The organism is Flavobacterium seoulense (genome assembly GCF_000695795.1).
Taxonomy (GTDB): Bacteria; Bacteroidota; Bacteroidia; order Flavobacteriales; family Flavobacteriaceae; genus Flavobacterium; species Flavobacterium seoulense.
Genome location: NZ_JNCA01000009.1, coordinates 115,343 through 202,490, shown reverse-complemented (window position 1 = coordinate 202,490; position 87,148 = coordinate 115,343). Strand labels below are relative to the sequence as shown.

The 87,148-nt window shown below is 33.9% G+C and carries 63 protein-coding genes and 2 tRNA genes (1 of these 65 only partly in view); 19 read left to right on the top strand and 46 right to left on the bottom strand.

Annotated elements, in window-relative coordinates:
* Nucleotides 1-23: 23 nt before the first annotated feature.
* On the bottom strand, nucleotides 24-2,039 hold the full coding sequence (locus FEM21_RS05485) for a family 2A encapsulin nanocompartment cargo protein cysteine desulfurase (protein ID WP_035658713.1): 2,016 nt from the start codon (nucleotides 2,037-2,039) through the stop codon (nucleotides 24-26).
* Nucleotides 2,023-2,940 (bottom strand): family 2A encapsulin nanocompartment shell protein, encoded by a 918-nt coding sequence (locus FEM21_RS05480; RefSeq protein WP_035658712.1) that lies wholly within the window; start codon nucleotides 2,938-2,940, stop codon nucleotides 2,023-2,025. The genes FEM21_RS05485 and FEM21_RS05480 overlap by 17 nt, the downstream gene beginning before the upstream one ends.
* A gap of 449 nt (nucleotides 2,941-3,389) precedes the next feature.
* Here FEM21_RS05480 and FEM21_RS16540 point away from each other — a divergent pair, with 449 nt between their 5' ends.
* The 3 genes from FEM21_RS16540 (at nucleotide 3,390) to FEM21_RS05470 (ending at nucleotide 5,100) form a co-directional block, all read left to right on the top strand.
* The gene (locus tag FEM21_RS16540) at nucleotides 3,390-3,554 is read left to right on the top strand and encodes a hypothetical protein (protein ID WP_160171306.1); all 165 of its coding nucleotides are present in this window, start codon (nucleotides 3,390-3,392) and stop codon (nucleotides 3,552-3,554) included.
* 95 nt (nucleotides 3,555-3,649) lie between these two features.
* Nucleotides 3,650-4,378 (top strand): DNA-formamidopyrimidine glycosylase family protein, encoded by a 729-nt coding sequence (locus FEM21_RS05475; protein ID WP_035658711.1) that lies wholly within the window; start codon nucleotides 3,650-3,652, stop codon nucleotides 4,376-4,378.
* Complete coding sequence (locus FEM21_RS05470; protein WP_035658710.1) at nucleotides 4,378-5,100, top strand: DUF72 domain-containing protein; 723 nt, start codon at nucleotides 4,378-4,380, stop codon at nucleotides 5,098-5,100. The genes FEM21_RS05475 and FEM21_RS05470 overlap by 1 nt, the downstream gene beginning before the upstream one ends.
* Here FEM21_RS05470 and FEM21_RS05465 read toward each other — a convergent pair whose 3' ends face one another.
* The 23 genes from FEM21_RS05465 to era all read right to left on the bottom strand — a co-directional run bounded on the left by FEM21_RS05465 (nucleotide 5,101) and on the right by era (nucleotide 41,243).
* Nucleotides 5,101-5,955: an SDR family oxidoreductase gene (locus FEM21_RS05465; protein WP_035658708.1), complete on the bottom strand. Its 855-nt coding sequence runs from the start codon at nucleotides 5,953-5,955 to the stop codon at nucleotides 5,101-5,103. It abuts the gene before it with no gap.
* A gap of 256 nt (nucleotides 5,956-6,211) precedes the next feature.
* Nucleotides 6,212-7,129 carry a cysteine synthase A gene (cysK, locus tag FEM21_RS05460; protein WP_035658706.1) on the bottom strand — a complete coding sequence of 306 codons (918 nt, stop codon included), beginning with the start codon at nucleotides 7,127-7,129 and terminating at the stop codon, nucleotides 6,212-6,214.
* 122 nt (nucleotides 7,130-7,251) lie between these two features.
* A complete protein-coding gene (locus FEM21_RS05455; RefSeq protein ID WP_035658704.1) occupies nucleotides 7,252-8,076 on the bottom strand; it encodes a serine O-acetyltransferase in 825 nt (274 codons plus the stop codon).
* 62 nt (nucleotides 8,077-8,138) lie between these two features.
* Nucleotides 8,139-8,999 (bottom strand): sulfite exporter TauE/SafE family protein, encoded by an 861-nt coding sequence (locus FEM21_RS05450; RefSeq protein WP_035658703.1) that lies wholly within the window; start codon nucleotides 8,997-8,999, stop codon nucleotides 8,139-8,141.
* A gap of 230 nt (nucleotides 9,000-9,229) precedes the next feature.
* On the bottom strand, nucleotides 9,230-10,306 hold the full coding sequence (locus FEM21_RS05445) for a formylglycine-generating enzyme family protein (RefSeq protein ID WP_201448272.1): 1,077 nt from the start codon (nucleotides 10,304-10,306) through the stop codon (nucleotides 9,230-9,232).
* 166 nt (nucleotides 10,307-10,472) lie between these two features.
* Nucleotides 10,473-12,113, bottom strand: a complete 1,641-nt coding sequence (locus FEM21_RS05440) for an arylsulfatase (protein ID WP_035658702.1) — start codon at nucleotides 12,111-12,113, stop codon at nucleotides 10,473-10,475.
* A 25-nt stretch (nucleotides 12,114-12,138) separates the two neighbouring features.
* Entirely contained in the window at nucleotides 12,139-13,593 is a 1,455-nt protein-coding gene (locus FEM21_RS05435; protein ID WP_035658700.1) for a RagB/SusD family nutrient uptake outer membrane protein, read from the bottom strand.
* 10 nt (nucleotides 13,594-13,603) lie between these two features.
* Entirely contained in the window at nucleotides 13,604-16,651 is a 3,048-nt protein-coding gene (locus FEM21_RS05430; RefSeq protein ID WP_035658698.1) for a SusC/RagA family TonB-linked outer membrane protein, read from the bottom strand.
* A gap of 543 nt (nucleotides 16,652-17,194) precedes the next feature.
* Nucleotides 17,195-17,908 carry a thioredoxin domain-containing protein gene (locus FEM21_RS05425; protein WP_035658697.1) on the bottom strand — a complete coding sequence of 238 codons (714 nt, stop codon included), beginning with the start codon at nucleotides 17,906-17,908 and terminating at the stop codon, nucleotides 17,195-17,197.
* Nucleotides 17,909-17,914: 6 nt separating this feature from the next.
* Entirely contained in the window at nucleotides 17,915-18,979 is a 1,065-nt protein-coding gene (locus FEM21_RS05420) for a sterol desaturase family protein (RefSeq protein WP_035658695.1), read from the bottom strand.
* Between the two features lie 137 nt (nucleotides 18,980-19,116).
* Nucleotides 19,117-21,024 (bottom strand): arylsulfatase, encoded by a 1,908-nt coding sequence (locus FEM21_RS05415; protein ID WP_035658694.1) that lies wholly within the window; start codon nucleotides 21,022-21,024, stop codon nucleotides 19,117-19,119.
* 325 nt (nucleotides 21,025-21,349) lie between these two features.
* A complete protein-coding gene (locus FEM21_RS05410; protein ID WP_035658692.1) occupies nucleotides 21,350-22,822 on the bottom strand; it encodes a RagB/SusD family nutrient uptake outer membrane protein in 1,473 nt (490 codons plus the stop codon).
* A 19-nt stretch (nucleotides 22,823-22,841) separates the two neighbouring features.
* The gene (locus FEM21_RS05405) at nucleotides 22,842-25,967 is read right to left on the bottom strand and encodes a SusC/RagA family TonB-linked outer membrane protein (protein ID WP_035658690.1); all 3,126 of its coding nucleotides are present in this window, start codon (nucleotides 25,965-25,967) and stop codon (nucleotides 22,842-22,844) included.
* A 789-nt stretch (nucleotides 25,968-26,756) separates the two neighbouring features.
* Nucleotides 26,757-28,190: a phytoene desaturase family protein gene (locus FEM21_RS05400; protein ID WP_035658688.1), complete on the bottom strand. Its 1,434-nt coding sequence runs from the start codon at nucleotides 28,188-28,190 to the stop codon at nucleotides 26,757-26,759.
* A 26-nt stretch (nucleotides 28,191-28,216) separates the two neighbouring features.
* Complete coding sequence (locus tag FEM21_RS05395) at nucleotides 28,217-28,996, bottom strand: hypothetical protein (protein ID WP_035658685.1); 780 nt, start codon at nucleotides 28,994-28,996, stop codon at nucleotides 28,217-28,219.
* Between the two features lie 18 nt (nucleotides 28,997-29,014).
* A complete protein-coding gene (locus FEM21_RS05390; RefSeq protein WP_081824644.1) occupies nucleotides 29,015-30,448 on the bottom strand; it encodes an MBL fold metallo-hydrolase in 1,434 nt (477 codons plus the stop codon).
* Between the two features lie 36 nt (nucleotides 30,449-30,484).
* Complete coding sequence (locus tag FEM21_RS05385) at nucleotides 30,485-31,954, bottom strand: hypothetical protein (RefSeq protein WP_152547370.1); 1,470 nt, start codon at nucleotides 31,952-31,954, stop codon at nucleotides 30,485-30,487.
* Between the two features lie 11 nt (nucleotides 31,955-31,965).
* Nucleotides 31,966-33,312, bottom strand: coding sequence for a hypothetical protein (locus FEM21_RS05380; RefSeq protein WP_035658683.1), 1,347 nt, complete (start codon nucleotides 33,310-33,312; stop codon nucleotides 31,966-31,968).
* Nucleotides 33,313-33,325: 13 nt separating this feature from the next.
* A complete protein-coding gene (locus tag FEM21_RS05375; protein WP_035658680.1) occupies nucleotides 33,326-34,684 on the bottom strand; it encodes a RagB/SusD family nutrient uptake outer membrane protein in 1,359 nt (452 codons plus the stop codon).
* Between the two features lie 20 nt (nucleotides 34,685-34,704).
* Nucleotides 34,705-37,755, bottom strand: coding sequence for a SusC/RagA family TonB-linked outer membrane protein (locus FEM21_RS05370; protein WP_081824643.1), 3,051 nt, complete (start codon nucleotides 37,753-37,755; stop codon nucleotides 34,705-34,707).
* Nucleotides 37,756-38,216: 461 nt separating this feature from the next.
* A complete protein-coding gene (locus FEM21_RS05365; protein ID WP_035658679.1) occupies nucleotides 38,217-38,693 on the bottom strand; it encodes a hypothetical protein in 477 nt (158 codons plus the stop codon).
* Nucleotides 38,694-38,807: 114 nt separating this feature from the next.
* On the bottom strand, nucleotides 38,808-40,118 hold the full coding sequence (gene der, locus FEM21_RS05360) for a ribosome biogenesis GTPase Der (protein WP_035658676.1): 1,311 nt from the start codon (nucleotides 40,116-40,118) through the stop codon (nucleotides 38,808-38,810).
* Nucleotides 40,119-40,361: 243 nt separating this feature from the next.
* Entirely contained in the window at nucleotides 40,362-41,243 is an 882-nt protein-coding gene (gene era / locus FEM21_RS05355; RefSeq protein ID WP_035658674.1) for a GTPase Era, read from the bottom strand.
* A gap of 202 nt (nucleotides 41,244-41,445) precedes the next feature.
* Between era and FEM21_RS05350 the strand changes: the two genes are divergently transcribed.
* The 5 genes from FEM21_RS05350 to FEM21_RS05330 all read left to right on the top strand — a co-directional run bounded on the left by FEM21_RS05350 (nucleotide 41,446) and on the right by FEM21_RS05330 (nucleotide 42,754).
* Nucleotides 41,446-41,518 (top strand) — tRNA-Met (locus tag FEM21_RS05350).
* Between the two features lie 114 nt (nucleotides 41,519-41,632).
* A tRNA-Met gene (locus FEM21_RS05345) sits at nucleotides 41,633-41,705 on the top strand.
* A 57-nt stretch (nucleotides 41,706-41,762) separates the two neighbouring features.
* Complete coding sequence (locus FEM21_RS05340; protein ID WP_035658671.1) at nucleotides 41,763-42,017, top strand: GIY-YIG nuclease family protein; 255 nt, start codon at nucleotides 41,763-41,765, stop codon at nucleotides 42,015-42,017.
* Between the two features lie 115 nt (nucleotides 42,018-42,132).
* On the top strand, nucleotides 42,133-42,387 hold the full coding sequence (locus FEM21_RS05335) for a GIY-YIG nuclease family protein (protein ID WP_035658668.1): 255 nt from the start codon (nucleotides 42,133-42,135) through the stop codon (nucleotides 42,385-42,387).
* Between the two features lie 112 nt (nucleotides 42,388-42,499).
* Entirely contained in the window at nucleotides 42,500-42,754 is a 255-nt protein-coding gene (locus FEM21_RS05330; protein WP_035658666.1) for a GIY-YIG nuclease family protein, read from the top strand.
* Nucleotides 42,755-42,855: 101 nt separating this feature from the next.
* Here the strand turns inward: FEM21_RS05330 and FEM21_RS05325 are convergent, their stop codons facing one another.
* The 4 genes from FEM21_RS05325 to FEM21_RS05315 form a co-directional block, all read right to left on the bottom strand.
* Nucleotides 42,856-43,365, bottom strand: a complete 510-nt coding sequence (locus tag FEM21_RS05325) for a PRC-barrel domain-containing protein (protein WP_035658664.1) — start codon at nucleotides 43,363-43,365, stop codon at nucleotides 42,856-42,858.
* 35 nt (nucleotides 43,366-43,400) lie between these two features.
* Entirely contained in the window at nucleotides 43,401-43,568 is a 168-nt protein-coding gene (locus FEM21_RS16595; RefSeq protein WP_201448271.1) for a hypothetical protein, read from the bottom strand.
* A 253-nt stretch (nucleotides 43,569-43,821) separates the two neighbouring features.
* The gene (locus tag FEM21_RS05320; RefSeq protein ID WP_035658662.1) at nucleotides 43,822-44,853 is read right to left on the bottom strand and encodes a methionine synthase; all 1,032 of its coding nucleotides are present in this window, start codon (nucleotides 44,851-44,853) and stop codon (nucleotides 43,822-43,824) included.
* A gap of 27 nt (nucleotides 44,854-44,880) precedes the next feature.
* On the bottom strand, nucleotides 44,881-45,927 hold the full coding sequence (locus FEM21_RS05315) for a DUF1852 domain-containing protein (protein WP_081824642.1): 1,047 nt from the start codon (nucleotides 45,925-45,927) through the stop codon (nucleotides 44,881-44,883).
* A gap of 360 nt (nucleotides 45,928-46,287) precedes the next feature.
* On the opposite strand from FEM21_RS05315, the gene FEM21_RS05310 reads away from it, so the two are divergent.
* The 3 genes from FEM21_RS05310 to FEM21_RS05300 all read left to right on the top strand — a co-directional run bounded on the left by FEM21_RS05310 (nucleotide 46,288) and on the right by FEM21_RS05300 (nucleotide 47,677).
* The gene (locus tag FEM21_RS05310; RefSeq protein WP_035658659.1) at nucleotides 46,288-46,614 is read left to right on the top strand and encodes an ArsR/SmtB family transcription factor; all 327 of its coding nucleotides are present in this window, start codon (nucleotides 46,288-46,290) and stop codon (nucleotides 46,612-46,614) included.
* 58 nt (nucleotides 46,615-46,672) lie between these two features.
* Nucleotides 46,673-47,122, top strand: a complete 450-nt coding sequence (locus tag FEM21_RS05305) for a DUF6428 family protein (protein ID WP_035658656.1) — start codon at nucleotides 46,673-46,675, stop codon at nucleotides 47,120-47,122.
* A 132-nt stretch (nucleotides 47,123-47,254) separates the two neighbouring features.
* On the top strand, nucleotides 47,255-47,677 hold the full coding sequence (locus FEM21_RS05300) for an arsenate reductase ArsC (protein ID WP_035658654.1): 423 nt from the start codon (nucleotides 47,255-47,257) through the stop codon (nucleotides 47,675-47,677).
* On the opposite strand, the gene FEM21_RS05295 is transcribed toward FEM21_RS05300, so the two are convergent.
* From FEM21_RS05295 to FEM21_RS05215, 17 genes are all read right to left on the bottom strand, one after another.
* Nucleotides 47,678-48,694, bottom strand: coding sequence for a cytochrome-c peroxidase (locus FEM21_RS05295; RefSeq protein ID WP_035658652.1), 1,017 nt, complete (start codon nucleotides 48,692-48,694; stop codon nucleotides 47,678-47,680).
* 64 nt (nucleotides 48,695-48,758) lie between these two features.
* The gene (locus tag FEM21_RS05290; protein ID WP_035658649.1) at nucleotides 48,759-49,607 is read right to left on the bottom strand and encodes an MbnP family protein; all 849 of its coding nucleotides are present in this window, start codon (nucleotides 49,605-49,607) and stop codon (nucleotides 48,759-48,761) included.
* Nucleotides 49,608-49,631: 24 nt separating this feature from the next.
* Nucleotides 49,632-50,030, bottom strand: coding sequence for a hypothetical protein (locus tag FEM21_RS05285; protein WP_051627491.1), 399 nt, complete (start codon nucleotides 50,028-50,030; stop codon nucleotides 49,632-49,634).
* A 3-nt stretch (nucleotides 50,031-50,033) separates the two neighbouring features.
* The gene (locus FEM21_RS05280; RefSeq protein WP_035658646.1) at nucleotides 50,034-52,013 is read right to left on the bottom strand and encodes a TonB-dependent receptor plug domain-containing protein; all 1,980 of its coding nucleotides are present in this window, start codon (nucleotides 52,011-52,013) and stop codon (nucleotides 50,034-50,036) included.
* Nucleotides 52,014-52,017: 4 nt separating this feature from the next.
* Complete coding sequence (locus FEM21_RS05275) at nucleotides 52,018-52,941, bottom strand: hypothetical protein (protein ID WP_035658643.1); 924 nt, start codon at nucleotides 52,939-52,941, stop codon at nucleotides 52,018-52,020.
* 252 nt (nucleotides 52,942-53,193) lie between these two features.
* Entirely contained in the window at nucleotides 53,194-53,565 is a 372-nt protein-coding gene (locus FEM21_RS05270) for a hypothetical protein (RefSeq protein WP_236353528.1), read from the bottom strand.
* Between the two features lie 237 nt (nucleotides 53,566-53,802).
* Nucleotides 53,803-55,806: a RagB/SusD family nutrient uptake outer membrane protein gene (locus FEM21_RS05265; protein ID WP_035658638.1), complete on the bottom strand. Its 2,004-nt coding sequence runs from the start codon at nucleotides 55,804-55,806 to the stop codon at nucleotides 53,803-53,805.
* Nucleotides 55,807-55,831: 25 nt separating this feature from the next.
* The gene (locus tag FEM21_RS05260) at nucleotides 55,832-59,062 is read right to left on the bottom strand and encodes a SusC/RagA family TonB-linked outer membrane protein (protein WP_035658635.1); all 3,231 of its coding nucleotides are present in this window, start codon (nucleotides 59,060-59,062) and stop codon (nucleotides 55,832-55,834) included.
* An 811-nt stretch (nucleotides 59,063-59,873) separates the two neighbouring features.
* Nucleotides 59,874-64,211 carry a hybrid sensor histidine kinase/response regulator transcription factor gene (locus FEM21_RS05255; protein ID WP_035658633.1) on the bottom strand — a complete coding sequence of 1,446 codons (4,338 nt, stop codon included), beginning with the start codon at nucleotides 64,209-64,211 and terminating at the stop codon, nucleotides 59,874-59,876.
* A gap of 232 nt (nucleotides 64,212-64,443) precedes the next feature.
* Nucleotides 64,444-65,430 carry a pectinesterase family protein gene (locus FEM21_RS05250; protein WP_035658630.1) on the bottom strand — a complete coding sequence of 329 codons (987 nt, stop codon included), beginning with the start codon at nucleotides 65,428-65,430 and terminating at the stop codon, nucleotides 64,444-64,446.
* 10 nt (nucleotides 65,431-65,440) lie between these two features.
* Nucleotides 65,441-66,685 carry a glycoside hydrolase family 88/105 protein gene (locus FEM21_RS05245; protein WP_035658627.1) on the bottom strand — a complete coding sequence of 415 codons (1,245 nt, stop codon included), beginning with the start codon at nucleotides 66,683-66,685 and terminating at the stop codon, nucleotides 65,441-65,443.
* Nucleotides 66,686-66,709: 24 nt separating this feature from the next.
* The gene (locus FEM21_RS05240) at nucleotides 66,710-67,714 is read right to left on the bottom strand and encodes an alpha/beta hydrolase (RefSeq protein ID WP_035658624.1); all 1,005 of its coding nucleotides are present in this window, start codon (nucleotides 67,712-67,714) and stop codon (nucleotides 66,710-66,712) included.
* 12 nt (nucleotides 67,715-67,726) lie between these two features.
* Nucleotides 67,727-68,731 (bottom strand): alpha/beta hydrolase, encoded by a 1,005-nt coding sequence (locus FEM21_RS05235; protein ID WP_051627490.1) that lies wholly within the window; start codon nucleotides 68,729-68,731, stop codon nucleotides 67,727-67,729.
* Between the two features lie 109 nt (nucleotides 68,732-68,840).
* Nucleotides 68,841-70,379: a RagB/SusD family nutrient uptake outer membrane protein gene (locus tag FEM21_RS05230; protein WP_035658622.1), complete on the bottom strand. Its 1,539-nt coding sequence runs from the start codon at nucleotides 70,377-70,379 to the stop codon at nucleotides 68,841-68,843.
* Nucleotides 70,380-70,408: 29 nt separating this feature from the next.
* Nucleotides 70,409-73,672 carry a SusC/RagA family TonB-linked outer membrane protein gene (locus FEM21_RS05225; RefSeq protein ID WP_201448270.1) on the bottom strand — a complete coding sequence of 1,088 codons (3,264 nt, stop codon included), beginning with the start codon at nucleotides 73,670-73,672 and terminating at the stop codon, nucleotides 70,409-70,411.
* Between the two features lie 155 nt (nucleotides 73,673-73,827).
* Nucleotides 73,828-74,979, bottom strand: coding sequence for a FecR family protein (locus tag FEM21_RS05220; protein ID WP_051627488.1), 1,152 nt, complete (start codon nucleotides 74,977-74,979; stop codon nucleotides 73,828-73,830).
* 102 nt (nucleotides 74,980-75,081) lie between these two features.
* The gene (locus tag FEM21_RS05215; RefSeq protein ID WP_051627487.1) at nucleotides 75,082-75,666 is read right to left on the bottom strand and encodes an RNA polymerase sigma factor; all 585 of its coding nucleotides are present in this window, start codon (nucleotides 75,664-75,666) and stop codon (nucleotides 75,082-75,084) included.
* Nucleotides 75,667-75,896: 230 nt separating this feature from the next.
* On the opposite strand from FEM21_RS05215, the gene FEM21_RS05210 reads away from it, so the two are divergent.
* The 8 genes from FEM21_RS05210 to FEM21_RS05175 form a co-directional block, all read left to right on the top strand.
* A complete protein-coding gene (locus tag FEM21_RS05210) occupies nucleotides 75,897-76,916 on the top strand; it encodes a LacI family DNA-binding transcriptional regulator (protein ID WP_035658621.1) in 1,020 nt (339 codons plus the stop codon).
* 46 nt (nucleotides 76,917-76,962) lie between these two features.
* Nucleotides 76,963-77,952: an L-glyceraldehyde 3-phosphate reductase gene (gene mgrA / locus FEM21_RS05205; protein ID WP_035658618.1), complete on the top strand. Its 990-nt coding sequence runs from the start codon at nucleotides 76,963-76,965 to the stop codon at nucleotides 77,950-77,952.
* 21 nt (nucleotides 77,953-77,973) lie between these two features.
* Nucleotides 77,974-80,307: a glycoside hydrolase family 2 TIM barrel-domain containing protein gene (locus FEM21_RS05200; protein ID WP_152547369.1), complete on the top strand. Its 2,334-nt coding sequence runs from the start codon at nucleotides 77,974-77,976 to the stop codon at nucleotides 80,305-80,307.
* 264 nt (nucleotides 80,308-80,571) lie between these two features.
* Entirely contained in the window at nucleotides 80,572-81,609 is a 1,038-nt protein-coding gene (gene xerA, locus FEM21_RS05195; protein WP_035658616.1) for a site-specific tyrosine recombinase/integron integrase, read from the top strand.
* A gap of 502 nt (nucleotides 81,610-82,111) precedes the next feature.
* Nucleotides 82,112-82,615 (top strand): hypothetical protein, encoded by a 504-nt coding sequence (locus tag FEM21_RS05190; RefSeq protein ID WP_035658614.1) that lies wholly within the window; start codon nucleotides 82,112-82,114, stop codon nucleotides 82,613-82,615.
* A gap of 199 nt (nucleotides 82,616-82,814) precedes the next feature.
* On the top strand, nucleotides 82,815-85,022 hold the full coding sequence (locus FEM21_RS05185) for an argonaute/piwi family protein (RefSeq protein WP_035658611.1): 2,208 nt from the start codon (nucleotides 82,815-82,817) through the stop codon (nucleotides 85,020-85,022).
* Between the two features lie 180 nt (nucleotides 85,023-85,202).
* Entirely contained in the window at nucleotides 85,203-86,627 is a 1,425-nt protein-coding gene (locus FEM21_RS05180; protein WP_035658610.1) for a HEPN domain-containing protein, read from the top strand.
* A 170-nt stretch (nucleotides 86,628-86,797) separates the two neighbouring features.
* On the top strand, nucleotides 86,798-87,148 hold the 5' portion of the coding sequence (locus tag FEM21_RS05175) for a DUF4304 domain-containing protein (RefSeq protein WP_035658608.1). 264 nt of this gene lie beyond the right edge of the window; only the first 351 of its 615 coding nucleotides appear in the window; it begins with the start codon at nucleotides 86,798-86,800; its stop codon lies beyond the right edge, outside the window.

The following is an 87,148-nucleotide window of genomic DNA, read 5'->3' as shown; positions in this document are numbered from 1 at the left end:
TCTAAATGAAATATATAACGGTATTATTTCTTTCCGGATTTTAATTTCCAGAGAGTTTCTATAAAAACATCCACATCCTGGGTGGTGTTGTAAAAGGCCAAAGACGGCCTCACACAGGTTTCTACGCCCATGCGTCGCAAAATAGGCTGAGCGCAATGATGTCCGGTTCTCACGGCAACACCTTCTTTATTCAATGCCTGTCCTACTTCGTCATTCGTAAAACCCTGCAGGTTAAAAGAAAGTACACTCGCCTTATGAGCAGCCGTTCCTATCAATCGAACACCCGGAATTTGTTTCAGCAAATTAGTCGCATATTCTAATAAATAATGCTCGTATTGGCCAATAACTTCTATTCCTATTTTCGAAACATAATCAATCGCAGCTCCTAAACCAATAGCATCAGCAATATTTCCTGTTCCTGCTTCAAAACGATTCGGTGCTTTGTGGTATTTGATTTCCTCAAAAGTCACATCCTGAATCATATTTCCACCAGATTGATACGGCTGGGTTTCGTTCAGCAAATCTTCCTTGCCATACAAAGCGCCAATTCCCGTTGGTCCAAATAACTTATGACCTGAGAAAACCAACCAATCAGCATTCAGATACTGCACATCTACTTTCATGTGTGAAACAGATTGCGCACCATCCAACAAGACTTTGGCTCCCACAGCATGCGCCATTTCGACCATTTGCTTGGCTGGAGTTACCGTTCCTAAGGCATTCGAAACTTGTGTAAAAGCAACCAATTTTGTTTTCGAATTCAGGAGTTTTGCATATTCGTCTAACAAAATTTGTCCGCTATCGTCCACAGGAATGACTCTTAATTTCAGGCCTTTTTTATCAGCCAGACGTTTCCAGGGCACAATATTAGCGTGGTGTTCTAAATTACTCACCACAATCTCATCGCCGGCAACCAAATTCTGATCGCCCCAGCTTTGAGCCACTAAATTGATTCCTTCGGTCGCACCACGAACAAAAACAATTTCGTTTACTGATTTGGCATTCAGGAATACTTTCACTTTCTCACGAGCGGCTTCATAAGCATCCGAAGCTCTGGCTGCCAGTTCGTGTGCGGCACGGTGAATATTCGAGTTTTCGTGCTCATAAAAATAAGCAATACGATCAATTACCGATTGTGGTTTTTGAGTCGTCGCCGCATTGTCAAACCAGATTAAAGGCTTTCCATTTACGGTTTCTCTCAAAATAGGAAAATCTTTCTTTACCACATGTGCATTGAAATTAATTCCGCCAAAACCCTGAAATTCATGATGATTTACCGGAGCAACATTGGCTTTTTTAGAATCGAAACCAAAAGGATTTTCATTTAGAAAATAATACGAATTGGGCGTGTCAATAATGTTTGGAGTCGTTACCAAAGATGGAATTCCAAAACTCGTATTCAATGCTTCTAAAGCGTTTTTTAATTCGGCTTCAAAAGAAGTGTGTTCGAATTCGAATGGCAAATAATTCTGATTCAGCTGTATTGGCTGATGACTGCTGCTGTTATTCAGATTCACATCGTTAAAACCCGTTTGCGGACTTTCGATATTCACGTTGTTTCCATTTTGAATTCCTGATGGCGAAGCACCGTTTCCTGCAACTGGAGCCGAAGCAAATCCCTTATTTACATTAAAATCCAAATCGTTCAATTGTGAAATATTTTCGATAGCAGGATCAGAAAAAGCATTCGAATAACCTCCAAAAGCTGGCGATTTTCCGTACTGTTTCACCGATGGCGATGCACCAAAACCACCCAATGCAGGCGGTGTTTGTACTGAACTTACCGATGGAGCAAAACCAGCTTTTACCGGCAAAGTATCGTGATTATTGACAGGCAACACAGCATTGACTCCGCCTAAATTAGCTGCTCCCAGTAGGGTTTCAGCAATTTTGGTAGCGCGTGGGTGTTCACTTGCGTTAGGACTCAGTGAAATTTCTTTTGGAAACTCATTGGGCAACGCACTGAACAGCTCATTGGCTAACTTTTCTAAGTCGGCAATATTGGGTAATCCCGTAGGGGTATTAATATTTGTACTCATGGTAATTTCCTATTTCAACATCTTCTAATACAGCAATCGCATCATCAACAGTTACTGCTAATGAGCAATATAGCGATACCAAATAGGAAGCAATTGCTTTTTCATTTATTCCCATAAAACGAACAGATAGTCCCGGAGATTGTTCTCCTTGTAATCCCGGCTGAATCAACCCAATTACACCCTGACGGCTTTCCCCTGTACGCAATAAAATGATTTTAGATTTTCCGTCTTTAATTGGCAATTTATCAGATGGAATAAGCGGAATGCCTCTCCAAGTTAAAAATTGAGAACCAAATAAAGAAGTGGTTGGAGGCGGCACACCACGACGGGTACACTCACGTCCAAACGCTGCAATGGCTAATGGGTGCAACAAGAAAAATCCAGGTTCTTTCCAAACTTTAGTTAATAATTCGTCTAAATCATCCGGAGTTGGAGATCCTGTTCTTGTTTTTATAATTTGCGAAGGCGCTACACTGTTCAACAATCCGTATTCTTTGTTGTTGATTAATTCGCTTTCCTGACGCTCTTTGATCGTTTCGATTGCTAAACGTAATTGTTCTGAAATTTGGTTATACGGTTTGCTGTATAAATCAGAAACACGGGTATGTACATCAACAATGGTTTGAACCGCTGCCAGATTGTACTCTCTTGGATTATCAATGTAATCCACAAAAGTATTAGGCAAAGTACGCTCGTCACGTGCCGAACAATCTACCTCAATATGAGTTGCGTCTTTCACTTTATTTAAACGATACACTCCTGATTCTACCGGAACCCAGTGTAAAAGATGCGTAAGCCATCTTGGTGAAGTTGCCATTGTAGGCACTGAACGGGTTGCAATTGCTAACTGTCTTGCTGCTACGTCGCCTAATGCGGTTTGTTGTTTTTGTAATTCTGCCATCTTTAATTTTTTAAATTTTAAATTAATTTGTGTAAAAAACTTATTTGGTATTGTCTATTTTTAAACCCTACTAAATCTATAGACAAATGTATGTTAAAAATTATAAACACAAGCAAAATCGGTACATTTTTATTTTAAAAAAAGAGTTGAAAAGTTAAAATCTGTGCCCTTTCCAGTCTCAAAAAGAGAGTTTCCATCTTTAAAAAAATGTTTATAACCGACAACAAGATACGTAAACCATTAACTACAAATTGTTAAATTTTAAATTCATTTATCGTATGCCATTCATTATTCAATAATTGAAAATAAATTCATGGTTTATAATTATTTACATCAAAAATCAGGAGGTAAAACATGGGAATTATATAACATTATTAAAAAATTATACAACTTTTGAATAAGTGCCAATTCTAGTTTTACGCAAATTGAACCAAATAAATACAATCACCATGAAATCATTCTCTTTTAGAATAGTAACATTAGTAATTATTGGCACGCTTTTTTTAATAAGCTGTGAGCATTTATGTGCCGATGACGACGAAAATAATGCAGCTCTTATTCAAACTCCGGTTGCCCATCATTTTCCTGATTCACTTTCGATAAAAAATGATTAATTAACTCATTGTTAGCTCTATATTTCAAGTAGAAAAAATATAAAAAACAGTATTGGATTAGGTTTACTTGTAGTTGAAATTCAAAAAAATAATCCATGCCAGAAGGTCCTTCAATAGTGATTTTAAAAGAAACCGTACAGCAATTCACCGGACAAAAAGTGATTGCTGTATCCGGCAATAGTCCCATAGATATTAATCGTTTACAGAATCAAAAGGTAATTGCTTTTAAAAGTTGGGGAAAAAATTTTTTAATTTGTTTCGAAAATTTTACAATCAGAATTCATCTTTTATTATTTGGCAGTTATCTCATTAATGAAACAAAAGAAACCAGCCCGAGATTAAGCCTCAGTTTTACTAATGGCGAATTAAACTTCTATGGCTGTTCGATTAAATTTTTAGAAGGTAATGTAAATCAACATTATGACTGGAGTGCCGATGTGATGAATGACAGCTGGGATCCGAAACTGGCTAAGAAAAAGCTCAAAGCAATTCCTCAACAAATGATCTGTGATGCATTATTGGATCAGGATATTTTTTCGGGTGTTGGCAATATCATCAAAAACGAAGTACTCTATAAAATACAAGTCCATCCGGAATCCAGGACCGGAAAAATTCCTTCGGCTGTACTGAATAAAATAATCAACGAATGCTCCCGATACAGTTTTGATTTTTTAGAATGGAAAAAAAATAACGAATTAAAAAAGCACTGGCTGGCACATACTAAAAAAATCTGCTTAAGATGTAATTTGCCTTTAACTAAAAAACATACCGGAATTAAAAAGCGCCGAAGTTTCTTTTGTACCAATTGCCAAAAATTATATTGATGAAAACAAACTTATATATTGGCTGTTCCAGTTTTTACAATTCGTACTGGAAAAAAATATTTTATCCTGAAAATATTCCATCGGCTAAGTGGTTTGAATATTATTGCACTCATTTTAACACCTATGAAATGAATGGCACTTTCTATAAATTTCCCACACTGAAAGTAATGGAAAACTGGTATCAAAAAACACCTGATGATTTTTTACTTTCGGTTAAAGCGCCAAAAGAAATCACCCATCAAAGAAAATTTATTGATTGTGAAAATTTGCTAAAGGATTTCTACCATGTTTGTGATAATGGCCTGAAGGAAAAATTAGGAGCTATTTTGTTCCAGTTTCCGCCCAGTTACCATTACAGTAAAGAAAAACTGCTTTTTATCATTAATCAGCTAAATCCGGAATATGAAAATGTATTGGAATTTCGTCATGAAAGCTGGTGGATTCCTGAAGTATGGAACGAATTAGCTAAAAATAATATCAGTTTTTGCAGTGTGAGTCATCCGCAATTACCCGAGACTATTTTTACCAATTTTCCTGTTACTTATATCCGCTTTCACGGGCGTAATAAAATGTTTTATTCTAATTATTCTACAGCCGAATTGATGGAAGTATATACCATCATAGCCGAAAATAAAAAGAAAAAAACATTTATTTACTTTAATAATACCGCCAGTACGGCCGGTATTCTGAATGCTTTGGAAATGAAAAAATTGGCAGAATAACTAACCTCCCACCATTTCGCCACCATTTACATGAATAAATTGTCCGGTCACATAACTACTGTCTTCAGAAGCCAGATAAACATAAGCCGGAGCTACCTCTGATGGCTGTCCTGCTCTGCCCATAGGTGTATCCTGACCAAATTCGGCAACATGATCTTTATCGAAACTGGCAGGAATTAATGGTGTCCAGATAGGTCCGGGAGCAACCCCATTTACCCTAATTTTTCTGGCTGCCAATGTAACTGCAAGCGATCGGGTATAACTTACAATTGCACCTTTTGTACTGGCGTAATCTATTAAATGTTCACTGCCGCGATAAGCAGTTACTGAACTCGTATTAATAATCGAATCACCTTCTTTTAAGTGAGGCAAAGCAAATTTGGTTATATAGAAATAGGGATAAATGTTGGTCTCGAAAGTAGTGTGTAATTGCTTGACCGGAATTTCTTCCAATGTTTCAGCCGAAAATTGTACGGCAGCATTATTGACAATAATATTCAAACCATTAAATGCTTTGATAGTTTCCTTAATTACATTTTGACAAAATTTGACATCTTTAAGATCACCGCTAATAATGATGCACTCTTTCCCTTCGGCTTCTACGAGTTCCTTAGTTTTCTTGGCATCTTTATTTTCCTTTAAATAAACAATAACCACATTAGCTCCTTCACGGGCAAAATGCACCGCTACACTTCGGCCAATACCGCTGTCTCCACCGGTAATTAATGCTACTTTACCTTCGAGTTTTCCGCTTCCTTTATAATTGTCCCTGATAATTTCGGGCTCAGGATTCATCTTATATTCATGTCCGGGCAGGGTTTGTTCCTGCTTTGGAAATTTAGCTGTACTTTTCATGACTTCTATTTTAATGATTAAAAAATGATTTTCCTAAAAACAAAAAAACAGCTTAAAAAAGCTGTTTTCTTAATATATACGTGCTGTTACAGCTAACTCGATTTTGATATTTAGTAAGGAGATTATAAAACCGTTTTACTTTTCCTTTATTATTATATTTCAAATTTCGCAATCTTATCTCTGACTGAGTTATAGAATTTCCAACGAAAGTTTCATAATTTTTAGGTTTACATTTTTTAACATTTAAATGCTTCAATTACACAGCATCATATAAATCTTCGACCGATAAATAACGCTCTCCCGTATCGTAATTAAAGGTAAGAATGACTGCATTTTCAGGAATTTCGTTTATCTTTTTTGCAATACCCGAAAGAGCTGCTCCTGTAGAAATACCTGAAAAAATTCCTTCTTCACGGGTTAGTCTTTTCGAAAAAGCATAAGCATCTTCTTTCTCGACTGTAATTACTTCATCAATATAATCGCGATTAAAAACTTCAGGAACAAATCCCGCACCTATGCCCTGCAATGGATGTGGACCCGGTGCTCCTCCACTTAAAACAGGAGACAAAGCCGGTTCAACCGCATAGGTTTTTAAATTAGGAAAATGCTCTTTCAAAATTCTGGAAACTCCTGTAATATGTCCGCCAGTGCCAACACCAGTTATCAAATAATCAATTCCTTGCGGAAAATCACGAATAATTTCCTGAGCCGTGGTTCTTTCGTGAATTGTTACATTGGCAGGATTATTAAACTGAAAAGGTAAAAAAGAATTAGGCGTAGCTGCAGCCAATTCTTTTGCTTTTTCAACTGCACCCGAAGTTCCTTTTTCCCTTGGTGTCAAAACAAATTCGGCACCATAAGCGTTCATGATTTTCCTTCTTTCGACACTCATCGATTCGGGCATTACCAAAATAACTTTATACCCTTTTACAGCAGCAACCAATGAAAGCCCTATTCCGGTATTTCCTGAAGTAGGTTCAATAATCACCGAATCAGGATTTAAAAGTCCTTTATCCTCAGCGTCTTCAATCATTGCCAACGCAATCCTATCCTTGATACTTGCACCGGGATTAGCTCTTTCCAGTTTTATCCAAACCTGATGTTTTGGAAAAATGCTGTTTAATTTTATATGAGGCGTATTGCCTATGGTTTCTAAAATAGTATTGTATTTCATTTTTTTGTCCTTAGTTTTTAGTCCTTAGTGCTTAGTCGATGGTGTTTAATTCTTAATACTAAGTCATTATCTTTATTTCTTAGATTTTAGCTAAGGACTAGGCACTAAGGACTAAAATTTGATTATATCGAATAAAAAATAGGTTCCGGAAACGGATTGTTGTCCTTGACCCTGATTTCGTTTTTATGATAAACCACCGAATTTGAAGCGATTGAATGCGTAAGCCAGACACTTCCTCCAATAATAGAATCTCGTCCCACAATGGTATGCCCTCCCAGAATAGTACTGTTCGAATAAATAATTACATTGTCTTCAATTGTAGGATGTCTTTTTACGAAAGCTTCTTCTTTTTTCACACTCAAAGCTCCCAGAGTTACACCCTGATAAATTTGAACATTATTACCAATTACGACTGTTTCGCCTATTACAATTCCGGTACCGTGATCAATAGCAAAATCATTTCCTATTTGGGCGCCGGGATGAATTTCGATACTGGTTTTGATATGTGCGTATTCAGAGATTGTTCTTGCCAGTAATTTTAAATCCTGTTGCCAAATTTGGTGCGAAAACCGATAAACAGCAATGGCGAAAAATCCGGGATAAGTGTATAAAACTTCTTCCAGAGATTTTGCTGCCGGATCTTTTGCAAAAATGGTTTCGGCATCATTGAGGGCTTTTCGATACAAATTAGGTAAGGCTTCAAAAAACGTTTTCGTCTGTTGCGAGCGGTTTTCATTATGTAATGTAAAATCGATTACGAGCTCATCGAATTGTTTTTCTAATTCTTCAAATTTATTTTGAATGGTTAGCAAATCGCCATTGGATTTTGACGTATTGGAAAACAAAACCGCAAATAATTCATCAATAAAAAGATGGATTACTTTTTTTTTAGGCAAAATCATTAAGTTTTGATGCTGTTTAGCTATATCCTGATAAAAAGTATTCATATTAAAATTTTTAAATTACAAATAGTCTCATTTTCCAAATGATAAAAAGCGAATAAGGGTTTCTAAAAAATGATTTTTGAAAGTGTAAAAAGAGAAGTCAAAATAATTAACACTCCAACGGTTATCATCATCGTTTTGACAGGTAATCTCTTTGCGATATATGCTCCAAAAGGAGCTGCCAATGTACCTCCAAGTATCAGTCCTAAAATAATTTGCCAACTTTGAATACCTGTGAAGTAAATAAGAATACCTGCACTGAAATAGGTAATAAAAAATTCTGCTGTATTTACAGTACCTATCACTGTACTTGGCGTATGCCCTTCTTTTATTAAATTAGAAGTGACAATAGGTCCCCAGCCTCCACCTCCAACTGCATCCAAAAATCCTCCAAAAAGAGCATAAATAGGAGCTTTTTTTAAATTAGATTCTTTAAGAGTTTTTTTCTTAAAAGCTTTAGCAATAATAATTGCTCCCAAAACAATTAAATAGAGACTAACAAAAGGTTTTATGAAGTCTCCGTCAATAACAGAACCTAATAAATAAGCCCCAACAGAAGCACTTAACACCCCAGGAACTATTAATTTTAAAAATAATGCTTTGCTAAAATTACCAAACTTAATATGAGAAAGCCCAGACACACCTGTTGTAAAAACTTCAGCTGTATGTACTGCTGCAGAAGCTAATCTTGGAGAAAGCCCAAACCCCAGTAAAACAGAATTTGAAGTCACTCCATAAGCCATTCCTAAAGCGCCATCAACAATTTGTGCCAAAAACCCCGCTAATAAGAACCAAAAAAAAGTACTGTTGAATGTTAGATCTTCTACCGAAGCTTCAGGTAAATACTTTATTAGTACTACTGCTATTAACAACAATTTTAATGCTACAATTACAATTGAAATATGCCTTAATTTAATTTTGTCCATCTTTACTCTTTTTCTTTTTTTGTTTTTAATAATTTGATTTTCAACCTACATCAATTAGACCATTCTAATTTCACAATCAATTGGTTTAATTTTTCGATGCAAAACTACAAATTTACTTCTTAAACCCTATATAATTAGTAGTATTTATTTTTATAAGAATAACAAAACGCTAATAAATTAAAAAGACCAAGAATTTAATCCTGGTCTTTTAGAAGTTATTTCTAATAAAATTAATCTGCATCCTTAACACAACGAAATCCTAAATGACTACAGGCACTGGTAGTTTCTCCTTTACCCCGGCTTCCTGCAACATAGCGAATACAATATTCATCACTGCAAAGATAAGAACCGCCTCTTTGAACATGCTTTTCAACTCCCGGTTCTTCGGGATCATAACTTTCTAAAGGTCCTTTTGGATTATCAGCAACACTATTTTTATAATAATCATTTCGGTATAAATCACTACACCATTCCCATACATTTCCTTCCAGGTCATAAATTCCATAAGGATTTTTTGGAAATGATTTTACTGGAGCAGCTCCTGCAAAACCATCTTCGGCTGTGTTATTGTTTGGAAAAGATCCCTGAAAAATATTAGCTACCCATTTTCCATTGGGTTTTAATTCTGTTCCCCAATAATATTTAGTATGCTCTCTGCCTGCACGAGCTGCAAACTCCCACTCGGCTTCTGTTGGAAGTCGCTTTCCGGCCCATTCTGCATAAGCCCGAGCATCCAGATAACTAATTTGCACTACAGGATTATTTTCTAAGCCTACAATACTACTTTCAGGTCCGGAAGGATGCCTCCAGTCTGCACCCGGTACATATTTCCACCATTGCTGAATGTCTCCTAACTCAACTTTTTCTGTTGGTGGAGAAAACACTGCAGAACCCGGTACTAAGTTTTCAACGGGAACACCTGGATAATCCTTTGGATCTAATGGCCTTTCGGCGATAGTAACATAATTGGTCGCTTTTACAAAAGCTTCAAATTGCGCATTGGTAACTTCATGTTCATCAATCCAATATCCTTTTACACTCACTTTATGAACAGGCTGTGCATCAGGATAATCAGTAGTTCCCATATTAAATTCACCTCCGGCAACCCAAACCATTCCATTAGTTGACGCTGTTATTTTTTCGGTATTTTTATTAGCAACAGATTGTAACAACAAAGCTTTCTTTGAAGTATTTGCTTTACACATTGCTTCACAAGTAGGTGTCATCGCTACAGCTTTATTTTCCTGAGCAAATGTTGGATACAATCCACTAAAAATAACTCCAATTATTAAACTATACATTTTCATACTAATCTATTTTTTGCTGTACGCTTAACGAACAAAACTAATCTCTAAAATATTCAACACCACAAAAATAAAGTAAAAGGGACAACAAAAGCAGCCCCTTTTACTAATTAACACAAACTAACCAAAACCAACTCTTCATCTCAGTTTAATTTACTGAGTCATATTTTTATTTTTTTGCAGCTGCACCTGGGATTAATTCGTTTCCTGGTCTAATTTTGCTATACTCTACAACACCTGTTTTATTGGCCCAATCAAAATATTTAGCCGCAAGATTATTCACTACTGCTGCATTTTGCTGTGCTACATTATTTGTTTCTCCTCTGTCTGATTCTAAATCGTACAATTCCCATTGGTAGGACGGATAGATCGAAACCAACTTCCATTTCCCTTCTCTAACAGCTCTGTTTCCTGCTCTTTCCCAGAATATTGGAGCACCACGATTCACTTCAGAAGCACCGTCGAATAAGACTGGTAATAAACTTTTTCCTGGTAATGGATTTGATGTTACTCCATTTAATTCTTTTGGATATTGAATTCCTGCCAATTCGTAAAAAGTAGGAGCTAAATCAATAAGATGTCCCGTTCCTTTATCAATTCTACCTGCTTTAATCTTAGACGGATACCAGGCAATAAATGGAGAACTAAAACCACCTTCGTGCATGTTGTTTTTATAATCCTGTAATGGCGTATTCGACAAATAGGCCCAGTTTTGTTCCTGATAATCGAATGAACCTGAAGTTCCAATTGGTCCATCATTCTTAACCAAACCTCTTCTTAAAGGGTTGTAAGTATTAAAACCGCCTTGAGCTCCATTATCAGAAATGAAAACAATCAGGGTATTTTTATCTTTTTTCAAAGCTTTCAGTTTATCTAAAACTTTCCCAACGTTTTGATCCATGTTGTCTACCATGGCTGCGTAAACTTCCATTTTAGCTTTCCAGAATTGCTTTTCGTCATAAGTTAATTTATTCCAATCCGGAACTTCAGGATCTCTTGGAGCAATGGTTTGGTTTGGTAATATAATACCGTTTTCTTTTAATTTTTGAATTCGTTTCTCTCTTAAAACATCCCAGCCTTCGTCAAACTTCCCTCTGTATTTAGCAATATCAACTGGTTTTGCCTGTAACGGCCAGTGAGGCGCTGTAAAAGCTAAGTATAAAAAGAAAGGTTTGTTTTCTTTGTTTTGTTCGTCCAAGAACTGAACTGCATTGTTACCAATTTCATCTGTAAAATAATACGAATCTGCTTTTGGGTGTAACTCTTCGTTATTACGGATTAAAGCTACCGGATAAGGAGATTTACCAAAAGGCAGTCCATCTGTATTAAAATAATTGGCAGCTCCTTTTAAGATTCCGTAAAACTTATCGAATCCTCTCTGATTAGGCCATTGTGATTTATCCTCAGAACCCACATGCCATTTTCCAGACAACAAAGTACTATATCCTCCTGAACGAAATACTTCTCCTAAAGTTAAAGACTCTTTGTTCAAATAACCCTGATAAGCCGGTAATCCCAAATTGACATCAAAATAACCCACTCCTGCTTTATGCTGGTATTGCCCTGTTAGCAAAGAAGCTCTGGTAGGTGCACAAATAGAATTGTTGTAAAATTCACGTAAACGCGTTCCTTCTTTTGCTAATCGATCCAGATTAGGTGTTTTTATCTCTGAACCATAATTTCCTAAATCAGAATATCCCATATCGTCCACCATGATTAAGATAACGTTTGGCTTTGAAGTCGTGGTTTGCGCCTGTGTAAACAAACCAAATACCAATAACAGATTTAGGGTAATAAATGTTTTTTTCATTGTATTTAAATTTTAAATAGTTGTTTTATTGTAATTTCCAGGCTGGAACCTGATCCAAATTCGGGTTTAAATCCAATTCTCTTTGCGGAATTGGGAAATGAACATGTTTAGGCTGTGCATTTGTTTTTCCGGCAGCTTTTAATCTGGCTACAAAATAATCCGGACCTCTTCGAGCCAGATCAAACCAGCGTTGGTATTCGTAAACCAATTCTTTTCTTCTTTCGTTAAAAACAATTTCTCTAAAATCGTCTTTGCTTAATGCTGGAGAAATATTTGAAAGTAACGGAATGTGGGCTCTTTTTCTCACGCGATCAATCGCTTCATAAGCTAATGCTGATGGTCCGTTTTGATATTCATTGGCTGCTTCGGCATAGATTAACAATACTTCTGCAAATCGAATAATCGGTGTGTTTTTTGAAGATTGTCCCGGCGAAGCTGGTGTAGCCAAATCAAAATATTTATAAAAATGTGGAATTGTAGTATATGTTTTTCCATCCGTTGGACTAACATATTTAATTCCAAAAGTGACATATTTACGCGCATCATCTTCTGCAAAAGATTCAAAAAGTCCGCCTGCTGTATGCAAAGCATCCGCCTGATCTCCAGCAATTCCTGGAACTGTGTTAGGTGCTGAAGTTGAGGCTAACATATTTCCATTCCAGTTAGATAGTCCTTTAAACTGGGCTGAGTAAATATGTTCCTTACCATTTTTAGTAGCTACATTAAATACATCTTCAAAATTTTCAAATAAGTCGTAAACCTTACTATCAATAACTTCCTTACTTTTTTCAGCTGCCAGTTGCCATTTCTTTTGGGTCAAATACACTTTCGACAAAATACTTTTGGCCGAACCAGATGTTGGTCTTCCATTAATTTGTTGCTTTACAGGTAATGCTTCGGCATCTAATAAGTCTTTTTCAATTTGAGCATACACTTCGGCTTCAGGCGTATTAGAAACATTCAAAGCTTCGGCAGTTAAAGTTGTTGTTTCGTGTAACACTAACGGCACATCTCCAAACCATCTCACAATATTGAAATACAAAACCGCTCTTAAAAACTTGGCTTCGCTCACCAAATCTTTATCTTTTTGCGAACTTAAAGCTGGATTATTCGAAATATTATCAATCGCAACATTGGCTCTGTTGATTCCATCATAACTTTGACGCCATAATTCTAACATACGGTCATTTGAAGCATCATGTGTTAAATTAGACAAAGCTCTAACATGTGCATTTCGGGCACGTGGTCCTGCTTCATAATCATCGGTAGCCATTTCTGTCGAAATCTGTATCAAACGATTGTACAAAGTATGCGTTCCGCTGTTCATGGCGTTATGAATAGCAATTACAGCTGCCTCAGCGTCTTCTGTCGTTTTATAAAAATTGTTTGCTGCGATAAATGCTTTTGGATCTTCGTCCAAAGAATTACAAGCACTGATTGTAAAAAGAATCAGTAAACTTAATATGCTTATTTTTTTCATGATGTTTCTTTTAGAATGTTACACTTAAACCAGCTGAAATACTTTTAGCTGTTGGATAAATTCCTGTATCAGTTCCCGGAGAAATAGAACTTCCATTAGTTACTTCGGGATCAAATCCGCTGTAGTTAGTCAATGTGATGAGGTTCTCTCCTACCAATCTTAATTTTACCGAAGTCAATTTGAATTTCTCGATTAGTGTTTTAGGCACATTATAACTTAATGTGATGTTTTTGAATCGAACAAATGAACCATCTTCTACAAATCGGTTAGAAAATACCGGCGCCGGATCTAATTTAGCACGGGGTGTTGTTGTACTAGGATTTGCTGGTGTCCAGGCATCTAAAGCTGATGTTGAAGCATTTTGCTGTCCGTTGAACAATTCTAAAGCCTGTGAGTTTCCATTTAAAATGTCATTTCCAACTGATCCTTGCACAATAACTGCTAATTCAAAATTTCTAAAATTGAAATTATTTGAGAATCCAAATGTAAAATCAGGTTGTGCATTACCAATAGTGGTTCTGTCGGCAGCAGTTGTAAACGCACCGTCACCATTGATATCCTTATACAAACGATCACCCGCTTTTGGCGTTGCATTTCCTGTGAAAGCACCTTTAGTAGCAATATCTGCTGTTTGTAAAATACCGTCAGTCACTGCTCCATAGAACGAACCTAACGGATCTCCTACTTTCAAAATATAGTTTCCAAAAGTGTAAAACTCTGCATCGCTTCCTAAAGCCAGTACTTTATTTTTATTGAAGGCAATATTAAAATTAGAAGTCCAGGCAAAATCTCCGTTGCTTAAAGACGTATTAATTCCTAACTCAATTCCCTGATTTTGTACTGATCCAAAGTTTTGTAAAGAAGAAGTAAATCCGCTGGTGTATGGAATTTGAACATCTAACAATAAATTCTTAGTCGTTTTGCGATACGCATCCAGCGTAAGAAACACTTTATTATTAAAAATTCCTAGATCGATTCCTGCATCAAACTGATTGGTCAATTCCCATCCTAAATCGTCATTTGCAATACGTGTTGGAGTAAATCCTGTGTAAATTTGGTCTCCAAAAAGATATTTCACACTACTTAGTGTAGATAACGATTGGTATTCTCCAATTTCCTGATTTCCAGTCGATCCGTAACTTGTTCTCAATTTAAAACTATTGATTACATTAGACAACGGACTAAAAAAGTTTTCTCTGTCAATTTGCCAGGCCGCTGCTACTGATGGGAAATAACCCCATTTATTATTTTTCCCAAATCGGGAAGAACCATCGGCTCTAATACTTGCTGTCAAATAATATTTGGAATCATAATTATAATTCACACGGGACAAATAAGAATTTAAAGCCCATTTACTTTCTCCTGAAGTAGGAATTAATGCTAAGTTTCCGCTTTGCAAACTATTGTCAGATGTAATATCATTCACAAATTGTTGCGATCCTGTGGTAACAAAATCTCTGGTCGAACTTTGTTGTGTATATCCTGCTAAAACATTTAAACTATGTACATCATTAAAAACTTTAGTGTAGGTCAACGTATTCTCGTTCAGCCAGGTTTTGTTGTTACTGTTTCCTATTTTTGCTTCACCATTAGTAATCAAACCTTCGTAAATTGTAGAAGGAATATAGGTTGTTTCTTTGTTCGCAATCAAATCAGCTCCAAAAGAAACTTTTAAAACTAAGTTTTCCAATAAATCATATTCGCCAAAAACAGTTCCCAGAGTTCTTGTATTTATCGCTCTGTTTTTACGTTCGTTTAAAGTAGCAATTGGGTTAGAAAATATATTTTCGAAAGGATTTCTCAATGTATAACTTCCATCTGCTTCATAAATAGTAGCTGTAGGCGGCATGCTTAATAAAGCCGTTACTAATCCTGATGGCGCTACTTTTGATTTAGTTTCGGCTATCGAAAGGTTTACACCAAATCTTGATTTATCACTTAATTTTGAATCTAAATTAATTCGGCCACTCAAGCGTTCGAAACCTGTATTTTTTATAATTCCTTCCTGATTGAAATAGTTACCGGAAATAGCATATTTAGTTTGATTATTTCCTCCTGTAATACTCAATTGATGGTTTTGCGTTTGTGCAGTTCTAAATGCTTCATCCTGCCAGTCAACTCCTTTTCCTAATTGAGCAATTTGTGCTTCAGATAAATATTGATTCGGACCTAATGACGGATTGGTATCAAACAAAGCCGCATTTCTAAGTCTTGAAAAACCAGCAGCATCTAAAACGGATACTTTTTTACGAACTTCCTGTTGACCAATTGAATAATCGTAATTCACAGCCATGATATTCGATTTTCCTTTTTTAGTAGTCACAATTACTACTCCGTTTGCTCCTCTGGAACCATAAATAGCAGTTGAAGAAGCATCTTTTAAAACGGTAATCGACTCAATATCGGCAGGATTGATTGATGATAGCGGATTAGTTGCACTTCCGCTTAAAACTCCCGATGTAACATCCGAATTATAAATTGGAAAACCGTCAATAACATAAAGTGGCTCGTTTCCTCCTTGTATCGAACTTCCTCCACGAACTCTAATACTTAATCCTGAACCAGGCTGACCTGAAGTCTGTGTGACATTCACCCCGGCAACTGAACCCTGAAGTGCGCTCTCTAAACTACGCTGAGTAGATCGTAATGCTTGTTTAGAAACTGTTTCGGCTGCTCCTGTGTAATCTTTTTTAGAAGTGGTTCCGTAACCAATAACCACTACTTCATTCAATTCCTTTACATCTTCTTTTAATGTAATTTGTATGAACTTATCGTTAACAATTTGTTCTTTGTTAACATAACCTATAGAAGTGACAACTAATATATAAGGATATTTTTGTCCGGTTTGAAAACTAAATTTTCCGTCTAAATCAGTAATAACACTATGGGTGATTCCTTTAATTTGAACGTTAACCCCGGGAATAGGTTGTTTTGTAATTTCATCTATAACTACACCGTCTAGTGTAGAATTAATCATAGGTTTAGTACTTTGTGCATTAATTCCTAGCGAAATAAGAAAAATACTTAACCATAAAAGTATATTTAATTTTTTTTTCATTACTTTGTTGCAGTTTAAATAATTTAAGGATTGTGAAGGCTGAGTAATCAACTTTCATTTTCCTTTGAGATGAACAATTCTTTTTTAAGCCTGCCATTTCTGTTGCCGCAGAAATGGCTTTTTTTATTTACAACACATTCGTTTTTTCATTTTGTTTTTTATTATTACTATTTCGTTTTGTATATCTAAATCAATTTGATTGTTTTTCCTACCTCAACTGCTTTTTAAGTCTTTATTATTTTGAACGTTATTTCTATTTCTTAAAAACCTACTAATTCTACCAATTTGGTAGGACAAAAGTAATTTAAAATTGTAAATTACCAAACCCCAGTTTCTTTTTTTTAGAAACAAAATCAAAACATCCAAACAAAAAAAATTTAAAAACCATAGAAATCAACAACTTAAAACCTAATTATTCTTTTGAAATATTAGAATATTTTATTAAAAAAGAATAAAAATCGTAACATAAAAAAAGGGATTTCGTATTGATTAATACGAAATCCCTTAAGGATAAAATCTAATTCGCGATAAGATTCTACATTATTATTTTTGTGCTAAAGCCAAATCGACATCTTTTTTTAAGTCATTTAAACCTTCTTTTTTGAATACTATTTTACCATTTTGATAAAGGATTAAAGTGGGAAAAACATGTATCGATTTTAAATCGGCGATCACTTGCGGGTTTTCTTCCAGATCAATTTCTACAATTTTTAAATTGCTTCCATGCTCTGTTCTTATAGTTTCTAAAATTGGTTTTACTTTTTTACAAGCACCACAATATTTAGAGCCAATATCTACTAAAACCGCATCGTTATCAGCAATCACTTTTTTATATTCTTCTAATGTCAATTTACTTTTCGAATTTACATAAAATGGCTTTCCGCTTCCTATCCAGTTTGCAATTCCGCCTTGTAAACTATAAGCTTCTTTAAAACCTTTTTTCAATAAATCATTGGCTAACCAAACACTTCTTCCTGCTCCTATCGAATAGATAAAAACCGGTTTTGATTTGTCTAAAGCTGCAATACGCTGAGCATAATCTTTGGATTCCAAATTAAAATTGACTGCTCCATTGATATGATTCAAAGCAAATTCTTCGGGACCACGGGCATCAATTATTTGCGGTTGTTTTTCGTTTTGAATTTTAGAATAAAAAACGTCTAATGAAACGGTATTTGAACTTTTATCCTGAGCAAAACCAATAATTGAAAAAAGTACAATTATTGCAATTTGGATATTCTCTATTATTTTTTTCATATTCTTTTAAGATTGAGCTGGTTCATAAATATTTGTATTGACCGGAATTGGAGCTACTTCTTTTTTCTCCGAAATTGGTTTGGCAAGAACGCCGTCGGCTAGTGGACTTCCTTCAATTTTAGATTTGAATATTGGCCAAAGAAACTGTGCATACCATTCTTCACTTTTGTATGATTTGGTTCCGTAGGATGTTGGAAATTTACGAGTGATTAAAGCGGTTCCAAAAAACACATCCCACAGGAAAAACATATTTCCAAAATTACCTTTAAAGTGACCTACACCATCGCCACTTGTATCAGCATGATGTGCATGATGCGTAGCCGGAGTAGAAATTACACGCTCTAAAACCCAGGCAACAGGATGTAATACTTTGTATTTGTAAAATGGTTTATCCCAGGCAATGCTCGAATGCGCTCCTAAAACAATGAAACTTTTAATAACCAAAACAAATAAAGCCGGAAGTCCTAATCCTAAATAAGTCAAGGTAGCAGTCAAATAAATTTGAGAAAACAAAATCGTATAAATAAAATTTTGTCTTGAAGCCATTGCCATTCCCATATAAGGAGCAGAATGATGTGTTCTATGAAAACGCCATAAAAAAGGTACCTGATGATGCAAACGATGGTACCAATATTGGGTTAAATCATCAGCAATTGCTATCAGGAAAAAGCCTCCCCAGAATGGAACCCATGAAAATGTATTGGCCAAATTAGGAATTAAATAAGGTAAAGCTGTTAAACTAAAAAAAGCAATTACTGGCGGTAAAATTAATTTTGGAGCCAGAAAACAAATAATATCTACTTTGCGTTCGCGTCCTGTCCATTGTTCATCATACAAACCCGCTGTGAATTCGGCAATTCCTAAAATAATCGTTAGTGCAATAAAGCCCCAGCTTCTGAGATTTGCAAATACAGGTTGTACAAATTCTAAAAATGGTGGAAGTGTAAGATGCGATTCACTAACAATACCATTATTTAGTTTAAAATAAAGGTAAATTGCCACTACCGGCAAACTGTAAATTAAAAGGCTAATACCTAAGTCTCGGGTTAATTTTGCTTTATCTAATGCCATGATTTCTTAGTTTAAAAAGTGATTGATTAATGTTAAACCTCCAGCCAAAATGACTAATGGTACTAAAAACACGATTATCCCTACGATAATCTTTTTTCCTATTGTTTGATAATCTATTAGTTTCATATTACTTGTTTTTATTTATTGGCTTTATATAACAGTTCGGTTGCTGATTTTCCTTGAGTTTCCTGGGTTTGATGTATTTTTCTTTGATAAACATCTGACCAGTCAATTAATGGATACAGGTTATTCTTTGTAGCCTGTTCATCAAATAGTTTTTTAAGCTCGGCTAACTTTTCCGGATATTTCTTAGCCAAATCTTTTCTTTCATTGAAATCTTCGTTGATATTGTACAATTCCCAAACATCTTTATCAAAATCAGCATTTAGAAGATTTGCTTTTGTTTTGTCATTCAATGCTTCTTTGGCTTCAATTGAATTAGGATGATGTGCCGCTGCTGCTTTCCATCCATCTTTATAAATTGCTCTGGCTCCAAAAATGTAATAGTGCTGTACTTTGTGCAATGAAGCCACTTTTGCATCATTCAATGAATTGTAAAATGATGATCCCTGAATGGTATCTTGTTTAATTTCTCTAATCGCTTCTGGTGCTTTAACTCCTAAAATGTCTAAGGTTGTTGGCAAAATATCAATTACGTGGCTGTACTGATTTCTAATTCCGCCTTTTTCTTTAATTCCTTTTGGATAATGAACAATTAATGGATTGTGCGTTCCGCCTTCAGTATTGGCATCCTGCTTCCAGGATTTAAACGGTGTATTTGTCGCCTGTGCCCAGCCTAATGGATAATTCACATAAGTTTCCGGTTTACCAATTTCGTTAATTTGCTTTAAATTTCTTTGGAAAACCTGTTCGTCAGTTTCCCCGGCAACATAAGTTTGTCTGGTAATTGTTCCTTCTAATGTTCCTTCTTTACTCGCTCCATTATCACCTATTAAAACAAAAACTAAAGTATTATCTAGTTGATTTGTCTCTTTTAAATGATTGACTAATCTTCCTATTTCATAATCCGTATAAGTTAAATATCCGGCATAGACTTCCATGAATTTGGCATATACTTTCTTTTGGTCCGGAGTTAGTTTTTTCCAGTCGGCAATAAGCGAATTACGTTCCGGCAAAGCGGCATTAGCAGGAACAACTCCTAACTTCTTTTGGTTAGCCAATGTTTTTTCGCGGTAAGCGTCCCAACCATCATCAAATTTTCCTTTGTAAGCATCGCTCCATTTTGCCTCAACCTGATGTGGTGCATGCACTGCTGCAGGAGAATAATACAGGAAGAATGGTTTTCCCGGAGCTGCTTTTTGTTGTTTTTGAAGATAACTAATAGCTTTATCTGTAATTTGTTCACTAAGATGTCTTCCATCAGGAGTCACATGAACCTGATCTTCTACTAAATCCGGTTTGTACTGATCAGTTGCCGAACCTAAGAATCCAAAGAAATGATCAAATCCTTTTCCTGTAGGCCATCGGTCAAAAGGACCTGCATCGGTAGCATCTTCATCGGGAGTTACCCCATATTTACCTACAGCAAAAGTATTATAACCTTTGTCACGTAAAATTTCGGCAATAGTTCCATTTTTTGAAGGTATTCTTCCATCCCAGCCCGGAAATCCTGCTGACATGATAGTATGCGAAAATCCTCCAACATGCACTTTATGCGAATTACTTCCTGTTAACAAAGCGGCACGTGTTGGCGCACAAATGGCTGTGGTGTGAAAATTAGTATATCGCAATCCGTTATTAGCTAAACTTTCTAAAACAGGTGTTTGTATTAATCCTCCAAAAGCACTCGAAGCTCCGTAGCCCACATCGTCCAGAATAATCCAAACCACGTTAGGGGCTCCAGCAGGAGCTTTTACCGGCTCAGGCCAATATTCTTTAGATCCGGCTAATGTTTTACCTATTACGCCTTTGAAATTAGCATCGGCTTTATTTTGGGCTAAACCCAATTGAGCTACAAGTAAAGCAGTAATCAAAAAACCTTTTTGCGGACTTTTTACAATACTATTGTATTTAACTTTTTTCATTATTATCACTTTAAATTAATATATTATTCTATATAAATAGTATAATTTTAAAATATACTCGATTAATCGATTCGACTAAAAAACTAGGTCTTTAGTTATTTTGTTTTCTTTGACTTTTTAAAATGCTTTTTAAAAAACTGAATGATAGAAAAAATGCCCATTAAAATAGACAAGGGTACTAAATAAATAACTGCCAATGCTAATTTCATTTCTTTCTGTGATTTAGTTTTTGATTTTCCTAAAAACAATCGTTTCAACTTTTTACTTTAAAAGCTTCCATTGACAGTCTTTTCAAATCTCATTCAATGGAAGCTGTGATCTTTCATTAATAACCATCATTTTGAGGCAACCCAATTGGGTCAATATTGCGTTCACTTTGAGGAATTGGAAACAAATTATTACGCTCTGAAACGGAATTTTTAGCTGTTACTTTTTTCACTTCAGAAACTAAAGTTCCCCAACGTACCAAATCAAACCAGCGCTGTCCTTCCTGAACAAATTCTTTTTTACGTTCTTCGCGAATAGCTTCTCTTAATTGAACTTGCGTACGTCCTACTAAATCTACTGTAACATCCGGAGTGGAGATAGGTTTAGCAAAAGCTCTTCTTCTAATTTGATTTACCAGTTCATGTGCTTCCAGAGTCGCTCCGTCACTTTCGTTAATAGCTTCGGCAAGTGACAATAAAACATCAGCATAACGAATTATTGGAAAATTAACTCCGGTATTACCTCTTGCATTTAGATTTGAAAAATCAATGTATTTTTTAAAAAGCGGTTTAGGAAAAGTATACAAAGTTCCTGTTGCCGGATTAAATAATTGTTTCATATAAGAAGCATCTCTTCTGGTATCTCCCGCTGCATAAATATCATAAAACAAAGCTACATCCGAAATAATATCAGCTGGTTCAGTAGCTGTAAATCCTGTGAAAGAGGTTGCTGGAAAATTATTTCCGCTAGCACCATTTCCTGCCTGATTAGGTTCAAACTGAGCCGAAAAAATATGTTCTTTTCCGTTTTCTTTTGTTCTTTCGAATGCATCTGCAAAATTTTCAAAAAGTGCATATCCATAACCTCCGTTAATTACTTCTCTTGCTTTAAGTATGGTATTTGGCCAGTCTTTTCTAGTCAAATACACCTTTACCAAAATAGATTTTGCAGCACCTGAAGTAGCTCGTCCCAAATCGGCACTTCCATAAGTAGCGGGTAAACTTTCGGCATCTGTTAAATCTTTGATAATTTGGGTATATACCTCATCTACAGTTGCTCTTCTTGATTTTAGGCTTTCTACAGCAATAGAGGTTGGTTCATGTAAAACAATTGGAACTCCACCCCAAAGACGCACTGCCTGAAAATACAATAATCCTCTAATAAATTTAGCTTCATTAATCAGTCTGGTTTTGATTACTTCATTTCCTGAAACCTTTGGAATATTATCAATCGCTACATTCGCTCTGTTAATTCCTGCATAAATTTGGCGCCAGGCCACCTGAACACGATCTGAAGTTGCATCGTGAGTCAAACTGCTCAAAGCTCGCACTTGCGGGTTAGTTGCAGAAACTCCAGCAGCTGCATAATCTGAAGCCATATCGGTTAAGAAATAAAGATTTCTTCCAAATAAAGTTTGCTCTCCCGGATCTAAAGTCAAAGAAGCATAAACAGCAGTCACACTGGCTACAGCATCATCCTGAGTTTTAAACAAATTTTCTGTTGTTGTAAATGAGGTTGGAGTTACCTCCAGCTCTGTGCACGATACAAACAAAGCTGCACTTAGTATAAATACTATAAATATTTTTTTCATCTTTTTATTTTTTATTCACTTAGAAAGTGACATTGATACCCGTCAGGAATGTTTTTGAATTTGGATAAGATCCAATGTCAATTCCGGGATATAAATTATTTTGTTCAAAAGTGCTCACCTCAGGATCAAATCCTGTGTATTTAGTCCAGGTGAATAAGTTCTCAGCAGATACATACACTTTGATGTTCTTAGTTCCTATTTTTGAGGCGATACCTTTAGGAAGTGTATATCCTAAAGTGATTGTTTTTAATCTCAGGAAAGAAGCATCTTCAACATAACGTTCTGTAACGATTCCTAATGGTGAACTTGTTGCTCTTGGGATTTCATTGCTTGGATTAGCAGGAGTCCATCGGTCTAATAATGCTGTTGAAGCATTTGTTCCTAATGTAGAAATCTCTAATTGTTGTTTTAAAGCATTGAATATTTTACCTCCATACGATCCCTGGAAAGAAAAATTCAAATCAAAATCATGATACACCACAGTGTTACTAAAACTTGCTACAAATTTTGGCTGTGAAGTCCCTAAACTTACTTTATCAGTAGCGGTAATCACTCCGTCACCATTAGTATCAACATATCTTCTGTCACCAACTTTAGTATTGGCTAAACTGTTAATTTTAGGTTGTGTATTTACTTCTTCCTGTGTTTGGAAAATCCCATCTGATTTGTATCCCCAGAAAGTTCCCAGCGGCAATCCTACTTTTACCGTTACAGGCTGTTGTTGTAATAAAGTACTATTAGGAACTATTGGAAAAAATTGATCAATTCCATTTCCTATTTCAGTTACTTTATTTTTGTTAGCAGAAAAAACGATGTTAGAATTCCATGAGAAACCATCTGTTTTAATATTTTCGGTATTTAACCCAATTTCGATTCCTTTATTTTCTACTCCACCAATATTTTGAAGAACAGATGCATAACCTGAAATTAATGGCACAGGCACACTAATCAATAAGTCACTTGTTTTTTTGTAATAAGCATCAAAAACTAGATTAACTCTTCTGTCCAGAAATGATACATCTAAACCGGCATTGTACTGCGTTGTTTTTTCCCATTTCAAGTCGGGATTTGCTAAACGAGTTGGCGCTAATCCTGTTTGAATAGTACCTCCAAAACTATAATTAACAGAACCTATTGAAGAAAGTGCTAAATAATTACCAATCTCCTGATTTCCTGTAGTTCCGGCACTTAATCTCAATTTAATATCATCTACACCTTTAAGATTTTTAGCAAAATCTTCATCAATAATATTCCATGAAAAACCTGCTGACGGGAAATAACCCCAAAGTGATTTTGAACCAAATCTTGAAGAACCATCGGCACGAGCTGATAAGGTTAAATTATACTTTCCTTTGTAAGAGTAATTCACCCTAGCCAACCAGGATTTCAATACACTTTCGAAAGCATCACTGTATGGTTTTACAGGCACACCATCTTGTAAAGCATTAAACTCATTATTGTCATTTACAAAAGTGTTGGCTCCTGCATTAACCACTTCTCCTTGAGTGTATTGTAAAGTGTAACCTCCTAAGGCAGAAAATTTATGATTGTCACCAAAACGGGTATTGTAATTAATTGTATTTTCATTCAATACCGAACTTACTAATCGATTTCCAACAGAAGCAAATCCTTTTGTTGCTGCACCAGCTTCGGTTGTTGCCGGAGCATAATAATTCTGTTTGGTATTTATAACATCACCGCTCACCGCTACTTTAGCCGTTAAATCTTTATTGAATTTATATTCTCCAAACAAACTCGCCAGAATTCGGTCAATTTTAGTTTCATTAACTGTATTTTCCAAATCATTAATTGGATTAGGAATAATATTATTCACCGCCGTAGCATAAGGATTATTGCTTAAATTATAACTTCCGTCAGCATTGTAAATAGGAACGACCGGAGGTTGATAAATAAGCGTTGTTAATGCATTTGGATTTCTGTTGCTGGTGGCAGTTCTGTTAGCCAAACCATTCGAAATAGAATTACTGTAATTCGTATTCACACCAAATTTAAAATTTTCAGAATAGTTTCTTTCGAAGTTAGCACGAAGCGAAATACGTCTGAAATCTGTTCCCAATACAATTCCTTCCTGATCAAAAAATCCTGCCGAAACCGCATATCTGGAACGCTCATCTCCACCTGAAAATGACAATTGGTGATTTTGAACCGGAGCCGTTCTAAAAGCCGCCGATTGCCAGTCATAACCTCCCGAAGTTTTCAATTCTTCTATTTGAGCCGCAGAAAAAGAAGGTGCCTGACCGATACTCGCCTGAACATCATTACGCAAACTAGCCCATTCGCTGGCATTTAATAAGTCTAACTTTTTTGTTATTTTTTGGAAACCAACATAACCCTGATACGAAATATTATCCTGTCCTTTGGTTCCTTTTTTAGTCGTAATAATAATTACTCCATTGGCACCTCGCGAACCGTAAATTGCTGTTGCCGATGCGTCTTTTAAAACTTCGATTGACTCAATATCTCCCGGGCTAATAGTCGAAAGCACATTCACAGATGCTCCGGCATTAGCCACTCCGGCGCTAGCATTACTGTTATCATTATAGATTAATATACCATCTACAACATATAATGGTTCGTTTCCTGCTGTAATCGAACTTCCTCCTCTAATACGAACACTTGACGAAGCACCCGGACTTCCAGAACTTTGAGTAACCACTACACCTGAAACAGCTCCTCTCAATAAGTTATCAGCTGAAGCAGTAACTCTACTTAAATTTTCTTTTGGAACTGAAACTACCGAACCTGTAATGTCTTTTTTACTCTGTTTTCCGTAGCCTACCACTACTAACTCACCCAATTCCTGCACATCAGGTTTTAATTCTACAAGAACCGGACTTCCGTCAACATATACTTCTTTTTTCTTGTAACCTATGTAACTTATAATAATGGTGTAGGGAAATTTTTGACCAGTCTGGAAATAAAATTTTCCATCTATATCTGTCACCACTCCGTGTGTAATTCCTTTTATACTTACCGAAGCGCCAATGATAGGCTCGTTTGTCACCTCATCAACTACCCTTCCGTTTAATTTTGACTGAATGAGTAGTTTATTATCTTGGGCATTAATACTTAGTGATAGCAGTAAAATAAATAACCACGAGTTTATATTTAATATTTTTTTCATTAGTTTATTTTAGTTTAAATAATTAAGGATTATAGAATGTTAAAACCAACTTTCTATTCCTTTTAGATAAGAACAATTCTTTTTTAAGTATGCCGTTTCTGTTGCCGCAGAAATGGCTCTTATCACTAACAGCACATTTGTTTTTTCATTTTTTTTCTTTTTTATTGTTATTTAACTTTTGCCCATAGGAATAACATCCCTAAATGGAAAACAGTATTCTAATTATGATTGTTTTGAAATTCTAAATTGAAGATTTTTAACAGCAACAACACATTTGACATGAGGTGCCAAATGAAAATAATTCTTGCATATTCAAAAATGAGATGTATTTGATAGTCTTCAATTTTTTAGTTTTTCTGAATTAAATTCTACTAATTTTATAGAACAAATGTATATTTAAAATATTAATTAACAAAAAATTTAAGCATTTTTTTGAAAACAAAAAACAAAATAATGATTATCAGTAGTTTATAAAATTAAAAATTAAGAAAAAGTTTGTTAATAATACTTTTAAATAGGTTAATTATCAGCTTAAATTCGTTAAATCACAACTATTTTTAGTCTGATTTTGAAGAGTTTAGAAAATTAGAGGAAATTTTTTCTAAAATAAAAAAAGAAATAACAGTAAATCCAATTAAATCAAGTAGATGAGTAACTATCTCAATAAAAAAATTAAAATCTGTTTTAACAAAAAAACAGTAGCAAACTTAAAGCTTACTACTGTTTTTCATGTTTTACTTAATCTATTTTTTACTGAGATTTTAGAGAATTAATCCAAAGTATAATAATTTACAACTTGATTTTAAAAACGTCATTTAGCGCTGTTTTGGCAGCATGATAGCCACACATTCCGTGAACTCCACCTCCAGGAGGAGTCGAAGAAGAGCAAATATAAATTCCTTTCGCTGAAGTACGATAAGGAGAAAGTCGCAAGGCAGGTCGGGTAAATAACTGTCCAATATCAATGATACCACCGTTGATATCTCCTCCAATATAATTCGGATTATAAGCTTCGATTTGTGATGAATTCATCGTATTCTTAGCCAGAATCTGATCTTTGAATCCAGGAGCAAAACGTTCCACCTGATTTTCAATAGCTAAAGTCATATCAACTCTTGAACCGTTTGGGACATGACAATATGCCCAGGCGGTATGCTTACCTTCTGGCGCTCTTGTTGCATCAAATAAACTTTGCTGTGCCAATAAAACAAAAGGTTTTTCAGGATGTCCACCTGATGAGGCTAATTGTTCTCCATCGGCTATTTCCTTAAAAGTATTCCCTAAATGAACGGTTGCTGCTTTATTGCATTCGGGAGCCGTAAAAGGGATTGGTCCATCTAAAGCCCAGTCCACTTTAAATACTCCCATTCCGTATCGATACCTTTCTAATTGCCATTTGTACAACGGAGAAAATTTATCTCCGGCAATCTGCAACAATTGTTTTGGCGTAACATCAAACAAAACAGTATCAGAAGAAGGCAACTGATTTAATGATTTTACCAAAAAATTAGTTTCGATTTTCCCGCCAAGCGAAATAAAATAAGAAGCTAAAGCATCTGCAATAGATTGCGAACCTCCTTTTGGAATTGGCCATCCATACAAATGTCCGACAGCTGATAGAACCATCCCAATTGCTGCTGAAGAATAGTTCGTCAATGGCTGTATCGAATGCGCTGTCATTCCCGCCCAGAGTCCTTTAGCTTTTTCTGTTTCAAAATTTTTTGCGATCCAACTTGCAGGCTGCATCGCTTTTAAACCAAATTGAGCTAATAACAAAGGATGCTTCGGAATTCCCAAAGGACCTAAAGTATCATCTACAATTTTAGGCCAGGATTCGACTAAAGGCTGAATAAGATCCAAATAAGCCTTTCCATCTTTACCTAATGACTTAGCAGTTTCTTTAATCGATCGTGATAAAATAGCGGCATTTCCATTATCAAAAGGATGGGCAGCAGCTAATGGTGCATGAACAAACTCTAATCCGTGTTCCTGCAAAGGCAAATCAGCAAAAAAAGGCGAACCCATTGCCATAGGATGAATCGCCGAACAAACGTCATGCTTAAATCCAGACAAAGTCAATTCGGCTGTACGCATACCACCTCCAATAGTGGATTTAGCCTCAACAATCAATACCGAAAGTCCTGCTTTTTGTAAAGTTATAGCTGCCGACAAACCATTGGGTCCGGAACCTACTACTATAGCATCAAAATCTTTTTTGCTCATGTTTTTTATTTATTGCTTAACCTAATTTACTTGACAACAAAATTGATTTTATTTACCCCTGTATTATAGACTTTATTATCAAATGCAGTTACGATAAGTTCGTAATTTCCACTTTCTTTCATGGGAATTTTTACTTCAAAAACATTGTCTTCAGTTGTTTTAAGCAGTTTTACTTTAGCAATTTGAACACCTTCTTTCCGAACAATAGCATCAACATCATAATTTGAAGCATTCCAAATCCCATCGTTTTGAATTACACAGCCACACATCATCACCATATTTACTTTAAGAGTAACTTCTTTTTTCTGATTCGAATCAAAAGAAATCACTTCGTGTGCTGTAGGAGACAAAATGTCTACAATAAAACCGGGAATTTCCAGAATTATACCATCTCCTAAAATATCTTTGTTAGGAATGACCCAAACCTGAGTAGTGGCTTTTATTGCTGCACTTTTACGATTAAATGGTGCTATTGCTTCTATATCGACCAATAACGGCTCACTAATATTTAATGCAGCTACAAATTTTGCCGTTTTGTCATCTGTAATACGCTCATACCTAACTTTTGGTTTAGTTACAATTAAATCTGTATTTCCAGAAGTACCAGCGGTATATCCCTTAGCTAAAACCTCCTGTGTATCATGATTTTTCACGATAATATACGCTCCTCCTATACCCGTTCCTATAAATTTAGCGTCCTTTGCCAATGCTCTTATCGTTAATTTTGTAGGCTCTTGGGCATTGGAAACCGTACTAGTGCAAATAGCTGAAGCTAAAAATAGGATATATATTAATTTCTGAATCATTTTTGTATTCTATAAATGTTAACGATATTTTCCAATTTCTCCCCCAATGTCATAGACTTCAATATTTGGTGCTAAGTTTTTAATGATACTTATACCTATTGCAGATCGAAAACCAGAAGCGCAATGCACTATAACAGGTTTGTTTTTTGGAAGATTATTTATTTCCTCCTGCAATTCTGACAAAGGAATATTTACAGCATTACTAAAAATCTTATCTTCTGATGCTTCTTTAGCTGTTCTTACATCTAAAATAAAATAATCATTTTTAGCAGACAGAAACTTGTCTTTATCAAACTTTGTAAAACTTTCTCCAGCATAATTTCCATAAACAAAACCTCCTTTAATAAAGCTGTCATAACCAATTTTAGATGCTTTTGCAAAAGCCGTTTTCAACTCAGATTCTGAATTGGCAATCAGATATATTTTTTGCTCAGGTTTAATAATTGTCCCTAACCATGTTTCAAATTTAGAACTTTCAGCAATGTTGATAGAACCCGGAAAATGAGACGATGCAAATACATCGGGTGTTCGGATATCTACAATTATCTCTTCAGGTTTAAAATTATGAGTTGTCAATTTCAGAAATGGAATAGCTAACAAGGCTTTTGATACTACTCTGGCTCCTTTTCGATTCAATTCTACATCATAAGGAAAATATTGCGGAATATGTGGCTGATCTTTTAATAGTGTTTCAACAAATTGTTCTTTAGGAATATTTTGAAAAGCAAAATTATGAGCTTTCTCATAACCAATAGTACTTTCTTTTACATTTCTTATGGAACTTCCACAAAGTGAACCCGCTCCGTGTGCCGGATAAACGAGTACATCATTAGCCAACTTGGCAAACTTTTGATGTATCGTATCATACATTTGCCCTGCTAATTTTTTCCTTTCAGTAGCTAATTCTCCCGAATATTCGCGTAAATCCGGTCTTCCTACACTTCCAAAAAGTAAAGAATCACCAGAAAAAACGGCTACATCCTTAGCTTTATTTTGAAGTATCACAGAAATACTATCCGGCGAATGCCCTGGCGTATTTATCGCTTTTAGTTTAATATCTGCAGAAAGACTGATCAAATCTCCTTCATCAAAATTGTGATGCTTATAGTTTGCTTTTGCTAATTTGCTGGCATAAACTTTAGCTTTTTTAAACTGGCTAATCTCTAGATGTGAACTCACAAAATCGGCATGCAAATGCGTTTCTATAATCGATACTATTTCAGCATTATTTGCAGAAGCAAAATCATAATAAGGTTGTGGGTTTCTTGCCGGATCAATTAAAACAATTTTATCTTTAACTAAAATAGCATATGAAAAATGGGCTAAACCGGTATCTTCAAACTGTTTGATCAGAAACGTTTCTCCATTTGCTGTTTTGCCTGCAAAAACCTGATTACATGCCACTGCTCCTAAAAACAACAAGGATTGATTGATAAAAATTCTTCTATTCATTACTGTGAATTTTATAATAAAATATTGTAACTATTATTAGTATACATACTTATGGATTTCCGAATGCCATTCTTTGCCTACTGTATATTTTCTGTCTAACTTATCCAGCACAACTTGAATAGAATTCTTTTCATGATCTTTTCCTGATAATACAATTCTGTTTTTTTGTGGTCTATCGTACTTCCATTTTAATATTCCAATACTATCACGGTAAGTGGTAGTATACAGTTTTTTCAGATTGATTTCATTATCTTTCTTATCAAATTTTTTAATGAATTTTTTAGAAAATTCCTGATTTTTATTTACCAGATACAAGGTTTTGTTGATGGAATCGGTTTCGTAATATAAATAGGTTTTACCTCCTGAACGTCCGGTAAATTCGTAATCCTTAAACAAATCGGCTGTAGTTGGACCACCATTGGCTAAATTAATATCAAGAGCTTTATCTACTTTAAAAACTAAAGTTGAATACCTTTCAAAAACGGCATCATTCCAGCGTATTGAATCTAAAGGTGAATAAGCTAATGTATCGCCATTTATTGTAAATGATGAAACTGAATAATAGCCTTCTGCATTCGCTAAACCAGGAACAACCGGTTCTTTCAAACGACCTTCGTTGTAGTGCAAATTGTATCTATAATAACCGTAAATGAATACAAAAGAAAATATAAAAGCATATTTTACACTATAAAAAACAATTTTCTTATTTCTGTCTTTCAGTTTTGGATAATAATAATTGGGTGTTATAGACTGTTTTTTTACCAATAACTTCCAGATATTTGGAGCATATTGTACCAATAAAAACAGCGATAAAAGCACGAAGTAAGAACTGTAAACATGCACTGCACCATCGTAAGCAAGGTTTGCATGTGCAATATTGTACAATACTCCAGCAGTAATAATTGCTCCTAAAGCGGTTGTTGCTCTAAAAAACAATAGAATACCAGCCACTATTTCTAAAGCGCCTAAAAATATCTGATACCAAACGGAAAGACCAACTACCTGCCAATACAGTTTAAATGAGGCATAATCTCCTAAATCAGTATTTAGATTAGACACTGATGGAAAAGGCATTTGCATTGGAAAAAATTTAATATATCCAAATGCAATAAGTCCAACAGCTATGCGGTATCTTACGATTACTCTTAACCAATAATACAACTCATTATATTGTTGTCTCTTACTGTTTCTGCTAATAATTGTCCATATTGCTGTTCCAATACCTGCTATTAAAAGCGCAATACCCCAAGAGGCATAAGAAGCCGCACCCCATTTTCCACTTTCTGATTCGATTTCTATAAAACCAGTTCGAGAACCAGATAGTATAGATAAAAGATCGTAAAATGAATCTATTTCAAATAATCTTTCGTACCATTTACTTTGTAATGGCACGATAAGTAATAAGAAAAATATAAAGGCAAACCTAAAACTTATCTTTTCAAGTTTACTCCATATTGGAGAACCAGAATGTGATGAGACTGATTCGATATTTTGTTTAATTTCCATTCTTTATTTTTTTAGTAAATTTTAATGGGTTTTCTTCGACCTTCCTGTAAAAGATACTTTTTAGGAAGACGTCCCAGTGTAATACTTAATGAATCTCCTTTAATGTCAACACCTTTAAGCAGCAACTCATTTTTATTAAGCTTCTCTAATGAAAAAGTATATTTTAGCTTGGCATCTGACTTATCAATTAGCTTTAAGTTATACTTATCTTTCTTTTCACTATGCTCATAGCTAAAAAAATGTCTTCCGCTGTTACCCAACTGCTCATAATTTCTTTTTGAATCTTCCTGAAAAACTATTCTTGGTTTTAGACTATCGATTTTTACAGGGCTATTGTTTCTAATACTTATTGTATTCCATTCTTCAAATACCACATTTTGCCATCTTAAGGAATCTGTAATAGAATAAGGTAAGGTTTTCCCTTTATATTTAAACTCTTTTACATTGTAAACACCTTTAATATCTGCTATTCCTTTGGTTTTAGGAAAAGGATAATTAGTATCTTTCCATGAAACAAAAGTTAGCACCGTAAATCCTGTAATAATCAATAGAAAAACCACCTGAAAAACAGAGCGTAACTTGTAGGCCAATTTGCTAAAAGTGGGAACAAACTCATTGTATTGAGTAGTTTTTTCCAGAAATAACAAATTATATAATCCAGAGACATCTGGTAGAATAATGACAATTGCAATCAATAATAAAAAAGAACTGTAAACCTGTTCCCCTATTTCATAAACATAATTTACGATTACAATATTGGTTAATAAAGCAATCAATAAACCAGCACCAATTGTAACTGTTCTTCTGTTTAACAGAAAAAGACCGCCAATAATTTCTAAAATACCTAAACTGGGAATGTACAATGCAGATGAAACAGCATTAGTTAAATAATACATTTTCCAAAGCAAAAAATCACCATAAGATGTATGGAAATCACTTAAGGTTGGTTCCGGAATTTGAATAGGAAGTAATTTTACCACTCCAGTAAAAATGATTGCTAATGCTAAACGATATCTCAAAGCTACCCTTAACCAATAATACAGCTGATTGTACTCTTTTACAGGTTCTTTAGTTTTTGAAAATCCCCAAACAATAGCTGCCACAAGTGCTATTAATAATGCTATTAACCAGTTGTAGTAACCTTCTAAATGATTACCTACATATAAACTTTCAGATATAAATGATGTTCTGTATGTAGCAATCTGGAAAAGATTTTGAAAAGAAAAACCTCCTCCATTTAGAGAATGATATAAATTCAAATCATACGGAATAAATAGTATGATGAAAAAAATAAGTCCTAACCGAAATATAAATATTTCGGTTAGTGACCATGTACTAGATTTATGTTGTGTTCCCATAATAATTTATCTCTTAATTATAACCTGGATTTGGCTCTAAATCATCATCAACTTCTAAATCATTAAACGGTATAGGGAAAATCCATAAATTTGAATCGGTTACTCCTAGTACTTCTCCCGCTTTTTTAGTTCTTGTTAAATCAAACCAACGGTGAGGCTCAAGCGCGAATTCTAGTTTTCTTTCATTTGCTATAGCTCCTAATAACAATTGAGTATCTACTATATTTAAAGGAAGTACATTAGCTCTTACTCTCACTTTATTCAAATCCTGTAAAGCAAGAGCAGCATTTGGCGTAGCTAATTTTAAATAAGCTTCTGCTCTGATCAAATATTGCTCTGATAAACGCAAAATGTAAGTAGGATTTTCTCCTGTTGCTCTCCAATATAATTTTTGAACAAAATAATTTCTAATTGCCGAAGATGAATTATCCTCAATCAATAGCTTTCTGTCACCTGAATTTACAGCATTTTGTAAATCATTAAAAATACCTGGCCCTGGAGCAAACTGGTTACGATAATCTTTACTTGACCATGAACCGAAATGTGCACTCTGATCTGCAGTATTAAATGCCAGTTCTAAAATAGATTCTCTGGTATTTAAATTGTTCAGAATCGTTTGCCAGCTTACCAATTCATAATTACTGTCTCCAATAATCAGAGAAGAATAATCTATGGCTTTTTGCCATTCTTCATTATACAAATAAATTCTTGCCTTTAATGCATAAACAGTTTTTTTGGTTGCTCTGTTGCGGTTTACAGTTGCCGGAAGCAAATTTTCTGCCGTATCAAGATCGTTTAGAGCTTGTTGATAAACTTGTTTTTGGTTACTTTGTTTTACACCCTTAAAGTCCGTTGGAGAAACAGTTGGTTTTAAAACTAATGGAATATTTCCCCAGGCTCTTGCCAAATCAAAATAAGCTAAAGCTCTAATAAAATAAGCTTCACCAACATATTGATTTTTCAACGCAGTGGTAATTTGTGTTTCCGGTAAAGCATTTACGCGTTCAATGACATTATTGGCTCCGTTAATAGTTGCAAAAATTTGAGACCAAACGTTGTTTAAAAGCGTATTATCGGCTCTGTAAGTATGACTTGGAAACGCATTATAATAATTCAGTGTTCCTACCCAAATATGATCACCACTAGATAAGTAAGCTGTTGCCGCATAACCATCACCTCCATAATACAGCCTGTTTTGCAACTGGCTATATACTCCTAATATTGCCGTTTGTGCAGTGGCTCCATCTACAATAACCGAATTATTTGCAACAGATTCTGTTGGATTAACATCCAGAAAACTATCAGCACAGGAAGAAGTAAGAACAACTACTGATGCTAATACGATATTTTTTATATATTTTAATTTTGACATAACTCAATTCATTTAATGATTTAAAAAGTAGCATTGATACCAAATTGTACCGTTCTTGGATGCGGAGGCATTGAAAAATCTAAACCTTGTACCGTAGCGCCAGCTTGTCTTTGTGCCACATTTACTTCAGGATCCGGACCACTATATTTTGTAAATGTCAATAAGTTGGTAAGGTTTGTATATATTCTTAAGTTTTTCAACACTTTTTGTTTTTCAAGAATAGATTCCGGAATTGTATATCCCAGAGTAACACTTTTTAACCTGATGAATGAAGCATCTTCTAAAAATCTGCTGCTCTCGAAATTGTGATTTAAACTTCCATCAGGATTTGGTTTTGTAGTAACTCTTGGAATATCTGTGATATCACCCGGATTTTGCCATCTGTCCATCATACTTGCCTGCATAGACCATGAAGTTCCTCTTGAACCGGCATGCTCTTGAAAATAACGGTTCATATTAAATACCTCATTTCCTTGAGAAAAATAAACGTAGAAAGAAAAATCAAATCCTTTATATTTAAGTGTATTGTTTATCCCTCCCTGATATTCTGGCCATGCATTTCCAACAATCTGTCTGTCATCAACAGTAATTTTCCCATCATTAGTTCTGGAATCATCATATACTGCATTTCCAGTTTGAGGATCAACATACAATTGCTTGTATAACCAGAAAGAGTATAAAGGATGGCCTTCTTCTAGTCTTACCCAATCTCTATTATACTGAGTAAAAGCTCTCGGTAATTTTTCGATTTTATTTTTATTCTGAGATACATTAAAAGAAGTTGACCAATGAAAATTTTCAGTCTGGATATTCACCGTATTAATTCCTAATTCAAATCCGTTGTTACTCATTTCTCCTAAATTCTGGAAAACAGAAGAGAAACCAGTTTTAGCAGGTACAGGCACTTGTAACAATAAATCGGTTGTATATTTATTATAAAAATCTACATTCACACTTAATCTTCTATTAAAGAATGAAGTTTCTAAACCAATGTTAAATTGTCTTGTAGTTTCCCATTTAAGATCTTCATTACCTAATTGTGAAGGAGAAACTCCGGGGCTGCCTAAATAGTTATTTCCTCCTGACCAAAGTCCTTGCGAAGCAAAGTCCGGAATTCCCTGATTCCCTGACCAACCAATACTAGATTTGATTAAAATTTCATTAATAAAGCTAAATTTGTCTTTTATAAAATTTTCTTTACTTATTCTCCATGCTGCTCCAACAGATGGAAAAGTAGCCCATCTGTTATTGGCACCAAAACGCGATGAAGCATCCGTTCTTAAATTGGCATCAAAAATATATTTGTCTTTATGGCTATAGTTAAGACCACCAAAATAAGATATCAATCCGGATGAAAGTTCTCCCGTTGTTGAACCTGTAGTTATAGCCGCTGCTGATATAGAACTAAACTGCGTACTTGGAAAATTTGTTCCTGTAATAGTCGAACGATTAAATGCATTTTTTTGAAGTGTATTCCCTAAGAAGAAAGAAAGGAAATGTTTGTTATTTGAAACCGGAATATAGTTCAATAACTGTTCAGCAATCCAGATTCTTTCTGTTGTTAAAGCATTAGTAGCACTTCCATTGGCTGATCTTCCTTCATTTAAATTTGAATTATAATAAACTACCTCATTATAGCTATTATCATCCAAGCTAAAACTACTTTTAAAACTTAAATTCTTCAGAATATCCCATTTTGCAAAGGCATTTCCAATGAAACGTTTGGTGTAAGAATAACTGTTACTGTTTTCGAATAAGACATAAGGATTATTAAAACGCTCTGCCCTGTTGTAACTACCATCAGCATTAATGATTGGTGTTAATGTTGGGGTATGTAATCCTGTGTTAGTTATACCACCGGTATCACCTGTTGGAACTATTCGTCTATCAATATTACTATAGGAAATACTTGTTCCTACCTGTAATGATTTAGTGATATTATGATCCAGATTTGTTCTAAAACTGGTTCTGTTAAAATCTTGTAATTTTAATATAGAAGGAGATTTGGTAACTTCTCCACTAATGTAAAATGAAGTATTTTCATTTCCTCCGGAGATAGAAAGATTATGTACTGTTTGGGTAGCTTTTCTAAAAATCAAACCTAATCTGTCATAAGTACCCTGATCTTCCGGATTTCCTTGTCCGCCTTCGCTTACAGGTCGGTAGGGTCTTTGTGCAAATGCGCCACCATCGTTAATCCATTGCTCATTTAAAATAGTTGCATGTTCCGGACCAGTAACTAAATCCCATAATTTTGGAGCTTCAGAAATTCCAATATTACTACTGAATTTCACCTCAGTTCTCTTCCCTTTTTTACCTCTTTTGGTAGTAATAATTATAACTCCGTTAGCACCTCTGGAACCATAAACAGCTGTAGCATTGGCATCTTTAAGAACATCAATAGATTCAATATCTGCCGGATTAATATCGGCAAGAGGGTTTGAAGTCTGACCTCCTGCTCCAATACTTTGTAAAGACTGACTATTAATAAAAACACCATCAATAATATAAAGAGGATCGTTGTTAGCGTTTATAGATGTTGCACCTCTTAAACGAACAAGTGCTGCTCCACCTTCAACTCCAGACGCTGAAGAAATTTGTAAACCTGGAGATAAGCCCTGTAATTTCTCAGTAAAACTAGTTCCATGATTATTTGTTAATTCATCTCCTTTTACCTTATCTACTGAGCCTGTTACATTGGTTCTTTTCTTTTGCGAATACCCAACAAGCACTAATTCACTTAATTCTTCAACATTTTCTTTTAGACTAATTGTAACAGGAGATCCATCTACTACAACTTCTGCTTTTTTATATCCCACATAACTCACAATAAGTGTATATGGAAATTTTTGTCCTGTTTGAAAATAAAACTTACCATCCAAATCGGTATTTACACTGTGTGTAATTCCTTTTATAGCCACAGTTGCGCCCGGAATCGGTATTTTCGTTATCGCATCAATTACGATTCCATTGAGTTTAGACTGAATAAGCGGAGTAGTTGTCTGCGCATTTATTCCTATTGAAATTAGTAATATATACAACCATAAGTGTATGTTTAATTTTTTTTTCATTACTTTGTTTTGGTTTAATAAATAAAGGATCTGCAAAAATTGATTTTTCAACTTTTGTTGCCTTTTAAGAGATTAACATTTTTTTTAAGCCTTGCCATTTCTGTTCCCGCAGAAGTGGCTTTTTTTATTTACAACACTTTCTATTTTTCATTTTTTATGTTTTTTATATTCTACTAATTTTATAGAACAAAAATAAATTTAAAATACTAATTAACAAAAAATAAGGTTTTGTTTATCCAAAATAAAAACCAACATATTTATTATCAGTAATTTAAAAATTTAAAAACTAAGAAAAGCTCTATTAACAGCATACTCCAAAGACTATTTTATTCCTCTGAACATCTTAATTTTAAGGAACTTATCGTCTGATTTTTGGAGAACTTGGATTTCAAAAACAAAAAAAGCAGCAAACTTGCGCTTGATGCTTTGATATATGAAACAGTAATTATTTCCATGAAATATTACCAATCTGAATTATCTGTTTTTTTAATAGTAAACAATTCTGTGAAATAAGTATTTAGAATTTCTGTCAAATTTAATCCCCATGGTGCTTTTCTAATAGTGCCATCATTTTTCATAAACTGACTTTCAATAGTATATTCCGGAATAGTTTGAAAAGTAGTTTTGGTTCGGATTAAATCATCAAAAAATATAATATTATGTACTGAGACACGGTATTTATCTTTTTTTGATTCAATTTTGAATTCAGCTGTAAACTGATTCAGTCTTCTATTTTCAAAATTGGTTCTTTTAATAAATCCTGTAGAATCAGTAACAAACTCTAAACGGAAGTTTTTCTCTAATGCCGAAATAGGTGTGGGATCTTCGTAAACCAATCTCCAAACCATTAATCGATCTTCTACAACAAAATTTTTATTTTGGGAAAAACCTATTGAGCTTAAACATAATACAGCAACTACTAGTAAATTTTTTCTCATTTGATTCTCTTTTTAAATATTAGACCTATTTATTGGCTTAACCAAGAATCAGACCAAAATTGCTTACAATTTCCCATAAAATAAAAAAATCCCGATTGCCCGGGATTTTTATTTCTATTTCTCTCTAATATAAATATCGATTGGAACACCTGAGAAATCCCAGTTGTCTCTAATTTTATTTTCAAGGTAACGCTTGTATGGCTCTTTTACATACTGTGGCAAATTAGCAAAAAACACAAACTGAGGTGTTGGTGATGGTAATTGCATACAGTATTTAATTTTTATGTATTTCCCTTTTGTTGCCGGCGGCGGATAGGCTTCAATTACTTTCAACATAAATTCGTTGAATTTTGAAGTTGGAATTCGCTGCTGACGGTTTTCAAATACTTTTACCGAAGCTTCTAATGCTTTCAATAAACGTTGTTTTGTTAAAGCCGAAACAAAAAGAATTGGCACATCAGTAAATGGCATTAATTCTTTCTTAATTTTCTCTTCGTAATCGCGGGTTGACATGGTATCTTTTTCGACCAAATCCCATTTGTTTACTAAGATTACAACACCTTTTCTATTTTTTTGAGCCAACCAGAAAATATTCTGATCCTGACTTTCAAATCCACGGGTTGCATCAATAACCAGAATACAAATATCAGCATGCTCAATCGCACGTACCGAACGCATTACCGAGTAAAATTCTAAATCTTCTTTTACTTTCGCTTTACGACGAATTCCGGCAGTATCAACCAAATTAAATTCAAAACCAAAACGGTCAAATTTCATATCGATTGCATCACGAGTTGTTCCTGCAATATCTGTTACCATGAAACGATCCTGACCAATAAGCGCATTGATAAAACTTGATTTCCCGGCATTTGGTCTTCCTACAACTGCAAAACGTGGTAACACCACTTCTTCCTGAACCGGTTCAGGTTTTTCAGGGAAAGCATCAATTAAAGCATCAAGCAAATCTCCAGTTCCGCTTCCTGAAATACTGGCAAAAGTATAATAATCTCCTAATCCTAAATTGTAAAATTCCACAGCGTCTTTCTCACGCATGGCATTATCTACTTTATTTACGGCTAACAAAACAGGCTTGGTTACTTTACGCAACAACTTCGCCACCGTTTCATCCATTGGAGTAATTCCTTCTTCTACATCAACCACAAAAATAATAACATCAGCTTCGTCGATAGCAAGCTCCACTTGTTTACGAATTTCACCTTCAAATACGTCATCACTTCCGCGAACGTATCCTCCGGTATCAATAACAGAAAACTCTTTTCCGTTCCACTCGCTTTTACCATAGTTTCTATCGCGGGTAACCCCAGATACTGAATCTACAATAGCTTCTCTTCTTTGTATCAGCCTATTAAAAAGGGTCGATTTCCCCACATTAGGTCTTCCTACTATCGCAACAATGTTATTCATTTTTTTTCAATTTTAGACTTTAGATTTCAAATTGCAGATTTTTAACTTCCTAAAAACCGAATCATTTGTTATCCTAAACGTCTTATTTAATTTTTTGCAAAGGTAGTTAAAAAAAGTTGCTGAGACTCTAAGTTTCTAAGTACCTAAGTTTTTCTCTTCTTGTTATTTTTTAGAAGCTATTTCCTGCTATACATTCCTGTAGTCAAAGCCATTCGAATAAACAAATTAACAAATAACCAAAAATTACTGATTATACCCAAAACGCTTTAACTGATTCGCGTTGCTTCTCCAGTTTTTATTCACTTTCACGTACAATTCGATATGGATTTGTTTGCCAAAGAATTTCTCTAAATCTACACGGGCATCCATTCCTACTTTTTTCAAAGCAGCTCCTTTGTGACCAATGATAATTCCTTTTTGTGTATCACGTTCTACCATAATCAGCGAACGGATTTTAATAATGTTATCAGTTTCAATAAATTCCTCAGTAACAATTTCGACTGCATACGGAATTTCTTTTGCGTAATTCAATAAGATTTTTTCACGAATAGTTTCGTTTACGAAGAAACGCTCTGGTTTATCTGTTAACTGATCTTTTGGATAATACGCTGGCGATTCCGGCAATAATTCGATAATTCTTCCAAAAACCTCTGGTACATTAAAATTCTGCAAAGCCGAGATTGGAAAAATCTCCGCATTTGGCACTTTTTCTGTCCAGAAAGCTACTTGCGCTTCTAATTGCTCCTGATTTGAATTGTCGATTTTGTTCAACAACAACAAAACCGGAATTTTAGCATGTATGATTTTTTTAAAGAAATCTTCGTCTTTTAAATCCTGCTCTCCTATTTCGACCATATAAATCAAAACATCTGCATCTTCAAAAGCCGATTTGACAAAATTCATCATCGATTCCTGCATTTCGTAAGCCGGTTTGATAATTCCGGGCGTATCTGAAAGTACCATCTGAAAATCATCTCCATTTACGATTCCAAGAATTCTATGACGCGTTGTTTGGGCTTTAGAAGTTATAATAGACAATCGCTCCCCTACAAACGCATTCATCAACGTCGATTTCCCTACATTAGGATTCCCTATAATATTTACAAAACCTGCTTTATGTGTCATTATCATTATTTTTTAATGCTGCAAAGGTAGTCATATCAAGTCAATAGAGGAAATAAAACATTTTTTAAAATCAGCATTGTATATGTCGAATTTAATCGTATCTTTGCACCCGAAACATCGCAGGATAGAGCAGTATCCAAATTTAGATGGCTCATATCTGCCACGGCGGACACAGGTTCTGAAATACAAATTGAAAATATATCGCGGGATAGAGCAGTAGGCAGCTCGTCGGGCTCATAACCCGAAGGTCACAGGTTCGAGTCCTGTTCCCGCTACTAAGTTTAACTTTATTGAATTCACATCGCACTTGCGAAATGACCAATATAAAGTTATCGGGCTCATATCCGCCACAGCGGACACAGGTTCTAAAATATAAATTGAAAATACATCGCGGGATAGAGCAGTAGGCAGCTCGTCGGGCTCATAACCCGAAGGTCACAGGTTCGAGTCCTGTTCCCGCTACTAGAAAACCTTTCAGAAATGAAAGGTTTTTTTATTTATATTTATCCATAAAAACTTATGGAAGAATTTGTTGTTTACATTCTATATTCTAAGAAATTCAACAAAACCTACACAGGTTTTACCTCTAATCTCATAGAAAGATTCAAATCGCATAATAAGTTATCTACCAAAGGCCATACTTTAAAATACAGACCCTGGATTGTAATTCATATTGAATTTTTCAATTCCAAAACAGACGCACTTAAAAGAGAAAAATATTTAAAAACAGGAATTGGAAGAGAATTTATAAAAAATCTAATTCAAAACTTATAGCTCGTTGGGCTCATATCCGCCGCGGCGGACACAGGTTCGAGTCCTGTTCCCGCTACTAAGAAAAGCTTCATAGAAATATGAGGCTTTTTTTGTTTATATTTATCCATAAAAACTTATGGAAGAATTTGTTGTTTACATTCTATATTCTAAAAAATTCAACAAAACCTACACAGGTTTTACCTCTAATCTCATAGAAAGATTTAAATCACATAATAAATTATCTACCAAAGGCTATACTTTAAAATACAGACCCTGGACTGTAATTCATATTGAATTTTTCAACTCTAAAACAGACGTACTTAAAAGAAAAAAATATTTAAAAACAGGAATTGGAAGAGAATTTATAAAAAATCTAATTCAAAACTTATAGCTCGTTGGGCTCATATCCGCCGCGGCGGACACAGGTTCGAGTCCTGTTCCCGCTACTAGAAAACCTTTCAGAAATGAAAGGTTTTTTTATTTATATTTATCCATAAAAACTTATGGAAGAATTTGTTGTTTACATTCTATATTCTAAGAAATTCAACAAAACCTACACAGGTTTTACCTCTAATCTCATAGAAAGATTAAAATCACATAATAAATTATCTACCAAAGGCCATACTTTAAAATACAGACTCTGGATTGTAATTCATATTGAATTTTTCAATTCTAAAACAGACGTACTCAAAAGAGAAAAATATTTAAAAACAGGAATTGGAAGAGAATTTATAAAAAATCTAATTCAAAACTTATAGCTCGTTGGGCTCATATACAGAATTTCATATAACAACAAAGACCAGATATTCTTAAATATCTGGTCTTTACTATTATAAAGATCTAAATTTTAATATAAATCTTAATGACCGTCAAATTCCCTGCGGTTGTAAAAAGCATCGTCATTACTTTCAAATCCAGATTGGGAATCATCAGGATAATATGATCTCAAAACGCTTCTTTCATAGTTCCTGTCAAAATTGTCCTGTATATTATATCTTCCTGTTCTTCTGAAAGTATCGTAAGATATACCATTAGCCATGACAATTTTTGTATCCTTATTAATGTTTACAGATCCAATTGGTATAATCAGATGACTATGTCCTTCTTTGTACATAAATTCCCGTCCATCGTCGTGGGCTATGGTATCATGCACTTCATTACGACTATCGTCGATTAATGCTTTATCGACTTTTACATCGAGATAAACAACACGCTGCATGTCTTTATTTACCCACAAATTGTCAATTTCGCCAATAGTACGATTGTCAGCATCTACTATTTTCCATCCTCTTACATCAGAATAGTTTGAAGCTACCTTGTAATCCGTAAGTTCGTCCAGTCTGTATAAATTTTTGTCTCTATTCTCCATGTTCTTTCTTAATTTATAAGTTAATTTTTCCTTGCTTACTCTGCAATAGTATCTGTTGCTATGGTATTTTCCATTTCTACAGTATTACCATTCTGCACCTGATCATCTTTTAAAAAGACATAATATACTAATCCGGCAATCAAAAGCAATACAACTATCCATGGCCAGACTGGCCTTTTCTTCTCAATTTTAATCTCTGCCATAACTTTATTTTTTTAAGTGAATATTTTTTAACTTTAATAAATTTACAAATGAGACTAAAGTGTAAATTATTTAATTTCAGGCAGATGTTATAAAATTCCTAGTAGAGAAATACCAAAACTTTAGATAAAAAGATTTGCTAAAAGATTGCAGTTAAATAAATTAAAAAAACTATGAATACTCATAAACTTTGTTAGTCCGTAGCGTCGCTAAACTCTACGGACTAACAAAACCATTTTATATTAATTATTGAAACTAAATAGCAAGTTCGTTACGTATAATTGCTGCTCCTGCACTTAAAGCGCTTAACTTACCTCTGGCTACTTTTCGGGATAATGGAGCCATACCACAATTGGTAGAAGGATAAAGATTTTCGGGATCTACAAACTCTAAAGCTTTACGTAAGGTAGCAGCAACTTCTTCGGGCGTTTCGATAGTGTTGGTTGCCACATCAATCGCACCTACCATCACTTTTTTACCACGAACAAGTTCCATTAAATCATAAGGCACACGCGAGTTATGACACTCTAATGACACAATATCAATATTAGATTTTTGAATTTTTGGAAAAATTTCTTCGTATTGACGCCATTCTGAACCCAATGTTTTTTTCCAGTCATTATTTGCCTGTATTCCATAACCATAACAAATATGTACCGCCGTTTGACACTTTAAACCTTCAATGGCCTTTTCCAATACTGCCATTCCCCAGTCGTTTACTTCATCAAAAAACACATTAAATGCAGGTTCATCAAACTGGATAATATCTACTCCCGCATCTTGAAGCTCTCTTGCTTCTTCATTGAGCGCTTTTGCAAATTCCCATGCTAATTTTTCCCGGCTTTTGTAATGGTCATCATATAAAGTATCTACCATTGTCATCGGACCGGGCAATGCCCATTTTATAGGTTTATTAGTCTGCTTACGTAAAAATTTAGCATCATCAACAAAAACTGATTTTTGACGAATAACTTGATCTACAACAATAGGAACACTCGCATCATAACGGTCACGAATTTTTACAATCTTACGATTTTCAAAATCTACACCGCTTAAATGCTCGATAAAAGTGGTTACAAAATGTTGGCGTGTTTGCTCACCATCACAAATGATATCAACCCCGGCCAATAGCTGTTCCTGCAAAGAAATGCGTAACGCATCTTGTTTTCCTTCAACTAACTGATCTCCTTCTAGTTTCCAGGGTGACCAAAGTTTCTCGGGTGGTGCAAGCCAGGCAGGTTTGGGTAAACTTCCAACAATTGATGTTGGTAATAATAATTTCTTCATATTCGAATTTTAATGTTTTATAATCAATTAAAGAGTGAAATTAGCAGACCATTGTTCTAAAACATTTTTGTTAGGCTTAATGAAATGCTCTTCTGTAAATTTTCCCTGCTCAATTCCTAATCTGGTTCGTTCTTCCCGGTCGTATACAATTTTTGTTAAAGAATGATCTTGATTTTGTAAACTAGGATTAAAGCATGCCCCTGCAACAGCATTGGCATTATAAATTTCAGGTCTGTAAATCTTTTGGAAGGTTTCCATTGTACTAATAGTACTGATCAATTCAAGGTTGGTATAATCCGCTAATAAGTCACCAAAGAAATAAAACGTCAAAGGCGCAACACTGTTAGGAGGCATAAAATAACGAACCTGCAAACCCATTTTTTTGAAGTATTGTTCTGTTAAAGAAGAATCGTTGACTTCGTATTCGAAACCTAATATTGGGTGATGGTTTGTTGTACGAGTATAGGTTTTATTATGTGATACGCTCAGGCAAATAACAGGTGGTTTGATAAAGTTTTCTTTATAAGTTTTAGAATTCACAAAATGCTTAAATATTTTGCCGTGTAATTCACCAAAATTATCCGGAATACTATAGTCATCTTTACCTTTGTTATGCTCTAAAAGCAATACGCTAAAATCATAATCACGCACGTAAGAAGAAAAGTTATTCCCAACAATTCCTTCAATGCGTTGACCAGTTTTATGATCAATAATATGCGTTTTTAAAACCTCAATCGTTGGGAATGTTTTACCGCTGCCATCAATATCTATAGCAACAGATACAATTTCTAATTCAACCGAATAGCGATCATTATTAGGATTATCCCAGTTTGCCAAGGTATTAAAACGATGGTTAATCATAGTAATAGTGTTGCGTACATTTTCCTGACGACTTGCTCCTCTTGCCAAATTAGCAAAGTTGGTTGTTGTACGAGTACTATTCGATGGAATATAGTCCTCATTGAAAAATATACTCTTTAGCGTGAATGCAAAATCATTCTTGATTGTATTATGGACGACTTCAATATCTTTATTTTCGTTTAGTATTGAATCTTCTTGTAGGTTCGTTTTCATTTGATGGCTATATTTAGTTTTTTTTACCTTACAAATTTGAAAACAAAAGATTAATTATTTTAATTTTTACTTAAAATAAGAATATTTACCTTTTTTAAAAAACATTTAAAGAAAATTAATCTTTTGTAAGATATAATAATCAACAAAAACAGAAAATTTTTCTTCAGAAAACTTAGACAGGATTGATTTTGAGTTGCTTGAACACTCGAAAAAGTGATTTTTTTTCGAAAAAACAGCTACTTAGAGCACGTTTAATTTATAGAAGGCTTTTTACATCCTAAATTTCCCATTCAAAAAACTCAATTATTCTTTGTCATTCAAAAAACAATATCGTAATATTGCGATATTATTTAAAACAAAATGGGAGCTACTAAAACTGAACACTTTACTGATGCACAAAATAAAATAGCTTCTATTGCTAAAGCTTTGGGACATCCGGCGAGAATTGCCATTATCGAATATTTATTAAAAGTAAATGAATGTATTTGTGGCGATATTGTTAATGAACTTCCTCTTGCCCAGCCTACGGTTTCACAACATTTAAAAGAACTTAAAAATGCAGGTATCATAAAGGGAAACATAACCGGAAACTCCATTTGCTATTGTATTGACGAAAAAACAATAGCTATTTTAAACACTTATTTTTCAAATATCATACAAAACGTATCAAAACAAAAATGTTGCTAAAACATTTTTTTGATCCAATATATCGCAATATTGCATTAAACAAATATAATTTTATAAAATGAAATTATCTGAAATAAAACAAATTTTATCCACATTAGTGAATGTTGAATTTCAATTAGAAAACGGAACTTTTGTACCCGAACATTTCCACGTTACTGAAATTGGAATAATTACAAAAAAGTTTATCGATTGTGGTGGTATAATCAGAAATGAGAAAGTGGTTAACTTTCAACTTTGGGATGCCAAGGATTTTGAACATCGTTTGAAACCAAATAAATTGCTTAATATCATTACACTTTCGGAAGATCAATTAGACATTAAAGACTTTGAAATCGAAGTGGAATATCAAACTGAAACCATCGGTAAATATGATTTAGATTTTAACGGAAATGTTTTTGTTCTAAAAAACAAAAAGACGGCTTGTTTAGCGCAAGATCAATGCGGAATCCCAGCAGAAAAACAAAAAAACACCACTGCTAATTGTAGTCCAAATTCAGGTTGCTGCTAAAACATGAAAAGCAAACTTAATATTTATAAAAAACCAATTATTATCACCTCTTCTGTTATTGTGTTACAGCTTATTTTTGGCTTTGATCCAAAATTCTGCATCATCAATATCATTTGGTTATTCGTTTAAATTATGAAAAAGAAAATACTAATACTTTGCACTGGAAATAGCTGTAGAAGTCAAATTGCCGAGGGCTATATGAGATATTTTACAAACAATAAAGCTGAAGTTTACAGTGCAGGTGTAGAAACTCATGGAGTAAATCCAAAAGCTATTGCAACAATGCTGGAAGATGGCATCGATATTTCAAATCATACTTCTAACAATATTGACGAATACACTCATATTGATTTTGACTACGTAATTACTGTTTGTGATAACGCAAAAGAACGCTGTCCGTTTTTCCCAACAAATGCAGAAAAATTTCACTACAATTTTCCTGACCCGGCAAAGGCTACAGGAACAGAGACAGAAATCGATGAAGAATTTAGAAAAGTGAGACAGCTAATAAAAGACTATTGCGAAAATTTTGCTCAGGAAATTTCAAAATCATGATTATTTCCCAATAAACTTTTGGTCACTTAATGTTTTCATAAAGGCAATTAGATTTGTTTTTTCTTCTTCGGAAAGTGGAATTTTCCCTGCATTATTTTTAAAAACAGGATCAAGATTATCAGCATCTAAAACGCCATTATCAAAATAATCTAAAACCGATTTCAAGTCGGGAAACTGACCGAAACTCCCATAAGGAGCGGTGTATTCTACATTTCGCAACGAAGGAACACGAAAACTCATGTAATCAGCAGGAATTCCTGTAACTCTGGCGCGACCTGCTTCGTTAGTATCAGTATTTATTGGAAAACCTATGTTTCTAAAACTTTGATCGGTAAATAATTCGGTGCTGTGACAGCTTGCGCATTTTTGCTGAAAAGTGGCGTAACCTTGTGCTTCGGCTGTTGTAAAAGCACTTTCATTTCGTTTCACCTTATCGTATTTACTATTGACTGAAATTAAGGTGTACTCAAACTGAGCGATACTTTTAAAAATTCGTTCCGGCGTAATAGTTTCATCACCAAAAGCTTTTTGGAACAAATCTTTATATACGGCATCATCTTTTATTTTTCCAATAACTTCTAAGATTGAAGAATCCATTTCTTCATGAGTAATAATAGGAACAAGCGGCTGATTCTCCAATTGGAGTTTGCTTCCGTCCCAGTTGAAAAACTTCATAAAAATTAAATTCTGAATCGCCGGTGTATTTCGAAGTCCTACTCTTCCTTCGATTCCTATTCCCTGCGGATTATGATCGGCAAAAGCATTCGCCTGAATATGACAACTCGAACAGGAAATGGTATTATCAGCACTAAATCTTTTATCTGAAAATAATTTTTCACCTAATTCCACGCCATATTTTGTAAGCTTATTTAAGCTTACAAAAGAATTCAGTTCAGGAAAACCAGCAGGAATTTCGAGCGAAACTTCAGGATTATCATAATAAATTCCGTCAGTATCATTGCTGCTGCAAGACACTAACAAAATTAGTAATGATACAATTCCGATTAATTTTTTCATTCTAAATGATTTTAAAAACAGAGCCGTTTAGAACTTGAAAAATCAAACGGCTCTGAATTATAAATTAGTTTTCTACACTCGTAATTGAGAACATTCCGCTGATGTCACTTGAACCATTTCCACCCAAATTATCAACATACAATACCATATTAGCAGCAGTATGAATACTTGGTGTTGCATTTCCTGCACCTAATGTAATTGTGTTTGTTTTTCCGCTTAACAATTTATCAAAATCAGCTTTGATTTTAATTTTTGGAGCACTACCACCTACAATCGCATTTGTAGTCAAGTTTAAAGTAATGTCTCTGTAAGCATTCACTCCTTGTGTGTAGTTTGGAGCTGTTCCCTCAACAGTGCTTCCTGTATGAATTGACAAAGCTTTATTGTCAACATCATAGAAACCTTCAATTTTAGTAAAACGGTAACCTGTTCCCCATTCCCAGTGCATTTTTGTATCATTAGCTCCTGCAGCTGCATAGAAATTTGGAAAACGAACCTGATCCAGAGTGTTTATTTCCGGTTTAATTCCTAATCCAAATTTAATTTGCTTATAAGTCGCCGAAGGAATATTACTCAAAATGTAGCTCAATGAAGCCGCTTTTGACTGATCAATAACTGTTGCGCCTTTGTCTAAATCATTTACATTATAAGTTACTTCGCTTCCATCTTCTTTGATAAGACGGATATTACTAATTACATATTTTAATTCCGAAAAATGATGAATTTGCCCTCCGGCAGAGGTATTTGTTGTAGCCGAAGTTGAAGCAGCATCTCCCAGAACAATCGTATTATTTTTGAAGGTATTATTGAATTCTAAAGTCACATTATTAGCAACAGGATCATCATTATTTGAACATGATACGAATGCCAATGCGGCAAATGACAGTAAAAGGTATTTTTTAAAATTTTGCATTTTTATTATTTTAATATTGTATTTCTATGTTATAAATTGAGACTGATTAACAAAAAACACAACAGGCGGCGGTACAATAATCTCCAGATAAGGCTCTAATTTTCCTAATTCTTTATAAACAATTATTCGATTAGAATTGATTTCTTTAAAAATTTCAGCTTCAAATTCAATATTCGAAAACAAAGCAATTTCAATCTTTTTGCCAATACCATTAAGTTCGAGATCATTGCTTTTTTCTGATTTTTCCAACTCTTTTTTCAAATGGCAATTACCATGACATTGTAATTGTGGCTTAGCTTTATTAACACAAAACGCCTGTTCTATTTGTTGTTGATTCAGCTTAAAACAAACCACAATCAATGCCTGCTGGAAAGAAACCAACAGAAACAATATTGTCATTGTTATACTGAAAACTTTTTTCATTTTTTAGAAACTTAATTTTAAAGAGGTAAAAATATTACGTCCCATTCTTGGAATATTTCCCCAGTCGGCATAAGTGCTGTAATATTCGTTTAGGATGTTTTCGGCACCAACTTGTACAACGCTTTTTACATTTTTAAAATTGAAAGTATAATTAGCCGAAAGATTCCAGATTTTATAGGCTTTGGTTTCGTCTTCGCCATATTCCGGGCTGTAATTAATTTGTGCCAAATCGCCATTTACAGCAGTCTGGATTCCGAAATTCCCATGCATAAAATGAAGCGAAGTTTGGTAACTCAACGGACGAATAAATGGTAAATTCCCTCCTTTATCATCCAATCCTCTTGCATAAGTCAGAGTTCCTTTCCAATGCAAATGTTCTAAAATATCATAAGTCGTATTGACTGACATATTAAAAAGGGTCGAATAATCTAAAGCCGTATAACCTTTTACACCCACCGATTGATAATTCATCGGACTTCCCATACTCAGGATTCTACCAATGATATAATTTTCGATATAGAAATAATTGACCTTAGCCTGAATGCTCAATTTTTCGTTTTTAAATCCAGCCGAAGCATTTCCTTCATACGAAATTTCGTTTTTTAAATTTGGATTTCCAATGTAATCATAGCGATCAAAACTGTTGTAAATATAATAACCGTAACCCTCAGAAACCGATGGCGCACGATGTCCATAGCCTGTTCCAACAGAAAAATTAAACTGATCAATCTGCAACTGATATCCTGCGTTCAAATTTGGTAAAAACCTGGTTTTTTCCTGTGGCGCTCCCGGATGAAAAATCCAGTTGAACTCTACATATTTTGAATAATTGTAATTTACCCCCAAAGACCCGCCTAAGTTTACTTGGCTTTTCTCTGAAATATCCCAGGAATTATTCATAGAAAGTCCGGCATAACGAGTCGTAACCCATGGCCAGCTGTAAGCAAACATGGTTCTTTGGCTTCTGTCCTGCGGATACATTCGCATTTCGGCAATCGACAAATTATCATAAGCATTCAATGCTATTTCCGAAGAATAATTGTTCTTTTTCAAATTGGCTTTCGAAACCAAACCGTAAGTCGTACTCCAGCCAGGCATGTCCATGTGTACCAAATTTTCGGGACGCGTAGTGTCGTCCATATAATGTTCGATCGCATTAAAATAAATTTTGGTATCCACCACGCTCACTAATCCTTCTTCAAATAATTGCTTATATGAAGCCGAAGTAATCAACGCTCTGGAAAGCGACAAATCCATTGGCAAAGCCGGAAAACCAACATCTTTTGCCATATCAAAAATAGCATCAACTCTTACGGATGATAAATCACTGGTTTTATAAGCCAAACCTAACGAAGTATTGAACTTTTTATACTGCGAATGTTTTACAACATCGTTATTTCCATCAGAATAATTTTCTGCTTTTCGATAGGAAACACTTCCATCAGCAACAAATTTGTTACTCGAAAAAGACACATTGCCTAGATTGAAAAATTGCTTGTTGTTGAATTCGAAACCACTTTGGTACGCGCCACTCCATTTTTTTTCTACACTGAATGCGGTATTTTTTCTTTTTAAATCAATACTTCCGGCAACTGTAGCTCCGTGCAAACTTCCTTCCTGCCCTGATTTTATATCAATTGCTGCCAGATTATTACTTTCTACATAAGAAGTTATTGGATCCATTTTATCGGTACAAGCGCCAAAAACATGCATACCATCAATAGTCACCATAGAACGCTCGGTACTCATATTATTCAGCAAAGGTTCCCAGGCATAAGCACCACGTTTTATAAAACTGATATTATCCGAAGACGACAAAAATTCATCCACTGAAACTGCTATTTTCATTTCGGTTTCAATTTTATTCTTGGTCGCACTTTTTACTTTTACTTCCTTTAAGTTCTTTATACTGTCGTGCTGTATATACTTATTTTGAGCATTTACAGACATTCCTAAAAAAAGTAACATTAGTATATATTTCATCTTTTTAAAATAAGGTATCAATAAAAAGTTCGCTTTTCACTCCTTCTACTCCGGGCGTAAAATCAGTGGAAACAAGTGTTCCTTTTACAATCAATCCGTTTTGATTTTGCAAAATGAAATTCAGAGTCCAGTTGCCTGTCATTGTGTAATTAACAATACCTTGATACAGGCCATCATTTTGCTGAACCAAATCTTTATTGTTTGGCGAAGAGTGATTTCCCATAGAAGGTTCAGGCATTCTTGGATCTAATTTCAAAGTATAGCCGCTCACTTTTGAATACGAAAACTGAGTTGGATCAGGGAAAACTCCTGCAGGTATTGTTGGTTTATTGTATTTATAAATTCCGGCAACCAAGGCGTTTTCGGCAACTTTTGGTTTTTGTGGCGCTATTAACGCAATTACATATTGTTCGTTATCTTTTCCTGTAAAAGACGTCATGTTCAGGTTTTTATTACTCTGTTTTTCAACAGTAATATCTTTCTCCACTTTGTAAATTTGATTATCAGCAGTAAAATTAACGTACAATTTCCAAGTCGTAGCTGTTGAACTTTCGGTTGTAAAAACAGAATAACCAACATTGTATTTATTTACAGCATCGTAGCCTAAATTATATTCATGCGGGCAGGATGTTTTACTGCCGTCAGTATTACTTAATATTGGTAAAAAAGTCACATTAGAAGGAGTTACAACTTGATTAGTTTGTGTATTAACAACTTTTAAATGAAGTTCGTTATAGCCTTTATAAAATATTCCGTTCAAGGCTTCGATACTTATTTTATAACTACCGCTGGTAAACGAAGTTGCTTCTTTAAACTCATAGAATTCCGGAACTTCAGATTCTAATTCCGCTTCATAATCGGTTTTATCAATGGTACAGGAAGTAATCACAAATAGTATTGCAATTACAAAAAATTGGAAAGATTTCATTAGCTAATGAATGTATAAAACAGTTTGAAATTTAGCCTGTTTCAGCAAAATTTTGACAAACAAAATTCATAGAATCAGACCAGATGAATACGCTAAAATTAACGTGAATATGATTTAAAGTTCCAACTAAAATGTTATTTTTTGGGAAGAAATCAATAAAAAACAAACCTATAAAATGCTGCTTTTTAGATTATCGAAAGAACAACAATAACATTATACGCTATTATTTTTGAAACTAAAAATCGATTGAAATTAACAGAGGGGAGGATGAAAAGTACTATGAGAAACACTAACAGGTTTCTTTTCGAATAAAATAGAAGTATTTTTTTTCGATATAACAACAGGAATTACTTCAAAATCAATTTCAACAGTATTTTGAACATATACAAGCTCTACTTTGTCTTTTAGCTTGTCCTGCATTTTTCTTTCGTTATCAGAATATTTTTTTATGCTTTTTTGTAATTCGCATCGCCCATTACAGCTATTGAAAACCTGTTTACGCTGTACGCAAATAGTCTTTGCTATTTCGTCCTGATTGATTTTGAATGAAGCATACACAAACAGACTGCCAAAAGACGGCAAGAAAATTAAAATAGAAAGTACTATGATAAATAACCTTTTCAACAGCTTGTAAAATGTTTTGGGCACAAAAGTACGGCATTTTTATTTCTATTTTGATTAAAAAATTCTATTTATTGAATGAAATAGCTTTTTTAACAAAATAGTTAAACAAACCATTAAAATAAAAAAACCTCAAGAGTATAATTACTCTTGAGGTAAAAAATAAAAACCAAACTAATTATTTTTTTAACCAAAGGCCTTTATATCTTGATTTAACAAGATCTATCTATAATTCAATTTTTATTGCAATGGATCAAAAGTTGATGTACCTCCCGACCAGCCTGAAGTTTGTCCTAAATAAAGTGCAGTATTAAGAAAACTAGGAGGAAAACCAAAGAAATAATACTGATTATACCATTTAAATTTCCATGGTATTGTTACATTTACAGGATCCACATTGTCTTTTTCTATAACTTTAATATAGTTAGCATAAAAATAATCCACATATTGGTCATAAGTCGTTATACCGGCTGGGTAAGTTACAGGATTTCTATCGGCTACTGGAGCAACTCCATTTACTGGCAGGAATGGATCTGCAGTTCCCACATAATTAGCTCCATTTTTTTGTGCAATAAAAAATACTCCAGTTCTTCTCATACCTTCAATAGGAGTTTGGTTCAATCTTGTACAAGTACCAAAATCATTATTGAAAAGCATCCAACGTCTTAAATCCCAGAAACGTTTACTTTCATAAGCAAATTCTACTTTTCTTTCGTTGATAGCAGCAGCAAAATGCTGATCTCTTGTAACTACATCTCCCAAACCAAAAGTACCGCCGTTGCTCTCTATACCAGCTCTTTCTCTAACCTTTGCAATCAAAGCTTTACCCTCTGCCAATTTATTAACTCCAATAGCAGATTCTGCTAAATTTAACAGTACTTCTGCAAAACGCATTTCCATATAATCTGTACCACTAAATTGATAAGCATTTGCATTACTTGCTTTTGAATTAATAGCTTTTCTTATATACACATTAGTATTAACAGTTCCTAAAGTTTCCGTAAAACCAGTCGGTAAAACTGTTGCATCAGCTGGAGCTGTTCTAAACCAATAATAACTAAATTGTTTAAAATTAACATCCTCAGCGTAAGCCCATGGAGCTCCATTGTAAACAAATGTTTTATAGAATCGTGGGTCTCTATTTTTATAAAATGTTTGCAATGAATATGGATAAGCAGTAGAAACCCCTGGAGCTTTACCGTCTTTCATAGGAAATGCATCCATAATTTGCTTAGTTGCTCCAATAGAACCTGCTCCTCCAGATGTTTTAGAACGACATGCTCTTTCCCAGTTATTATTTCGCATCAAATTAGATGAAGAGGAATTATTAAATCCATAAACAATTACTGCCTCAGAATTTCCAGCCTCTGCAAACCACATGTTTTCCCATGCAACACCATTAGCAAAACCACCAGTACTAAAAAGTTTAAATCCATTAGCTTCTAGTATTGTTTTAGCCTCAACATTAGCATCATAAGCACGTTGCCAACGAGCTATATCATCAGTACGGTTAAATAATGGACTCGCCCAGGTTAATAAAACACGTCCTTTGAAAGCTGCAGCAGCACCAGAATTAATTCGCCCCCATTCAGCATTATCCCATTTAGGCGGGCATAGAGCTATTGCCTTATCTAAATCAGCAACAATTTGTTCTATACAGGCAGAAGTTGAACTTCTAGGTATTTTTAGATCTTGCCCCTCTCCTATAGAACTTTGAGCTGTTAAAACCAAAGGAACACCTCCATACAATCTAACTAAATCAAAATATTGCCAAGCTCTCCAAAAATACATTTGTCCTTTCAGCAGATTTTTGTCAGCTTCAGCCATTCCATATTTATCAATATTATCAAGGAATAAATTTATTTGCCTTAATCTGGTATAGGTATTATTTGCTATACTTTGAGTTACACGAGCCCCTATGTATGGTAAACAATTGGCATCTGTATTAGTTCCTGGTGCTGCCCAAACCTTATTCCAGTTTACCTCTCCTGGCAATTCATCGGTTGCTCTGGAAAAATTATCATTATTTACTGCTAAATCCCATGTAAAAACGGTAGTACCATTTGTAGGCAAAATCAATTTATAGATATAATCTACATAAAATTTGCCTAAAATTGGATCCTGATATACCTGTTCGTTAACACCCGTCAAGTCTTCTTTTTCAGCAAGGAAATCATCGCTACAACTTGCTAAAGACAGCATTAGCAAAACTCCTTTTAATATATTTATTTTTATATTTTTCATGATCAATAATTTAATTTGTTCTTAATTAGAAAGCTAAATTTATCCCCAAAGAATAGGTTTTTATATCTGGGTAAACATCATAAGCTCCATTTGGTCCTTTATAATCAAAAGGATTGTATAAAATGAATGGGTTAATAGCTGTAAGATTCAATCGACAACTACTAATTCCTAACGCCTTAATATATCTCTCTGGCATTGCATACCCTAAATTGATATTACGCATTTGAATGCTGGTAGCAGAACGTTGCCAAAATGTAGAAGTAGGTGCTAAATTTAGCGCTTCATTGTAAGGGTTTGGCATTGTACCATTTGGATTTAAAACTGGGTCATAAATATTATTCCAAATCGAAGGTCTATTATCAATCCCATCATTAATCGCTGACTTCATCGACTTTCTGGTTTGACCATCTACCTCATTCCATCCTCCACCGAAAGATGCCGTAACCACAGCATTTAAAGTGATATTTTTATAACCTAGCTTAAAAGTAGTTCCCATACTGTATCTTGTACCTTCTCTTTTGGCTAATTGAATCTGATCCCACTGATCTACAATTCCATCAGCCGGTGCAAATTCACCTGTAGTTGGATTCATAGGGCCACGAATATCAGCATAGGATAATGAACCCGGTCTAAGATTGGCTGCGGCTACTCCAAACACTTCCTTAATATTATATTTAGCCACATAAGCGTCAATATCTTCCTGAGTTTTTAACATTCCTACATAATCATGTCCCCATACACCTCTGTCAGAAGGTCCTGCTTTTACTCCCCAAGGCAACAAACTTTCCTGTGTATTGAAATCTCCTACAATTTGATTGTCATTACCCCAACCAAAGTTAATATTTACTCCATATTTAAAATCTTCTCCTATTCGATCATCCCATCCTAAAGAAAATTCATAACCCCAATTATCTCTTTTCCCATAATTCTCAGCAGCAACCGAACCTCCTACAGTAGCTGGTACGTCTGCCGTTTTACTCATCAACATTCTTGTTGCAATGTTGTAATACATCTCAGCTGTTAAAGACAATCTGCTGTTTAAAAATCTTGAATCAATACCAAAATTTGTTTTTAATTCTTCTGACCAGGTTGCATCTCTGTTAGGAGTTACTTCCATCTTTAAACCTGTTGTAGGGTTACCATTTCCTATTACTACTCCTTCACCATTTCGATAGGTAAAGCGTTGTCTCCATTGCCATGCTTTAGTATTATCAGCGCCTAATTTCCCTATGGAATATCTAAACTTTAAGAAATCCACCACACTGGATTTAAAGAAATCTTCTTTTGAAATTACCCATCCTGCTGATAAAGAATAAAACTTACCCCAATAATTTTCCGGGGCAAATTTGGTAGAAGCATCACTTCTAAATAGAAATTCAGCTAAATACTTTTCAGAATATGAATAATTCAAACGACCAACATAAGCTAATGATCCCGATTCAACCCCCGTAGTAGAACCATCTAAAACTCCAGGAGCGGTAAACAATTGTCCATTAGTTGTTGGCAGTGGATCTTCTTTGTAAAAATCATCACCAGTGCTTTCAGACTCTCCCCTTTCAACAGAAAACAAACCTGATACTGAATGTTTTCCAAAATCACGACTATACACCAAATTCAAGTTGGTTTGTTCCGATTGAGATCTACTATCCCCCCAACCTATCCTATTACCGTTATTATTAATTCTAGGTGTAATTTTATTATATGATGACAAATCTGCATTGGGGTCAAAAATATGTCCATTAGCCCCATGAACTCCTAGTTTAGTTTCAAACTGATAGGTAGTAAATTTAGTTCCTATATAAGTAGATCTGTTGTAAGATACGTTGCGAGCATAAGATGCTCTGGCAGATAATCCTTGTATAAAAGGTATTTGATACTCTACATTGAGATTAACTGACAAATTATTTCCTTTATTAGTAGAAATATTCCCTAAACGATTAATTTCACCAAAATGATATTGAGATTCATTTGAAGTATTTAGCCTTTGTACAGCTAAACCTTGAATATATTGAGGTAAATAAGGAGAAGCATTTAATAACCTTCTATAATCATTCTCCTCATTAGTACCACCATTTCTACTGTTAGTATTAGTTCTATCATTAAAGTAACCTGCTATTTGAATACCTGCCTTGAAATTATCCGAAATATTAAAATCAGCACCAGATCTGAATGTCCATTTAGCAAAATCAATATTACTTAAATTTCCTGTTTGAGTATAATATGATCCTCCGGCAAAAAAAGTAGCTTTCTCCGTACCTCCAGAAATATTTAAGGTATGTTTTTGATTTGTTGAAGGTTTCCACTCATCTTCTAATTGGTTATAATTTAGTGTCTTAAAATATTCTAATTCATCATCTGAAAAGAAAAACTGTGGAGCATTAATAGGCCTATTATGCCCATTAGGGCCATTCATAATATTATAATATCTAGCATAATCGTATGCATTTAACATTTTAGTTCTGTAGGTTTCATCCTGATAACCGTACAAACCAGCATACGAAAATTTAGTGGTTCCTTTTTTTCCTCTTTTTGTAGTTACAATAACCACCCCATTAGCTGATCTGGAACCATAAATAGCGGCTGCTGCATCCTTAAGAAATGTTAAACTCTCCACCTCAGAGGCATCCAAACTATCAAACAAAGTACTATCATTAGAACCATCTCCTGCAACCTGTAATACTCCATCTATAACGTACAAAGGAGTAGTATTTCCTCCATCTTTAGAAAGAGAAACAGATTTACGAACATTAATCGCTGCTGATTTTCCTGGTCTGGCCGTACCTCCTGAAACATCAATACCTACAATTCTTCCTGCTAATGCAACAGCTAGATTATTTGTTGGTAAATCTTCAATTTCACTTGTCTTTATGGTTTGTATTGCTCCTGTTAAGTGGGATTTTTTCTGCGTACCATACCCTACTACCACTACTTCATTTAAAGAAGCATTATCTTCTTCCATGGTTACATTAATAGTAGTAGCATCGCCAACCTTCTTTTCAACAGATTTCATTCCAATGAAAGAAAATTGTAATATACTTCCTTTTGAAACTTGAATTTTATAAGCTCCGTCAATATCAGTTAAAACGCCATTTTTAGCCCCTTTTTCAATAACATTGAGGCCTATAACTCCTAGTCCATCTTTATCTACTACTTTTCCAGTAATTAGAATCTTATTATTTGCATTTTGTGCAATACCAGTCAAGCTTATCATGCTCAATAGTAATACACTAAATACCATTTTAAATGTTTGTTTCATAAATGAGTTTCTTTTTTGGTTAAATAAATTAATTGTTTTGGGTTGGTTGATTAATTCTTAAAAATTCCGAATAACATTTTTAGTTATATGCTTCAAATAGTAAACACTAAATGAATATTCATTCATATCAATGTAAAAGTTTTCATTAATTAATGTTTTTATAAAATCATCAATCATGAAATACGAATAAAGATGTAAACGTTTACACTAAACAGAATAAGTTTAGCTTACGTAAATGCTTACTGCAAAATTAAATTGGGTTATTCTTTAAGGATTTTTCTTCAACGGATTTCAGGATAAAATCCGAGATAGCTATAAGTGGAAATAATAGCTCATCAAACTGCTGGTTAATAGTTTGTCTCATTAGTTAATTTTTAGTTGGTAAATAGTTAAGTCAGCCCCTAAAGACTTTTTTTTGGTTGGCTGTGAAATTAGACATAGATAAAATCAAACAAGGGGGCTATTTTACCTTTTAAGGGGGGTGATTTTACCAATACAATTCTAATGATCAAAAAAATAAAAACAACTAATTGATTTACAGTATCTTAATACATTTAAATTAACAAAGCAAAAAGATTAAAATAATATATTTAAAAACATTTTGTCTCTAATAGCATTTGTTATTTCAAAATAGATCAATAAAAATTGATCCACATGAAATATACAACGGCATTATACCACAACGATTGGACTATATTATATTTATGTTTGGTATAATTTTCATAAAAAAAGGGATAATAAGCACGATTCTTTTAAAATCTTTTGGCTTATTATCCCTCAAAAACTTTTTCTATTAGCACAGAAACTAATATTAAAGATTACGGTATTCGGCTGGAGTAGAATTAAATTTTTCTTTAAAACATTTCCTAAAATATTTCAAATCGCTAAATCCTACTTCAAAACAAATTTCTTTAATCAGTAAATCTTCTTTTTTAATTCTTTCGGCAGCTATATTCAATCGTATATCTCTAATAAATATAAGAGGAGATATTCCTGTCAAATTTTTCAGTTTATTAAAAAAACTAGTGCGTGACATTCCCATTAACTTCCCTAATTCATCAACCGAGAAATCAGTATTAGACAAATTATCCTTAACCTGTTGAATTACCTCAAACATAAACTTATGATCCTGCTCAGAAATTGCTAAAGGTTCTTCAATTGTGCTTTCAGTAATATTCCCACTCGAATAAAACAACTGTAGTCGTTTGCGCTGTTCTAAAATATTTTTTACTCTGGCTTTTAAATAACTTACATTAAATGGTTTACTTAAGTATTCATCAGCTCCATATTGTATGCCCTTCAGTTTTGATTCAATTGAAGTTTTTGCACTAAGTAAAATAATAGGAATATGACTGCTTGCAATATTATTTCTAAGCAGCCTCAACATTTCTACACCATCCATTTGAGGCATCATAATATCACTAATTATAAAATCCGGAGATAAACTTATGGCTTTCAACTGTCCTTCGACTCCATTTTCAGCTGTATGAATCGTATAATTATTATCAAATATCGATACAATAAATTCCCTTAATTCTGGATCATCTTCAACAATCAAGCCTACTACCTTATCTTTTTTTACTTCATTTAAATCAACTGAATCAACATCATTTTCAATATCATTAATTAAATCGTACTCATTATGTTCACAATCATGAAATACAATATTTACATCTTTTTTAAAATGTTCATATCCCTTTTGAAAACTAATCTGAAAACAACTTCCTTTTAAAGGTTCAGTATCGACAATAATACTGGCACTGTGCTGATCTAACAAATCCTTGACGATAGAAAGTCCAATTCCTGTACTGGGATTGTTTGGATTTTCATTATAATTAGAAAAACGTGTGAACAATCGCTTTTGGATAGAAGAATTAATTCCTGGTCCGTTGTCTTTTACGACTAATAACACTTCTGTTTCTGATTCCTCAACAACAACCTCAATAGTATCTCCTTCTCGGCAATACTTTAAGGCATTTGAAATTAGATTAACTAAAATTTTATCGAGACTTTCAGCATCAGCCCATATATTTGAATTTGAAATATTAGTTTTTAATTCCAATCGAATTTTCTTTTGCAAACTTATTGCTCTAAAACTTTCACAAATCTTATTACAAAACTTTCCTAAATCAATTTTCTGGACTTCTAATTTCCTATTTTGAATTCTTCTTAAATCTAAAATTTGATTTACCAAATTCAATAATTTATTGGTATTTCTTTCCATCAATCTGAGTTCAGTTTTTACTGAATCAGCCACTTTATCATCCAATAACATTTTTTCTACAGGAGCAGTAATCATGGTAAGAGGAGTGCGGATTTCATGTGAAATATCCGTAAAGAAATCCAGTTTCAACTCAGCTATTTGTTCCTGCATTTGCACATCATTACGCAATTTCAAAATGGTTAAAAAGATATGCTTAGCCAACAAAAACAAACCTATAGCCAACAATAGATAACAGAAATAAGCAAAATTACTATTCCACATTGATGGTAGAACATTAATCTTTATTCTTCTCTCATTGTTTACCCATAAATTACGATGATTAGTCGAGGAAATTACAAGCTCATATTCGCCCTTACTTAAGTTTGTATAATTAATTGATTGTACTCCTTTAATGTAGTTCCAGCCTTTGTCAATTCCTTCCAATTTATAACGATAAACTATATTTTCATTTTTTAAATAATCAAGCGCTGAAAATTGAACTTTAAAAAAGTTCTGATCGTGTTCCAGACTAATTTCTTTTAATAAATCAGTATTCTTTGGAGTTTCCTGATTGATCTCATACAGTTCTTTATTATTAACCGAAAAACTAGTTAAAGCTAAATAAGGTTTAAACTGAAAAGGAGTGATTTTTTTGGGATTAAAAATTACTGCACCGCTGGAATAACCTAATACAATTTCTCCATTAGGAAGAAGACATTTAGTTGCTTCTGAAAAAATTTCATTTCCAATAAGTGATTTTATCTCAGAAAAAGTTTCAGCACTATTTTTTTCAAGATCAAACCTCACAATCTGATTATCTCCCGCAGCCCAAATTTTACCCGACTTATCCTCTTGAATTGATATAATGCCCTGAATAAGAAAAGGAGTTGTCTCACTGCAAACGGGTTTAATTTTTAATTTACCTTCCTTATCTAAATTAGCCAGAATCAAACCTTCACCATTAGTACCTAATACTATGCTATTATTAGAAGTTACAAGAATATCTAAAATCTCATTTCCTGAAATTTCGGGAAATTCTTTAAATCTTACTTTATCTGTAAATATGTTATTTTCTGAAAAAGAAAACAATTTATCGTAAGAAATGAAAAACATTTTATGCTCTTTATTCTCAACAATAGAGCGAACTTTACTGGCAGACTTTATGGGGTATTTTTTTAGTTCATTTCTATAGTTAATAAAACGAAGCTCACTACTTGACTGCCTAATAATATTTACTCCTCCACCCCAGGTAGCAATATAAATTCTACCTGATGATGCCTCAAAAATTTTATAAATATTATCAGAACTGATACTATAAATATCCTTTTCGCTAAATTTATAATGATTTACTTTATACGTAAATGGTTTTTCAGTTGGCAACAAACAAAACAATCCATTTCCTTTAGTTCCAATCCATATTCGTCCCTTAGTATCCTGAATCATATTATAAATATCGGCACCCCATCCCGGACTATTTGATGACAAAGTTCCATCTGCACCTAACAAACCTATTTTCTTCTTTTTAGAATCAAGTAATGTTATTTTATTAGAACGGCTTGCAACCCAAAGGTTACCATTTTTGTCTTTCATCAGACTTCGGACATTATGCTTTTGATCTTTAGATGAACCTAAATCTAATACTGAAAAATTTCTGCTGCTAAAAGACATCATATCCAATCCTTGCTTAAAAGAACAAAACCACAAATTTCCAGTTGCATCAAACATTGCTGAATGCATCAAATCAGATACCTCTTCTCTGGGTTCTTTCATAAATTTAGCAATGGAAAACAATCTATCCTGGCTTTCATCCCAATAGGCGAAAGGTGTTCTCTTTGATTGAATCCACACATTTCCTTTTGCATCGGTAAATAAAAACTCTTTCTGCTCTGTATTGGATACAGTTGAATAATTTGACTCAACCGACATATACTTTAGCTTTTTAGAAACGAAATCAAATTTACATAGTCCTGATTTTGAAGTTTGAAACCAAAATTGTCTTTGGCGGGATAATCCTATATGATTAATAGCTCCTTCAGGAAAACCTGGTACTGTTTTACTATTATAAATATCTAATTTTCTAGTATTAATATCATAACAATAAAAACTCTTCGAATCTGTAAGAATGAATAATTTATCGCCAGCCAAAGGCTTAATTCTATTAACATCTTCTTTGACCGCAAGCTGAATATCAAAAAACCTTTCTAGCTTTTTAGAATAATATGTAAGTTTACCTTGAAAACCTCCAAACCAAATCTCGTTTTTCGTCTCCACAACACAATTAAATGGATAAGCGCCACCTGAGACTCTGGAGTTATTGAAAAAAAAGTATTCAGGTAGTAATTCTGATTTTTTTAACCTACAAACACCCGAGCTTGTCAAAAACCAAGTAGTTCCTGTCGAATCTTCAAAAACATCTTTTATTTTTTTAACCGAAAGTTTTTGAGCATTAAAATAAATACGTCTAATTTGTTTATTAGTCTCAAGAATCATTAAAAAATTTTTATCCTTAGGAAAAAGCCAAACCCTACCTGAAGACATTATTTTGTAATGGATAAGAGAAATATCTGATGAAGAATACAATTTGTTCTCCAGCGGATGATGAAAACTCAAGCTATTCGTATCAAAATAATAAATATCATTTTTTTTAGAATTAATCCAAATCCGTCCATTTTTATCAAACTTAAAACTATAGACACGATTCGATTTTAAATTCAATGAATCGTTTTCCAAAACCTTAAACTTTTGGAATGAAATTCCATCATAACGATACAAACCATTATATGTCCCCAACCAAATAAATCCTTTTTTATCTTGCTGGATATCTAAAATAATTGACTGACTTAAATTTACATTATGTGAAAAATGCGTTAAAGCTCCAAATGGTTGAGCTTTACAAAACACACTTATTAAATAAAAAAATACAATAATTATGCTTTTTTTAGACATTTATATTTTTTATTAACTTTTTAAGCGTACAAAACTATTAAAATTATAGTCTTAACCTAAAAACATAAGCTTTGCTAATCAAATGTCCCTCCTTAAATAGCAATTTATCTCCATTTCAGAAAAACAATTTAATACTCTATTATATGTGGTTTTGCAACTACTTCAAATGAAAGCTACTAAAAATAAAAAAAGCTTCAGAAAATCTGAAGCTTTTTTTATAACTAATAGAGAATTACAATTCGTACCATTCTTTTTTAGACGATTTAGGATTGCTGCCTAAAATATTCTTAAGATTATATTTTTCAGCTTCTGTTTTTTTTAACTGATGTGTCCATGATGCTCTTTCTTTTGGTCTAAAACCTTCACCTTTACATTCGTATTCGGCAAAGAAAGCGGTTTTTTCATTTTCAGAATTTCCCCAATTATCCCAGGCAGCAGGAGCAATTTGTTTTGGTAATTCGCAATTGATAAATACTGATTTTGCCCAGGCTCTCCACGGTCTTCCCAAATACATTTTATCTACTTCTCCAGTTACACTAACAGTACAATCCTGAAAAACAAATCCAAATTCTTTGTCCTGAGGTGTATTTGGCGCAGTTATATACGAATTAGCTTTACACAAAATACTACAGTTTTTAAAAACAGCTGTTGCTGGCCCAAAAATAAAATCAGTAGTTCCTTCGATATGGCAATCTACAAAAAACTGTCTTGCACTTTCGCCTCCGTTATAAATAGTATCCTGGTTTCCTATGAATTTACAATTCTTGAAAACGGCTTTGTCAGCATCAACATATAGTGCTACTGCCTGACCTACTCTGCCAGCTGTATTTTCGAAAGTAATATTCTCAGCTCTAAACCTGTTTCCGGATATTTTTGCGGTATAAGAATCAAAGGTTCCCATTTTTCCTTTACCTGAATAATCATTATAGAATATAATGGTCTTATCGACACTTTCGCCTATAAAAGTAACATCGGTATTATTAGCCGATAATTCTATTTTTTCATTATAAACTCCATTTTTGATATATATCGTAATTGGAGCTAAAGGAAAAACACGCAATGCATTAATGGCATCCTGAATGTACTTATAATCGCCACTACCGTCTTTGGCAACAACAAACTGATATTTATACTTTTCAGGATTTGCTGTTTGTGCAAAAAACAATTGGTTCACCAATAAAAAAAACAGAATGTATTTTATTCGAATTGTATTTTTCATAAATAGAATTTTACTTATTCAGCTCTAAACTAGCCAGTATAAAAGGCCCTGTTCCCTTAGGATCGTTAGATCTGATTTTTTCACCAATGTAGTATTCGTAACTCCCATCTCTATATGGATTTCCGCCTAAACCGGCTACTGCACAACATTTATTTAAGTTTACAACGCCATTTTCTTCAACGCTAACTAAATTTTTCAAAAGTCCGTCGTAACCTTCATTGGCATTTTTCAAATACTTAGCTGGTAAATAACCTTTATGAACGCCTTTAGCTAATGTATAAACAAACATAGCGCTTCCAGTTGCTTCAAGATAATTTCCTTGTCTGTTGCCCTGATCTAAAACCTGCCACCAAACTCCTGATGCATCCTGAACCTTAACAACTGCTTCAGCATATTGGTTCAAATACTTAATCAACTTAGCTCTACCCGGATGATTTTTAGGTAAATAATCCAAAACATCTACCAGAGCCATTCCGTACCAACCCATTCCTCTTGACCAAAAATGCTGTGAATTTCCTGTTTCTTTGTTAGCCCAACGCTGTTCTTTACTTGCATCCCAACCGTGAAATAACAATCCTGTTTTTTGATCACGGCTGTGTTTTTGAATTAAATCAAATTGAAGCACCACATCGTCATACACTTTTTTAGTTTTAGCAGCATCTTTTTCATATTCTTTTGCATAGCGGGCGTGAAAAGGTTCAGCCATATACAAACCATCTAACCACATCTGGAAAGGATATATTTTTTTGTGCCAATAACCTCCATCTGAAGTTTTAGGCTGAGTTTCTAACTGTTTGTTTAAAGTTGTCATAGCTTTAAAAAAACGCTCTTCTTTTGTTTTTGGATACAAATACAATAATACATCGCCTGATTTTATCATATCCAGATTATGATCTTCAAAATTGTATGTTTTTATTTCTCCCGCTTTATCAATCATCGCATCAGCATAAGCGTAGATGTAATCATAATATTTTTGGTTTTTAGTTTTTTCATACACTTTAGCAACAGCACCTAAAACTAATCCGTTAGTGTAACCCCATCTGGGAACCGGAGCAAAATCTAACTTTGATGCCTCTGGAAAACGATGCATTTCTGAAAGCACCATTCTTTCTGACCATTTTAAGTTTTCAGGAACAATTTTTTCAGCTGATTTTTTGTTTGTAGAATTATTAAATCCATTTTTACAAGCTGCCAGCGATAAGCCAAGAGCTATAAAATAAATAAAAGAAATTCGGGTAATTTTAGTTTTCGCCATCTTATACAATTTTAAATGTTGTTTCTATTTTTTTGCCAATTGCTTATCGAATACTTTAATTAAAAAGTTGTTGATATAATCTACCGTCGAATTAATCCAGGGATTAAATAACCAGAAAGTATGCAATTGGATGTCAAATTTATGAACTTCTGTGTAAATTCCCCAATCTTTCATCATTCCTATTAATTCATCTTGTCCCGCATGGAATCTTGGAAAGCCACTATTGACAAATAAAATAGGACATGATTTTTCATTAGCCCAAAAAATAGGAGACGCATCTTTCCAAATTTCCGGCTTTTCATAGAAAGTACCTCCTAACCATTGTACATCTGGAGAATCAGGACCACGCTTTAGATTAAGAGACAAAGGCGCCATGAAATCGACTACTCCGTCTAAATCTACAATTGCCTGTATATCACTTGAAAAACCTAAATTTCCCTGATTTCCTTCTTTTGCCTCTACTCCATTTGTCAATCCAACTAATAAAGCCAATTGTCCTCCTGCCGAACAGCCTGAAATGGCTATTTTATCCGAATTAATTCCGTATTTATCTGCATTAGAACGAACCCATCTTACTGCCGATTTTATATTAAAAACCGCTTCCGGATATTGTGCTTCCTGCAATAACTGGTATTCGACACAAATGGTTACAATTCCTTTTGCTGCCAGTTTTTGCGCCATTGGTACCTGTAATGCTTTATCTCCAGCACGCCATCCGCCGCCGTGAACCATGATTAAGGCTGGATATTTTCCTTTTTTCTTTGGCGAAAAAACATCAAGATGCAAATCTCTGTCTCCATAAGGAGTATTTTTTAATGTGGTATAAACCAAATTTCTATTTTCATTTACGTTTTCTGGTAATTCATCTTTTGCAGGAGTGATTTGCGGAAAATATTTCAGGTATTTTTTGTATTCATTTTTTACCGTAAAAGAAGTGTCTTTGGGAATATTAATTGCCTTTTGCTGCGAATGTGCACAAAAAGAAATCAAAAAAAATAACCCAAATATATTCTGAAAAAATTGCTTCATAGCATTGAAATTTTATTGATTAAAAACTTTAGTTAAAAAATTATTTATGTATTCAATTGTGGGACTAAACCAAGGCTCATACAAACAAAATGAATGCGGTGCACCTTCAAATTCTTTGACTTCTGAGTAGATTCCGTTTTTATCCAAAACTTTAATGTAATCTTCCCGACCCGCATGCATCCACGGCACAGCACTATTGATAAAAAGTGTTGGCGGAGTTTGAGCACTTACATAACTCAATGGCGATGCGGCTTCCCATAATTTAGGATTTTCTGCTTTCGAATAACCAAACCAATACGTTCCTGCCGAAATGCTTTTGCTATCATCTCCTTCGCGACCATCTGGATGCACAAAAGATAAAGTTCCGTCAATATCGACTACGGCATTTGGATTTGATTTTGCGTCTAAATGACAATAAGTTCCTTCAAATAATGGCATATTTCCCGTTGTCCCCATAAAAGAAGCCATTTCGCCTCCTGCCGAAAAACCTAAAACCGCTATTTTATTGGCATCAAAATTATAAATCGCAGCGTTTTTTCGAACCCAGCGAATTACTGCTTTAATATCATAAATCGCAGCCGGAAAAAGTGCTTCGGTAGAAAGGCGGTATTCAGGCGTAAAACAAATATAACCTAAACTGGCTAACTTTTGCGCCATCGGATAGTGCTGTTCTCTACTTCCGGTACGCCAACCGCCACCATGAATAATGATAATTGCCGTTTTTTTCGAATTTGTTTTTTCGATATTATAAAAAGCATCAAGATTCAATTTTCGTTTCCCAACTTGGCAATAAGTAATATTTCGCTTTTCTTTCACCGAAGGAAATTGAAATTCAGGAACAATCTTGATTGACGGATGCGTTTTTACATCATATTTAAAAGCACTTTGCGTAGAATAAGAAGTATCTCTAACGCCGGTTACACCTTTATAAGACTGACCGTAACTATGACCAAAAAATAGAGCTGAAACAAAAACTGAAGCTATTTTAAATTGGATTGAAACATTGGTAAACAACATAATATTCTTATTTTAAACTAAAAAAATTAAGATAAAAAACCCATGTATTTCATAGAATGCTCTAGTAGTACATGGGTTTTAACCAACTATTTATTAACTAATTTATTCTCTAATTTTGTGGGTATCCATCATTTTGTTGCAATTTTGGATTTGCAGTTCGCTGCTCTTGAGGAATAGGGTATAAACCTCTAAAAGTAGCTGTAGTTGTAGTTTTGAATGCCCAGGTTCCTGTAAAATATGTTCCAAAACGAATCATATCTCTTCTACGGTGACCTTCCCAAATTAATTCTCTGGCTCTTTCATTTTCAATATCTTTTAGAGTCACAGCTAATAATGTAGAAGCATTACTTCTGCCTCTAACGATATTAATCAGGTTTAACGGAGTATCAGCAATTGTTGTAGTTCCGCCTCTAAATAAAGCTTCTGCTTTGATTAATAAAATATCCGCATAACGCATTAAAACCAAATCATTATCTCCATTAGATCCTGACCATGAAGTTCCTACCGGAGTGTATTTTAAAACTTTATAACCTTCATTGTCTTCAGCACTAATCAAATCTTTTACTGCAATAATATTCAACTGAGTTCCGTCAGGGTAAGCCAGAGGTGTCGTTCCGTCTAAATAATATTGTGGTCCATATTGAAGTAAGGATTTACGAACATCCTGATTTTGATATCTGTCTAAAGCTTCCTGATAAGTACTATATCCATTTGCCGGAGTAAATGGTAAATTATATCTCAGTTTATCTAATCCATTTTGAGCGTATAAAATAAACTGATTACTACCCGCATTATTAGAAGGCGAAACAGAGAAAGAAGAAATTACTTCTTTGAAATTTTGCTTATTAGTAGATTTAAAATTATCCAATACAGTAGCTTCTAATGAAAATTTATTAGTAGCGATAATTTTATCACACATTGTAATAGCTTCAGTCCATTTAGGAGTTCCTGTATAAACTTCTGCGTTCAGATACATAGTTGCTAAAAGTCCGTAGATGGCTTCTTTGGTAAACCTTGGATAATAACTCGCTCTGGTAACCGTAGTAACAGAAGGCAATTCTTCCACTGCTTCTAACAATTCTGTTTCAATGAACTTGAATATTTCAGCTCTTGGAGTTGTTCCAGGCAAATTATTCGGATCAATTCTCGCTACAGTTACTAAGGGTACATTACCCCAAAAATCCATTGCATAAAAATATCCATAAGCTCTTAAAGCTCTGGTTTCGGCAATTAAGGCTTTTAAATTAGCACTATTAGGAGAAGCTTGTAAACTTTCTAAAACCGCATTAGCAGTCCCAATTTCCTGAAAAATATTTTTCCAGGCTCTTCCGCAAGTTGCATTGGTTGGAGCAACCACATGTTTTATAATATCAATATTATTTTGGTCAAACCATCCACCACTGGCTCTTCCGGGAACAATAAATTCATCGGTACCAAATTCGGCTATACGCCAAGGATCACCAATATGAACAACCTGAGACAAAGATTGATAAACACCTACAACAGAAGAAAGTGCTTCTGCTTCATTATTATAATAAGTATCCGGCGATAAACTTCCGAATGTTTCTTCGTCCAAATTAGTGCATCCTGGCAATAAAAGCGATACAAAAAGAGAACATACTATTAATTTGATTTTATATATTTTCATGATAATACAATTTATAAATTGAAGTTATTTTAAAATGACAAGCTTAATCCCACACTCACCGTTTTAGCTTTTGGATAAGCTAAATAATCAATCCCAACCGGAGCAACTCCAGTACCTGACACATCTGAATTAACCTCAGGATCTAAACCTGAATATTTAGTAAACAACAATAAATTTTGACCTGTAACAAACAATCTAGCATTAGAAATTGCCGGAAATTTTTCCAGATTAATATCGTATCCTAAAGTAACATTGTCTAATCTTATAAAAGAACCATCTTCAATCCAACGAGAAGAATACTGTTTAGGCTGTGTTCTTAAAACACCGCTTGTAAGTGCTTCTGTTAATACATTTCGACCAGGAAGATTACTCAAATAAGCTAAATTGTTTGCTGTTAAATTAAATACATCATTACCTACTGAACCTCTAAAATTAAATCCTAATGAAAATCTTTTATAATTTAATGAGTTTGTAATTCCGAAAGTAAAATCAGGCTGCGCGCAACCAATAACTTTCATTTCAGGATCAATAATCTCAACACCATTCTCAATTCCTATAAACTCTCTGCCATAAAAAGTTCCTACAGGCAATCCTGGTTGTATTAACTGAGCATAAATCCCTGCTGTTAAACCTTGTCCCTGTAATGGAGCAACCTGAATATTATCGCCTTTATACAAACTATTAGACAAGCTTAAAACTTTGTTTCTGTTTCTGGTATAATTAATAGAAGTACTCCATGAGAAATCATTCTTTTTAATGATATCAGCTGAAATTTCTAATTCAATTCCTTTGTTTTGTACACTTCCTACGTTAGCTAATTGTGTACTCACCGCTGTAGGAGACGGAACCGGAATGTTCAATAAAAGATCGGTTGTTTTTTTAACATAATAATCGATGCTTCCGCGAACTCTTCCGTCTAAAATGGTGTAATCAACCCCTGCGTTAAATTGAGCTGTCTGCTCCCATTTTAAATCAGGATTAGCATATTGTAAAGGCAAAACAGTAGTAATTCGTTGACCGCCTACAATGTATCCTGCTGAAGTAGCACCAAGTCTTGTAATTGAATTTAAGTTACCTATTTCCTGATTTCCGGTTACACCATAACTTGTTCTAAGTTTTAAATCAGAAATTACTTTTGATTTAAAGAATTCCATATTAGAAACTCTCCATGCTAAAGATCCTGATGGAAAAACTCCCCATTGATTCCCTGAACCAAAACGGCTTGAACCGTCTCTTCTAACTGTTGCAGTAGCAAGAAGTTTATCATCAAAATTATAATTCATTCGACCATACATAGAGATTAATGTATTACTTCCTTTAAACGAAGTTACCCCTAAATTTGTACTGGCAGCCTGCAAACTATACCATCTAAACTCATCAGATAAAAATCCTGATACTGCATTACGAAGTCCGTCGTTTACAAAATATTGGTATGAATAACCTGCAATAGCATTGATGCTGTGTTTACCAAACTGATCATCATATTTTAAAATAGTTTCCAATAATTTAGAAGAATCTTCTAATTTTTGAACACTGGCATAACCTCCCATTCCCTGACCTAATGGATTTGATTTTTTAATGTATGAATTTCTGTTTATCGCCTGATTAGTATAACCTAAATTTACATTTACGCTTAAAGGTGTAAAAATTTTATAAGTAGTAGATAAATTTCCTAAGAAACGGCTATTAGTAACCTCATCTGACACATCATTCGAAAAAGAAACCGGATTTACTCTATAAGGAAGTACGTGGTTGTAGTTTCCATTGGCATCATAAATTGGGTAAGTAGGATTAAAAACATAAGATTCATAATTGATACTTGTTCCTGCCTCACTTCCTACAGTATTAGATACTGGTGAATTATTGGAAATTGTTTGTCCGTAATTCACTCTAAAATCAAATTGCAATTTGTCATCTAGTGCTGAATGTGTAACGTTAATTCTTGAATTTGCTCTTTCTAATTTCGAACCAATCAAAACTCCTTCCTGATCTCCGTATCCTAACGAAGCTCTATAAGAAGTTTTTTCGGTGCCACCAGAAAAAGACAAGTTGTAATCCTGAATCTTTGCTGTTCTGTAAATTTCGTCCTGCCAATTTGTATTTGCACCTAAATCAGAAAAAGTCAAACCTAAATCAGTATTTACTTTTCTATATTCATCAGCAGAAAGCACATCTAATTTATTAGAAACAGTAGCAATACCGCCGGTAACATCCAACGTTACTTTTAGATTACCAGTTTTTCCTTTTTTAGTGGTAATCACAATTACACCATTAGCACCTCTGGAACCATAAATTGCTGTTGAAGAAGCATCTTTTAAAACTGTTACCGATTCGATGTCATTTGGATTAATGGTCATCAAAGGATTCGTAGGTTCCTGATCGAAAAAGTTAGTTCCATTTCCTTGAATGTTTGCCGAACTCACTCCGGCTGTAGTAGAAATTGGCACACCATCAATAACATATAAAGGATCATTAGTTCCTGTTAACGAAGTTCCTCCTCGAATGATCACTTTATTAGACCCTCCTGGTTTTCCACTATTCTGAGCAATTACCACACCAGCCATTTTCCCCTGAATAGCCTGTTGTGCACTCAATTGTGGTCCTTTATTAAAATTCTCTGATTTTATAGAAGATACTGAACCTGTTAAATCTTTTTGTTTACTTGAACCGTAACCTACAACAACAACTTCTTCTAATTTTGCGGTTTCTGGCAGAAGTTGGAAATTGATTACTGACTGGTTATTAGCCTTCATTTCTTTAGTTGTATAACCTATAAATGACACAACTAAAACACTCTCATTTGATGGTACTTTTATCGAATACTTACCATCAAAATCAGTCTGAGTTCCTATTTGAGTTCCTTTTACAAGAACACTCACTCCCGGAATAGGCTGGTTATTTTCGTCTGTTACCTTACCCGAAACTTTTATTTCCTGAACGGCTTCTTCTTTTTCTTCAACGGGTCTTTCTTTGGTCTCGACTCTCGAAGCTTCTTTGATAATAATATTTTTGTCCGCTGTTATTTCAAAATCCAGGTTACGTGATTTAAAAATTGGCGTTAATAATTTTGAAATTTCAATCGTACCTTTTTTCAGCTGCACTTTTGGAGCATCTTTAAAAAAGTCGTTAGGGTAAATAAAACTGTAGCTGGTTTGTTTTTGGATTATTTTAAAAATTTCTTTAACTGATGCCAGTTGATTTTCTTCAATTGAGATTTTTTCCTGCGAAAAAGTAGTCTCAGTATTGAAACTGAAAACAGTTGTACAAAAGAGAATTAAGAATGTTTTCATCATAATCAGTAGAAGCCGTTTTTGAAATGCAAAACGACAATTAATAGAATTAATTTTCATAATTTTGTGGAGTTAGTTAGACAAATGGTTTAATTAATATATGGGAGGGAAGTAGTTAGGCAACCGCAAATTATCTAAACTACTGCCCCTCTTTCTTTTTATTTCAATAGCAGGGTTTTATTTTTAAATTCATATTTATTGATTATTCCTGAGTTTTTAATCGATTTTAAAATTTCATCAATTTTTCTATCTTTTATTAAAACGCCATTAAATTTTTCTTTTTTGATCGATTCGTTTTCAAATTTCACTTCGATATCATACCATCTTGCCAAGACTTTCATGATGTCTTCCAATGGTTTATCTTCAAAACTAAAAACACCGTTTTTCCAGCAAATATCATTATAGACATCTACTTTGGCTATTTTCACTTTATTAGTTTTAATATCAAAATTGGCGCGTTGATTCGGAATTAAATTTTGCTTCACATTAGCAAATTCCATTTCGACTTTACCTTCTACCAGAGTGGTAGCAATATTCGAATCGTCTTTGTAGGCTTTAATATTAAACTGGGTTCCTATAACATGGATTTTTTGAGCTTTCTGAGTTACTGTAAAACCTGCTCCGTTATGAGCTGTACTTGGAGACACATCAAAATAAGCTTCTCCGTAAACTAATTCTACTCCTCTGGTTTCTCCTTCTATAAAATGAACCGGAAATTTCAATTGGGTTTCTGAGTTCAGCCAGACTTTTGTACCATCAGAAAGTGTAATTGCAAATTGTCCTCCTCGTGGAATAGTCAGATAATTATACACCACTTTTTTGGAATCCGAATTAGATTTGTTATACAACAATTCTTTTCCGGTACTATTTACATTTTCATCATTATAGGTTTTCCCTTTTTCTAAAACAACTGTAGAACCATCTTCTAAAGTTAAAGTTGCTTTATCTGTTCCTACTTCTATTTTATTAGGAACTGCCGCAACAATAGTATATGTTTTTTGCTGATTGAAAAAAACTGTAAAGGTCACCAATAAAACTACTGATGCCGCGACAACATATTTAAAGAACGATTTTTGGTATAGCGGAATTACTTTTACAACTTCTTTTTTATCGAAATCCAGTTGTGAGCGGATTTTTTCATGTATTCTTTCCTGAACATCTTCTTTGGATCCTAAATGATCAGGCCAGTTTTCAATTTCCTGATTATTTAGAAAGAAATTCAGTAGTTTATCTAACTCCGGTTTGGTTATCGAACCATCCAGAAGTTTAGCAACTAAGTCTGAAAAATATTTTTGGTGATTTAAGCTCATTTGTTCGTTTTTTGGATGCTTATATAACTAAGTCTCCAAAAAAACGTTTCACACCTGCTCTATTTGTAATTATTTTTACTTTTTTTTACACATATTATTTTTTTATCTAAAAAAATATATGATAAACTCAATACTCACCGCAACTCCAAGCGATTCCTTTAAAATTTTAAGCGCTTTAGAAATATGACCTTCTACCGTGCGTTGCGAAATATTTAATTGTTCAGCAATCTCTTTATTAGACAACATATTTTCCCTGCTCAACTTATACACTTCTTTGCATTTATCCGGTAAAGTATCAATAATAGAGTCCAAATGATGAATTAATTCTTCATGCATTAATTTGGTTTCAGGATTTGAAGTTTCAATTTTGTTCTCAAAATTATCAAACAGCTCACCCTGCAGCATTTTTTTATTTTTACTAAAATGGTCATACACTTTGTAAACCGTACTGGTATACAAATAACTTTTTAAAGAAACCTTTATTTGTAATTTTGCTCTCCTCTGCCACAGCGAAATAAAAACTTCCTGAACAATATCTTCGCAAACAGATCTATCCTTAACAAGATTGTAAGCGGCTAAATACATGATTTCCCAATATTCTTTATAGATAATTGTCAAAGCACCCTCTTCATTTTGCTGAAGACGCTCAACAAGTTCCACATCAGTATATTTTTTTGCAGTGGTCATTTAAAAATGCATTTAAGGTAATATTGCATCAAATCTAAAAATAAATAATTGATTTTCGAATATCTTAAAATTTTAACATAAAATTTTATTAAAAACTGAAACCAATACCTACAAGCAGCAAATCCGCGTTAGACAAAAATGATTCGTTTCACATCTCACTAAAAGATTTAACTGAATAAAAATCTGCTAATTCAAAATAAAATTCTATTTTCGTAAACGATTACGAAAAAATGAAAACAAAAATTACCATAAGCGATATTGCGAAAGAATTAGGAATTGCTCCTGCAACGGTTTCCCGTGCTTTGAGCAATCATCCTGAAATAAGTACAGCTACTAAGAAAAAAGTCAAAGCGGTTGCCGAACGCCTGGATTACCGGCCGAATAAAATGGCTTCTTCATTACGTTCAGGAAAAACAAAATTGATTGGTGTGTTAATCCCCACAGCCGAGCATTTGTTCTTTGGATCTGTAATTCACGGAATCTCTAATTTAGCGAGTCAGCATGGTTATGATGTTTTAATTTACCAATCGAATGAATCAGAAGCGTTTGAAAAAAAAGGAATTGATACTTTTATTGATGCCAGAGTCGATGGAATTTTAGTTTCCATTTCTAAAAACACTACCGATTTTTCTCATTTCGAATTGGCGAAAGAAAAGAACATACCCATTGCTTTTTTTGACCGTACTAATGATAGTTTAGAAATCTCATCCGTTTGTATTGACGATTATTTAGGTGCTTTTATGGCAACCGAATCCCTTATAAAATCAGGATATCAAAGAATCGCTCATATTTCGGGACCCGAACATATTAAAGCTTTTTCCGAAAGAATTCGGGGTTACAAAGCCGCTTTAAGCCAATACAAAATTGCTTTTGACAGCAATTTAATTTACACAGGAAACATCAGTATTGATGCGGGGAGAAATGGCGTGCAGCATTTTTTAAAATTAGAACGCAAACCCGATGCTATTTTTGGTGTCGAAGATTTTACAGCTCTTGGCGCCTTAAAAGAATTAAAAACAATAGGAATTAAAGTTCCTGAAGAATTTGGAGTCATTGGTTTTTGCAATGATTTATTTGGCGAACACATCACTCCTTCCCTATCTACAATTGACCAAAAAACAGTTCAAATGGGCGAAGAAGCATTCAATTTAATTTATGAGTTAATTTCGAAAAAAAGCGAAAAAACCAATTATCAAAAACGAATATTAACCCCAACATTGATCCTAAGAGAATCTTCAAAAAGAGAATAAAAAAAATTTAACAATCTCCGTAAACGATTACGTAAAACCTATTAAGATGACATACGAACCAGCAGCAAACCGATACGATAAAATGGAATACCGCCGATGTGGAAATTCAGGATTGAAACTTTCTGCATTTTCATTAGGACTTTGGCACAACTTCGGAACGAACAGTGATTTCGAGAACAGCCGAAACCTAATAAAAACCGCTTTTGATAACGGAATAACCCACTTTGATTTGGCCAACAATTACGGTCCGCCTCCAGGTTCGGCTGAAACATGTTTAGGAAAAATTTTAAAATCAGATTTTAAAAACTACAGGGACGAAATGATTATTTCGTCGAAGGCGGGTTATACGATGTGGGACGGTCCTTATGGCGATTGGGGTTCGAAAAAATATTTGATTTCCAGTTTAGACCAGAGTTTAAAAAGAATGGATTTGGAATATGTAGATATTTTTTACCATCATAGACCAGATCCGGAAACTCCTTTAGAGGAAACTATGGCGGCTTTGAATTTAATTGTGCAGCAGGGAAAAGCCCTGTATGTAGGAATTTCAAATTATCGTCCAGCGGAAGCGGAAAAAGCTTTCAAAATATTAAAAGAAATGGGCACTCCCTGCCTGATTCACCAGCCAAAATATTCGATGTTTGAACGCTGGGTAGAAGACGGACTTTTAGACTTATTAGGAAAAGAAAAAGTAGGCTGCATTCCGTTTTCTCCATTGGCACAAGGATTATTGACAGATAAATATTTAAACGGAATTCCAGCCGATTCAAGAGTAGCCACCAGCGGACAATTCCTGAAAGCCGATCATATTACGCCCGAAAGAATTGAAAAAATCATGGCACTAAATGACATCGCAAAAGAACGCGGTCAAAAATTAGCTCAAATGGCATTAGCATGGATTTTACGTGACGAAAGAGTGACTTCCGTACTAATTGGTTCAAGCAAACCGGCACAAATTTTAGATTCTATCAAAGCTTTGGAAAACACCAATTTCAGCTCGGAAGAATTAGACAATATCAATTCTATTTTAAAATAAACCAACTTAAACCCAACAAAAATGAAGAATCAAAAAAACATAAAAACCTACAGTCTTTTATTCTTTTTAGTTTTTGCGACAACTGTTTTCGCTCAGGGGAGACAAACCATCAACTTTGACGCCAACTGGCAATTTACAAAAGGAGAAATCGCAGGTGCCGAAAAACCAGAGTTCAATGACAAATCCTGGAGAAATCTTGACGTGCCTCACGACTGGAGTATCGAAGGTCCTTACGACAGAGAAAATCCAACTGCACGTGGCGGAGGTTATTTACCTGCCGGAATTGGCTGGTACCGCAAGACTTTTAAAGTTGATGCTGCCGATGCTGGTAAATTATTCAGTATCGAATTTGATGGTGTTATGGCTAATAGCGATGTATGGATTAATGGCAAACATTTAGGAAAACGTCCTTATGGCTACATCAGTTTCAGCTATGATCTGACGCCTTATTTGAACTTTGGAAAAGACAAAACCAACACCATTGCCGTTAGAGCCGACAACACTATTCAACCCGCTTCCCGTTATTATACAGGTGCCGGAATTTACCGTCATGTACGTTTGGTTGCGACGAATAAAACGCATTTCAAGCATTGGGGAACACAAATTACGACTCCAGTAGTAACTTCTCAGAAAGCAGTAGTTTTGGTAAAAGCCGAAATAGAAAACACTGGAGCAGACGCATATAAATACATCGTAGAAATTGTTGACAATACAGGAAAAATAATAAAAACTAGCGAGAGCCAACAACATATAGCCACCAACAAAATCGGTTATATGAAAGATGAAATTGAAATTCTAAACCCTAAATTATGGGATATTGAAGCGCCTAATTTATATACGGTAAATACCAAATTGTATTCAGGAAAAACGCTTATCGACAATCAGACGATTACTATTGGAATCAGAAATGCCGAGTTTAGAGCCGATACCGGTTTTTGGTTAAACAATAAAAATTACAAAATAAAAGGGGTTTGTCTGCATCATGATGGCGGTGCAGTTGGAGCAGCCGTTCCGCTTGGCGTTTGGAAAGAGCGTTTGCAAAAATTAAAAGAAGTAGGCGTAAATGGAATTCGTACTTCGCATAACCCTGTAGCGCCGGAATTTCTTGATTTGTGTGACCAAATGGGATTTGTGGTGATGGACGAAACTTTCGATACCTGGACCGCAGCCAAACACAATGGTGAAAAAGGTTATAATTTATACTTTAAAGAATGGTGGGAACAAGACACCAAAGACATGATTTTAAGAGACCGAAATCATCCATCGATTGTGATTTACAGTATTGGAAACGAAATTCATGATGATTTGAGTTACCCGGAAGGCTACAAAAAATACAAGATGCAGGAAGATGTGGTAAAAAAATACGACAATACCCGTCCTGTAACGATGGCGCTTTTTAGACCAGCAAATTCTAAAGTATATTTAAGTGGTTTTGCGGAACAAATGGATGTTGTAGGACAAAATTACCGTGAAAACGAACTGATTGCAGCTCATGAAGCGCATCCGACTTGGAAAGTTATTGGTACCGAAAACACGCATGTTATTAATCAATGGCTGGCTTTAAGAGATAAGCCGTATATGGCAGGGCAATTTTTATGGACGGGTTATGATTATTTAGGCGAAGCCGACTGGCCGGAAACTACAAACAATCAGGGTTTATTTGACAGAGCCGGCAACTGGAAACAACAATCGTTACAAAGAGACAGCTGGTGGTCTGCTGAGCCTGTGGTGCATATTGTTCGAAAATCAGATAATGCGGGAGCTGGCGTTTGGGTTGCTGACTGGACTCCGAATGACTTTGATACTTATGACAATGCCAAAGTTAATGTGTACAGTAATTGCGAAGAAGTAGAACTTTTTCTGAACGACAAATCATTAGGTTCCTTGAAAAAACCAGCTGACGATTCGCCAAGAGAATGGAATGTTACTTTTGAAGAAGGAACGATAAAAGCCATTGGAAAAAACAACAGTAAAGTGGTTACTCAGGAAGAACATACTTCTGCCGGGAAACCTGCAAAGATTATTTTAACGCAAAGTAAAGGCACACTGGTTAATAACTGGGACGATGTCACTTTTGTTACCGCAACTATTGTGGACGACAAAGGAATTAGATGTGCCAATGCCGATCATCTAATCCAATTCTCTATTAGCGATTCAGGTAAAATCATCGCCGTTGACAATGGCAATATCATCAACCACGATGGTTACCAAGGGCAAAAAACAAGAGCCTACCAAGGAAAAGCCCTTGCGATTATTAAAGCCGCAAAAGATAGTGGCAGCATTTCTATAAAAGCGGATGTGGATGGTTTGAAACAAGGAGCCACAACGCTGAATATTGTTGCTGAAAAGAAGTAACAGTATTTATTTTTTTTATACTCTAAAAAGTACAGTGCAAGCTGTACTTTTTTTGTTTTACTAAACAATTTAAATTTCGTTTTTAATTAAAACGATTTACTGCAGTCATGTATGGAGTATCTACGGGGTATCTATGGAGTATCCATCTTTAAGAAAAATAAAACCAAAAAGATTTTTGGGGTATATATTTATATTTAAAATCATCGGTATTATTTTAATTAAAACAAGAAACCAACTATCTTTAAATCAGAAAATTATCATTATATGAAATGGTCAGCCAAAACTATCGTCCATAAAGGCGAAAAAAGAATTGCCGTATATTTTGAAAAAAATGCCAATTTAATTGCGCGTATTAAGCATATTGAAGATGCCCGATGGAGTCAGCAAAAAAAGGTTTGGCACATTCCGGATACTGAAGAAAACAGAATACGGTTTAAAATAGCATCAATTGCTCACAGTTTCCCCTCTGAAGAAGGAATAGTACAAATCGAGAAATTCAAACAGCATTTACGTTCTAAACGTTACAGCGAAAGTACTATATCAACCTATAGCGAAGCCTTAAAATCTTTTTTAACTTTTTACAGGGAAAAACCAATTCCCGAAATCACCAATGAAGATGTGATTATATATAACAATGAATACATTTTAAAAAACAAACTTTCTGCTTCCTATCAAAATCAAATCATTAATTCCATCAAACTATTTTTTTCCATAATAATAGAAACTAAAATAAATATTGATAACATTCATCGTCCAAAATCTTCTCAATTTTTACCAAATGTATTAAGTAAGGAAGAAACATTTAAACTTATTGATGTAACGACTAATTTAAAACATAAAACTTTATTAGCTATAATCTACTCTTCCGGGCTTCGAATTAGTGAAGCCATAAACATGAAAATAACTGACATCGATAATCAAAGAATGCTAATTCATGTAAAAAATGCTAAAGGTAAAAAAGACAGATACACGCTGTTGTCAACTAAAGTATTAGAATTACTTAGAGAATATTACACAATTTACAAACCAAAAATATATTTGTTTGAAGGACAAAACGGGGAACAATACAGCAGTCGAAGTGCACAAGCTGTATTACAACAATCTGTAAAAAAAGCAGGAATTACAAAACAAATTAGCCTGCATACACTTCGCCACAGTTTTGCTACACACTTACTTGAAGCAGGTACTGATTTACGCTATATTCAAGATTTGTTAGGACATAGTAGCCCTAAAACAACAATGATATATACTCATGTAAGCAGTACTTCTTTAAAAAACATTATCAATCCCTTCAACATGTAAGAAATATTTTTATTTTTGTAGTAGTATTAAAAAAATAATACGCAAATAATTAAAACAAAAACATGCGCATAACATGCCGTTTTGGAACAAAACATGTCAAATTTATGCGTGTATAAATTAGTTGGCGGATATTTTCGAGAAACTGGATGAATAAAGAAAACATATTAAATCAGAAATGTGGATAAGTTTATAAAAATCATTGAAGAAAGAAAATTAGCATTTAAAATCTCTCTATTTTATGTTGCACTTGGAACTTTATCTGTTTGTTCAGTTTATCCAAAAGACTTATTTTATGGAGATTGGTCACTTTATGGATTACTATTAACATTTCCCGTGTCAATATTTAGTTTCGGTTTTAGGTATGCCGAAGCAAATCTATTATATCCAGTTTTCATAATTCAATTCGTGATGTTTTTCATAACTTTCTTCGTATTGAGTTTATTTATAAAGGAGAAGAAAACAACTGACTAAAAAATCGATAATTAACAACTTAACTGAAGAAATGAAATTTAAAAGTTTGATATTTAAAGTTCCTGAACCTAAATTAAAAATAATCAAAAGTTTGTCGATTTATATATCAGAAAAACATTCCGAGATTATCCTCGCTCCTCTTTCTAAAGAAATAAAAGCCGGTTATACTTTTGAACAAGAAAATTGCGAAGTAATTAATCTAAATAGCTCATTGGAAATTATTGGAGAAAGTGTTAAAAGAAACTTCAACAAATTTGACATTAAAGAAAATAAAACTGTTACAGGAAAAATATCTGATTGGCCTGCCTTGAAAGCGAGTAAAGAGAAAACTAAAGTTGGATTTGAAAAAAATTATATACCATTACGAGTAAGCGGAATAACGGAATATAATAGTTCTTTTGAAATAGAAACAATCTTAAATTATCCGATAAAAATAGAATTGACAACAACTATTTCAGCACATTGCGAAAATTCCGAATTAGGTCAGCGAATATTGAAAATATACAATAGCGATATTTGCGAACGGAAAAAATAAAAACATCCGCCAACACACGCTACAAGCAATTTGGGTATTTGGCTTAATTTAAATATGGTTTTGTATTTGGAAGATTTGGAAAATCCGAATAATGGGCTTAATTTAATCCCAAACTGCTTGTAGCGCGAGAACGTTAGCCGCCATTTTTTGAGCTACTAATCTAGATTCAATTAGAAGTATTGACAATTAAATTATTCATATGACTGAAGCATTTCTTACAACTAGGCGAGGTTTTGTTCAAAAGTTAACGCTAACAAGATATGACTACTTAAATTGGATAATTGAAAGCGAAGCACAAAAAGCTAAATTAAAAAATTGGCTTAAGAATAAATCAGGTTTTTTAACACATGAAATTGAGGATACATGCTTTTTTACATTCGAAAGGTTATTAGAAGAGTCAACAAAACAATATAGGGCAAGTGGAGAGAAAACACTGTCAGCACCATTTAAAAACACTCAATTAATTTCGAATTTGATTGGAACAATATTGAAGAAAGAACTGTCAAAAAAGTATAAGCAGTTTTTTAGTCAAAATATTTTTATAGTTTCTACCATTGATTTATATCCTTTTAATCTGCTAAAAGCTTTTGAATTTAATATTGAGGTATTTGATTCAGGACACTTTTTAATACACGTGAATCCGGTCTCGAAGATTGTAAGTAGCAAAGTAGTTGATAAAGAGTATTTAGATTATCTAAAAAAGTCTAATTTAAATAATTCTAAAACTACTGAAATGGAATTTGCTGTAATTAATCATGAACGAAATTTCAGATTGAAATTTGATTTATTGGACGAATGCATTTTTGAAAAGATTGAGAAATTGCATTCCGAAAAAAATATGTTTACAGCAACATTTGATTATCACTTTTTAGCGAACTTTTCACCTGAAATTTTCGGAAAAATCGTTGAACATACTTCAAAGGATTTAAAACAGGCAATAATGTTTTTGAATGACATTCTTTCAAATATTAAACTTCCTTCCTTTCTGAATTTGCATGAGGAGAGATATTTTAAAGTGAATATTTCGGAACTTGATCGTAAAAATAATTTGCTTATTGGTTCAAGTTTTGAAGTAATCACAATATATTCCAAGTCACAAACACAATATGGGTTACGTATTGAATTTACAAGGGATAGTATTTCACGGGATGAATTAATCACAATTTTCCTAAAAAACGAAGAATTAATTGAAAAGCTAAATGATATTAAGGTGGTACCTGCTACAATAAATGCAAAGATTGAACAAAAAACAGGATGGAAGAATCCTTACATTACAAATGTTTTTATTGATAATGTTGGCGCTTTTTCAACTTCAAGTTTACAAAGCGCAAGTTACTTTCATGGTATTTATAAAGCAGTAAATAATTGGAATATTCTTCCTATTGTTTATGAGGATTTGGATATAAAAGTTTTTGAAAATCTAATGCTACATGCTTTCAATAAAAATGCTACAGAATTTAAAATTTTGGAACCAATTATCATCAAATCTACGAACGAAATTGACAAACAAGAAGTTCAACGAAGTATAAAAAATCAAGCAGGTAAAACTATGATTGCTGTTTTTTGTAAATATAAAATTCCACATGATAGCTTTGCGCCATTAAAAGGATTTAAATACCAAATTTATCAGGGCGATACAACAGATAATAAACAAAACAGAGCTAAATTATCAAATTTTACTTGTAAATGTCTTGAGAAAATGGGTGGAGTAATAGCTGCGATAGCAGACACATCAATAGCGGAAGATGGATATTTTATAGGTATCGACTTAGGACACACAACAAATGGAAAAGAAAAATTTTCAAACTTAGGTGTTTCATTATTTGATAGTTTAGGAATACTTTTAGGAGATTATGTCGAAAAGGAAATTCCTAGAAGAGAAAATTTGATTGACACTAATTGTCTCAATGCTTTTAAAAAACTAGACAAAATGTTAGAGGCTAAAAAATTAAATAAGCCTAAGCATTTAATTATTCACCGCGATGGCAAACTTCATTTTAAAGATATAAATATTTTAGTTTCTTGCGTAGAAACTGTTTGGGGTAAAATAAATGTAGACATTGTAGAAATTATAAAATCAGGCTTCCCAGTGATGGCTATAAAAGATGAAACGAATAAACCTATAAATCCAATTTCGGGAACTTCTTATCAAGATGATATTCACAAATATGCTATTCTTGCAACAAATGTTCAAGCGGATGAACAAAGTGCTGTGATTAATCCAATCATCATAAAGCATAAATATGGAGAGTTAGAATTTAGTAAAATTGTTGAGCAGGTTTATTGGTTTACAAAGGTTTATACAAACAATTTATATAATTCAACTAGGTTGCCAGCGACAACACTAAAGGCGAACAATGTAGTTGGAACTTCTAAAAAACTTCACAGATCAACTTATCTGGGATAATAAAACGGCGGCTAACAGCGGTTTTGCGCTATTGCTCAATAAGTTACAAAATTAAATTATAATTTCCTAACTTCGTTCAGTCTTGCCGAGCGAACTCAGTTCCAATTTCCGCAACAGTCGCAAAGCCACAGGACGTTGTGTGTAATGCTAGACAAAGAATATCTATAAAAAAAGAAAAATATGAAAATAGGGAAAGCTCGGTTTGTTTATGAAGTGGAATTTGAACTTGATTTAGATTTTTATTTTCAAACAGCTCATGTCTTCACTATTTCAAAAGAGCAATATTCAGAAAATTATCCAACACCTATTTTGGATAATGTAGAAATAGATAATAGAGATAATGTTTATTGTTATTTAATAATTGATTCTACATTTAACTTAGAAGAATATGACAGTGTAACAGAAGGCTCCGCTAAAACTAGACCTCAATTACTTATCATTCAAGGAATATTAGCTTTTTTAACTAATAAAGCTTTTCTTACTACATATTGTATTAATATTCAGCATTGTATAACTAACCAACATATCATTGAGAATGCTACCGAAATCATATTTAGTGTAAGTGAAAAAAATTTACAAAATGATTTAACTAGTTTACTTAAAACTATAAAAAATTCTAATGAAAGTAAGAAAATTTTAATATATACCTTACTTGAAAGATTTAGAAAAGCACTTCACTTTGAAGAGTTAAGCACAGAAAATTTAGTATATATTGATGAGTCAGTATTAGCATATATTCATATTTTAGAAGTTCTTTCAGACGAGTTCAAACATAATTTAGAAATAGACTTAAAAGAAGAAAGAAACAAATTAATCACAGAAATAATAACTGAAGCAAAAGCTTGTAATGATAGCATCCCAACAAAAAAACTTAAATCATTAATTAATATATTAAATACAAATCAAATCTCCCTTAAGAGCAAAGTAATTCAAATGCTTAAAGAACTTTCAGTTTACAACGAAAAAACTGACTCAATCGTTTCTCGTTTTATTGAGCATAGGAATTCAATAGCTCATGGAAGAAAAAACTTATATCAGGATGTAGTCGTATTTCCTTTAAAACCATTCTTTTCCTTCATTAAAGATATTTATGAACAACCAATAGCCATTAAACTATTGGCATCCGTTAGTTTTTCAAAATATGCAAAACTAAAAGTTTGGCAAAAAGAGTGGAAAGAATATTTGTTACATTATGAATTACCAACAATTTCAATGGTTAAGATGTTTATTCAAGATAAAACATATGAGAACATACCTAATAAAGAATTCCTTAGTGGTAAAAAAAATGGCATTACCCCAATGGTTCTAACATATTACTATATAAAAGGTAAAATTAAATTTAAAGAACTTGAGTTAATACTTTCTAATATAATTATATCATCTAGAAAAACAGAAAACATTTGCTACAACTTATTTGATTCTTGTCTAATATTAAGTGATTCAACAGATAAAAGCTTAGCTAAGAATGCGCAAAAAGTTGTCAAAACCGCATACCAAAATAGAACTTTCCCATATTCAAACATTAGAGATTCAATTAAAGAATTGAACTATAATGATATTTCTGTTCAATGGTTTGAAAAGTGGTTAAATAACGAGAAAAAATAAGCACTACACACAACAGCTACTACAACGGATTTGGGCAATTGGCTTAATGGAAAGATGGTTTTGTATTTGAATGATTGGGCAAATCCGAAAATAGGGCTTAATTTAGTCCCAAACCCGCTGTAGTACCAAGACGTTAGCTGTGATTTTAGAACGACACAACCTAAAACGAAATGAAGACAGTATCAGAAATAAAATTTGAAAAAATAATCAAGAATGGATTTCAAGAAATATTGAAGCCATTAGGTTTTAAGAAAAAGGCGAATAACTTTTACTTGAAACTTGATACTATTGGTCAAATTATTAATGTTCAGAAAAGTTCTTTCGGAAATAAAGACAACATTAGTTTTACCATAAACACAGGAATTTTTGTTCCTGAGTATTGGCTTGCATTTTACAATTACAGCGACAAAGGACTTCCTGACTATCCTACTGAACCAGAATGTTTGATTAGGAAGAGAATTGGAAACCTGCGAAATCAACACGATACTTGGTATGACGTAAACGAGAGAACTGACGAGCAA

Excerpts from the sequence above, each read along its gene's own strand:
- FEM21_RS05485 (WP_035658713.1), bottom strand. The coding sequence starts at position 2,039 with ATGAGTACAAATATTAATACCCCTACGGGATTACCCAATATTGCCGAC.
- FEM21_RS05480 (WP_035658712.1), bottom strand. The coding sequence starts at position 2,940 with ATGGCAGAATTACAAAAACAACAAACCGCATTAGGCGACGTAGCAGCA.
- FEM21_RS16540 (WP_160171306.1), top strand. The coding sequence starts at position 3,390 with ATGAAATCATTCTCTTTTAGAATAGTAACATTAGTAATTATTGGCACG.
- FEM21_RS05475 (WP_035658711.1), top strand. The coding sequence starts at position 3,650 with ATGCCAGAAGGTCCTTCAATAGTGATTTTAAAAGAAACCGTACAGCAA.
- FEM21_RS05470 (WP_035658710.1), top strand. The coding sequence starts at position 4,378 with ATGAAAACAAACTTATATATTGGCTGTTCCAGTTTTTACAATTCGTAC.
- FEM21_RS05465 (WP_035658708.1), bottom strand. The coding sequence starts at position 5,955 with ATGAAAAGTACAGCTAAATTTCCAAAGCAGGAACAAACCCTGCCCGGA.
- cysK (WP_035658706.1), bottom strand. The coding sequence starts at position 7,129 with ATGAAATACAATACTATTTTAGAAACCATAGGCAATACGCCTCATATA.
- FEM21_RS05455 (WP_035658704.1), bottom strand. The coding sequence starts at position 8,076 with ATGAATACTTTTTATCAGGATATAGCTAAACAGCATCAAAACTTAATG.
- FEM21_RS05450 (WP_035658703.1), bottom strand. The coding sequence starts at position 8,999 with ATGGACAAAATTAAATTAAGGCATATTTCAATTGTAATTGTAGCATTA.
- FEM21_RS05445 (WP_201448272.1), bottom strand. The coding sequence starts at position 10,306 with ATGAAAATGTATAGTTTAATAATTGGAGTTATTTTTAGTGGATTGTAT.
- FEM21_RS05440 (WP_035658702.1), bottom strand. The coding sequence starts at position 12,113 with ATGAAAAAAACATTTATTACCCTAAATCTGTTATTGGTATTTGGTTTG.
- FEM21_RS05435 (WP_035658700.1), bottom strand. The coding sequence starts at position 13,593 with ATGAAAAAAATAAGCATATTAAGTTTACTGATTCTTTTTACAATCAGT.
- FEM21_RS05430 (WP_035658698.1), bottom strand. The coding sequence starts at position 16,651 with ATGAAAAAAAAATTAAATATACTTTTATGGTTAAGTATTTTTCTTATT.
- FEM21_RS05425 (WP_035658697.1), bottom strand. The coding sequence starts at position 17,908 with ATGAAAAAAATAATAGAGAATATCCAAATTGCAATAATTGTACTTTTT.
- FEM21_RS05420 (WP_035658695.1), bottom strand. The coding sequence starts at position 18,979 with ATGGCATTAGATAAAGCAAAATTAACCCGAGACTTAGGTATTAGCCTT.
- FEM21_RS05415 (WP_035658694.1), bottom strand. The coding sequence starts at position 21,024 with ATGAAAAAAGTTAAATACAATAGTATTGTAAAAAGTCCGCAAAAAGGT.
- FEM21_RS05410 (WP_035658692.1), bottom strand. The coding sequence starts at position 22,822 with ATGAAAAAAATATTTATAGTATTTATACTAAGTGCAGCTTTGTTTGTA.
- FEM21_RS05405 (WP_035658690.1), bottom strand. The coding sequence starts at position 25,967 with ATGAAAAAAATATTAAATATAAACTCGTGGTTATTTATTTTACTGCTA.
- FEM21_RS05400 (WP_035658688.1), bottom strand. The coding sequence starts at position 28,190 with ATGAGCAAAAAAGATTTTGATGCTATAGTAGTAGGTTCCGGACCCAAT.
- FEM21_RS05395 (WP_035658685.1), bottom strand. The coding sequence starts at position 28,996 with ATGATTCAGAAATTAATATATATCCTATTTTTAGCTTCAGCTATTTGC.
- FEM21_RS05390 (WP_081824644.1), bottom strand. The coding sequence starts at position 30,448 with ATGAATAGAAGAATTTTTATCAATCAATCCTTGTTGTTTTTAGGAGCA.
- FEM21_RS05385 (WP_152547370.1), bottom strand. The coding sequence starts at position 31,954 with ATGGAAATTAAACAAAATATCGAATCAGTCTCATCACATTCTGGTTCT.
- FEM21_RS05380 (WP_035658683.1), bottom strand. The coding sequence starts at position 33,312 with ATGGGAACACAACATAAATCTAGTACATGGTCACTAACCGAAATATTT.
- FEM21_RS05375 (WP_035658680.1), bottom strand. The coding sequence starts at position 34,684 with ATGTCAAAATTAAAATATATAAAAAATATCGTATTAGCATCAGTAGTT.
- FEM21_RS05370 (WP_081824643.1), bottom strand. The coding sequence starts at position 37,755 with ATGAAAAAAAAATTAAACATACACTTATGGTTGTATATATTACTAATT.
- FEM21_RS05365 (WP_035658679.1), bottom strand. The coding sequence starts at position 38,693 with ATGAGAAAAAATTTACTAGTAGTTGCTGTATTATGTTTAAGCTCAATA.
- der (WP_035658676.1), bottom strand. The coding sequence starts at position 40,118 with ATGAATAACATTGTTGCGATAGTAGGAAGACCTAATGTGGGGAAATCG.
- era (WP_035658674.1), bottom strand. The coding sequence starts at position 41,243 with ATGACACATAAAGCAGGTTTTGTAAATATTATAGGGAATCCTAATGTA.
- FEM21_RS05340 (WP_035658671.1), top strand. The coding sequence starts at position 41,763 with ATGGAAGAATTTGTTGTTTACATTCTATATTCTAAGAAATTCAACAAA.
- FEM21_RS05335 (WP_035658668.1), top strand. The coding sequence starts at position 42,133 with ATGGAAGAATTTGTTGTTTACATTCTATATTCTAAAAAATTCAACAAA.
- FEM21_RS05330 (WP_035658666.1), top strand. The coding sequence starts at position 42,500 with ATGGAAGAATTTGTTGTTTACATTCTATATTCTAAGAAATTCAACAAA.
- FEM21_RS05325 (WP_035658664.1), bottom strand. The coding sequence starts at position 43,365 with ATGGAGAATAGAGACAAAAATTTATACAGACTGGACGAACTTACGGAT.
- FEM21_RS16595 (WP_201448271.1), bottom strand. The coding sequence starts at position 43,568 with ATGGCAGAGATTAAAATTGAGAAGAAAAGGCCAGTCTGGCCATGGATA.
- FEM21_RS05320 (WP_035658662.1), bottom strand. The coding sequence starts at position 44,853 with ATGAAGAAATTATTATTACCAACATCAATTGTTGGAAGTTTACCCAAA.
- FEM21_RS05315 (WP_081824642.1), bottom strand. The coding sequence starts at position 45,927 with ATGAAAACGAACCTACAAGAAGATTCAATACTAAACGAAAATAAAGAT.
- FEM21_RS05310 (WP_035658659.1), top strand. The coding sequence starts at position 46,288 with ATGGGAGCTACTAAAACTGAACACTTTACTGATGCACAAAATAAAATA.
- FEM21_RS05305 (WP_035658656.1), top strand. The coding sequence starts at position 46,673 with ATGAAATTATCTGAAATAAAACAAATTTTATCCACATTAGTGAATGTT.
- FEM21_RS05300 (WP_035658654.1), top strand. The coding sequence starts at position 47,255 with ATGAAAAAGAAAATACTAATACTTTGCACTGGAAATAGCTGTAGAAGT.
- FEM21_RS05295 (WP_035658652.1), bottom strand. The coding sequence starts at position 48,694 with ATGAAAAAATTAATCGGAATTGTATCATTACTAATTTTGTTAGTGTCT.
- FEM21_RS05290 (WP_035658649.1), bottom strand. The coding sequence starts at position 49,607 with ATGCAAAATTTTAAAAAATACCTTTTACTGTCATTTGCCGCATTGGCA.
- FEM21_RS05285 (WP_051627491.1), bottom strand. The coding sequence starts at position 50,030 with ATGAAAAAAGTTTTCAGTATAACAATGACAATATTGTTTCTGTTGGTT.
- FEM21_RS05280 (WP_035658646.1), bottom strand. The coding sequence starts at position 52,013 with ATGAAATATATACTAATGTTACTTTTTTTAGGAATGTCTGTAAATGCT.
- FEM21_RS05275 (WP_035658643.1), bottom strand. The coding sequence starts at position 52,941 with ATGAAATCTTTCCAATTTTTTGTAATTGCAATACTATTTGTGATTACT.
- FEM21_RS05265 (WP_035658638.1), bottom strand. The coding sequence starts at position 55,806 with ATGAAAAATATAAAAATAAATATATTAAAAGGAGTTTTGCTAATGCTG.
- FEM21_RS05260 (WP_035658635.1), bottom strand. The coding sequence starts at position 59,062 with ATGAAACAAACATTTAAAATGGTATTTAGTGTATTACTATTGAGCATG.
- FEM21_RS05255 (WP_035658633.1), bottom strand. The coding sequence starts at position 64,211 with ATGTCTAAAAAAAGCATAATTATTGTATTTTTTTATTTAATAAGTGTG.
- FEM21_RS05250 (WP_035658630.1), bottom strand. The coding sequence starts at position 65,430 with ATGAAAAATACAATTCGAATAAAATACATTCTGTTTTTTTTATTGGTG.
- FEM21_RS05245 (WP_035658627.1), bottom strand. The coding sequence starts at position 66,685 with ATGGCGAAAACTAAAATTACCCGAATTTCTTTTATTTATTTTATAGCT.
- FEM21_RS05240 (WP_035658624.1), bottom strand. The coding sequence starts at position 67,714 with ATGAAGCAATTTTTTCAGAATATATTTGGGTTATTTTTTTTGATTTCT.
- FEM21_RS05235 (WP_051627490.1), bottom strand. The coding sequence starts at position 68,731 with ATGTTGTTTACCAATGTTTCAATCCAATTTAAAATAGCTTCAGTTTTT.
- FEM21_RS05230 (WP_035658622.1), bottom strand. The coding sequence starts at position 70,379 with ATGAAAATATATAAAATCAAATTAATAGTATGTTCTCTTTTTGTATCG.
- FEM21_RS05225 (WP_201448270.1), bottom strand. The coding sequence starts at position 73,672 with ATGATGAAAACATTCTTAATTCTCTTTTGTACAACTGTTTTCAGTTTC.
- FEM21_RS05220 (WP_051627488.1), bottom strand. The coding sequence starts at position 74,979 with ATGAGCTTAAATCACCAAAAATATTTTTCAGACTTAGTTGCTAAACTT.
- FEM21_RS05215 (WP_051627487.1), bottom strand. The coding sequence starts at position 75,666 with ATGACCACTGCAAAAAAATATACTGATGTGGAACTTGTTGAGCGTCTT.
- FEM21_RS05210 (WP_035658621.1), top strand. The coding sequence starts at position 75,897 with ATGAAAACAAAAATTACCATAAGCGATATTGCGAAAGAATTAGGAATT.
- mgrA (WP_035658618.1), top strand. The coding sequence starts at position 76,963 with ATGACATACGAACCAGCAGCAAACCGATACGATAAAATGGAATACCGC.
- FEM21_RS05200 (WP_152547369.1), top strand. The coding sequence starts at position 77,974 with ATGAAGAATCAAAAAAACATAAAAACCTACAGTCTTTTATTCTTTTTA.
- xerA (WP_035658616.1), top strand. The coding sequence starts at position 80,572 with ATGAAATGGTCAGCCAAAACTATCGTCCATAAAGGCGAAAAAAGAATT.
- FEM21_RS05190 (WP_035658614.1), top strand. The coding sequence starts at position 82,112 with ATGAAATTTAAAAGTTTGATATTTAAAGTTCCTGAACCTAAATTAAAA.
- FEM21_RS05185 (WP_035658611.1), top strand. The coding sequence starts at position 82,815 with ATGACTGAAGCATTTCTTACAACTAGGCGAGGTTTTGTTCAAAAGTTA.
- FEM21_RS05180 (WP_035658610.1), top strand. The coding sequence starts at position 85,203 with ATGAAAATAGGGAAAGCTCGGTTTGTTTATGAAGTGGAATTTGAACTT.